Origin of the sequence: Maritimibacter sp. UBA3975 (assembly GCF_002384975.1) — a bacterium.
GTDB lineage: Bacteria > Pseudomonadota > Alphaproteobacteria > Rhodobacterales > Rhodobacteraceae > Maritimibacter.
Map to the genome: position 1 here is coordinate 53,107 of NZ_DGCP01000012.1, position 110,615 is coordinate 163,721.

The 110,615-nt window shown below is 63.5% G+C and carries 115 protein-coding genes, 1 tRNA gene and 2 pseudogenes (2 of these 118 only partly in view); 71 read left to right on the forward strand and 47 right to left on the reverse strand.

The window, feature by feature from the left end; translation table 11 throughout:
- From B2585_RS14070 to B2585_RS14090, 5 genes are all read left to right on the forward strand, one after another.
- A protein-coding gene (locus B2585_RS14070; protein WP_292024992.1) for a response regulator transcription factor crosses the window boundary here: on the forward strand, positions 1 to 612 show its 3' portion. It extends 48 nt beyond the left edge of the window; 612 of the gene's 660 nt are visible here — the last part of the coding sequence; its start codon lies beyond the left edge, outside the window; its stop codon occupies positions 610 to 612.
- The gene (locus tag B2585_RS14075) at positions 609 to 1,943 is read left to right on the forward strand and encodes an ATP-binding protein (RefSeq protein ID WP_292024363.1); all 1,335 of its coding nucleotides are present in this window, start codon (positions 609 to 611) and stop codon (positions 1,941 to 1,943) included. Before B2585_RS14070 ends, B2585_RS14075 begins: the two co-directional genes overlap by 4 nt.
- Positions 1,944 to 2,161: 218 nt before the next feature.
- Entirely contained in the window at positions 2,162 to 3,994 is a 1,833-nt protein-coding gene (locus tag B2585_RS14080) for a non-ribosomal peptide synthetase (RefSeq protein ID WP_292024365.1), read from the forward strand.
- Positions 3,994 to 5,535: a thiamine pyrophosphate-binding protein gene (locus tag B2585_RS14085; RefSeq protein ID WP_292024367.1), complete on the forward strand. Its 1,542-nt coding sequence runs from the start codon at positions 3,994 to 3,996 to the stop codon at positions 5,533 to 5,535. Before B2585_RS14080 ends, B2585_RS14085 begins: the two co-directional genes overlap by 1 nt.
- Positions 5,522 to 10,051 (forward strand): non-ribosomal peptide synthetase, encoded by a 4,530-nt coding sequence (locus B2585_RS14090; protein ID WP_292024368.1) that lies wholly within the window; start codon positions 5,522 to 5,524, stop codon positions 10,049 to 10,051. Before B2585_RS14085 ends, B2585_RS14090 begins: the two co-directional genes overlap by 14 nt.
- Positions 10,052 to 10,061: 10 nt before the next feature.
- On the opposite strand, the gene B2585_RS14095 is transcribed toward B2585_RS14090, so the two are convergent.
- Positions 10,062 to 10,709 (reverse strand): FkbM family methyltransferase, encoded by a 648-nt coding sequence (locus tag B2585_RS14095; RefSeq protein WP_292024370.1) that lies wholly within the window; start codon positions 10,707 to 10,709, stop codon positions 10,062 to 10,064.
- Positions 10,710 to 11,385: 676 nt separating this feature from the next.
- Here B2585_RS14095 and B2585_RS20695 point away from each other — a divergent pair.
- The 14 genes and pseudogenes from B2585_RS20695 to B2585_RS14155 form a co-directional block, all read left to right on the forward strand.
- Positions 11,386 to 11,649 (forward strand): annotated as a pseudogene (locus B2585_RS20695) (Arm DNA-binding domain-containing protein); the annotation flags it as partial.
- 3 nt (positions 11,650 to 11,652) lie between these two features.
- Complete coding sequence (locus B2585_RS14100; RefSeq protein ID WP_292024372.1) at positions 11,653 to 12,549, forward strand: tyrosine-type recombinase/integrase; 897 nt, start codon at positions 11,653 to 11,655, stop codon at positions 12,547 to 12,549.
- Positions 12,550 to 12,606: 57 nt separating this feature from the next.
- Complete coding sequence (locus tag B2585_RS14105; RefSeq protein WP_292024373.1) at positions 12,607 to 13,458, forward strand: hypothetical protein; 852 nt, start codon at positions 12,607 to 12,609, stop codon at positions 13,456 to 13,458.
- A gap of 194 nt (positions 13,459 to 13,652) precedes the next feature.
- Positions 13,653 to 13,841 carry a helix-turn-helix transcriptional regulator gene (locus B2585_RS14110; protein ID WP_292024375.1) on the forward strand — a complete coding sequence of 63 codons (189 nt, stop codon included), beginning with the start codon at positions 13,653 to 13,655 and terminating at the stop codon, positions 13,839 to 13,841.
- A gap of 110 nt (positions 13,842 to 13,951) precedes the next feature.
- Entirely contained in the window at positions 13,952 to 14,308 is a 357-nt protein-coding gene (locus tag B2585_RS14115) for a hypothetical protein (protein WP_292024377.1), read from the forward strand.
- 124 nt (positions 14,309 to 14,432) lie between these two features.
- On the forward strand, positions 14,433 to 15,296 hold the full coding sequence (locus tag B2585_RS14120; RefSeq protein ID WP_292024379.1) for a DUF7146 domain-containing protein: 864 nt from the start codon (positions 14,433 to 14,435) through the stop codon (positions 15,294 to 15,296).
- On the forward strand, positions 15,293 to 16,366 hold the full coding sequence (locus B2585_RS14125; RefSeq protein ID WP_292024381.1) for an AAA family ATPase: 1,074 nt from the start codon (positions 15,293 to 15,295) through the stop codon (positions 16,364 to 16,366). The genes B2585_RS14120 and B2585_RS14125 overlap by 4 nt, the downstream gene beginning before the upstream one ends.
- 143 nt (positions 16,367 to 16,509) lie before the next feature.
- Positions 16,510 to 16,722: pseudogene (locus B2585_RS20660) on the forward strand (DUF5681 domain-containing protein); the annotation flags it as partial.
- 69 nt (positions 16,723 to 16,791) lie between these two features.
- Positions 16,792 to 16,947, forward strand: coding sequence for a hypothetical protein (locus B2585_RS14130; protein WP_292024382.1), 156 nt, complete (start codon positions 16,792 to 16,794; stop codon positions 16,945 to 16,947).
- The gene (locus tag B2585_RS14135; RefSeq protein WP_292024384.1) at positions 16,944 to 17,231 is read left to right on the forward strand and encodes a hypothetical protein; all 288 of its coding nucleotides are present in this window, start codon (positions 16,944 to 16,946) and stop codon (positions 17,229 to 17,231) included. Before B2585_RS14130 ends, B2585_RS14135 begins: the two co-directional genes overlap by 4 nt.
- Positions 17,228 to 17,482, forward strand: coding sequence for a hypothetical protein (locus tag B2585_RS14140; protein WP_292024386.1), 255 nt, complete (start codon positions 17,228 to 17,230; stop codon positions 17,480 to 17,482). Before B2585_RS14135 ends, B2585_RS14140 begins: the two co-directional genes overlap by 4 nt.
- Positions 17,483 to 17,548: 66 nt before the next feature.
- Entirely contained in the window at positions 17,549 to 18,619 is a 1,071-nt protein-coding gene (locus B2585_RS14145) for a hypothetical protein (protein WP_292024387.1), read from the forward strand.
- On the forward strand, positions 18,619 to 20,832 hold the full coding sequence (locus B2585_RS14150) for a hypothetical protein (RefSeq protein ID WP_292024390.1): 2,214 nt from the start codon (positions 18,619 to 18,621) through the stop codon (positions 20,830 to 20,832). Before B2585_RS14145 ends, B2585_RS14150 begins: the two co-directional genes overlap by 1 nt.
- 370 nt (positions 20,833 to 21,202) lie before the next feature.
- Positions 21,203 to 21,709, forward strand: coding sequence for a hypothetical protein (locus B2585_RS14155; RefSeq protein WP_292024392.1), 507 nt, complete (start codon positions 21,203 to 21,205; stop codon positions 21,707 to 21,709).
- A 95-nt stretch (positions 21,710 to 21,804) separates the two neighbouring features.
- Here B2585_RS14155 and B2585_RS14160 read toward each other — a convergent pair whose 3' ends face one another.
- The gene (locus B2585_RS14160; protein ID WP_292024395.1) at positions 21,805 to 22,071 is read right to left on the reverse strand and encodes a helix-turn-helix domain-containing protein; all 267 of its coding nucleotides are present in this window, start codon (positions 22,069 to 22,071) and stop codon (positions 21,805 to 21,807) included.
- A gap of 91 nt (positions 22,072 to 22,162) precedes the next feature.
- On the opposite strand from B2585_RS14160, the gene B2585_RS14165 reads away from it, so the two are divergent.
- The 5 genes from B2585_RS14165 to B2585_RS14185 all read left to right on the forward strand — a co-directional run bounded on the left by B2585_RS14165 (position 22,163) and on the right by B2585_RS14185 (position 25,356).
- On the forward strand, positions 22,163 to 22,780 hold the full coding sequence (locus B2585_RS14165; protein WP_292024398.1) for a hypothetical protein: 618 nt from the start codon (positions 22,163 to 22,165) through the stop codon (positions 22,778 to 22,780).
- Positions 22,781 to 22,802: 22 nt separating this feature from the next.
- Positions 22,803 to 23,036: a hypothetical protein gene (locus B2585_RS14170; RefSeq protein WP_292024400.1), complete on the forward strand. Its 234-nt coding sequence runs from the start codon at positions 22,803 to 22,805 to the stop codon at positions 23,034 to 23,036.
- Positions 23,036 to 23,791, forward strand: coding sequence for a hypothetical protein (locus B2585_RS14175; RefSeq protein WP_292024402.1), 756 nt, complete (start codon positions 23,036 to 23,038; stop codon positions 23,789 to 23,791). Before B2585_RS14170 ends, B2585_RS14175 begins: the two co-directional genes overlap by 1 nt.
- A 73-nt stretch (positions 23,792 to 23,864) precedes the next feature.
- Entirely contained in the window at positions 23,865 to 24,365 is a 501-nt protein-coding gene (locus B2585_RS14180) for a hypothetical protein (RefSeq protein WP_292024403.1), read from the forward strand.
- A gap of 316 nt (positions 24,366 to 24,681) precedes the next feature.
- Entirely contained in the window at positions 24,682 to 25,356 is a 675-nt protein-coding gene (locus tag B2585_RS14185; protein ID WP_292024405.1) for a hypothetical protein, read from the forward strand.
- Positions 25,357 to 25,402: 46 nt separating this feature from the next.
- Here the strand turns inward: B2585_RS14185 and B2585_RS14190 are convergent, their stop codons facing one another.
- The 3 genes from B2585_RS14190 to B2585_RS14200 all read right to left on the reverse strand — a co-directional run bounded on the left by B2585_RS14190 (position 25,403) and on the right by B2585_RS14200 (position 26,698).
- Positions 25,403 to 25,780, reverse strand: coding sequence for a hypothetical protein (locus B2585_RS14190; RefSeq protein WP_292024407.1), 378 nt, complete (start codon positions 25,778 to 25,780; stop codon positions 25,403 to 25,405).
- Positions 25,780 to 26,334 carry a Panacea domain-containing protein gene (locus B2585_RS14195; protein ID WP_292024409.1) on the reverse strand — a complete coding sequence of 185 codons (555 nt, stop codon included), beginning with the start codon at positions 26,332 to 26,334 and terminating at the stop codon, positions 25,780 to 25,782. The genes B2585_RS14190 and B2585_RS14195 overlap by 1 nt, the downstream gene beginning before the upstream one ends.
- Before the next feature lie 193 nt (positions 26,335 to 26,527).
- Positions 26,528 to 26,698: a hypothetical protein gene (locus B2585_RS14200; RefSeq protein ID WP_292024411.1), complete on the reverse strand. Its 171-nt coding sequence runs from the start codon at positions 26,696 to 26,698 to the stop codon at positions 26,528 to 26,530.
- Between the two features lie 622 nt (positions 26,699 to 27,320).
- Here B2585_RS14200 and B2585_RS14205 point away from each other — a divergent pair.
- The gene (locus B2585_RS14205) at positions 27,321 to 28,619 is read left to right on the forward strand and encodes a flavin monoamine oxidase family protein (protein WP_292024993.1); all 1,299 of its coding nucleotides are present in this window, start codon (positions 27,321 to 27,323) and stop codon (positions 28,617 to 28,619) included.
- Between the two features lie 198 nt (positions 28,620 to 28,817).
- On the opposite strand, the gene B2585_RS14210 is transcribed toward B2585_RS14205, so the two are convergent.
- Positions 28,818 to 28,893, reverse strand: a tRNA-Ala gene (locus tag B2585_RS14210).
- A 200-nt stretch (positions 28,894 to 29,093) separates the two neighbouring features.
- Complete coding sequence (locus B2585_RS14215; RefSeq protein WP_292024413.1) at positions 29,094 to 29,420, reverse strand: TIGR02300 family protein; 327 nt, start codon at positions 29,418 to 29,420, stop codon at positions 29,094 to 29,096.
- 121 nt (positions 29,421 to 29,541) lie between these two features.
- On the opposite strand from B2585_RS14215, the gene B2585_RS14220 reads away from it, so the two are divergent.
- From B2585_RS14220 to B2585_RS14230, 3 genes are all read left to right on the forward strand, one after another.
- Positions 29,542 to 30,282, forward strand: coding sequence for a M48 family metallopeptidase (locus tag B2585_RS14220; RefSeq protein ID WP_292024415.1), 741 nt, complete (start codon positions 29,542 to 29,544; stop codon positions 30,280 to 30,282).
- A 30-nt stretch (positions 30,283 to 30,312) separates the two neighbouring features.
- Positions 30,313 to 30,978, forward strand: coding sequence for a GntR family transcriptional regulator (locus B2585_RS14225; protein ID WP_292024416.1), 666 nt, complete (start codon positions 30,313 to 30,315; stop codon positions 30,976 to 30,978).
- 150 nt (positions 30,979 to 31,128) lie between these two features.
- Positions 31,129 to 31,776 (forward strand): intradiol ring-cleavage dioxygenase, encoded by a 648-nt coding sequence (locus B2585_RS14230; protein WP_292024418.1) that lies wholly within the window; start codon positions 31,129 to 31,131, stop codon positions 31,774 to 31,776.
- Positions 31,777 to 31,931: 155 nt separating this feature from the next.
- Here B2585_RS14230 and B2585_RS14235 read toward each other — a convergent pair whose 3' ends face one another.
- Positions 31,932 to 33,284, reverse strand: coding sequence for an ammonium transporter (locus tag B2585_RS14235; RefSeq protein WP_292024420.1), 1,353 nt, complete (start codon positions 33,282 to 33,284; stop codon positions 31,932 to 31,934).
- 26 nt (positions 33,285 to 33,310) lie between these two features.
- Entirely contained in the window at positions 33,311 to 33,649 is a 339-nt protein-coding gene (locus B2585_RS14240) for a P-II family nitrogen regulator (protein WP_292024422.1), read from the reverse strand.
- A gap of 267 nt (positions 33,650 to 33,916) precedes the next feature.
- On the opposite strand from B2585_RS14240, the gene B2585_RS14245 reads away from it, so the two are divergent.
- The 7 genes from B2585_RS14245 to B2585_RS14275 all read left to right on the forward strand — a co-directional run bounded on the left by B2585_RS14245 (position 33,917) and on the right by B2585_RS14275 (position 42,262).
- Entirely contained in the window at positions 33,917 to 36,115 is a 2,199-nt protein-coding gene (locus B2585_RS14245; protein ID WP_292024424.1) for a transglycosylase domain-containing protein, read from the forward strand.
- 101 nt (positions 36,116 to 36,216) lie between these two features.
- On the forward strand, positions 36,217 to 37,965 hold the full coding sequence (locus B2585_RS14250) for a type I secretion system permease/ATPase (RefSeq protein ID WP_292024426.1): 1,749 nt from the start codon (positions 36,217 to 36,219) through the stop codon (positions 37,963 to 37,965).
- Entirely contained in the window at positions 37,965 to 39,350 is a 1,386-nt protein-coding gene (locus tag B2585_RS14255) for an HlyD family type I secretion periplasmic adaptor subunit (RefSeq protein WP_292024428.1), read from the forward strand. Before B2585_RS14250 ends, B2585_RS14255 begins: the two co-directional genes overlap by 1 nt.
- 54 nt (positions 39,351 to 39,404) lie before the next feature.
- A complete protein-coding gene (locus tag B2585_RS14260; RefSeq protein ID WP_292024430.1) occupies positions 39,405 to 39,866 on the forward strand; it encodes a RidA family protein in 462 nt (153 codons plus the stop codon).
- Positions 39,863 to 40,630: a glycerophosphodiester phosphodiesterase family protein gene (locus B2585_RS14265; RefSeq protein WP_292024432.1), complete on the forward strand. Its 768-nt coding sequence runs from the start codon at positions 39,863 to 39,865 to the stop codon at positions 40,628 to 40,630. The genes B2585_RS14260 and B2585_RS14265 overlap by 4 nt, the downstream gene beginning before the upstream one ends.
- A gap of 31 nt (positions 40,631 to 40,661) precedes the next feature.
- Positions 40,662 to 41,825 (forward strand): GNAT family N-acetyltransferase, encoded by a 1,164-nt coding sequence (locus B2585_RS14270; RefSeq protein ID WP_292024434.1) that lies wholly within the window; start codon positions 40,662 to 40,664, stop codon positions 41,823 to 41,825.
- A 50-nt stretch (positions 41,826 to 41,875) separates the two neighbouring features.
- On the forward strand, positions 41,876 to 42,262 hold the full coding sequence (locus B2585_RS14275; RefSeq protein ID WP_292024437.1) for a DUF302 domain-containing protein: 387 nt from the start codon (positions 41,876 to 41,878) through the stop codon (positions 42,260 to 42,262).
- Between the two features lie 56 nt (positions 42,263 to 42,318).
- Here B2585_RS14275 and B2585_RS14280 read toward each other — a convergent pair whose 3' ends face one another.
- Positions 42,319 to 42,807 carry a peroxiredoxin gene (locus B2585_RS14280; RefSeq protein ID WP_292024439.1) on the reverse strand — a complete coding sequence of 163 codons (489 nt, stop codon included), beginning with the start codon at positions 42,805 to 42,807 and terminating at the stop codon, positions 42,319 to 42,321.
- A gap of 80 nt (positions 42,808 to 42,887) precedes the next feature.
- On the opposite strand from B2585_RS14280, the gene B2585_RS14285 reads away from it, so the two are divergent.
- From B2585_RS14285 to B2585_RS14300, 4 genes are read left to right on the forward strand one after another with little or no spacing between them, the layout of a single operon-like run.
- A complete protein-coding gene (locus B2585_RS14285) occupies positions 42,888 to 44,099 on the forward strand; it encodes an NAD(P)/FAD-dependent oxidoreductase (protein ID WP_292024441.1) in 1,212 nt (403 codons plus the stop codon).
- Positions 44,096 to 44,659, forward strand: coding sequence for a 16S rRNA (guanine(966)-N(2))-methyltransferase RsmD (rsmD, locus tag B2585_RS14290; protein WP_292024443.1), 564 nt, complete (start codon positions 44,096 to 44,098; stop codon positions 44,657 to 44,659). Before B2585_RS14285 ends, rsmD begins: the two co-directional genes overlap by 4 nt.
- Positions 44,656 to 44,841 carry a hypothetical protein gene (locus B2585_RS14295; RefSeq protein WP_292024445.1) on the forward strand — a complete coding sequence of 62 codons (186 nt, stop codon included), beginning with the start codon at positions 44,656 to 44,658 and terminating at the stop codon, positions 44,839 to 44,841. The genes rsmD and B2585_RS14295 overlap by 4 nt, the downstream gene beginning before the upstream one ends.
- The gene (locus tag B2585_RS14300) at positions 44,838 to 45,497 is read left to right on the forward strand and encodes an HAD family hydrolase (RefSeq protein WP_292024446.1); all 660 of its coding nucleotides are present in this window, start codon (positions 44,838 to 44,840) and stop codon (positions 45,495 to 45,497) included. Before B2585_RS14295 ends, B2585_RS14300 begins: the two co-directional genes overlap by 4 nt.
- A 36-nt stretch (positions 45,498 to 45,533) precedes the next feature.
- Here the strand turns inward: B2585_RS14300 and map are convergent, their stop codons facing one another.
- Positions 45,534 to 46,340 (reverse strand): type I methionyl aminopeptidase, encoded by an 807-nt coding sequence (map, locus tag B2585_RS14305; protein WP_292024448.1) that lies wholly within the window; start codon positions 46,338 to 46,340, stop codon positions 45,534 to 45,536.
- A gap of 137 nt (positions 46,341 to 46,477) precedes the next feature.
- Between map and B2585_RS14310 the strand changes: the two genes are divergently transcribed.
- Positions 46,478 to 47,110, forward strand: coding sequence for a hypothetical protein (locus B2585_RS14310; protein ID WP_292024450.1), 633 nt, complete (start codon positions 46,478 to 46,480; stop codon positions 47,108 to 47,110).
- Between the two features lie 3 nt (positions 47,111 to 47,113).
- Positions 47,114 to 47,737, forward strand: a complete 624-nt coding sequence (locus tag B2585_RS14315) for a hypothetical protein (protein ID WP_292024452.1) — start codon at positions 47,114 to 47,116, stop codon at positions 47,735 to 47,737.
- Here B2585_RS14315 and sfsA read toward each other — a convergent pair.
- From sfsA to B2585_RS14335, 4 genes are read right to left on the reverse strand one after another with little or no spacing between them, the layout of a single operon-like run.
- Positions 47,718 to 48,425 carry a DNA/RNA nuclease SfsA gene (gene sfsA / locus B2585_RS14320; protein WP_292024454.1) on the reverse strand — a complete coding sequence of 236 codons (708 nt, stop codon included), beginning with the start codon at positions 48,423 to 48,425 and terminating at the stop codon, positions 47,718 to 47,720. The genes B2585_RS14315 and sfsA overlap by 20 nt on opposite strands.
- A 44-nt stretch (positions 48,426 to 48,469) precedes the next feature.
- On the reverse strand, positions 48,470 to 48,784 hold the full coding sequence (locus B2585_RS14325) for a hypothetical protein (RefSeq protein WP_292024456.1): 315 nt from the start codon (positions 48,782 to 48,784) through the stop codon (positions 48,470 to 48,472).
- 31 nt (positions 48,785 to 48,815) lie between these two features.
- Complete coding sequence (locus tag B2585_RS14330) at positions 48,816 to 49,415, reverse strand: thymidine kinase (RefSeq protein WP_292024458.1); 600 nt, start codon at positions 49,413 to 49,415, stop codon at positions 48,816 to 48,818.
- 41 nt (positions 49,416 to 49,456) lie between these two features.
- Complete coding sequence (locus B2585_RS14335; RefSeq protein ID WP_292024460.1) at positions 49,457 to 49,717, reverse strand: DUF6455 family protein; 261 nt, start codon at positions 49,715 to 49,717, stop codon at positions 49,457 to 49,459.
- A gap of 103 nt (positions 49,718 to 49,820) precedes the next feature.
- Here B2585_RS14335 and B2585_RS14340 point away from each other — a divergent pair, with 103 nt between their 5' ends.
- Positions 49,821 to 50,078 carry a hypothetical protein gene (locus tag B2585_RS14340; protein WP_292024462.1) on the forward strand — a complete coding sequence of 86 codons (258 nt, stop codon included), beginning with the start codon at positions 49,821 to 49,823 and terminating at the stop codon, positions 50,076 to 50,078.
- Positions 50,079 to 50,099: 21 nt separating this feature from the next.
- Here B2585_RS14340 and B2585_RS14345 read toward each other — a convergent pair whose 3' ends face one another.
- Positions 50,100 to 50,357: a DUF167 domain-containing protein gene (locus tag B2585_RS14345; protein WP_292024464.1), complete on the reverse strand. Its 258-nt coding sequence runs from the start codon at positions 50,355 to 50,357 to the stop codon at positions 50,100 to 50,102.
- 114 nt (positions 50,358 to 50,471) lie between these two features.
- Between B2585_RS14345 and B2585_RS14350 the strand changes: the two genes are divergently transcribed.
- Both B2585_RS14350 and B2585_RS14355 read left to right on the forward strand, forming a co-directional pair.
- Entirely contained in the window at positions 50,472 to 51,050 is a 579-nt protein-coding gene (locus tag B2585_RS14350; protein ID WP_292024466.1) for a nitroreductase family protein, read from the forward strand.
- Positions 51,047 to 51,745 carry an EI24 domain-containing protein gene (locus B2585_RS14355; protein ID WP_292024468.1) on the forward strand — a complete coding sequence of 233 codons (699 nt, stop codon included), beginning with the start codon at positions 51,047 to 51,049 and terminating at the stop codon, positions 51,743 to 51,745. Before B2585_RS14350 ends, B2585_RS14355 begins: the two co-directional genes overlap by 4 nt.
- 6 nt (positions 51,746 to 51,751) lie before the next feature.
- On the opposite strand, the gene B2585_RS14360 is transcribed toward B2585_RS14355, so the two are convergent.
- Positions 51,752 to 52,210, reverse strand: a complete 459-nt coding sequence (locus tag B2585_RS14360; protein ID WP_292024470.1) for an MAPEG family protein — start codon at positions 52,208 to 52,210, stop codon at positions 51,752 to 51,754.
- A gap of 94 nt (positions 52,211 to 52,304) precedes the next feature.
- Here B2585_RS14360 and B2585_RS14365 point away from each other — a divergent pair, with 94 nt between their 5' ends.
- Entirely contained in the window at positions 52,305 to 52,889 is a 585-nt protein-coding gene (locus B2585_RS14365) for a TetR/AcrR family transcriptional regulator (protein ID WP_292024472.1), read from the forward strand.
- Here B2585_RS14365 and B2585_RS14370 read toward each other — a convergent pair.
- Both B2585_RS14370 and mce read right to left on the reverse strand, forming a co-directional pair.
- Complete coding sequence (locus B2585_RS14370) at positions 52,886 to 53,167, reverse strand: DUF1467 family protein (RefSeq protein WP_292024473.1); 282 nt, start codon at positions 53,165 to 53,167, stop codon at positions 52,886 to 52,888. The genes B2585_RS14365 and B2585_RS14370 overlap by 4 nt on opposite strands.
- Positions 53,167 to 53,571: a methylmalonyl-CoA epimerase gene (gene mce, locus B2585_RS14375; RefSeq protein WP_292024475.1), complete on the reverse strand. Its 405-nt coding sequence runs from the start codon at positions 53,569 to 53,571 to the stop codon at positions 53,167 to 53,169. Before mce ends, B2585_RS14370 begins: the two co-directional genes overlap by 1 nt.
- 143 nt (positions 53,572 to 53,714) lie before the next feature.
- Between mce and B2585_RS14380 the strand changes: the two genes are divergently transcribed.
- The gene (locus tag B2585_RS14380) at positions 53,715 to 54,395 is read left to right on the forward strand and encodes a response regulator (RefSeq protein WP_292024477.1); all 681 of its coding nucleotides are present in this window, start codon (positions 53,715 to 53,717) and stop codon (positions 54,393 to 54,395) included.
- Between the two features lie 4 nt (positions 54,396 to 54,399).
- Here B2585_RS14380 and B2585_RS14385 read toward each other — a convergent pair whose 3' ends face one another.
- Entirely contained in the window at positions 54,400 to 55,119 is a 720-nt protein-coding gene (locus B2585_RS14385; RefSeq protein ID WP_292024994.1) for a GNAT family N-acetyltransferase, read from the reverse strand.
- Between the two features lie 160 nt (positions 55,120 to 55,279).
- Here B2585_RS14385 and B2585_RS14390 point away from each other — a divergent pair, with 160 nt between their 5' ends.
- Both B2585_RS14390 and B2585_RS14395 read left to right on the forward strand, forming a co-directional pair.
- Positions 55,280 to 55,468: a hypothetical protein gene (locus tag B2585_RS14390; RefSeq protein WP_292024479.1), complete on the forward strand. Its 189-nt coding sequence runs from the start codon at positions 55,280 to 55,282 to the stop codon at positions 55,466 to 55,468.
- A 154-nt stretch (positions 55,469 to 55,622) separates the two neighbouring features.
- Positions 55,623 to 56,099, forward strand: a complete 477-nt coding sequence (locus B2585_RS14395) for a hemerythrin domain-containing protein (protein ID WP_292024480.1) — start codon at positions 55,623 to 55,625, stop codon at positions 56,097 to 56,099.
- Positions 56,100 to 56,173: 74 nt separating this feature from the next.
- On the opposite strand, the gene aspS is transcribed toward B2585_RS14395, so the two are convergent.
- Positions 56,174 to 57,952, reverse strand: a complete 1,779-nt coding sequence (gene aspS, locus B2585_RS14400) for an aspartate--tRNA ligase (protein ID WP_292024483.1) — start codon at positions 57,950 to 57,952, stop codon at positions 56,174 to 56,176.
- A 284-nt stretch (positions 57,953 to 58,236) separates the two neighbouring features.
- Between aspS and B2585_RS14405 the strand changes: the two genes are divergently transcribed.
- The 5 genes from B2585_RS14405 to B2585_RS14425 all read left to right on the forward strand — a co-directional run bounded on the left by B2585_RS14405 (position 58,237) and on the right by B2585_RS14425 (position 66,850).
- Positions 58,237 to 59,451 (forward strand): cyclopropane-fatty-acyl-phospholipid synthase family protein, encoded by a 1,215-nt coding sequence (locus B2585_RS14405; protein WP_349678316.1) that lies wholly within the window; start codon positions 58,237 to 58,239, stop codon positions 59,449 to 59,451.
- A 78-nt stretch (positions 59,452 to 59,529) separates the two neighbouring features.
- Positions 59,530 to 60,726 carry an SAM-dependent methyltransferase gene (locus tag B2585_RS14410; RefSeq protein WP_292024485.1) on the forward strand — a complete coding sequence of 399 codons (1,197 nt, stop codon included), beginning with the start codon at positions 59,530 to 59,532 and terminating at the stop codon, positions 60,724 to 60,726.
- A complete protein-coding gene (locus tag B2585_RS14415) occupies positions 60,723 to 61,964 on the forward strand; it encodes a glycosyltransferase family 87 protein (protein WP_292024487.1) in 1,242 nt (413 codons plus the stop codon). The genes B2585_RS14410 and B2585_RS14415 overlap by 4 nt, the downstream gene beginning before the upstream one ends.
- Before the next feature lie 105 nt (positions 61,965 to 62,069).
- The gene (gene carB / locus B2585_RS14420; RefSeq protein WP_292024489.1) at positions 62,070 to 65,339 is read left to right on the forward strand and encodes a carbamoyl-phosphate synthase large subunit; all 3,270 of its coding nucleotides are present in this window, start codon (positions 62,070 to 62,072) and stop codon (positions 65,337 to 65,339) included.
- A 107-nt stretch (positions 65,340 to 65,446) separates the two neighbouring features.
- Positions 65,447 to 66,850 (forward strand): L-serine ammonia-lyase, encoded by a 1,404-nt coding sequence (locus tag B2585_RS14425; protein ID WP_292024491.1) that lies wholly within the window; start codon positions 65,447 to 65,449, stop codon positions 66,848 to 66,850.
- A gap of 13 nt (positions 66,851 to 66,863) precedes the next feature.
- On the opposite strand, the gene B2585_RS14430 is transcribed toward B2585_RS14425, so the two are convergent.
- The 8 genes from B2585_RS14430 to B2585_RS14465 form a co-directional block, all read right to left on the reverse strand.
- Complete coding sequence (locus tag B2585_RS14430; protein ID WP_292024492.1) at positions 66,864 to 67,493, reverse strand: sulfotransferase family 2 domain-containing protein; 630 nt, start codon at positions 67,491 to 67,493, stop codon at positions 66,864 to 66,866.
- A gap of 119 nt (positions 67,494 to 67,612) precedes the next feature.
- Entirely contained in the window at positions 67,613 to 68,251 is a 639-nt protein-coding gene (locus tag B2585_RS14435; protein ID WP_292024494.1) for a sulfotransferase family 2 domain-containing protein, read from the reverse strand.
- 109 nt (positions 68,252 to 68,360) lie between these two features.
- Positions 68,361 to 69,731, reverse strand: a complete 1,371-nt coding sequence (gene rimO, locus B2585_RS14440) for a 30S ribosomal protein S12 methylthiotransferase RimO (protein WP_292024497.1) — start codon at positions 69,729 to 69,731, stop codon at positions 68,361 to 68,363.
- 66 nt (positions 69,732 to 69,797) lie between these two features.
- Positions 69,798 to 70,097: a hypothetical protein gene (locus B2585_RS14445; RefSeq protein WP_292024499.1), complete on the reverse strand. Its 300-nt coding sequence runs from the start codon at positions 70,095 to 70,097 to the stop codon at positions 69,798 to 69,800.
- A gap of 229 nt (positions 70,098 to 70,326) precedes the next feature.
- Positions 70,327 to 70,695, reverse strand: a complete 369-nt coding sequence (locus B2585_RS14450; RefSeq protein ID WP_292024501.1) for a hypothetical protein — start codon at positions 70,693 to 70,695, stop codon at positions 70,327 to 70,329.
- 93 nt (positions 70,696 to 70,788) lie between these two features.
- Positions 70,789 to 71,151: a glyoxalase superfamily protein gene (locus tag B2585_RS14455; RefSeq protein ID WP_292024503.1), complete on the reverse strand. Its 363-nt coding sequence runs from the start codon at positions 71,149 to 71,151 to the stop codon at positions 70,789 to 70,791.
- 1 nt (position 71,152) lies between these two features.
- Positions 71,153 to 71,737, reverse strand: a complete 585-nt coding sequence (locus B2585_RS14460) for a GcrA family cell cycle regulator (protein WP_292024505.1) — start codon at positions 71,735 to 71,737, stop codon at positions 71,153 to 71,155.
- Positions 71,738 to 71,831: 94 nt separating this feature from the next.
- A complete protein-coding gene (locus B2585_RS14465; protein WP_292024506.1) occupies positions 71,832 to 72,713 on the reverse strand; it encodes a DMT family transporter in 882 nt (293 codons plus the stop codon).
- A gap of 242 nt (positions 72,714 to 72,955) precedes the next feature.
- On the opposite strand from B2585_RS14465, the gene B2585_RS14470 reads away from it, so the two are divergent.
- Both B2585_RS14470 and argF read left to right on the forward strand, forming a co-directional pair.
- Entirely contained in the window at positions 72,956 to 74,134 is a 1,179-nt protein-coding gene (locus B2585_RS14470; protein ID WP_292024508.1) for an aspartate aminotransferase family protein, read from the forward strand.
- Positions 74,131 to 75,057, forward strand: coding sequence for an ornithine carbamoyltransferase (argF, locus tag B2585_RS14475; RefSeq protein WP_292024510.1), 927 nt, complete (start codon positions 74,131 to 74,133; stop codon positions 75,055 to 75,057). Before B2585_RS14470 ends, argF begins: the two co-directional genes overlap by 4 nt.
- 179 nt (positions 75,058 to 75,236) lie before the next feature.
- Here argF and B2585_RS14480 read toward each other — a convergent pair whose 3' ends face one another.
- Positions 75,237 to 75,986: a GNAT family N-acetyltransferase gene (locus tag B2585_RS14480; protein WP_292024513.1), complete on the reverse strand. Its 750-nt coding sequence runs from the start codon at positions 75,984 to 75,986 to the stop codon at positions 75,237 to 75,239.
- Between the two features lie 56 nt (positions 75,987 to 76,042).
- A complete protein-coding gene (locus B2585_RS14485; RefSeq protein WP_292024514.1) occupies positions 76,043 to 76,861 on the reverse strand; it encodes a sulfotransferase family protein in 819 nt (272 codons plus the stop codon).
- Between the two features lie 143 nt (positions 76,862 to 77,004).
- Here B2585_RS14485 and B2585_RS14490 point away from each other — a divergent pair, with 143 nt between their 5' ends.
- The 4 genes from B2585_RS14490 to polA are packed head-to-tail and all read left to right on the forward strand — an operon-like array spanning position 77,005 to position 82,036.
- A complete protein-coding gene (locus B2585_RS14490) occupies positions 77,005 to 78,582 on the forward strand; it encodes a DUF5928 domain-containing protein (protein ID WP_292024516.1) in 1,578 nt (525 codons plus the stop codon).
- Positions 78,583 to 78,593: 11 nt separating this feature from the next.
- Positions 78,594 to 78,971, forward strand: a complete 378-nt coding sequence (locus B2585_RS14495) for an HIT domain-containing protein (protein ID WP_292024519.1) — start codon at positions 78,594 to 78,596, stop codon at positions 78,969 to 78,971.
- A 58-nt stretch (positions 78,972 to 79,029) separates the two neighbouring features.
- Entirely contained in the window at positions 79,030 to 79,209 is a 180-nt protein-coding gene (locus tag B2585_RS14500) for a zinc-finger domain-containing protein (RefSeq protein WP_292024521.1), read from the forward strand.
- A 25-nt stretch (positions 79,210 to 79,234) separates the two neighbouring features.
- On the forward strand, positions 79,235 to 82,036 hold the full coding sequence (gene polA / locus B2585_RS14505; RefSeq protein WP_292024523.1) for a DNA polymerase I: 2,802 nt from the start codon (positions 79,235 to 79,237) through the stop codon (positions 82,034 to 82,036).
- A 133-nt stretch (positions 82,037 to 82,169) separates the two neighbouring features.
- Here the strand turns inward: polA and B2585_RS14510 are convergent, their stop codons facing one another.
- The 5 genes from B2585_RS14510 to B2585_RS14530 form a co-directional block, all read right to left on the reverse strand.
- Positions 82,170 to 83,228, reverse strand: coding sequence for an acyl-CoA dehydrogenase family protein (locus tag B2585_RS14510; protein ID WP_292024525.1), 1,059 nt, complete (start codon positions 83,226 to 83,228; stop codon positions 82,170 to 82,172).
- A 1-nt stretch (position 83,229) separates the two neighbouring features.
- Positions 83,230 to 84,417 carry an acyl-CoA dehydrogenase family protein gene (locus B2585_RS14515; protein WP_292024528.1) on the reverse strand — a complete coding sequence of 396 codons (1,188 nt, stop codon included), beginning with the start codon at positions 84,415 to 84,417 and terminating at the stop codon, positions 83,230 to 83,232.
- 1 nt (position 84,418) lies between these two features.
- The gene (locus tag B2585_RS14520; RefSeq protein ID WP_292024530.1) at positions 84,419 to 86,515 is read right to left on the reverse strand and encodes a 3-hydroxyacyl-CoA dehydrogenase NAD-binding domain-containing protein; all 2,097 of its coding nucleotides are present in this window, start codon (positions 86,513 to 86,515) and stop codon (positions 84,419 to 84,421) included.
- 22 nt (positions 86,516 to 86,537) lie between these two features.
- Positions 86,538 to 88,046, reverse strand: coding sequence for a class I adenylate-forming enzyme family protein (locus tag B2585_RS14525; RefSeq protein WP_292024531.1), 1,509 nt, complete (start codon positions 88,044 to 88,046; stop codon positions 86,538 to 86,540).
- A 140-nt stretch (positions 88,047 to 88,186) separates the two neighbouring features.
- Positions 88,187 to 89,104, reverse strand: coding sequence for a YiiX/YebB-like N1pC/P60 family cysteine hydrolase (locus B2585_RS14530; RefSeq protein WP_292024533.1), 918 nt, complete (start codon positions 89,102 to 89,104; stop codon positions 88,187 to 88,189).
- A 115-nt stretch (positions 89,105 to 89,219) separates the two neighbouring features.
- Between B2585_RS14530 and B2585_RS14535 the strand changes: the two genes are divergently transcribed.
- Complete coding sequence (locus B2585_RS14535) at positions 89,220 to 90,065, forward strand: urea carboxylase-associated family protein (protein ID WP_292024535.1); 846 nt, start codon at positions 89,220 to 89,222, stop codon at positions 90,063 to 90,065.
- 2 nt (positions 90,066 to 90,067) lie between these two features.
- Here the strand turns inward: B2585_RS14535 and B2585_RS14540 are convergent, their stop codons facing one another.
- The 4 genes from B2585_RS14540 to B2585_RS14555 are packed head-to-tail and all read right to left on the reverse strand — an operon-like array spanning position 90,068 to position 96,811.
- Positions 90,068 to 92,137, reverse strand: a complete 2,070-nt coding sequence (locus tag B2585_RS14540) for a DUF7408 domain-containing protein (protein ID WP_292024537.1) — start codon at positions 92,135 to 92,137, stop codon at positions 90,068 to 90,070.
- On the reverse strand, positions 92,134 to 94,941 hold the full coding sequence (locus B2585_RS14545; RefSeq protein WP_292024539.1) for a DUF4159 domain-containing protein: 2,808 nt from the start codon (positions 94,939 to 94,941) through the stop codon (positions 92,134 to 92,136). The genes B2585_RS14540 and B2585_RS14545 overlap by 4 nt, the downstream gene beginning before the upstream one ends.
- Positions 94,941 to 95,807 carry a DUF58 domain-containing protein gene (locus tag B2585_RS14550; protein ID WP_292024541.1) on the reverse strand — a complete coding sequence of 289 codons (867 nt, stop codon included), beginning with the start codon at positions 95,805 to 95,807 and terminating at the stop codon, positions 94,941 to 94,943. Before B2585_RS14550 ends, B2585_RS14545 begins: the two co-directional genes overlap by 1 nt.
- Positions 95,804 to 96,811 carry an AAA family ATPase gene (locus B2585_RS14555; protein ID WP_292024542.1) on the reverse strand — a complete coding sequence of 336 codons (1,008 nt, stop codon included), beginning with the start codon at positions 96,809 to 96,811 and terminating at the stop codon, positions 95,804 to 95,806. The genes B2585_RS14550 and B2585_RS14555 overlap by 4 nt, the downstream gene beginning before the upstream one ends.
- Before the next feature lie 284 nt (positions 96,812 to 97,095).
- Here B2585_RS14555 and B2585_RS14560 point away from each other — a divergent pair, with 284 nt between their 5' ends.
- Positions 97,096 to 97,683 (forward strand): DUF1285 domain-containing protein, encoded by a 588-nt coding sequence (locus B2585_RS14560; RefSeq protein WP_292024563.1) that lies wholly within the window; start codon positions 97,096 to 97,098, stop codon positions 97,681 to 97,683.
- Between the two features lie 43 nt (positions 97,684 to 97,726).
- Here B2585_RS14560 and B2585_RS14565 read toward each other — a convergent pair whose 3' ends face one another.
- The 4 genes from B2585_RS14565 to B2585_RS14580 form a co-directional block, all read right to left on the reverse strand.
- Positions 97,727 to 98,398 (reverse strand): hypothetical protein, encoded by a 672-nt coding sequence (locus B2585_RS14565; RefSeq protein ID WP_292024565.1) that lies wholly within the window; start codon positions 98,396 to 98,398, stop codon positions 97,727 to 97,729.
- Between the two features lie 360 nt (positions 98,399 to 98,758).
- Positions 98,759 to 99,514, reverse strand: a complete 756-nt coding sequence (locus tag B2585_RS14570; protein WP_292024568.1) for a sulfite exporter TauE/SafE family protein — start codon at positions 99,512 to 99,514, stop codon at positions 98,759 to 98,761.
- A 111-nt stretch (positions 99,515 to 99,625) separates the two neighbouring features.
- Complete coding sequence (locus B2585_RS14575) at positions 99,626 to 100,372, reverse strand: hypothetical protein (RefSeq protein WP_292024570.1); 747 nt, start codon at positions 100,370 to 100,372, stop codon at positions 99,626 to 99,628.
- Between the two features lie 18 nt (positions 100,373 to 100,390).
- Positions 100,391 to 100,714, reverse strand: coding sequence for an ArsR/SmtB family transcription factor (locus tag B2585_RS14580; protein WP_292024571.1), 324 nt, complete (start codon positions 100,712 to 100,714; stop codon positions 100,391 to 100,393).
- 309 nt (positions 100,715 to 101,023) lie between these two features.
- Here B2585_RS14580 and B2585_RS14585 point away from each other — a divergent pair, with 309 nt between their 5' ends.
- The 5 genes from B2585_RS14585 to B2585_RS14605 all read left to right on the forward strand — a co-directional run bounded on the left by B2585_RS14585 (position 101,024) and on the right by B2585_RS14605 (position 103,616).
- The gene (locus tag B2585_RS14585) at positions 101,024 to 101,371 is read left to right on the forward strand and encodes an AtpZ/AtpI family protein (RefSeq protein WP_292024573.1); all 348 of its coding nucleotides are present in this window, start codon (positions 101,024 to 101,026) and stop codon (positions 101,369 to 101,371) included.
- Positions 101,361 to 102,125 (forward strand): F0F1 ATP synthase subunit A, encoded by a 765-nt coding sequence (locus B2585_RS14590; protein WP_292024575.1) that lies wholly within the window; start codon positions 101,361 to 101,363, stop codon positions 102,123 to 102,125. The genes B2585_RS14585 and B2585_RS14590 overlap by 11 nt, the downstream gene beginning before the upstream one ends.
- Before the next feature lie 59 nt (positions 102,126 to 102,184).
- A complete protein-coding gene (locus tag B2585_RS14595; protein WP_008334043.1) occupies positions 102,185 to 102,421 on the forward strand; it encodes a F0F1 ATP synthase subunit C in 237 nt (78 codons plus the stop codon).
- 80 nt (positions 102,422 to 102,501) lie between these two features.
- Entirely contained in the window at positions 102,502 to 103,053 is a 552-nt protein-coding gene (locus B2585_RS14600) for a F0F1 ATP synthase subunit B' (RefSeq protein ID WP_292024579.1), read from the forward strand.
- Between the two features lie 5 nt (positions 103,054 to 103,058).
- Complete coding sequence (locus tag B2585_RS14605) at positions 103,059 to 103,616, forward strand: F0F1 ATP synthase subunit B (protein WP_292024581.1); 558 nt, start codon at positions 103,059 to 103,061, stop codon at positions 103,614 to 103,616.
- A 66-nt stretch (positions 103,617 to 103,682) separates the two neighbouring features.
- Here the strand turns inward: B2585_RS14605 and B2585_RS14610 are convergent, their stop codons facing one another.
- The 3 genes from B2585_RS14610 to B2585_RS14620 are packed head-to-tail and all read right to left on the reverse strand — an operon-like array spanning position 103,683 to position 105,114.
- Positions 103,683 to 104,012 (reverse strand): hypothetical protein, encoded by a 330-nt coding sequence (locus B2585_RS14610; protein ID WP_292024583.1) that lies wholly within the window; start codon positions 104,010 to 104,012, stop codon positions 103,683 to 103,685.
- Positions 104,009 to 104,704 carry a DUF599 domain-containing protein gene (locus B2585_RS14615; RefSeq protein ID WP_292024585.1) on the reverse strand — a complete coding sequence of 232 codons (696 nt, stop codon included), beginning with the start codon at positions 104,702 to 104,704 and terminating at the stop codon, positions 104,009 to 104,011. The genes B2585_RS14610 and B2585_RS14615 overlap by 4 nt, the downstream gene beginning before the upstream one ends.
- Complete coding sequence (locus tag B2585_RS14620) at positions 104,704 to 105,114, reverse strand: CopD family protein (protein WP_292024589.1); 411 nt, start codon at positions 105,112 to 105,114, stop codon at positions 104,704 to 104,706. Before B2585_RS14620 ends, B2585_RS14615 begins: the two co-directional genes overlap by 1 nt.
- Positions 105,115 to 105,215: 101 nt before the next feature.
- Here B2585_RS14620 and B2585_RS14625 point away from each other — a divergent pair, with 101 nt between their 5' ends.
- From B2585_RS14625 to B2585_RS14645, 5 genes are all read left to right on the forward strand, one after another.
- A complete protein-coding gene (locus B2585_RS14625) occupies positions 105,216 to 106,646 on the forward strand; it encodes an FAD-linked oxidase C-terminal domain-containing protein (RefSeq protein WP_292024591.1) in 1,431 nt (476 codons plus the stop codon).
- Positions 106,647 to 106,733: 87 nt separating this feature from the next.
- Complete coding sequence (locus B2585_RS14630; RefSeq protein ID WP_292024593.1) at positions 106,734 to 107,861, forward strand: FAD-binding protein; 1,128 nt, start codon at positions 106,734 to 106,736, stop codon at positions 107,859 to 107,861.
- A 1-nt stretch (position 107,862) separates the two neighbouring features.
- The gene (gene glcF, locus B2585_RS14635) at positions 107,863 to 109,149 is read left to right on the forward strand and encodes a glycolate oxidase subunit GlcF (RefSeq protein WP_292024595.1); all 1,287 of its coding nucleotides are present in this window, start codon (positions 107,863 to 107,865) and stop codon (positions 109,147 to 109,149) included.
- Between the two features lie 80 nt (positions 109,150 to 109,229).
- On the forward strand, positions 109,230 to 110,057 hold the full coding sequence (locus tag B2585_RS14640; protein WP_292024597.1) for a trypsin-like serine peptidase: 828 nt from the start codon (positions 109,230 to 109,232) through the stop codon (positions 110,055 to 110,057).
- 136 nt (positions 110,058 to 110,193) lie between these two features.
- Positions 110,194 to 110,615, forward strand: partial view of an Hsp20 family protein gene (locus B2585_RS14645; RefSeq protein WP_292024599.1) — the 5' portion only. It continues 34 nt past the right edge of the window; only the first 422 of its 456 coding nucleotides appear in the window; its start codon is at positions 110,194 to 110,196; its stop codon lies beyond the right edge, outside the window.

Here is a 110,615-nt window from a genome sequence, read left to right on the forward strand (position 1 = left end):
CGCGACCAGATCGCGGCGGATGGGCATTCCCTCGACTGGGTCGAGCGGCTGGATGAGGCGCGCGCGGCGCTGAACGGGGCCGGGTTCGACCTGGTTCTGTTGGACCTGATGTTGCCCGACGGTCTTGGCGTGCCGTTTCTCAAGGCGCTACGTCAGCGGGGTGACGTAACCCCGGTGATCATTCTTACGGCGCTCGATCAATTGTCGGACCGACTCGAAGGACTGAACGCGGGCGCGGACGATTACATGGTCAAACCCTTCGATCTCGAAGAGCTGTCAGCGCGGATCGGGTCGGTTGCGCGGCGGTATTCAGGCAACCCGAACCCGCTGGTGACGCACGGCGACATCGAGGTCGATCTGGCCGCGCGACGCATCACCAAGGGCCAGCGCGAGGTGTCGTTGACGGCGCGCGAATGGGCGATGTTCGAAGCCTTTCTCAACCGCCCCGGCCAGCTGTTATCCAAGGCGCAACTCGAAGATAAGCTCTACGAATTCGGTTCCGAGGTCGAAAGCAATACCATCGAGGCGCATGTGAGCCGGCTGCGCAAGAAGCTCGGCCAGAACGTGATCAAGACCGAGCGTGGCATGGGCTACCGACTGGGACCGGCGTGAAGGCACCGGCAAGCCTTCAGGGGCGCCTTGTTCTGGCGCTGGGCCTGCTCGTCGGGTTCTCATGGATCGTTGCCGCGACGGTCACGGCGGTGAACCTGCGTCACGAGATGGATGAGGTCTTCGACAGCGCGCTTCAGGAAACGGCGCAACGTATTCTGCCGTTGGCCGTGGTCGATATTCTCGGGCGCGCCGAAGAAGGGGTTACGCAGCGCCTTGGGCGCATACGCGAGCACGGCGAGTTTTTTACCTATATCGTGCGCGACGAGTCGGGGCGCGTGCTGCTTCAGTCCCATACGGCCGATCTCGCAGTCTTTCCCGAATATGACGGAGCTGGGTTTCGGCGGACCGCGACGCACCGCATCTACAACGAGGACGCAGTGCAGGGGACCGTTCGCATAAGCCTGGCCGAGCCTTTGTCGCACCGTCAACAAGTCGCCCGCGAAATGCAGATGGTCTTGGGTATGCCGCTGTTGCTCGTGGTGCCGGCAGTGATCCTGGCGATACTTTTCGCTGTGCGCCAAAGCATCGCGCCGTTACACCAATTTCGAGATCGTTTGGCGGCGCGCAGCGCGCGGGATTTCTCGCCAGTCCCGGACGATGATCTGCCCGCCGAGCTTCACCCCCTGGCCGAAACGATGAACGCGCTTCTGGCGCGGCTCGACGCGGCCTTCACCGCCGAGCGCAGCTTTGCCTCGAACGCGGCGCATGAGTTGCGCACACCGCTTGCGGGCGCCATCGCGCAGGCACAACGGCTGGTCGCGGAGACCGATGACCCGACCGCGACCCGGCGGGCGCGCGACATCGAGGCGACGCTGAAGCGCCTGACCCGGCGAAGCGAACGTCTTTTGCAACTTGCCCGCGCCGAGGGCGCGCGGCTGGAGGTCGATACGCCTTATGATCTGCGCGACGCCTTGAGTATGGTGGTCGAGGACATGCGCCGGGGATCGGGTGACGTGGTGCTGGACATGCCCGCGAAGGCAGTCCTTTCCCGGTTCGACCCCGATGCGTTGGGCATCCTGTGCCGCAATCTCGTCGAGAACGCGCAGAAGCATGGTCGCCCGGACGGGCCGGTGTCAGTTCGGCTCGACGAAGGCGGTGTGCTCTCGGTCTCGAACGAGGGGCCTGTTCTTGCGCCCGAGTTGTTGGCCCGCATGTCAGAGCGGTTCGAGCACGACGATCAGCATGGGGACGGCACCGGCCTTGGCCTTGATATCGTGGCGACCATCGTCGCACGGTCCGGCAGTCACCTCGAAATCATGTCGCCGCGTCCGGAAGACACGGCGGGCGTCTGTGTCCGCATTGACCTCGCCGCGACACCGCTCCGCGCATGATAGGGGCAAGGGGCCGACCGTGAACCGACCGACCAACTCTGGTTTTTGAGAATTCAAAGCGGCGGCACTGGTTCGCGTTCCCATGGTGGGATTTCGAATTCGCGTTGGAGGTGTGAGAGCCGGACTTGCCCTTCGACGTTTGCCGAAAGTAATATCCGCGCGTTAGGTTAGGCGGTGGCCGCTTGGGCGGCGCCAGGGGATTTCACTGGGGAAACAGCATGTTGGGTGGCCAGAGCCCCCTTGGCGTTCTGCGCGAGCGGGCGCGGCGGTCGGGGAATGAGCGGGCGTTGACCGATGCGGCGACGGGAGCATGGCTCAGTCACGTCGCGCTTTGCGATGAGATCGACCGCGTCGGCGCAGCTCTTGGCGCACGGGGGATCAGCCCCGGAAACGTGATCGTGGTTGCCTCGCCCGTGCCCTATCTCTCGGCGCTGTTGTATCTCGCGCTCGGCGCGCATGTCACCGTGGCGCCGATGCCGGCGCGGGCGACCGAGGCGGAGTGCCGCGCGGCACTGGAAGGGATCGACCCGGTGGCGATGATCGCGACCGATCCGGGCATGGCGCATGTGAGCGCGGCCTCGGCTCTTGGCATTCCCGCGTTCGAAGCCGAGCACGTCGCAGGCGAAGGCATCACCCTGCGTTCCCTTCCGGGTGCTTCGCGGCCCGTGTCGGGTGGGCGCAAGATGGCCTCGCCCGGTCTTCTGCTCACCACATCGGGCACGACGGGGCGTCCGAAAATGGTGGCGCTCGACCCCGCCCGCCTTGTGGCTGGGGCCGCAAAGGTGGCGCAGACCCTTGCCCTCGGCCACACCGACTCGAGCGTGACGATCATGCCGCTTCATCACATTCACGGCCTCGTTGCCGGGCTCCTCGCGCCGGTCTTGTTCGGTGGTGGCAACATTGTGCGTCCTGACGCGGAGCCGGAGGGTTTTCTGGCGACCGCCGCTGCCTTTGGCGCGACCTGGTATACGGCCGTTCCGACCATGCATCATGCGATCCTCCGGGCAGCGCGGGCTGATCCGGACAAGGCCGGGGCCTGCCGGTTCCGGCTGATCCGGTCGTCGTCCTCCGCCTTGCCGGGGTCGGTTCGCAGCGGTCTGGTGGACGCTTTCGGTTGCCCGGTGGTCGAAGCCTACGGCATGACCGAAGCCACGCACCAGATCGCGTGCCAACGGCCCGGCGAAGCTGCTGCGCATGGAACCGTCGGCATGGCGGAGACCGGAACGCTGCGCATTGTCGACCCAGACGGCACCGAGGTCGAGGTTGGCGTGCAGGGCGAGGTCTTGATCCGGGGCGCGAACGTCATCGACGGCTATCTCGACAACCCAGAGGCCAACGAGACGGCTTTCGCAGACGGATGGATGCGCACGGGCGATATCGGGCGGCTGAACGTGGACGGGTCGCTCACGCTCGTCGCGCGGTCCAAGGAAATGGTCAAACGGGGCGGGGCGCAAGTCGCGCCTACCGAGGTCGAGGAGGCGCTCCAGGCTCTCCCCGGCGTGGTCGAGGCCATCGCTTTCGGGGTAAGCCACCCGACGCTGGGACAGGACCTTGCTGCGGCGGTTGTGCTCGACCCGGGGTCCGGCGCCGATGCGCGCCTGCTGCGCGCCGCGCTGCTCGGGCGGCTGTCGGACCACAAGGTTCCCAGCCGTATCCTCGCGCTCAGAGAAATTCCGAAGGGTCCGACCGGCAAACCCCGGCGGCTGGAGATGGAGGCGCTTCTGGCAGATGACCTCGATCCCGGCTTCGCGGCCCCTGAGAGCCCTGTCGAGGGTTTTCTGGCTGCCTTGTTCGCCGAGGCCATCGGAGCCGAACGGATCGGGCGGGACGACGACTTCTTCCTGTCAGGTGGCGACTCCCTGTCGGGCACCAGCATGATGGTGCATCTCAACGCGCTCGTCGGGACGACGATTTCGGGAGAAACGCTGTTTCATTATCCGACCCCGGCGGAGCTGGCCGCCTATGTCGAGACGCTGGACAATGGTCGGGTGAAAGACCTGCTCGCCGTCGTCGCGACCGAAGCCGGCAGCGAAGCGGCATCGCAACAATGATGGACGGTATTCAAGAAATGGCCGAGGCCCCGGCGCGTGAGGAAATCGTCAGGCTTGCCATCGCGGCTGGCGTGCAGCGGGTCTACACCCTGCCGGGAGACCTTGCCTATGGCCTACTGACGGCCTTCGACCGGGCCGGCGTCCCGGTCGTCTCCTGTCGCTCACAAGCCAGCGCGGTCTTCGCAGCGGCGGCCGAGAACATGGCGACGGGCCGCTTGAGCGCCATCGTGATCGTCACCCGGGGGCCAGCCTTTGCAAACGCGCTCGCGGCCCTGTCCTCGGTGCTGGATCACGGCACGCCTATGGTGCTGATCTCGCCCGGCGAGTTGCAGGCGGAGACCCGCGAGCGCGCGTTCCAGGGCGGTGTGCCGCTGCGCCTGGCCGAAGGCGCGGACTGCGCATGGTGCGAAGTGGTTGAGACCGCTGCGCTCGCGCCAGTGGTGGAGGATGCCGTTTCAGGGGCGTCCGGCGTGGCATGTCGCTCTGCCGTTGTCATGATCGACCGAACCGTTCTGGGCGAGACGGTCGCCCCGGCGGCCGCGCGGCCGGTCGCACCACGGTCTGAACCGGATCGTGAGGCTGCTGCTCAAGCCATCACCGCACTCGTTGTTGCGGAGCGTCCCGTCGTCGTGGTCGGCCACCGTGCGCGCTGGAGCGTCGGTGTTGACGAAATCGCGGAAGCCGCGCGCCGGCTGGCGGCGCCGGTGTGCACCACAGGGCTCGCCACCGGGTTCGGCGGAGACGCCCTTGCGACCGTTCCTGTCGAGCGCAGTCACGCCACGTTGGCGCAAGCCGATCTCGTCATGCTGCTCGGCGCACCGCGCGACTGGTCGCTGCGTCACGGGGCGGGGATCAGCCCGTCCGCGTCGGTGATCGACCTGCCGGGGCCGGGCGGGCCGTCCGGGCGGGACGGTGACATCCGCTTGTCAGGTCCGATCAGTCCGGCGCTTGCCGCGCTGGTCGCCGGAGTGAAGGGGCCCGCGAATGCCGCATCACCCGCGACGCACGCACTTCCGCCACACAAACCTGCGACCTTGTTTGGCGAAATCGCGGCCGCGTTGGCCGCCGAAGTTCCACCCAATACCGCAGTTGTCGTGGATGGGAGTAACCAGCTAATCAACGCGACCCGTCATGTTCTTCCGCGCGCAACATGGGCCCGCTTCACGCCCGGACGGTCTGGCCACCTCGGGTCCGGGCCGGGTCAGGCCATTGGTGCGGCCTTGTCGGGCAGATTCGAGCAGGTCATTTTGCTGAGTGGAGACCTGAGCCTTGGACTCGCTCTCGCGGATCTCGAGACGATGGTTCGATATGCTCTGCCGATCCGCATTCTTGTCGACAACAACGGCGGCCTCGGCTCCGGAGCGGTTCAGACGAAGGGCGCCGATCCGCGTATCGCGGCCAATGCGCCGACCGACCATGCAGCGATCATTCGCGCCATGGGGGGCCTTGCGTGGACGGTGACCTGTATGCAGGACTGGCCCGCCGCGCGGGATGCGCTCTTTTCACAATCCGGTCCGGGAGTAGTCGATGTCAGACTCTGAAACGCTGCGCCGCCGCGGCGTGCCCGCCGGTATGAATGACGACGGCCAGGCGATACTCGCCCGCCTGCGAGCCGGAAACGTGGCGACAGGCGAGGGCGACGGCCCGCCCCAATTCACGACGACCCAGTCCGCGTTCATCGGCGCGCATGAAATGCATCCGACCCAGCCCGTCAGCAATGTCGGGGGAAGCTGGACATTGCAGGGGCCGCTCGACCCCGCTGCACTGGAACGCGCGCTCGCACGTCTCGTAGCCCGCCATGATGCTTTGCGCATGTCGGTTCGTCACGGAGGTGGGCCTTCGGAGCCGCAGTTTGCGGACGCTCTCGCAGTCACATTGACGCGTGAGCCGGTGCAGTCGGTCGACCCCGACGCCGACGTCGAGGCTCTTGTGCGAGATCATGTTCTCACGCTCTTGCCGCTCAAATCCGAATGCCTCTGGTCCCTTCGTCTCTTCGCGCTCGGGCCGGACCGGCATGTCCTGAGCCTCGTCATGCATCATCTGATCAGCGACGCGTGGTCCAGGAGCGTCTTCATCCGTGACCTGATGAAGCTCTATGATGCCGAGATCGATGGTGTTGCGCCGGACCTGCCACCGGTCGGTCAGTTTCGCCGGCACATGTCGCGACGTGTGGGCCTCGCGGAGACGTCGGGTGCCGTTCCGCCGGAACTTGACTGGCCCGGCCATCGGGGCGGCGCAGCGCCGCCCGACGCCGTCCTGTGCGAGACCGGGACCGACTTGCTGCCGGCAGAGACTTTTGCGGCGCTCCGGTCGCTCGCACGGGTCTATCGTGTGACGCCGTTTACCTTCTGCGTGGCTGCCTTCGCGCATCTCCTGTCTGCCTTTTGCGACCAGATGCGGTTCGGTCTCTCTGTCTCGGCATGGGACCGGGCCACGCCGGAAGATGAACAGGCGATCGGGGCGTATATCCGCGATCTTTCGGTCGAAGCCGATCTGTCGGTCCCGACGACTTTCGCTGACCTTCTGGGTGCGTCCGCCGAAGGAATACGGTCCGCACAGGCTCAGGGCGTCGATCAGATGACTCCGGGCCGGGCGGCCATCGGCTACTACAACACGCCGAAATCCGACATTTCCGCGCGCCACCTGACCGTCTCGCCGCGTCCGAAGTCGCAAAAGGCCCAGTCGGTGAACCTGCACCTGAGTCTGCACCCGTCGGACGCCGGGCTGGCGATCCGGCTCGACGGGCAGCGGCAGTATTTCGACGCGGATGTGCTTGCCCGGCTGGCAGCGACTTTCCGGCTCATCCTCGAAGCGGCGATCCGAAATCCGGAGGTGGCTCTCGCCGATTTGCCTCTCGTCACGCCTGAGGAGCTCCAAGTTCAGGCGGGTCGCTCCGTGCGGCCTGCGCCTGAGGGATCGGACGTAGATATTCCGACGCGGTTCGCAGCTGTCGCTGCTGACCATCCCGATGCGCTGGCCCTCGTCACGCCGATGCAGCAATGGAACTATGCCGAACTTGACCGCGACACCGACGCGCTGGCCCACTGGTTGCGGGGGCAGGGCCTGTTGCCCGGTCAACGCCTCGCCGTCGCCCTTCCTCGCGGAACGGCTGTGGTGCGAAGCTGGCTCGCTGCACTCAAGGCAGGGCTGGTGGTCGTGCCAGTGGACAGTGATCTTCCCGAAGAGCGGGTTACGCATATCGTTGCGGATGCGCGGTGTGATGCGCTGCTCGCACCTGGCGGGGCCGGGGGCGGCGCAGTGCAGCGGCTTGCGTTCCCGGAGGCGGCCGACCTCGCGGACCTGGGTGTGCCAGCCGCAACCGACACCGATCCCACGCGCCCCGCCTTCGTCATGTTCACGTCCGGCACGACCGGCCTGCCGAAGTCCATTCCGGTCCCCCATGCCGGACTCGTGCGCCTGGCGTTGGGGAGCGAATGCCTCCCCGTCGGGCCGGGTGATCGGGTGATGCAACTCGCTTCGCCGGGCTTCGACGGGAGCTTCGTCGAGGTGTGGGGTGCATGGCTGCGTGGTGCGGCCCTGACGCTTTGCGACAAGCATATCTTCGCGGATGGCGGCGTTCCGGCGGAATTCCGGCGGCTCGATCCCACGGCCGCATTTCTGACGACGAGTCTGTTCAACATGCTCGTGGATTCAGACGCGCGGGTCTTCGCCCGTCTCAAATGGCTCTCCATCGGGGGCGAGGCGGCCTCTGCCGATCACTGTCGTCGCGCCCTTTCTGCCAATCCGGAACTTGTCCTGAGCAACAACTACGGCCCCACCGAGAACGCTTCGTTCACCACGAACCACCGGGTGACGCCAGATGTGGGACGCGCCGTGCCCATCGGTCGTCCCATGCCGGGTAACGCGACCTTCGTTCTGTCGGACCGGTTGCGACCGGTGCCGGACGGGTTCGCGGGTGAACTGCTCATCGGCGGGCCGGGCCTCTCGCCGGGATACGAGAACCGCCCCGAGGCGCGGGCAGAGCGTTTCGTTTCGCTCGACCGGGCTTCACTCGGCCTCGATGGAACCGGGGCCATTCAGCTTTACCGTACCGGAGACCGAGTGCGCTGGACGCGCGCGGGTGTGCTGGATTACCTCGGCCGGCGCGACAGTCAGTTCAAGCTGAATGGTTACCGTGTCGAGCCGAGCGAGATCGAGGCGGCCCTCACCGATCACCCCGCTGTCGGGCGTGCGGCCGTTCTGCCCGACCGGCGCGAGGACGGCACCGTGCGTGGCATCGTCGCCTTCTACGAGCCGCGCGGCGAGACTGTGCCGTCCCTGCGGGCGTTGCGTGACTTCCTTGTCCAACGCCTGCCACGCCCGATCCTGCCGGGCCGGATCGTCTCTCTTGATGCCCTGCCTCTCACCCAGAACGGCAAAGCGCACCACGCCGCGCTCGCCTGCCACCCGGTCTTTGCCAGCAGCCCAGAGACAGGCTTGGCGCAGCCCGACGACCCGCTGGTCAAGATCTGGCAGTCCGTGCTGGAGACCGATCAGATCCCGGAGGATGCCGATTTCCACACGCTCGGCGGCACCTCGATGGCACTGGTGCGCATGATCCTCGACGTGGAGCTGGCTTTCGGGGTCGAGATCGACTTCTCCAGTTTTGCGGCGGACGCCACTCTGCGCCGCCTTCGGGTGCTCGTCGCGGTGAGCCCGGGGGCAAGGAACCGGGTTCATCTGCGTGACATCCGGAAAGGGGACGCATCTCTGGCCCCACTTGTCGTCATGCCTTCGATTCACGGGCAGGCCATGTGGGCGGTCGAGATTCTGGACGCCCTGCAAGCCAGGAACCCGGTCGTCAGCCTTATCTTCGATCCCGCCGAAGCCGCACAGGAGGGGGGATACGCGCGGACGTTGGAACGCATGGTCGACGAAATTGCAGAGATGCCGCCCGGTCCGCCCCCGGTCCTCGTTGGGTATTCCTTCGGCGGAACAAGCGCTGCGCACCTCGCAACCTGTGCCGCTGCGCGCGGCGTGGACATCGGGAAAATCGTATCGATTGACGGTCCCAGCCCGTTGCGCAGCACCGTGCCGAACCCGCTTCGCGCCGATAGCGAAGACCCGCTCCGACGGCAGTTCTACCTGCACCCCGCCGCCCCGCTCACACCCGATATCCACCTGATCCGGGCCACAAGGTCCTTCCCTGTCGCCAAGGAGGATTATCGCGCTGGCTGGGCCGCGCTCGCGGCTGGCCGGTTGTTCGTGCAGGACATGGATACCTATCACGGTTGCTTTTCGCGGCCCGTTTTCGCACCTCAGACCGCCGCGCGGCTGGACGCGATCCTGTCTGGCACGACTGGACGTGAGGCGCGGGTCGCCCCGTCGCTTGGGCTGGCGAGGATCGACTGGTCCAACCGGGTGAAGGCGGCGTTGCGGGAGCGGGACCTTGACGCGGCATATGCGACAATCCGGGCCGCCGTTCCGCCGCGAGGGCCCATGCCGGATCACGTCGCTCTCTCTCTGATCCATCTGCTGCGCACCCTTAAGGATACGGATGGGCTAACGGCTCTCGCCGCGCAGTTCGGGGCGCGGACCGGCCACGCCGTCTGGACCGCTTTGGCTGAGGGGAATGAGGCGGGACTCGCGTTTCAGGAACGCGCGCATCGGCTGTCGGGTGCAACGTCCGGAGCGGCGCTGCCGCTGATCGAAGCCCTTCATGACGCCGGCGAGACCAGTGCGATCAAGCGCCTTCGCCGAAGCCTTGACCGGCGGCCGTCATGTGCGCTCGAGGCGCAGCTTGCCGAGGCCGTGTGCCTCACCCTCAGGGGCGATGCAGCCGCAGGGCGCGAGGTCTTCGCCCGTGCGCTCGAGTTCGACAACGTGGCCCCGATCCATGCCGTCTGGAGTACCCAGTTTCTCGGCCGGCGCGGCTACGTCACCGAAGCGCGCGCACTCATACGGAGCTTCCATCTGAGGTTCCCGGATCAGGCGCAGCGGCTGGCAGCCCGGCTGTCCGGCAGGAAGGACGCCCCACGCCTCGAGGTCGCGCCTGCTGCGACGTCGTCCGCGCGGGCCCGACGCTTCGTTCGGCGGATTGCCGGGTGGGCTGTCTGAAGCCCGGGGCTCAGACCCACCCTTCGTATGCGATCAGCGGGTGACCCAACCGCACGAAGGCGAGGTCCACCTGCCCCTGTGCATCGTCATGCGGTCGGTTCAAAGGCCCGAACACCTCATAGAGCTTGAAGCCACGGTCATGCATCAGGTTGGTGATGTCGCGGACATGGTTGCGGCTGTTGGTGAGCGAAGCTTCGACGATCGCGACATCGCATTTGCTGAGCGTGTGCGTCGCGTGTTGCAATGCCCGGTAATCGGCGCCTTGTACGTCGAGCTTCAACAACGCGCCCTGCACGACGGGGGTCTTCGCAAGGATCGCGTCCACCGTGTCGATTTCGACGGTAAACTCCTTTGCGCCGCCCGTGGGACGGTCCAGCACGTTCGCCCCGGCAAGAGCGCCTGCGTCGAGGTTCAGGCTGATGGTCATGCTGCCGCGCTCCGTGCCGACCCCTTTCAGGTGATACTCGCCTGCGACGTTCGACAGGATGCGCTGCATATCACCTTCGAAATGATCGAGCGCTTCGATCAGGACGAAGTAGGCGTCCGGAAAGGTGCGGTAGAGTTCGGGCGTTCCCCAGGCCACGCCGATGTCGATCACGGTTTCAGGCGTGTAGCCCAGCGACTTCAGGTGCGTCACGAATTCCTGGAAATCACGCATCAGGCGCATCCTTTCGTTGGTTGCTTCGAAAGCTACAAGACACAACTTTAACGTGCAATAGCTTTAGTGGAGTTCTACCCAAGAGAGCTGGCCCAAGGTGAGGTGCGAATTCACGCAACAGCGGACATTGCCTTCCCATGAGTATGGAACAGAAACAGTGGAGCTATCCGCTTCAAGCCCGCATGCCTTGTCCGGGGTTGACGGAGACAGCGCAAGTGATGCCGGCAAGTCCCGCCCGACGCCGAGATCATCCTCGACGTTCTCCTGACCCTCAATACGAACGACGTGGTGCTCTGACGAGACGAGGTTCGCCACGGTCAGGACCTATCCAACAGCGCGTGCCATCAAAACGCCGACTGGTACATGGCCCGAACGCGCTTAATGACCCCACCGGCAATTCCCGCAGGTCCTGCGGAGGTATTCGCCTTGTCCAGCAGCTCTATAACCACTGAAGTATCGCAGCGAGCCTCCTGCAACGCGCAGTGCAAGCGTGCTGAGCCTACCAAAAAAGGGAAGTTGGTGGAGCCTAGGTCTACCCATCCAGTGTCCGATGCATTCCGGGGAGTTTCCGCAAAGCTCATGAAATAAAGGGTCATGGCGCTGGTATGTTCCGATAAGGTTGATTGCCGTCCAGCGAAAGCCTACAGTTTGTGGCGGGACAGATGGCGGGACAATCATGGGCAAGCTTACAGTTCGGAAAGTTGAGAGCCTCCGAGATCCGGGCATGTATGGCGATGGTGAGGGTCTATATCTTCGCGTCGGTCCCACCGGTTCCAAGTCGTGGATTCTTCGGACGCGGATCAACGGTCGTTTCACGAAAGGCGGAAGCCCCCTGCGGTGGGAAGGGGGCATTGGCTCTCTAGCGATGGTCTCGCTAGCTGAGGCTCGGGACAAGGCGCGAGAGTTGCGAAAAGTCGCAAGGGAAGGCGGGGATCCTCGCACCGTGCGGGACGACGACGCCTTGACCTTCGAGGAGGCGGCTCGAACCCTATACCGCTCGCTAGAGCCGTCTTGGAAGAACGAGAAGCACGCGAAGACCTGGATTGCGTCACTTGAGAAGTACGTCTTCCCCGAAATCGGAGCGACGCCGATTGAAGAAATCGCCTCAGGCGACATCCTGCCATTACTCTCACCGATTTGGGTTGAGAAGAACGAGACCGCAAAACGCGTGAAGCAACGCGTTTCTGCAGTCTTCGACTGGGCCAAAGGCGCTGGGCACTTCGCGCACGAAAATCCCGTTAACGGGTTGTCGAAAGCGCTTCCATCCGTGAGGCGCAAAGCAAACCATATGCCCGCAATGAAGCACAAAGACGTGCCAGCATTCATGGCCGCTCTGGATGAAAGAGAGGGCACTTCGGCTCGAACGCTGCAGTTCATCATTCTGACGGCTGTGCGCTCTGGTGAAGCGCGCGGGGCTCAATGGTCTGAGATTGAAGGCGACGTGTGGAACGTTCCGGCTGAACGCATGAAGCTCGGTGTGCCGCACAGTGTGCCACTCTCGAAGCAAGCACTCGCGGTTCTTGAAAAGGTGCGCGGCCTTGATGACGAATGGGTATTCCCTTCAACAGTTCCGAACAAAGATGGCTCGCAGCGCCCGCAGTCGGTGATGGTGTTCAAAGGACTTATGAAGAGAATGGGCGTACAGGGGATCACGGTTCATGGGTTCCGCTCTACTTTCCGAGACTGGGCCGGGGAAGTTGCACGGGCTGACTGGGAAGTGGCGGAGGCTGCTCTGGCCCATGCTGTCGGAAGCGATGTAGCGCGGTCCTATGCGCGAAGTGATTTGTTCCAACGCAGACGCGAACTGATGGATGCTTGGGGAGGGTATTGCTGCTCGTGACCCAACACTTCGCCATAGAGGGAATATCTGATGTTTTGTCCGCCTGAGCACATTCTCGTGGAACAGCTGTTCACGCGCGCACTTGCCCGCTCCAATGAACAGTTCCCAGGACAAACTAGGGAAGATGAGCCCAGCTCTTATCTTGCCGCCCATCTTTTTCACTCAACGAATGCGTTCATCGCTCTCCGGCTATTTCTTTTGTCGTGTCCATCTCTCTCCGTCTGTTCGCCAAGTGGAGTGGTTCTACGCGTTGGCAGTCAAATTCTGGCAACTTCACGAGAAGCCGGGATGCCAAGTCGTGCGGAGCGGTTCTTTGCTCATATTTCTAACTACACTTGGACTGTCGAAGTTTCTGAATGGCCGGAGCGATCACGTGAGCCGATCAGCGGTATTAGTTTGATTGCCGAAGCACTGGCGAGGCCGCAGAGGGAATACGCGAGAGTGCTCCTTGCGTTTAATGGATGGTCGATCACGGTGCACCAGTCCGACGTTGCTCAGGACGACGAGACAATTTTTGATGCATATTTTCCGACAAGTACGTCGAGCGCGCTATCCGACGAAGCCTCACCTGACGGGGCGCAACCAGGCAGACCCCTCAAGCTGATCAAGGCAATGCGGGTTTTCTATGAGAAGTTCCCAGGGGGCCGTGAAACAGCCTCACGCGAGGAGATTAGGAAGACCATCGAAGGCGAGCTTGGCGAAAGCTTCTCCGAAACGTCAGCCAGCCGCTTGTTTCGCGCAATTATCCTTTTGGGCGAACTCGAAAGCAAATTCGGCGATGAAATCAGGTCCGCCAACGCGGATCAAATCGCAGCCCTGCTTAGGGAAGAATTCGGCATTCAGCCAGGCGACGAGCGAATCGGGCATGTATGGCGAGGCATCGAAGCGGGATTTCCACCTAGAACCTGAGCAACAGACGATCCCAAAGCCTACCAAAACCTACCCCGGACATTGTCAAAACTCCGCCAAGCCCAGCCAATAACCATACCAAAACTCTTTTCCGCGAAACTAATTTTGCCAGATGTGACAGGCACTTAACGACGCCGTACTTTCCAGTGGAAGCCACAGCAATCCCGCAGTGGCCGAAGCGGAAAGGAAGCGAAATGACACAGCGTATTTTGCGCCGCCCAGCGGTCGAAAAGTATACCGGCCTGTCACGTTCGACCATCTACGCCATGATCGCCGAAGGCTCTTTCCCAAAGCCCATTCGGCTTGGGAAGCGCGCGGTCGGTTGGCCGGAGTCTGTGGTCGCTGATTGGCTTGAAGACCGTTGCAAGTCCGAGGCCGCATAAGAAACCCCCGCTCAGTCATGGACCGGGCAGGGGCGACTTTTACTTAGCGGTAAGGGAAGTTTAGCCCATCGGACCCGGTCCTTTCAACCCAATATCTGAAAGGACAAATAATGAGCAGCAACCAACTGAAACCCCCAGCGAACGCACAGCGCATTTCGCGCAGAGCCGACCTTTCGCCCAACCGTCAGGGCGTATGGATCCAAATCGAAAACGAAGGCAGTGAACCGACGAAAGCGCTTCTCTCTAAGAGCAAGCGGCAAGTTGTGGACACCCTCTTGCGGGGTCCGGTTTACGCCGCATCGCCGGTTCGCATCTCCGATATCGTGCACATCCTCAAACGTGATGTTGGGCTCGACATTGAAACTAAAATGTATCCGGGCGATCCCGACAACGGATCTATGTCCTATGGGGTGTACTTCCTCAGAAGCAAAGTGACGCTCCTCGACAAGCGCGAGGTGGCGGCATGATGGCCCAACAGGACCACACCCGCCGCCGTCAGGCTCGTCGCATTCGGTGGAAAGCGGGAGTGACGAGTGACCATACCGCGCGTGTCATCGCTGGCATCGCCTTCGGCAAGGGAGGTGATCGGTAATGGATGGGCGCACCCTCACTCACAACCTTGGTGGGGCTTGGCGTCATGGGCAGGGCAACGCGCCCTGTCCCATCTGCCAGCCTGAGCGCCGCCGGGATCAAACCGCCCTGTCGATCAGCGAAACCAATGGCAAGCTCCTGCTCCATTGCTTCAAATCCGGCTGTTCTTTCGTGGAAATCGCGAACGCGGCCCATCTGCCCCTTGAACGGGCGCAGGTGGACTTCGATGCGGTCCGCGAGACGAAGCGGAAACAGGCTGAGTATCGCAAGGCTCATCTGTCGAAAGGACGTAGCCTTTGGGATAGGTCTCTGCCGATCAACGGTACGCGAGGTGAAGCTTACCTACGCGGGCGGGGCATCTCCTGTGACATGCCGCCGTCGCTGCGCTGGATGCCCGATATCCACCACGCCCCGACGATGATCTGGGGGGCTGCAATCGTGGCGAACGTCGAACCTACGGGCGGCGTGCATCGCACCTTCTTTGACAAGAAAGGCAATCGGCTCGCCAAGTCAGCCAAGATGATGCTCGGTCCGTGCTCAGGGGGCGCTGTGAGGCTCTCTGAGGCGGCTTCCGGACCGTTGGTGGTGTGCGAGGGCATAGAGACCGGCCTGAGCCTGTTGTCGGGCCTGCTGGCTTTTCCTGCTGCCGTGTGGGCCGCGCTCAGCGCGCCCGGCATTGCCGCCCTCGAACTGCCTAGAGAACCCAGTGAACTGATTATCGCAACGGACGGAGATGAGGCGGGCCGGGAAGCGGGCGACAAGCTCGGCCTTCGAGCGACTGCGCTGGGCTGGAAGGTGTCCCTCATGCCTGCGCCTGACGGCAAGGACTGGAACGATGTTCTGACGAAAGGGGAAGCGGCATGACCGACATGACCCCCCAAGTTGTTCCGTTCCAGTCTAAGCGCGGCGAAGCCCTGCGGGGCAAGATGATCCCGCTGGCGAAAATCAAGCCGTGCCTCGATGCCAACTACCTAGTCCAAGGCTGGCTTGGGGCAGGTGGGCTCAGTGTCCTCTATGGCCCTTCGAACTCAGGCAAGACCTTCGTCGCCGTGGACCTCGCGGCCCACGTCGCCAGCGGCACGGCGTGGCGCGGTTACAAGATCAAGCCGGGTCCAGTGGTCTATGTCGCGGCAGAAGGTGGCGGCGGCATCCGCAATCGAGTGTCCGCGATCCGCAATGCGAGACCTGACCTTTTGGAGGGGGCGGAATTCTCTCTCCTGCCCACCAACCTTGATCTGCACGAGCCGGGCGACGCCATGGCGCTCTGTGACGCTATGCCGACCGAAAGCGCCGCCCTGGTGGTTATCGACACGATGGCGCGATGCATGGGCTCAGGTGACGAGAACAGCGCCCGTGACGTGGCTCAATTCGTGATCAACCTCGATGCGATCCGCGAACGGACAGGGGCGCATGTGCTGGTGGTCCACCATAGCGGCAAGAACGCGGAAGCCGGGGCGCGTGGGTCGTCCGCACTGCGGGCGGCTGTGGACACCGAGATTGCGATTTCTGAGGGGCAAATATCTTGCGTGAAGCAGCGCGACATGGAGACGCCCGACCGGCTGTTCTTCGGCCTCGAAACCGTCGAACTCGGAAAGGACAGCGATGGTGACCCGGTTACGAGTGCGGTTGTCCGCCCCGCCGATGCGCCGAAGCCAAAACGAAAGCCTTTGAGTGGTCAGGCTGAGGTCGCGATGCAGGCCCTACGAGAAGCCCTGCGCGAGCATGGAGCGACCATCTTGGGGCCCGACTACCCAGAGGGGTGCAAGAGCGTTCCCGTGGACCTGTGGCGCGAAGCATGTGACCGCCACGGCCTGACGACCGGGGGCAGCGAAAGCGCGCATCGGATGGCCTTCATGCGCGTGAAGAACAAGCTCCTCGAACTGAACGAAATCCGAATTTTCGAAGACCAAGTCTGGAGCGTCCAGCATGACTGAACCGCGTAACATCCGTAACCGTGACGTAACCGTTCGCACATTTGACGGAGGCAACCCAAGCGTAACGAACGTAACACACCCCTTTAGGGGTGTTACGGATGTTACGGTGCCTGAGGCGGTTCCTGAACATGGGGAGAGTGCCCATGGCTGACCGAAAAAACGGGTCGAAAACGGATCCTCGCAACCCTGATGGCACTTTCGCTCAAGGTAATCCCGGTCGCCCCGCTGGCTCGCGGAATGCCGTCACCCGCGCCGTAGAGGAACTCCTTCAAGGCGAAGCCGAGGGACTGACACGAAAAGCGGTCGATATGGCGCTTGAGGGGGACACAACGGCGTTGCGTCTGTGCCTGGAGCGCATAGCCCCTTCGCGGAAAGACGCCCCCGTCCAATTCGACCTTCCCGACCTCGATACAGCTGAAGACGCCATGAGCGCGGCCAAGGCTGTGCTTCGTGCCGTGTCAATCGGGGAGATCACCCCCGTCGAAGGGGCCACCGTCATGGGGCTCGTGGAGAGCTTCCGCCGCGCCCTCGAAACCAACGACCTGGAACAGCGGATCACCGCACTGGAGGCGGCGAAATGAGCAGAGAGCACCAACGGCGTATTGCCAGACTTGAGGCTGCAAGCGTTGCAGTGGCCACGACCGCGATTGGGGTCGTGCCGACCGACTGGACGGAAGAGAGGGCGAACTGCGCTATTGCGGAATTGGCAAAGAGTGCAGGTCATGCCGGGCCGATGGAAGTGATGGCGCTGAGAACCTCAGGAAGCGAACCTAGCTTTGTTGGGGTTTGTGATCTGCAAGAACTGCTAGGCTCTATCGCCTCGGCTGGCAGGCGTATCACCGATGATGAGGGCAAACCGCAATGACCCTCAAGACCCGAGTTCAGCAACTAGAAATCCGTTCTTCTCAGGGCGACGGGGAAAACGAAATCACAATCTTCGTAACGAACGCGCCTAGGCCGGGAGGCAAAGGCAACATCGCATGGTTTGAGGGCTTCCCGAACGAAACGCTTTGCGGGCGTGAGGGCGAGACCCTCAAAGACTTTGGGGAACGGTGTGAGGCCCATATTGCCGTCCTCAAAGCAAACCAGAAATCAATCGAGCAAAAGGAAACGTGAGACATGGAAAACCCATACGAAAACGCGAACGACGAGCGGCAGAGGGGCTCTCCGGGGGCCAATCCGATGACGAACTACCTCTCGCCCGAGTGGAACCGCTCCATGATGATTTACGGCCTCGGAGATGTGCTGAAAGGCGGGTCGGGGCAGAGCTTTTTCCAAAACATGGCCATGGCCCACCGATTGCAAACTCAGGAAGCTGAACGGGCGCGCAAGGAGGCCGAGGAGCGGCAAGGGGTTGAGATGGCGCAGGACGCCTTCACCAGCCTCACAAGCCGGCCCCGGCCAAACAGCCCTCAGGGGATTGCTGACGACGCCATGCGAGCAATAGGGCGTGCCCCGATGCCGCGAGTCTCCCCGGATCGTGCCGCTGCTATCATGACCAGTCCCTATGTGCCTGACGCCATCAAGCAGTTGGTCATGGGGCAGTTCCAAGGGCCGGAACAGGACTGGCAAGTCCTCGACGGGCAATACTATGATGCCAACAATCCCAGCTCAGGAGCACAGCCGCTTCCGGGCTACACCGACCCGAATACAGCCCAACCGGAATACGGCTTCAATGACGGCTACTTCTACGACAAGAACAACCCGCAGGCAGGCGCAAAACCGATGCCGGGGCTTCCGCAGGGAGGCGGGAATGACATGACGGAATCCGAGCGTCGGATTTTCATGTTCAACAACATTCAGAAGCAAACGGGCCCCGCGATCAACACCATCGAAGACAGGGGCTTCAACCCTGCTAACATTCAAGACAAGCTTGCAGATGGCGTGCTCGCAGGTAATTTCTTCAAGAGCACCGAAGGCCAGATGTACAACGCAGCGGCTGGTGCGTGGGCGGAAAGCGCCTTGCGGCTTGCGACTGGAGCAGCGGCGACACCTGAGGAATACACTCGCATCCGAAACATGTACTTCGCGGCACCAGGCGACAGCCCGGAAACCATAGCTGTGAAACGTGCTATGCGAGGGTCCTATCAGCAGGTTCTGCAAGCCACCCTCGCGGGTGACATCCGGCAGGATATCCCCAACCCGCTCGTGTTCGCGGTGAACCAGTTCTATCAACAGCCATCCCAAACCCCAGGCACTTCCAGTGAATGGCAGGATATCGGCGATGGTGTTCGGATGCGGAGGGTTGAATAGTGGCTATCTTCGAATTCAAAACACCCGATGGCGCGCGCTTTCAGGTAGAGGCGCCCGATCAACGAACGGCTGCTGATGCATTTCGCAGAATGCAGGCGGGTGAAGTGGCCTCAGTCCCCCAACAGGCCGAAGCACCCGAAGAGTTCTTTCTGAACCCGGACACCGGCCAGATGACTAGCCGGGAGCTGTTGACCAGCAGCATGGAACCGAGCATTGCCGAGAGCGCCGGGATCGGCGCAGTTCGGGGGGCTACCCTGGGCGGCGATGACGAACTCGCGGCCGGAGTGCGCGCCATCCTACCTGGCGGCGAGGGCATGTCTGAGGAATACCGCTTCGAACTTGAGCGTCAGAGAGCGCGCAAAGAGGCGGCTATGCGCGATCATCCCTGGGCAACTGTGACGGGCACGATTGGCGGCGCTGTCGGTGGTGCTGTGGCGACGAGAGGTGCATTGCAGCGCGTAGGGCTCGGGATCAATGCTGCGCCCACAATTGCCGGGCGAATGGGCCAAATGGCCGCAGCGGGCGCTACCGGGGCGGGAACAGAAGGTTTCCTTTCCGGCGAAGGCGGATGGCAGGATCGGCGCGACGATGCCGCTATTGGCGCTGGCGTTGGGTTGGTGGCCGCCCCCCTCGCAGGCTACGGTCTTGCGAAACTCGCCAATGCTGGAGAACGGATCGGCGGAAACGTATTGCGTCGCTTCTTCTCAAGCAAAGCAATGGTTGATGAAACCTCGGGAGAAATCTCGGATTATGGACGCAAGGTTCTTCGGACACTTGGGTATGACCTGGACGAAGTGACCGCTCGCATGCAAAGAGAGCTGACCAGTGCTGCTGAAGATGCGACATCGGGGCGTATTCCACAAAACGCGGTCGAGAATGTAGCGGCTTTCAAGCGGTTCGACGTGCCTATGACACGCGGCCAAGCGAGGGGCGATATCCCTCAGATTGCCATGGAGCAGAATTTCCGCGCGGGGACGCGCGGGCAAGGTGCATATAATGCAGTCGCCGAGTTCGATGCACGGCAAGCCGCTGCTCTGAATGCAGCCCGTGAAGGCATCGTTCCAGGCAGTGGTGGCCCTGTAACCGATGCTGCAGACGATGTGATCGCAGGGGTGCGTAGGCAGGCTGATTCGGCACGCCAAGCTGGCTCGCGGGCCTATGATGCCCTTGAAGCAAGCGGCGCAGCGGTTCGACCAGAAGCTTCGACAGCGGTCCAACGGTCGATCCGTATGGCGGCAGAAGCGGCAGGTGCGCCAATTGACGGGGGAACGCCCAATGCACAAGCAGCGCTCAACTTCATCGACAATGCGTTCAACGCGAACAACGGCGGCGCGGTCCCGTTCATGACTTTGGAGAGGGCCCGGCAACGACTACTGGGCTTTTCCCGTGCAGCCGCGCAGGGCAGCAACGGGGCGGACAGATTCGCGATGGAGGCCGTCGTAGACCAGTTCGACAACTGGATGGACGACACCATCTCGTCGGCGCTGATATCCGGGGATGAAGCCGTGTTGAGTCAGGCGAAGGAGGCGCGCTCGCTTTGGGAGCAATACCGCCGCACCTTCTTTGGCCGTCAGGGCGCTGACAACATCATCCGAAAGATTGTCACTGATGATTTGACCCCCGATCAGGTCGCGAGTTGGCTATTCGGATCCTCGTCGCATATCGGGGGCGGGCAAACGGCGAACGTCGCCAAGCGTGTCAAAGACATACTTGGCCCGGATTCTCCGGAGTGGTCGAATGTGCGTCGCGCGGCGTGGGATCGGGTGACGACTGCCCCCAGTGGTGAGATGTATGGCCCAGACAAGATTGTCGCAAACATCGACCGATTGCTTCGTGAAAAGGGCCGCACCCTTTCGTTGGAACTCTTTTCGTCCGATGAGTTGATGCAAATCCGCGAGTTCCGAAACATGATGGACCGGCTTCGTGTGCCGTCGAAGGCGGCGAACCCGAGCGGCACATCCTATGACGTTCAGCGCAGCGTCCAGCAGGCCATATCGCGCATGTCTGGCATCTTCGGCGGTATTCCCGGGGCTGCCGCAGGGAAGGCTCTGGATGCAGGGGGTAGTTTCTCGAATGCGGTTCGAGCACGTGCGGCGGTCAAGGGACTAGACCTTCCCGCCCCGGCTTCTCCTCTTGTTGCGGCGTCGAGCGTATCGTCAGTTTCAAGCCTGACGCCTGAAGCCATAGAGGCAATTGAAGCGCGCCAGAGGTGAGGTCACCAAGGGGCTAGGCCAAGCGAGGCGAACACATATCCTGTCCAAAACAGGCCAGATATGAAGCCGAGGCCTAGTCCCCCAGATTTGTAGCCCATCTGCCAAAGTTTAAGGGCCAGCCTGGCCCCAAGCAGGATCGTTGCGGCGACGAGAATTCCGCCGGTTATCTGAGAGGAAAGGTCCGGGTCCATTTTCTCGATTCTTCTGACGGCAGCAATATTGGTCAATTGATTTTTGGTTCGGGCTAGCCCCGGAGGCACCGCAAAGGTATTTGTTGTCGGCACATCATTGAATGGGACCGGTTGTTTTCCAGATGCCAGTACGGAAGAAGTTGATGTTTCGATTTGTTGCGCTCGTCTCGATTGCCCTCATGACCGCCGCATGCAAGCCTGTAAGAGAGACGATCAACGAGATTACCAACCATGGAAAGCTGGCTGGTGTTGCGAACTGCATTGAACTGTCGCCCCAAGGTCTTTTGTCAGAGGAAGCTGTGCGCGGGTCCTGCATTGCCAAGTTCCAGACCGAATTGCCGCCTTGGGTTGCGCAGAGCTTCGATGGTCGCGGGGGCCCAAGTTCCTTGGGCAAAGATAAAGTTTTCTCTGGAGTAATCACAGATTCGCCGGATGAGTATGTGATCACGAAGTTCAGAGTCTCAGTGGTCACTTACGCCTCAGAAGGCGACGAGCCTGATCACGCAAGCGCCGTTGTGGAGGGCTGGTTTGAACCGGGTTCACAGTACGTCGAGTTCACCTCACTGCCGCTCGATGACCTTCCGAAAAGTTGGGGTGAAATCGACGGAATGGCTGGTTGTGATGGTGAGGAAAAGAGAGACTGCTGGACTTGGACGATTGTCGGCACATGGGGTCTGGCTCTCTGAAGTCGTCCTGTTCCTCCCGAAGTACATAGCTGAAGCGCCGTGACAGCAATCCTTACGCACATTTCCCAGTGTCCCACTCTCAGGATGCAACGGTCCTAAACTGGTTTGGCTGGATGTAAGGGCCTAAGCGCAACACCAGGACCGTTTGCAGTGTCGCCATTGTCCAGGAACTGAATCCCTTGCGCCGTCAAGGCGGCTTCCAGATTGTTCAGGGTTTCAAAGCGCACCGCAAGGTTTCCGCTACCGTTTTCAAGACGCTTGATTGTGGGCACCGATACGCCTGCGGCTTCGGCCACCTTGGCTTGGGTCCAGCCCAGCGCGGCCCTCGCCTGTCTTAGTTGCTCAACTGTTCTTAGCCCCATGGGATTCTTTTTTATACCTCAGGTATTGTAATGCCCTATGCATTACTTTATATACCAGAGGTATCACAAACCGACCCTAGAGGGCAACGCTATGACCTACGACCGCAAAGCCATCATGACCGAAGCCTGGGAAATCGTGCGCCGCTTTCTCGGTAACGGCGAAACCCTCGCCCAGCTTCTTTCCCGCGCGCTCAAGTCGGTCTGGTGGTCGGCTCGTCAGAAGGTCCGGGTTGCTCGTGCATCGGAAGCCAACATGGCAGCGAAGCAAAAGCTTGAGGCCCTTACCGCTGCCGAACTCGCCCAGCGTATCGCGGATACGGAAAACCGCGACGCGCTGGGCGTGACCGGCCTCAATGAACTGGCTGACCTTCGCCGCGCTCACGTAGTTGCCCAGCGCCGTGAAGCCGAAGCAAACGAAGCAAAACGCAAGCTGATCGCCAGCGCCAAGGGCCGCTTCTGCCGCGTAGCCTTCACCAAGAAGGACGGCAGCGCCCGTCAGATGACCGTGCAGCCTGCTGCGCTCAAGAACCACGTCAAGGGCGACGAAGGGTGCCAGAGCGCCCGTAGAGCCGCTGGGACGCGCGCTGAGCGCCATCCGCACCTGATGCCGGTATGGGATGTCGAAAAGCAGGCTTGCCGCACCGTGAACCTCGCCACCGTCAACCGGATCGCGGTGAACGGGGCCGTGCATGAGTTCCATGCGCACTGATCCGGAAAAAGGGAGAACACCAATGAAGACGACCGAACAACGCCACGAGGAAACCCGCGAACGCCTCGCCCAGTTCGAGGAAATGACCCAAACCAAAGCGCCCGACACCATTTGGGACGAAGATGGCGCACCGACCGATGAAATTCTCATCTATGCCAAATCGAACGGCTTGAGCCTCGACTGGCTCTTTCTCGGCGATCCGCTGCCTTCGATCCTCTACCTGCACGACATGACCATCAAAAAAGAGGTGGCCTGATGAACCTCGCAACCAATCGCCGCAATCTCTTGGCCGGCCTCGCAGCCGCTTCCACGGCAGTCATTGGCGGGGCGGCATCGGCCAGGGCGCCTCAGACCGGCGAGCAAAATGCTCGTCTACTCGAACTGGCCGACGAACTCCCCATCCGAAAAGCAGCTTTTCTTCAAGCGCAGGAATGGGTCGACCGCATCTATCGGGAGACGATGGCGGTCTGGCCGCTCGCCCCCGACGAGATCACATGTGAAGCTAGTCCGTTCTTCGGAACGCTCGAACGCGACGTTGCAGGTCGAGGGATTTGGCGGAAAGGTTCGGAGAACGCCATGGGCGTGAAGACACCCGAGAAGCTGGATGAGGAGGTGCGCTGGTGCGCCGAGACACTTGGCCGGAAACATATCCGGCGCCACCCCGACCGCGTCGAAGACTGGGAGTCACGCCTCGCCGAAGCAAAGCGCGGGCGAAAGATATCCGAACGCTACTTCGCAGAGTGCGAGCGGCTGAAGGCGGCCAGTGGTTACGAGAAAGCCAATGGAGAAGCTGCGACAGCGCGCGAGGCTCTACGCGACATTGTGGCGGCGATCATCGAGGAAGAAGAAACCTCCATTGAGGGCGTCGTCGTCAAGGCGCAGGCGCTGGCCGCTTGGGGCGCGGTTCCCAGCTTCTACCAGACGTTTTCGCCGGGCGCTTCCAAGTGGGGTCCCAAGTTTGCAGATGCAGTGATGCGTCAGGCACGGGAAACGAAAGGAGTGCGCACCTGACCGCCAGGCGCAAGCAGGAGACGGCCCGTTCGCCGAGCGGGTCGTTTTCATGTGCAGAGCAACGAGTGACCGAATGACAATTCATTATGACGTCAACCGGCAGTGGTCGGATGCCTACCTTCCAGATGTGAAACGCATTGTCGGCTCGCACCTTCTCAGGGCAGCGCCCGACGAAATCGACATGCGGCAGGCGACCGACCTCCTGATGCTCGACGCGAAAGACATGCGCGTTGCCGCTCGGGTCCGTCGCCCTGGCTACGCCGACCGCTTCCCATACGAGTTCACCGTGCGCTCGCGCATCCCTTCTGGCGGCGAGACGGAGCTTTCCAAGATCATCAACGGCTATGGGGATTGGATGTTCTATGGCCACGCCGATCCGGGCGGCGGGATAGGCCGGTGGTGGCTCTTGGACCTACGGGCCTTCCGAGCCGCTCTGATACGCCCTGAGAGCCGCGCACGGCTTCACTGGGGCAACAAGGTCAACGCGGATGGAACACGGTTCACCTGGTTCGACATCCGGTCTTTTCCGAATGCACCCGATATTGTGGTGGCCTCGTCAAGCGCGGCCGCATGAAATTTCTTCGGGGACTATTTGTGCAAATCACCCGAACAATACCCGAAGATTCCACCCATTGTCTGTATTAAGGTCCTGAAATCGCTAAATTTCTGTTCGGAAACGTGGCGACAAAATGGCAAAAATGTGATACAAAAATGATTGCGATTGGTCGCTGGCGAACATTCGAGCGGGGGACAGGAGACGGGGACATGGCAATTATCATGATCGGAGTCGCAGTTAATCTCAGAAGGCAAGGTATCCCTTGTCGGGAAGCACTTGGCTTGGCAGCCGTGTGCATTCCGATGGACGGTGTGCTTGTAGCGTCGGTGCTCGTATGAAAGCGGCGACGCGAGGCGACTCCAAAGCCACAGGGGTGACGCACAGACAGAGCGTCGATGGAACGTCTTCCGGCGCATCCGTGGATGCATCGCCGCTCGGGGGCTGGCTCGTCTTTCTTTTCTTATTGGCCTACTTCGGCGTAGCGACGGTTTATCAAACGGGCAGTCCAGATCCCATTTGGCAGGAAGGTTCCCCGATGGATCGCCTGAACGGCAGTCTTCTTTGGGTCACCTCCGCTATGGCCTTGTTCAATGCAACGCTTCGATCCGCAAGACCGATGGCATTCATGATTTGGCTATTGGCCTCCGCAACGATTGGAGTCGTCGCGATAGATGAACTCTTCATGCTTCATGAGAAGGCGATTGAGATAACGGGTGACGATGATCATCCGAAGATTCTTCTGATCGCGTGTGCGGGGGTCGGAATCTACATCCTGTCGAAGATTGAAAGGCTCCACACCTCGGCGCAAGCACTTCTTTGGTGCGGGTTCTTCGCCCATTTCTGCTACTTGCTGGCTGATATGGGCGACGGCGACTATTTTGATTTACCCCTTGGCCGCGTGACGCTCACCTGGATTGAGGAATACTTGGAGCTTACATCGACGGCGCTCTACTTCAGTGCTCTGTACGTGCAGTGCTTCAATGTGGTGACGAAATCAAAGAAGCGATAGCGACGTGACCAGTCTCGGTAGGTGGGTGGGATGGCGTGGTGTGTCGTCAGGTTTCGAAGTAGACCCGAAAGGCCTGACAAACCATTTCAATTTCTTGAATAGTCAAAACCCAGGACTTTGAGACGTGATCCTCCAGCCTTCGCAAACAATCGTCAGTAAGGCGTCCTGCTTGTTGGATCGGTACCCCTTGCAGGTCAGCGCGTGTGTAACGAATGACTGCCGTGCAACTGACGAAGCTCTCCTCTTTGGGCATTTCGGGCCAGTCAGCCCTAGTGATGCGCATTGCCCCTTCGAATGGATCGGAATTGATGAATAGAAATGCCCCCTGACCGAGATCAATCGCCAGATGATACTTTGTGCGAGTTGCGCGCCCGACGGCTTGCTGCGTTTCGAAACGGAAGATTTCGCCCAGCTTCTTGGGCATTACATTCCGCGAGAAATAAATTCTAGATCAGAGACTTTGCCGGGTTTGGAGGCATCCTCCTCCAGAAAGTCTTCAAATCTCATTTCATCGGCCAACGAAGTTCGATTTTTCCAAGCTCGATCATACGCAAAATGATCGTGCGTGATTTCAAAAAGTTGGTCGAATGACTTGTCTCCATACTCGGCAACAGTTTCGTCCAGAATATGAAGATCACTCCGCGAAAAGAGAGATGTGTCCACCTCACGCAAAGGCTTCCTCACCAAGAAAATCTTGTCGTGCTGTTCAATGTCAAAAGGAAGTTTGTCTGGCGTCACTCCCAAAGCGGACCTCTTCCTCACCATATCATAGGCATTGGAAGCAACAGGACCGAACTGCATTGCTACATACTTGTCGAACGTGATCGGCCGACCAAACCGTTGAAAGTGCGCGCGATCAGCTAGGTAAAGAAGCTTGACCAACTTGTACTGGTCAAGATCCAGACCCTTATGCGCCAAGTACAAGATAGCTTCTACTATCTTGTCGGCCTTGGGTTTGAAGCGTACGCGAGCGTTCATGGCCTCAATCTAGTATCAAATGCCCTTAAACGTAAGAACCGTGATGAAATGTGATCAAGAGTGTCGCGGACTTGCCAGTAATAGCACTTGGTTCTTCAAATTCCACATGGACAGCTCCACCGGGTGCCGCCTATTACCCCGGCCTCTGCAGACCTTCTTGCAAGGGGAGGCGGGCTAGCAAGCGCCGCAGCGGTCACATGGCGCGTTCGATCCGCTGGAAAAACGTGATCACGAGCGACATGAGAACCCCGGAAGCGATAGCGACAGGCGCAAGCGGCAGATTCAGAATGGCCGATGCGCAGACCGCGACCGCGCCAGTGGATGCCAGTGCAGCAACATACATGACCGCGTCAGACTCGATCATTGCGGCGCATAGCCGGTTGATGGGGGCCCTGGCGCGGCGAACTTTGAGGCCCCGGAGCATCTCTCGAGCGTCACGGACATCCGCGTTCCATGACGGGTGGTCGAGTTCACGGAGCAAGCAATTGTCAGTCACATCAGCCTGTACTCGGCTCGGAAGAACCCTTGTGGATTGGTTCACCGAAGCTTTTTCGGACAGCGCCCAGGCTGCGATTGCGTTATCATTTTCACAGCACTGCATATCTGTTTCGCGCCTATTAATCGTTGAAATGGTAAGGGTAGCCATACCGACGTGCAGGTTATCCAGTCCATAGGAAAAGCGGTATTTTCAACAGTCTCTGATCAAGGGTCGAACCGTCTCCGTCCCTGAGGCGAAATGTTCGTTCTTCGTGTTGTGCGTGTGACGTCATCGGGCCGGTCATGGCGGAAGGATGGCCAATTTGAGCCATCTGTAGGGGCCCGCAGGAAAAGTTGATTCGCGGCATCGTGTTTCAGCGTGCTTGGGATGGGTGCAGATTCCGCAGCTACCGTTGAAGAAGCGGTGTACAAGATAACCTGACATCAATCAGCGAGGCGAAGCGAACTTGAGCAAGCCCCAAAATAGAAGGCAAATCCTTTCAGGCTTGGTGGCTGCGGGTGCGCTGGGTCTGGGCAGTAGAGGTGCCACGTCTCAGCCGCAGCGCAGGATACTTGTCCTAGGTGCTGGCATAAGCGGCCTCTCGGCCGCAAGGCTCCTACACGATGCAGGTCATTCGGTTACAGTTCTGGAGGCGCGCGAAAGGCTAGGCGGTCGAATTCATACCTCCCGTTTATGGCCAGACCTGCCAATGGATCTTGGCGCAAGTTGGATTCATGGCCGGCGCGGAAACCCATTAACAGACCTAGCTGCTGAAGCTGGGGCTTCGGTCGAAGCGACGAGCTACGATGCCGCAATGCTCATTGGTGCCGATGGGTTGGAAAGCGACGACAATTTTGGACCGGCCGAACGCGTGCTGCGGGAAGCGTTCGCGGCAGCCGAAGAGCGGGACGAAGACATCTCGGTAAGGCAGGCGCTGGAAGTATCGACTGGCTGGCAGCGTGCCGATGCGGAACTGCGCCGCCGCGTGGATTACCTGGTCAACAGCTCCCTAGAACATGAGTATGGCAGTCCGGCACGGCTGTTGTCCTCGTGGTACGGGTTCGAGGACGAGGAGTTCAACGGAGAGGACGTGCTGTTCCCGAATGGCTTCGACCAGATTGTCAGCCATCTCGCGCAAGGATTGAACGTCCGCTTCTCTGCGGATGTGGTTCAGGTTGCTCCGGGGTTTGTAAGGCTTTCTGACGGGAGCCAGGTCTCGGCAGACCAGATCATTTGCACGTTGCCTTTGGGTGTCTTGCAGTCGGGCCGAGTCCAGTTCGCAGAGCCTCTCGCGCAAAGCCGGAGGAAAGCCATCGAAGGGATCGGAATGGGTCTCTTGAACAAGTGCTTGCTCCGTTTTGAACGTACCGAATGGCCCGACGATGTGGACTGGATTGGTTGGCTTGGTCCACGTAGCGGGTTCTGGGCTGAGTGGGTGTCTCTGGCGCGAACCCTTAAGGCGCCAGTCCTGATGGGTTTCAATGCCGCAGACCAAGCAACCGAAGTGGAAAAGATGAATGATCGAGACACTGTCGCAGCCGCCCACGACGCTTTGCGTGGGATGTTTGGCTCTAACTTCCCCGCCCCGCTGTCCTCGCAAATCACGCGATGGGGGCAGGAGCGTCACACGCTAGGAAGTTACAGTTTCAATGCAGTTGGCATGGGGCCCCATCTGCGGCGAGAGCTTGGCGGTTCAGATTGGGAGGGGCAACTTTGGTTCGCCGGGGAAGCCACCTCTACGCAATACTTCGGTACAGCACACGGAGCGATGTTGTCAGGTATTGAAGTGGCACAGAGCGTTATCTAGGGCGGTACGCCTTCAAATCATCCCTAGTATCTCCCGACCTTTTCAGGACTCTTCGCAACGCATTGAAGAATCTCCAAGAAGGGAGCCGAGCGTAAAAGCCAAATCTCGCGAAATGGCGCAATATGGTGGGACATCAGGCGGGACAATCATGGATTTCCCAAGAATGTCGTTCAAAAACAAGAGTTTACGTGGGGGATTTGGTGGAGCCTAGGGGGATCGAACCCCTGACCTCTTGCATGCCATGCAAGCGCTCTCCCAGCTGAGCTAAGGCCCCGTTGATCGGCTCTCGCCGAACGCCCGCGGTGTTTAGGCGAGGGCGCAGTGGGTTTCAAGCGAAAAAGTAGGGCTCCGCCTGCAATTTCCGGGCGCAGGATCGTCCAAACGAACATGCCTTGAAAAACGCCCGTCCCGGCGCCCGAAGACGACAAAGGCCGAGCACTCCGGCTCGGCCCCTTCGATCACGTTTCGCCGGGATCAGTCGTCGTCTTCGGAGGCCACGTCGGCGATGTCGTCGAGCGAGACGTCATCGTCTTCGTCATCCTCGAGCACGTCGTCGCCGAGATCAACATCGGTATCGTCGTCGGCGATGACCTCATCATCCTCGAGCGTCTCGTCCTTCTCGGCCTCTTTTTTCTGGCTGGCCTTGTCAGCCTTGTCGGCCACCATGGTACGAGTCTTGCCAGTGTCGATCTCGACCACGTCGCCGGTGTAGGGCGAAACGATCGGGTTGGCGTTCAGGTCGTAAAACCGTTTGCCGGTTGTCGGGCAGACGCGCTTGGTGCCCCATTCTTCCTTGGGCATGGAAAACCCTTTCCGTCATCATGTCGTCATGCGAGAATTTGGGGCCAACTGCCATATGTGCAAGGGGGTGTCAAAGCCTTTCAGAGCGGGCTTTGACGCATCTGGCGAGCGAGGGCCGGGAATGGGGCTGAGACAGGCGTTGTTCGGCAACGGAAAGGATGACGATCCGGGCGTGATTTCACTGCCCGCAAATCCCGAGGTCGCGGTGCGACTGAAGCGGTCTGCGCGGGCGCGTCGGCTGTCTTTGCGTATCTCTTCGTTGGATGGAAAGGTCACGCTGACTGTCCCCGCGCGGCTGCGTCGGGCCGAGGCTGAGGCATTCGTCCGGGAAAAATCCGACTGGATCCTTGGGCATCTGTCGAAAATGCCGGGAGAGGTCCGTCCGATGCCGGGAGACCACTTGCCCGTCGAGGGGGCGCTGCGCGAGGTAACGGCCGCTTCCCGCCGCGGCGTTGCCTTGGTCGGAGATCGGCTCGAAGTGCCGCTGACGGGCGTGGAGCGCACGCCGGCGCGTATTGGCGCGTTTCTCAAGGTTGCGGCACGGGAGCGGCTCATGGACGCCTCCGAGCGCCACGCGGCCCGAATCGGGCGCGAGGTCGGAAAGGTCACGTTGCGCGACACCCGCTCGCGTTGGGGGTCCTGCTCGCACGAGGGCAACCTGATGTATTCCTGGCGGCTCGTTATGGCGCCGCCCGCCGTGCTCGACTATGTGGCCGCGCACGAGGTTGCCCACCTCGTTCACATGGACCACTCGGCGGCGTTCTGGCGCCAGTGCGCTGAGTTGTTTCCCGACCACAAGGCCCAACGGCGCTGGCTGCGCGAAGAGGGCGGGGCGCTCCACCGGTATCGCTTCCGAGATTGACCGAACGGCGATTTGTGATCACAAAGGGACATGGATACACCCGCCCCATCCCCCGTGCCGCCGCCCGATGCCACGACATCGGCACATGAACGTGTCTACCGCACCCTGCGCGCGCGGCTGATGGCGGGCGAGATGGAGCCGGGGGTCGCGCTGACGCTGCGCGGGATCGGGCGCGAATTCGATGTCTCCATGACCCCTGCGCGCGAGGCGGTTCGGCGGCTCGCAGCCGAAGGGGCGCTGACGCTGTCCTCCTCGGGTCGTGTGACCACGCCCGATCTCACGCCCGAACGGATCGAGGAACTGGCGGCCCTCCGCGCGCTTTTGGAGCCGGAGCTTTCGGCGCGCGCCTTGCCGCGCGTCCACATGGCGCTGATCGAACGCCTGCGCACGATCAACGGGCGGGTGGCCGAGGTCGTGGCGAAACATGACGTTACCGGCTACATCCGTTCCAACCTCGAGTTTCACCGAACCCTCTACCTGAGGGCGCAGGCCCCTGCGATGCTGGCGATGGTCGAAACGGTCTGGCTCCAACTCGGCCCCACGATGCGCGCGCTTTACATGACGCGCGACCGTTCGGATCTGCAAAAGCACCATCGGGCCATCCTCGCCGCTCTTGCCGCGGGCGACGAGCCGGGCCTGCGGCTCGCCGTGCGCGCGGACGTGACCCAGGGTCTGCGGATGTTGGTCGGGATGTGAAGATAACAGGATTGTAATCTTCTTTTCCGACGGACCCGGCTCAGCTGCGCGTTAGTTCCCCGACTCGCGACAGGACAGGGACCGCCGATGACACCGACCACACCAAACCGCCGCCGCCTTTTGAGCATGCTCGCCGCTTCTCCGATTGTGATGACGGGAGTCGGTGTCTTCCCACGAGATCTGCGTGCGCAGGCCGAAGGGGCAGGGCTTATCTCACCCAATGTCTGCATGGTGATGCCCGAGACGACGGCGGGGCCGTTCTACTTCGATCCGGACCTCGAACGCCGGGACATCACCGAGGACCGGACCGGCGAGGCGCTCGACCTTGCGATCCAGGTCGTCGATGCGGAGTGCGCGCCGGTCACGGGGGCGCGGGTGGACGTCTGGCATTGCGACGCGCTGGGCAACTACTCGGGCTACGCGCGGCAGGGATCGGACGGCGCGAATGACACCTCGGGCGAGACGTTCCTGCGCGGCACGCAGATGGCGGACGCGCGGGGCGTGGCCCGGTTCTCGACGATCTACCCCGGCTGGTACCGGGGGCGCGCGACGCATATCCATTACCTGATCCACCTTGACGAGCGCACGGTGCTCACGAGCCAGGTCTTCTTTCCCGACGCGCTCTCGAACTACCTCTACATGGCCGTCGAACCCTATTCGACACGCGATGCGGCGCGCGACACATCCAACCGGCAGGACCGGATCGCGCGGTCGGTGGGCGCGGGCGGGTTCGCCGCGGTGCGCGAGCAGTCAAAAGGATACGAGGCGCAGATCGTCGTGGGGATCGACGCGGGCTGACACGGGATCGGAGGGCATGTCCTGCCCCCTCTGTGCCGCGACCCGCGACTGGGCGCGGCAGAAAGGCCGGGGAGTTTCCCCGGCCTTTTCGTATCCGCCAAAGAGAAAGGCCCGGACGATGCCGGGCCTTTCGGTCGTTTCGGAAGGTGTGCGCCTTAGCTCACGAATTCCGGATAGGCTTCCATGCCGAGTTCGGCTTTGTCGAGGCCCATCATCTCGTCCTCTTCGCTCACCCGCAGGCCCATGACGGCCTTCAGGATGAACCAGATGATCGCGGAGACGATGAAGACGAACAGGCCGACGATGATGATCGAGATGATCTGACCGCCGATGGTGCCCGAGCCGGAGAGGACCACGGCGAGCGTGCCCCAGATACCGGCGAAGAGGTGCACCGGGATGGCGCCGACGACGTCGTCGATCTTCATCTTGTCGAGCAGCGGAACCGTGAAGACCACGATGACACCGCCAACGGCACCGATCAGGGTGGCCGCGCCCAGCGACGGGGCGAGCGGTTCAGCGGTGATCGACACGAGGCCGGCCAGCGCGCCGTTGAGAACCATCGTCAGATCGACCTTCTTGTAGAGGATCTGGGTCAGGATCAGCGCGGCGACGGCACCACCGGCAGCTGCCGTGTTGGTGTTCGAGAAGATGCGCGACACGTCGGCCACGTCACCCACGGTGCCCATCGCAAGCTGCGAGCCGCCGTTGAAGCCGAACCAGCCGAGCCACAGGATGAACGTACCCAGCGTGGCGAGGGCGAGGTTCGAGCCCGGGAACGCCGTCACTTTGCCGTTGGTGTACTTGCCGAGACGCGGACCGAGGATCAGCGCGCCGGAGAGGGCAGCCCAGCCGCCGACCGAGTGCACGATGGTGGAACCCGCGAAGTCCGAGAAGCCGAACTGCGTGCCGAGGAAGCCACCGCCCCAGCTCCAGGATGCCTGGATCGGGTAGATGATGCCGGTCAGGATGATCGTGAAGACCAGGAACGGCCACAGCTTGATCCGCTCGGCGAGCGCACCGGACACGATGGAGGCCGTGGCGGCACAGAACATCAGCTGGAAGAAGTAGTCCGAGCCGGTCGAAGCATAGCCGTAATCGTCGGCTGCGTCGCGGCCGACACCAACGGCTTCAAGCACGGCCGGGCCGAAGATGCCCGACAGGATGCCGCCGGATTCGTCCGTTCCGATAGCCCAGTCGCCCAGCGGATACATCAGGTTGTAGCCGATGACGTAATAGGCGATCGACGCGAGCGAGAAGAGCGCGATGTTCTTGGTCAGCTGCATGGTCACGTTCTTGGAGCGCACGAGGCCGGCCTCGAGCATCGCGAAGCCAGCGGCCATGAAGAACACGAGGAAGCCGCCCACGAGGAACAGCAGCGAGTTGAAGATGAAGATCGAGTCGGACGAGGCGTCGACGCCTGCCGTCGGACCTTCGTCCTGGCCGAAGGCGACCATCGGCAGCAGGGTAGCCGCCGCGACGCCAATCGGAAGAAGTTTCTTGAGTTGCATGGTCATGTTTCCCCTGTTTCCCGCGCTTAAAGCGCGTCCCCGTCGGTTTCGCCGGTCCGCACGCGCAGAGCGCCCGCGACATCCATGGTGAAGATCTTGCCGTCGCCGATCTTGCCGGTCTGGGCAGTCTTGGCGATGGTCTCGACGACCTGGTCGGCCAGGCCGGATTCAACGACGATTTCGAGTTTCACTTTCGGCACGAAGTTCACGGCGTATTCCGCGCCGCGATAGATTTCCGTGTGGCCCGACTGCGAACCGAACCCCTTGATTTCCGTCACCATCATGCCGCGCACGCCGATGGTGGTCAGCGCCTCGCGGACCTCCTCGAGCTTGAACGGCTTGATCGCTGCAATGATCAGTTTCACGTCATTCCCCTTATATTGATGCGGGCCTCTCCCCGCGCGAAATCACGCCCTTAGCAAGCGCATGAGGGTCGCGGGCAACAAGGATACGGGGGGAGGGCGCACATGCGCCGGACGCAATTGATTAAAAATTGGGCTTAAAGAAATTGGTGTGGTCAAAAAATAGGCGCACCGGGGAGGCGTATTTCAGCACATCCGCCGCATGCCCCTCGTAAACTGCGCTCCGAGTCGTTAGTTTGCTTGAAAAAGAGCAGCCACGGCAGCGGTTACATGGCACAGAACGGAAAACGGCGCCCGCCGCTCGTCGCGGACAAGCGCTATGCAAAGCCCCAGAAAACAAGGAAAAAACCGACGAAAGGTTCGTCGGGCAAGCCGCCGCGCAAACCGCGCAGGGCAGCCCGCAACAAGCCGCGTCGCCAGCTTCCGCTGATCCTCGCGCTGCCCTGGGCCCTTATTCGCTGGGTTTTCCGGATATTCTTCCGACTCGGCATGGTCACTGCCGTCATCGCTGCGTTGGGCCTTGGTGCCGCGGTCTGGTACACCTCGTCTTCGATCCCGCCGCTCTCCGAACTCGTGGACGGCCGCGCCAAGGGGTCGGTCACGATGCTCGACCGATATGGCAGCACCTATGCCTGGCGCGGAAACCAGTATGGTGGCCTCGTCACCGCCGATACCGTCTCGACACATCTCAAGAATGCCGTCGTCGCGACCGAAGACCGGCGCTTCTACCGCCATTTCGGTGTCAGCCCGCGCGGCATCGCCAGCGCGATCCGGATCAACATGTCCGAGGGACGGGGCCCGCTTGAAGGCCACGGTGGCTCCACGATCACGCAGCAGACCGCGAAACTTCTCTGCCTCGGTACGCCCTATGATTCCTCATCGGGTATGTCCGAGCGGGAATACGAAGAGGATTGCCGCCGTTCGTCGCTCTCGCGCAAGGCGAAGGAAGCGATCTATGCGATGGCGCTCGAGGCCAAGTTCACCAAGGACGAGATCCTGACGATCTACCTCAACCGCGCCTATTTCGGCGGCGGCTCTTACGGGGCGGAGGCCGCAGCTGGCCGCTATTATGGCATTTCGGCCAGCGAACTGGGCCCGGCGGAAAGCGCCACACTCGCCGGTCTGCTCACCGCGCCGTCCACCTACTCCCCGACCGCCAGCATGGACCGGAGCTGGGCCCGCGCGCTCACCGTCATCAAGTTGATGGAGGTGCAGGGTTATCTGTCGCCGACCGAGGCCGAATATGCCCGCCAGAATCCCGCGCAGCTGTCCGAGGCCGCAGAACGCAAGGCCGGCGGTTATTTCGCGGACTGGGTCATGGGGGAAGGGCCGTCGTTCCTCACCCGCGACACGACCGAGGACGTGATTATCCGCACGACCTATGACCAGCAAATTCAGACCGCCGCCGAAGAAGCGCTGAAGCACATCTTCGACACCAAGGTCTCGGACGGGTCCGAGGCGCAGGCCGCCATTGTCGTGATGAGTGCAGACGGCGCGGTGCGCGCGATGGTGGGCGGGCGCAAGACCAAGGTCTCGGGTGCATTCAACCGCGCCACGCAGGCGATGCGGCAGACAGGCTCGGCCTTCAAACCGTTCATCTATGCCGCCGCGCTCGACCTCGGCTGGTCCTATTCCGACGTCATCGTCGACGAGCCCATCACGATCAACGTCCCGGGTTCCGGCCCGTGGTCGCCACAGAACTACACGCGGAAGTATTACGGCCCCGTGACCCTTACGACCGCGCTCAAGAACTCGCTCAACATCCCGGCTGTGAAGCTGTCGGAGAACGTGGGGCGCGAGAACGTGCGCACCGTGGCCTCTTACTTCGGGATCGACAGCGACCTCGCTGCCGGTCCTGCGCTGGCCCTCGGGGTGTCCGAAACCAACCTGCTGCAAATGACGGGTGCCTTCGCGGGCATCCTGAACGGCGGCTCGGCGGTGGAGCCCTATGGCCTCGTCGAGTTGTCTCTCCTCGGTGAGAGCCAGCCGCTCATGGAGCAGGAGGGCGGGATCGGTAAACGGGTGATCCAGACCGCTGCCGCCGAGCAGCTCGTCTACATGATGAATCAGGTGATCGAGAGCGGCACGGGATCGCGCGCCAAGCTGGAAGGGCGTGAGGCGGCGGGCAAGACGGGCACAACCAATTCCGTGCGCGATGCGTGGTTCGTGGGCTTCACGGCAGACTACGTCGCTGGCGTCTGGATGGGCTACGACGACAATACGCCCCTCAAAGGCGTGACCGGCGGGGGCCTCCCGGCCGAAATCTGGCGCGAAACGATGATGCGGGTCCATGCCGACCTGCCCCCCCGTCCGCTCCCCATGATCAGGCCCGAAATGGCGCCGGTCGTGGTCGAGGACGTCCCCGACCAGCCAATCAACCCGGGCAACATCTTCAATGGCGGAAACAACCGTGCGCCGCGTGAGGACAGCCTGATCGGTGTCATTCAGAACATCCTCGGCATCAATTGAAGTGGTGCGCCTACTTTGACCATGACGAATGTGTACGAGGGCGTTAACCATTTCTTGGCGACCCTTCGCACACATTCGGGGTGGCAGAGAGATATGAGCAAATGAGCCCCGACAAGACAGAATCCGGACAGAACGAGCTTCGGGCGATCCTGCGTGAGAACCGCGCGTTGTTTTGGGTGGTCGGCCTGTTCTCGGTCTTCGTGAACACGTTGATGCTGACCGGGCCGATCTACATGCTTCAGGTCTATGACCGTGTGCTGGGCAGCCGGTCGGAAGAGACGCTGTTGGCGCTCACCGTGCTCATGGCTTTCCTCTTCGGCATGATGGGCCTTCTCGATTTCGTACGGGGCCGGGTGCTCGCCCGTGTCGGCGCGAAGTTCCAGGCGCGGCTCGACCACCGGGTCTTCACGGCGGTGCTCGAATACGATTCGCGGCTGAACCGCCGCTCCGGGACCACGGAGAACGGGCTGAAGGAGCTTGAGGCGATCCGCCGGCTCCTTGGGTCTCCGGTCTTCGCGGCGCTCTTTGACCTGCCGTTCACGCCGATCTTCCTTGCGGGCATCCTCCTGTTCCACCCCTACCTCGGCACTCTCGCGCTGGTGGGTGGTGGTGTTCTGGTGGCCATCGCGATCCTCAATCAGGTGTCGACATCCGCGCCCATGCGCCATGCCAATCAGGCGACCTCGCAATCCGACAACCTTGCCGAACAACTTCGGTCCGAGGCCGAAATGGTTCGTGCGCTGGGCATGTCGGATGCCGCCTTCGACCGCTGGTATCGTGAGCGGCACTCGGCGCTGGCGGATTCGGTCCTCTCCACCGACCGCTCCGGTGCCTACACGTCCCTGTCCAAAACGCTGCGGATGCTGCTGCAATCCGCGATCCTCGGCCTTGGTGCCTGGCTCGTGTTGCAGGGTGAGGTGACGCCGGGCGTGATGATCGCGGCATCCATCCTGTTGGGACGCGCGCTCGCGCCCGTCGACCTCCTGATCGGGCAGTGGCCGCTGGTGCAGGCAGCACGCCGCGGCTGGCGGACGCTGGCCGCGCTGCTGTCCGAGGTGGAACAACCGGTGCCACGCACCGCGCTTCCGCGTCCCGATGCGATCCTGACCGCCGAAAACCTGACGGTCGTGCCGCCGGGCATGACGCAGGCGGCGCTGCGCATGGTGAATTTCAACGTCCAGCCGGGCGAGGCGCTTGGTATCATCGGTCCCTCTGGCGCGGGAAAATCCACACTGGCACGCGCGATCACCGGCGTCTGGCAACCCGCCGGCGGGCGACTCCGGCTCGACGGGGCCGCTCTCGATCAGTTCGACCCGGCCACGCTGGGCCAGCACATCGGCTTCCTGCCGCAACGCGTGCGTCTGTTCGACGGCACGATCGCCGAGAATATCGCGGGCCTGTCGCTCACCCCCGATGATGCCAAGGTGGTGGAGGCCGCCAAAAAGGCGGCGGCCCATGACCTTATCCTGCGCCTCCCGGACGGCTACGACACGCCGGTCAAGGGCGCGGGGGGGCTGCTGTCGGGCGGGCAATTGCAACGAATCGGGCTCGCGCGCGCACTCTATGGCGATCCGGTCGTCCTCGTCCTCGACGAACCCAACGCCAACCTCGACAACGAGGGGAGCGAGGCGCTCAATCAGGCAGTCCGCGCGGTCAAGGCAGACGGGGGCGCGGTTCTCATCATGGCGCACCGGCCCTCTGCCATTCAGGAGTGCGAAAAGTTGCTCGTCCTCGACGATGGAATGCCCCGTGCCTTCGGTCCGCGTGACGAAGTGCTCCGGCGGACCGTGCAGAATGCCGCACAGATTTCGGAAAGTTCGGTGCAGCGCAAAGGCGGAGGAGTGGCCTGATGGCACGCAACCTGACCGATCCCAAAGCCACGAAACTCGCCACCATCGAAACGGCGCGGGGCAGGGGGCCCGAAAACGGCGAAGCGGTCGCGCGCGCCTGGTCGGCCCGGACACATGTGCTTGTCGGGTTTGTCGCGCTTCTCATGCTCGTCGGCGGTTTCGGCACCTGGTCGGTAACCGCGGATATTTCCGGCGCGATCATCGCGCCCGGTTCGGTTGAGGGCGAACAGAACCGGCAGGTCGTCCAGCACCCGGACGGCGGCGTGATCGAAAGCATCGAGGTCAAGGAAGGCGACCTCGTCGAGGCGGGCGATGTGCTCATCCGGCTCGATCCGGAGTTGCTCCGGTCCGAACTCACCATCGTCGAAAACCAGCTTTTCGAACTCGTATCGCGCCGGGGCCGACTCGAAGCCGAGCGGGACGGGAGCGAGACGCTCCAGTTCGACGAGATGATCCTGGAAGAAGCCAGGACACACCCGGACGCGCAGGACTTCATGGATGGCCAGCGCCGGCTTTTCGAACAGCGCGTCGAATCGCTGGCGGCAGAAACCGATAAGCTGCGCGAACGCCTGTCCCAGATCGACAGCCAGAACGAAGGCATCGCCGCCCAGCAGGCCGCGCTCACAACCCAGCTGGAACTGATCGGGCAGGAACTCGTCAACAAAAAATCCCTTCTCGAACGCGGCCTTGCGCAGTCTTCGGTCGTCCTAGCGCTGGAGCGCGATCAAGCGGCGCTCGAAGGTCAGCGCGGCGAGCTCACCGCGATGATCGCCCAGAACCGTGGCCGCATGACCGAGATCGAGATCGACATTCTCAAGCTCGAACAGGTCCGACGCGAAGAGGCGATCCAGAACCTGCGCGATCTCGGATATCGGGAACTGGAACTGGCTGAACGCCGCCGCGCGCTCATCGCGCAACTGGGCCGGCTCGATATCCGTGCGCCCCTCTCCGGTGCGATCCATGCGATGCAGGTCTACGCGGAACGCGAGGTGATCCGCTCGGCCCAGCCGCTGCTCTATATCGTGCCGCAGGACCAGCAGCTCGTCATCGGCGCACAGGTCGACCCGATCAACGTGGATGAGATTCATGTCGGGCAGGAGGTCACGTTGCGCCTCGCCGCGCTCGACAGTCGGACGACGCCGGAACTTGTCGGTCGCGTCATGACCGTCTCCGCCGATGCCCTGACCGACGAAAACAGCGGGCGCACTTACTACCGCACACGCATCGCGTTGGAGGAAGGTGAGATCGAAAAGCTCCCCGAGGGCACCGTCCTTGTTCCTGGCATGCCGGTCGAAGCGTATCTGCGCACCGCTGACCGCAGCCCGCTCGCCTATCTCGTCAAACCGCTCGCGGATTACTTCAACAAGGCGTTCCGGGAAAGCTGACCCTTTCGCCCGGACCGGCCCCGCGCTAGCGTGCCGCCAGACATGGAGACGCGCATGAGCAACATCGAATCCCGACTGGCCGACCTTGGCATCACGCTGCCCGACGCTCCGGCGCCCGCAGCGAACTACGTCCCGTTCCACATCGTCGGCGACATCGTCTATGTGTCCGGGCAGGTCTCACAGTCCAACGGGACACTGGTGACAGGCAAGCTTGGCGACGACATGTCAGTCGAAGCCGGTGCTCAGGCTGCCAAGCTTTGCGCCATCAGCCTGCTGGCACAGGTCAAGGCGGCCTGCGGCGGAGACATCGACCGGCTCAAGCGCGTGGTCAAGCTGACCGGATTCGTCAATTCCACCCCTGATTTCGGCGACCAACCGAAGGTGGTGAACGGCGCATCGGATTTCCTTGTCGAGGCTCTGGGCGAGGCAGGTCGGCACACCCGCTCGGCGGTTTCCGCCGCGTCCCTCCCGTTTGGCGCGGCGGTCGAGATCGAAGGCATCTTCGAGATCGCATGACCCGCCTGCCCGACGCTTTTCTCGGACCGCCGCTTGCGCATCGCGCATATCACGACGCAGGGCAGGGGCGGCCGGAGAATTCCCGCGCTGCGGTCCGGGCTGCCATTGCAGCTGGCTATGGAATCGAGATCGACGTCCAGCTCTCGCGCGACCGGATCGCGATGGTGTTCCACGACTACGATTTGTCGCGGTTGACCGACGCCACCGGCCCGGTCGCGCAACGCTCTGCACAGGAATTGGGTGAGATATGCCTGCGCCACGGAGGCGAGGGGATTCCCACGCTGGCAGATGTTCTCGCACGCGTGGACGGGCAAGTGCCGGTCCTTATCGAGATCAAGGATCAGGACGGCGCAATGGGTGCCAACACCGGTGCGCTCGAAGGCTCGGTGGCGCGGGCTTTGGCGGGGTACTCCGGTCCGGTGGCCGTCATGTCGTTCAACCCCCATGCGGTCGCCGAGATGGCGCGCCTCGCTCCGGGCGTGCCGCGCGGGCTGACGACCTGCGCCTTCTCTGCCGAAGACTGGCCGCTCCTGAACGCCACGACGCGCACACTGCTGGCCCGTATCCCCGATTTGGACCGGGTCGGCGCCAGCTTCATCAGTCACGATGCCCGCGACCTTCGCTCGGGTGTGGTCGCCGATCTGAAGGCGCGGAACCTGCCAGTCCTGTGCTGGACGATCCGCTCCGCCGAGGCCGAGACACAAGCGCGTGAGATCGCCGATAACGTGACCTTCGAAGGCTACCCCGCGCCGCTCCCCGGTTGACCCGGGCGGCTCAAGACCCCGTATTGAACATATGGACGAACGCGCCATCGAAATCCGCACCCATGACAGTATCGACGGGATCGACCCCGCCGACTGGGATGCCTGCGCCTGCCCGGAGGGTAGCGACCGGCCTGAGGACCCATTCACGACGCACCGGTTCCTCGCCGCGCTGGAGCGCTCTGGCTCCGTGGGGCCGGGCACGGGATGGCAGCCACTCTATCTTTCCGCACATGACGAATCCGGGCTGATCGGCGTGGCGCCGATGTATGCCAAGAGCCACAGCCAGGGCGAATACGTTTTCGACTACAGCTGGGCCCATGCGTGGGAGCGCGCGGGTGGGCGGTATTACCCCAAGCTCCAGATCGCGGTGCCCTTTACACCCGCCTCGGGCCGCCGGTTCCTCGTGAAACCCGGAGCCGAGAGCGCGGCGACCGCGGCACTGGTCCAGGGCGCGGTGCAGGTGGCGGCGGATAACGAGCTGTCGTCGCTCCACGTCACCTTCTGCACCGAGGGCGAGGCCATCGCGGGCGAGGCAATGGGCCTCATCCATCGTAGCCACAGCCAGTACCACTGGTTCAACGACGGCTATGCCGACTTCGACGCCTTCCTCGACACCCTGTCGTCGCGCAAGCGAAAGGCGATTCGAAAGGACCGGCGCACAGCGCAGGGCTTCGGGGGCGAGATCGTGGGGCTCACCGGAGACGACCTGAAGCCGGAGCACTGGGATGCCTTCTGGACGTTTTATCAGGACACTGGGAGCCGCAAATGGGGCACGCCCTATCTGACCCGCACGTTCTTTGACGAGGTGCAGGAGACGATGCGCGATGATGTGCTGCTGGTCCTTGCCATGCGTGAGGGGCACCCGGTGGCAGGCGCGCTCAACTTCATCGGACGCGACGTGCTCTATGGCCGCTACTGGGGCTGCACCGAACACCATCCCAGCCTGCATTTCGAGCTGTGCTATTATCAGGCCATCGACCACGCCATCGCGCGGGGACTTGGCAGGGTCGAGGCCGGGGCGCAGGGCGACCACAAGCTGGCGCGCGGGTATCTCCCGGTGACGACCCATTCGCTCCACTGGATCGGCGACCCCGGTCTGCGCAACGCCGTGGCGGAGTTCTGTGAGCGTGAGGCCGAGGCCGTCGACGAGGATATCGAGATTTTGACATCCATGGGCCCATTCAAGCGCGGTTGACGGGAGCGCGGGTCGACACCACATTCAAGTTAGCGAATATGGAGGACCTCATGGCCTATACCCTCGACCGCCTCATCGAAGGCGCAGATTTCGAAGACGTGGATGCCCGCACGCGCAAAGCACTGGGCGACGCCGGTTTCGGTGTCCTGACCGAGATCGACGTGAAAGCGACGATGAAGAAGAAGATCGACAAGGACATGGCGGGCTACCGCATCCTCGGCGCCTGTAACCCCGGCATGGCGTGGGAGGCGATCGGCATGGAGCCCAAAGTTGGCGCCATGCTGCCCTGCAACGTCATCCTGCGGGAAGTGGACGGCGGCGTTGAAGTGTCGGCCATCGATCCTGTCGCGTCCATGTCCGCCATCGACAACGACGACCTGCCAGCCGTGGCGGCTCAAGTGCGTGACATGCTGCGGGACGCAGTCGCAGCCATCTGAGCGCAACCGCGTGCGGTATGCGAGAGGGTCTTGCCCTCCCGCACGCCGCTGCGGCCTCAGACCGCTTCTACCATCGCTTCGCCGCCCGACATGTCGCAGACGCCGGGGTTCTCTTCGGCCTGAAGCACCTTGACCACACCATCCTCGGCCATCAGCGCATAGCGCTTGGAGCGGGCGATAAGCCCGACCGGCGGCGCATCGAAGCGCATTCCCATGGCTTCCGTGAAACCGCAGTCGGCATCCCCCAGCATCACGATTCCCGCCTTGTCCGCGCCGGTCGATTCGGCCCACGCCCCCATCACGAACGGGTCGTTCACCGAGACGCAGATCACCTCGTCCACGCCCTTGTCCGCGAGCGCGTCCATGTTGCGAATGAAGCTCGGCACATGGGCCGTGGTGCAAGTGCCGGTATACGCGCCCGGCAGGCCGAAGATGACGACCTTTCGTCCCTTGGTCAGGCTCGAGAGCTCCACCGTTTCCGGGCCCTTCTCGCCCATTTTCGCCAAAGTGGCATCGGGTAGCGTGTCACCCACTGAAATCGTCATGCGCTTGGTCCTCCTGTTCGCGTTGCCTTTTCGATACGGCTTCCGATAAGTTCCGGACCAAACAGGGAGAGGCAAGAGAAATGTCGAAAATCGTCGTCATCGGGGCGGGTCAGGCCGGCGCCGCGCTCGTCGCGAAACTGCGCCATCTTGGATTCGAGGGCGCCGTTACGCTCGTAGGCGAAGAAACCTCGCCACCCTACCAGCGTCCGCCTTTGTCCAAGGCATACCTGTTGGGCGACATGGAGCTGCCGCGCCTCTACCTGCGTCCTGAAAGCTTCTACCCCGATCACGACATCGACCTTGTCACCGGCACGCGGGCCGAAGCGATTGACCGGGAGGCGAAAGTCGTGCGCCTCGCTGACGGGCGCGAGCTGGCCTATGACCAGCTGGCACTCACGACCGGGTCGGTGCCCAACCGGCTGCCTGCCGCTATCGGCGGCGATCTGGGCGGCGTCTATACCGTGCGCACGCTCGCAGACGTTGACGCGATGGCGCATGAATTCGCCGAGGGACGGAAGGTGCTTGTCATCGGTGGAGGCTATATCGGGCTCGAGGCCGCCTCTGTCGCCGCCAAGAAGGGGATGCAGGTTACCATCGTCGAGATGGCGCAGCGCATCCTGCAACGGGTCGCCGCGCCTGAAACGTCGTCCTATTTCAGGGAGTTGCACCGCACCCACGGCGCGACCGTGCTCGAAGAGGTCGGCCTCAAGACGCTTACCGGCGAGGGTCACGTCTCGGGCGCGGAACTCACGGACGGCTCGACGATCGACGTGGATTTCGTGATCGTCGGCGTCGGCATCCGGCCTGACGTTGCATTGGCCGAAGCGGCAGGACTCGATATCGACAACGGGATCAAGACCGACGAACACGGCCGCACCTCCGATCTTGCGATTTTCGCGGCGGGCGATTGCGCGTCTTTTCCCTACAAGGGAGAACGCATCCGGCTGGAGAGTGTCGGCAACGCCATCGACCAGGCGGAACTCGTGGCCGAAAACATGATTGGCGCTGAAAAGGCGTATGTCGCAAAGCCGTGGTTCTGGTCTGACCAGTATGACACCAAGCTTCAGATCGCCGGGCTCAATACCGGCTATGACCGCGTCGTGACCCGGCAGGACAGCGAGACGGCGGTGAGCTACTGGTATTACCGGGGCGATGAGCTGGTCGCCGTCGACGCGATGAACGATCCGCGCGCCTACATGGTCGGCAAGAGGCTCATCGAGGCGGGCAAGAGCCCTGCGCCCGATGCGGTAGGCGACACCGCGACCGAACTCAAGGCGCTGCTCAAAGCGTGAGGATCATCGCGGGCGAGTATCGCGGGCTGGCGCTCGCCAGTGTGGGTAAGGGCGACGCGGGGGCGCATCTGCGGCCCACCACGGACCGGGTGCGAGAGAGCCTGTTTTCCATGCTGACGGGCGGGCGCTTCGGCGATCCGGTGACGGACGCCGCCGTGCTCGACCTGTTCGCCGGGACCGGCGCGTTGGGGTTGGAGGCGCTGTCGCGCGGGGCCTCGCATGTGACCTTCGTCGATGATGGACGCGTGGCGCAGAAGCTCATCCGCGAGAATGTGGCGAAGTGTCGGGCGCAGGAAAAGGCCACACTGATCACCCGGAACGCGACTCGTCTCGGCGTGAGTCCCGCCACGCCGGCCACGCTGGTGTTTCTCGACCCGCCCTATGGCAAGGGGCTGGGTGAAAAGGCCCTCGCAGCGGCAATGGAGGGCGGCTGGATCGCGCCCGGCGCGCTCGTCGTCTGGGAAGAAAGCTCCCCGCTCACTCTGCCGCCGGGTGTGACCCAGCTGGATGCGCGCCGCTATGGCGACACGACCATCACATTGTGCGAGGTGACCGCGTGACCAACCACGCAGTTCCCTTCGGTTGGCAGAGCGATTCGGCCCAGCCGATCCAGAATCAATTCGCGCGCCGATTCCACGGGCCGGGGCCGGGGTTCGTCTATGTCGTCATCGTGGACGGCACGCTTCCCGATGAAGCCACACGCGGCGACCTGCACGCACGCGACAAGGCGTGGCAGGCATGAGTGTGGGCGCGGTGCTCTTCGATTGCGACGGTGTGCTGGTGGACAGCGAACCCGCGGCGTTCGAACTCCTGCGCGAAGAGCTGGCGCGGCATGGCCGGCCCATGAGCCTTGCGGAGGCCGAGGCGACCTTCATCGGCGGCACAATCGCGGGCGTGGCGGAGAAAGCGCGGGGCATGGGTATCGGCTTTGGCCCGGATTGGGTCGAGGTCTTCTACGCCAAGCTCTACGCCCGGCTGGCAGAAGGCACGGATCTCATGCCGGGCGTCCTCACGTTTTTCGATGCGCTGGACCGGGCGGGGATACCTTATGCGGTCGGCTCCAACGGCACGACGCGCAAGATGGAGACGACTTTGGGGCAACATCCGGAGGTCTTGGACCGGCTCAAAGGGCGGCTATTTTCAGGGCAGGAGATCGGGGCGCCCAAGCCCGCACCGGACCTCTACTTGATGGCGGCGCAGGCGCTTGGCGTAGCGCCCGAGGATTGCGTGGTGATCGAGGACAGCGCTACCGGCGCGCAGGCAGGTGTGGCGGCAGGTATGCGGGTTCTGGGCTATTCACCGAATGGCGATGGCGCGGCGTTGGCTGAGGTCGGGGCCGAGGTGATCGGAAGCTATGCGCAAGCCGCTGACCTTCTAGGCCTTTATTCCGCCGCTTGAACCGCGCGGCACGGGCGAGCGTCTCGTCGCCGCCCCTCAGCCGTAGGTCGGATGGAACTTGTCCGCGGGCGACAGGGTGAAGATTTCGGACCCCTCCGCCGTGATCCCGATGGAGTGCTCATACTGGGCCGACAGGGACTTGTCCCGCGTCACGGCGGTCCAGTCGTCCCCCAAAACCTTGGTTTCGGGCCGGCCGAGGTTCACCATCGGCTCGATGGTGAAGAACATGCCTTCCTGAAGCAGCGGCCCGGTCCCGGGGCGGCCGTAGTGCAGCACGTTCGGCGGGGCGTGGAACACCTGACCGAGCCCATGACCGCAAAAATCGCGCACGACCGACATACGGTTCTTCTCGACAAAACTCTGGATCGCGAAGCCGATGTCCCCGAACGTGTTGCCCGGTTTCGCGGCCTCGATGCCGCGCATCAGCGCCTCGTGCGTGACTTCGATCAGCCGTTCGGCCTTGCGGTTCAGCTTGCCCGCCACGAACATGCGCGACGTGTCGCCATACCAGCCGTCCACGATCACCGTGACGTCGATGTTAAGGATGTCGCCATCCTTCAGCTTCTTGTCCGACGGGATACCGTGACAGACGACGTGGTTGATCGAGATGCAGGAGGCGTGTTGATACCCCTTGTACCCGATCGTGGCCGAGGTCGCCCCGGCGTCGTTCACCATGTCCTCGATGGCACGGTCCAGAACCTCGGTCGTCACGCCCGGCTCGACGAGCGGGATGATCCGGTCGAGGATGTCAGCGGCCAGCCGCCCGGCCTTGCGCATCCCCTCGAAATCCTCGGGGTTGTACAGCCGGATGCCTTCTCTGGTGATGCGGGTCTTGGTGTCCAAGGGGCGCTCCTTGCGTCGTCTGGCCCCTAAATAAGCCCAAATCGCACGATGCACAACGGATGCGGCGGTGCAGCTTGCCTGCGTGCGTCCCGGCTCTTACGCTCAGTGTATTCCAATCGTTCTTTTCGAGGTCCCAGATGCGTTTCACCCCTCTTGCCATCGCTCTTGTCGCCGCCAGTCCTGCCTTTGCCGACGCCTGCCTCGATGAGGTGCGCGCGATGTATCTGGACGACGGCGGCGTGTTCGACCCGACATTCGAGATCCTGCACGAGAAGGTCACGGTGACCCGTGCACCGGACGGCTCTGAGACGCCTGTCGTGACCGCGCGCTGGCAGGCCGCGGATCAGGTGATCTCTGAACTTCCGACCGGGGCCTACATGCTGCTCTGGGGGCAGGACTTCTATCAGGGCGCGTCATGGGACGGGCCGTGGAGCGATACCGGCTCCGACAACCCTTATGACGCGGTTGAGTATGCGCGCGGGATGAACGAGAGCGCGGCAGCCAGCCTGACGGGTGCCGAATGTGACGGGGTGGTCGATGTCGACGGGCGTGATCTTGCACGCTACCGCTACCACGTCCGGATCGAACCCGGCGCGGGGTCGTGGTGGGAGAGCGACGTGACGCTTTATGTCGATCCTGCGACGAAACGCGTGGCGATCATGGAGGAGCGAAATCTCATGGAAAGCTGGGCGCCCGAGCCGAAAGAGAGTGTGAAGGTTACGACCGTCGACTACGACGTCGATTTCACCCTCGCACCGCCGGAGAGCTGATTCATGAAGCGCGTTTCGATAATCCTCGTGCTCGCCGCCACGCCGGCCCATGCCGATTGCACCGCCGAGGTGCGCTCGCTTTTCGAGGCCGGTGGCCCGAACGACCCGTTCTCGCGCCCGCCGCATCGGCAGGTTCAGATCACTTACGGCCCCGACGGAACCGAGACGTTCCGCGCCGCGAATGTGATCGAGACGCCCCTGCGCACGATTCATGGCATGGCTGGTCAATGCACGCTGGCTGTGGATGCAAAATACTGGACCGGGCCTTGCGAGGCCGCGACATGGGATGGTCCCGGCGGTGCGTTTCCCGGAGACCGCGCGCAGGGTGTGCGGGCGCGGGTCGCACAGGAACAAGCCAACGTGAGCGAGGCCGAGTGCTTTGGCCCCGTGGATCTGAACGGCCGGCAAGTGCTTAAATACCGCTACCGCACGCAAACGGCGCCTGCGGAGGATGGAGGTTTCTCCGGCGAACGGGCGACGGTGTGGATCGACCCTGAAACGAACCGCTGGGTGCGATGGGAGGCTGCCGAAATGGTCACGCCTTGGCAGCCCGAGCCGGACGGATCGCGGGTCGTGACGACCTTCGTCTACGATGAGAGCATCGCGGTCACGCCACCGGCGGAATGAATGGGAGCCTCTCGCCAAGCGTGACGCCCGCTGGTGTAATCCGGCAGGAATAGGCAAGCGGTTCCACCCCGGCGGCCAGCGCTGCGCTGACTGACGCGCCATACGTCGGGTCAATGTCTGCGGCGATCCGCACACTTTGGGCATCTGTTCGCTGCACGAGATAGAAGATCACCGCGCGGTGCCCGGCCCGCGCCATCGCCGCCAGTTCGCCCATGTGCTTGGCCCCCCGTGCGGTCACGCTGTCGGGGAACTCCGCGGTACCGGGCGCGCGTGAGAGGGTGACGGATTTGACCTCGACATAAGTGTCCGGCCCGGCGCCGGTGAGGCAAAAGTCGATCCGGCTATTCTCGCCATACATCACTTCGGCGCGCACCATCGGCGCGACCAGTTCCGGCACTTCGCCCGCGATCAGTGCAGCCTTGAGCATCCGGTTGGGGAGCGATGTGTCGACGCCGGTAAAGTCGCCGGACTCGTGCTCGACCAGTCGCCAACCGAACCTGAGCTTTTTCTTCCGGTCGTCGTTCGGCTCCAGCCAGATGCGCGCGCCGGGCTCGGCGAGACCCATCATCGAGCCGGGATTGGCGCAATGGGCCGTGACAACGCGCCCGTCCTCCAGCCGGCAATCGGCGAGGAATCTTTTGTAGCGTTTCTCGAGCGTTGCGGGGATCAGGGCGGTGGGAAAGTCCATGCGGTTGTCTTAGCGCCTCTGGCCGCTCCGGCAAGCCGCGGGGATCATTTCCACGCGCATTCCTGCTCGACCGGCATCTGGCACCCATCTCCGTCGAAGCCCACGAGGAAACCGGGCGCGCCGGGGCGCCAGGGCGTTGCCCGGTCCGGGACGAGCCGAAGGCCTGATGCTGCCCCACAGGCGCCCTCCGCCTCCCGCACCTGCCAGCCCTGCGCCATCGCGATATCGATTACCGCATCGCGCCGGGTGCAGCCGGTGAGTGACGCTGTGGCATGGTACTCGGCGATTTCCTTGTAATACGCGAGCCGCATCTCGGCGCGTTCCTTGTCGAGCCAGGACTTCGCGCCGACAAGTGCCATCGCCCCAAGGGCGCCCAATCCGATGAGCCGCCTAACTAGCGCGATTGGATTCACGATCGCCCACCGCTTCGCGCCAGTGGAGCCGGCAAAGGCTCACATAGCTTTCGTTCCCGCCGATCTGCACCTGCGCCCCGGCGGTCAGCACATTGCCCGCGGCGTCCTGCCGTACGACCATCGTGGCCTTCTTCCCGCAATGGCAGATCGTGCGAACCTCCCGCATCTCGTCGGCCAGCGCCAGAAGGGCCGCCGAGCCGGGAAAGAGCTTGCCCTGAAAGTCGACACGCAGTCCGTAGCACATGATCGGTACACGCAGATCGTCCACCACCCGCGCGAGTTGCCAGACCTGATCCTCCGACAGGAACTGTGCTTCGTCGATGAAGACGCAGGCGATTGCGCCGCGCGCCAGCCGTGCTTCGATCTTGTCGAAGAGGTCCTCACCCGTTTCGAACGTGTCCGCGGGCGAACCGATGCCGATGCGGGACCCGATTGTGCCTTCGCCCGCCCGGTTGTCGAAACGCGCAGTGATCAGGTAGGTGTCCATCCCCCGTTCGCGGTAGTTGTGCGACGCTTGCAGGAGCAGCGTCGATTTACCTGCGTTCATGGTGGAGTAGTGGAAGTAGAGCTTGGCCATGCCGCCGGATTAGCCCGCAGGCCCCCGGCGATCAAGCGGCCTTACCACCCGTCGCGCATATGGTCGAAGAGAGCCTTGTTGGGGCACAGGTTCGGGGCTTCCTGCGCGCCGCCCGCGTGGTCGTCGAGCCAGACGGCACAACCGTCCGGATCCGCGCAGTCATTGCAGCGCTCGACGGCGCGGTCGAGTTGCCGGCGGCTCACGATACGGGCGTCGTATTCGACGCCAAGATCAAGGCTCAGCGTTTCGGCCATCCGTGCCATCGCAGCAGGGGTGTGGGGTCGGTCCAAATTGTCTTTCATGGCAATGTCCTCCACCGCCGATCATGCGGATTCGCTACTCACTTGCTTTGATCCATGACAAATCGGGCTGGCATCTGCCGGAGAGAGGTCTAGGCTGGTTGGCATGTTTACCATCGAACATGATTTCGACGCGACCGTCGTAACCCTCGTGGACGAGGGCGAGGAGGGCGCAACTCACCTGCGCGAAGACGTGACAATCAACGCCTTCGAGGATTGCGTCACGATTGAGCAGCTCGAACCGACGACGGACCGGGTGCAGGTCGTCACCTTGTCGATGGCGCAGTTGCGAGACCTTGCCGCCGCGCTCGACCTGCCCGAGGGGGTTTATCGCCTGACCCGGACCGAGGATGTGCAGGGCTAGGTTTTCCGTAGGTTTCGCGTCCTAATCCAGCCGGAACACCTTGTCGCGAGAGGTCGTGCCCCGCACGAGAGTCAGGTCGGACTTGGCCACGCCAAGGGCATGGGCCAGAAGTTTGACCACCGCCGCCGTTGCTTTGCCGCCCTCGGGCACTATCGTCACGCTGACCTTCAACCGGCCATCCTCCTCCACGGATACGCCGTTGCGCGCGGCTTTCGGCGTCACGCGCACGGCGAATTCGGCACCGGAACGGGCCAGATGACTGAGCTCTCCCTTCTTCATGAGGGCCTGCTTTCCCGAAACGCAGCCTGCGCGCAAGCGGGACATTTCCACCCCGTCCTGTTGACGCGCGCGTGAAAAGTGCCGACATGCCTTTCTGACGGACAGGAGACATTCATGCCAGACAAGAACCCGGCGGCGCTCGACTTCCTACTCACGCGCCGCTCCCGCCCGGCCAAGACACTGACGACGCCAGTGCCGGGCCGCGAAGAGGTGGAGACGATTCTCACCGCCGCAGCGCGCACGCCGGACCACGGCAAGCTGGAGCCATGGCGCTTCATCGTGCTCACCAAGCCCGCGCTGGACCGTCTGGCCGCGATGGTGCCGCCGCGCGGGGCCACGCTCAACATCGACGCGGAGAAGATCGAAAAATCTCGCCGCCAATTCGCTGATGCCGACCTCGCCGTCGCGGTCGTCTTTTGCCCGGTGGACTCGCCCAAGGTCCCGACCGTGGAGCAGCAGTATTCTGCGGGCGCCGTCTGCCTGTCGCTCCTCAACGCCGCGCTTGCCGCCGGGTGGGGCGCCAACTGGCTCTCCGGCTGGCCCAGCCACGACCCTGAGTTCGTGCAATCGGGCCTCGGCCTCGCGGCGCATGAGAGCATCGCGGGGTTCATCCACATCGGGACCGAAACGGCGGCACCGCCCGACCGTCCGCGCCCCGACCTGTCCGACATCACATTGTGGGTAGACGCATGATCTTCGACGATTTCTTCAAGGCGCTGGGTCAGCTTGGCGACCGCCGCTTCCGCAAGGTGCTCCTGCTCGGTTTGGGGCTCACGATCGCGCTCCTCGCCGCTATCACCGTGGCTCTCGTCTTCATTGCCGGTCTGTTTCTGCCCGAGGTCGTGACGCTGCCATTCGTGGGCGAAGTCGCCTGGCTCGATTCGGTTGCCAGTTGGGCTGTGGTCGGTCTCATGGTGCTCCTGTCACCCTTCCTGATGACGCCCGTTTCCATCGCGTTCATGGGCATCTTTCTTGATGAGGTGGCCGAGGCGGTGGAGGAGCGGCATTACCCGCACCTCGCTCCCGCAGACGATGTGACGATCCTCGACGGCCTGCGCGATGCGGCGAGCCTTATCGTCATTACGATCCTGCTCGGCATCCTGGCCTTCGGTCTGTCGTTTTTCATCGGCCCGCTCGCGCCGGTCCTGTTCTGGGTCGTGAACGGCTATCTGCTCGGGCGCGAGTATTTCCAGCTTGCCGCGATGCGCCGTGAGGGGCGGGCGGGGGCGAACCAGTTGCGCCGTCGTTACAACGGGCAGGTCTGGATTGCCGGTATCCTCATGGCGATTCCGTTGACCATACCGATCCTGAACCTGCTGATCCCCGTCGTGGGGGCGGCGACGTTCACGCACCTTTACCATCGGGTCACAGGGCGCGGCGCGGCCTGAGCCCGGTCAGGTCAGGACGCTCCAAAGGGTGTGGAGCGCCATGTAGATCACGATGACCGACCCGATGGTGTAAAAGGTCGCGCGCACCTCATGCCGTTGTTTCGTGACATAGGCCACGAAATGCGCCGCTCTTGCAGCGACGAAGCCAAAGAGCAGCACCTGAGCCAGTGCGAGCGCCGGTCCTGTCAGGACGAACAGGAGCCCAACGACCCAGAAAGCCGGGATGTTTTCGAGGTCGTTTCGGTGCATCCTTCGCGACCGATCCACATAGTCGTCAAGGTCAAGCTGCGCCGGGTCGGGCGCGCGGTTCAACGGCCCGGGGATCAGGTCCTCAGGATTCACCAGACCCCGGTTCGTTTTCATCATGCGGTAGACCGTCATCCATCCCTGCCCCATCACCTTGAGCGCCATGAGCGTTGCGGCAATGGCATAGGTGGCAAAGAGGGGATCATCGAAGCTCGGCATGGTGGACATCCTTGATGAGACATGCGCGTCGCGCTTTACTTACCAATGGTAAGTTTGATAGCCTACCGCTGGTAAGTCAGTCAATAGGGTCATCATGAGCCAGGCGGGAACACGCGACCGGATTCTGGACACCGCACGCGAAATCCTCGCGTCCGGCGGGACGGGCGCGCTTTCCTTCGACGCTATCGCTCGGGAGTTGGGGAAATCCAAACAAGCGGTGCTGTACTGGTTCCCGACGAAACAGGCGCTGATGTCGGCGCTCTACGTGCCGTGGCTCGAGGCCGAAGCCGACGTGGCCGTCGCCGCGCTTGAGGGCCGCGAACATGCAGACGCGATCCGCGCATTTGTCCACGCCGTTGCCGCCTTTCACCTCGCCGATCTTCACCGTTTTCGGCTGATCTACCTTCTGCCGCAAGTGCAGCGCACGGTTGCGAACGAGCGACCGGTGGCCGGGGTGGTTGAGGCGGTGCATCCCGTGACAGACCGGCTCTATGCCGCCCTTGCCGCAAAGCTGGACGGCGAGGGTACCCGTGCCGAGGCCACTGCCATTCACGCGGCGGTACTCGGACTCGTCCTCATGGTGTCATTGGGGGACGCGCTTGACGACCCGCTCAAGCATGGAACGGATGGACTGGTGTCCGCGCTGGCAGAGCGTCTGGCGTCGCGGCAGGGTGCCTAGTTCGGGACCCGCTCGCCGAGGTAGCCCTGCCAGTCGAGCATATCGACGGTGATGACACCCGAGATGATGATGCCCGCGCAGACTGCCCAGATTGGGAGCGCCCAGAGCGTCGTTACCAACATCGTGCGCCCGAGCCGGAAGTCCGACGGGGCACCCTCATGCGTGCCTGGCACAACGTCACCATCTTCGGCCTGAGTGCGCAGTTGGATGGGCAAGACGATGAACATCGTCATGAACCAGATCACCACGAAAAGGACGGCAGCGCCGGTGACTGACATCAGACTTGCTCCAGCTCGATGAGGCAGCCGTTGAAGTCCTTGGGATGCAGGAACAGGACGGGTTTGCCATGCGCACCGATCTTGGGCTCGCCAGAGCCCAGAACACGGGCGCCGTCCGCTTTGAGCGTGTCGCGGGCCGCGAGGATATCGTCCACCTCATAGCACATGTGATGGATGCCGCCCGCCGGGTTCTTGTCGAGGAAGCCCGTGATGGGGCTGTCCTCGCCCAGCGGGTAGAGCAGCTCGATCTTGGTGTTGGGCAGGGTGATGAAGACGACCGTGACCCCGTGATCCGGCTCGTCCTGCGGCGCGCCCACATCTGCGCCCAGCGTGCCGCGATACTGCGCCGCTGCGGCTTCGAGGTCGGGGACCGCGATGGCAACATGGTTCAGGCGTCCGATCATGACTTTCTCCCTGCTCGGTGACGTCCCGCTTATGCGACAGGCCCCGGGTCCGTGCAAGACCGGCGCGAATTCGTCGCAGGGACCGTCCGTTAACCGCGCATTCACCGAATCGGTGCTTCGATCGGAGGGGAAAGGAATGCGTTATGCTTGATGACCTGTTGATGACCCAGCCGAAGCCGACCGCGGACAAGCCGCTTGCCGGCATGACCGTGCTGGTGGTGGAGGACAGTCGCTTCGCGTCGGAGGCCATGCGGCTCCTGAGTGTGCAATCCGGGGCTCGCGTGCGCCGCGCCGATTGCCTCCACTCCGCGCGCCGTCACCTGCGCGTCTACCGCCCGACTGTCGTGATCGTGGACATGACATTGCCCGACGGGTCGGGGGAAGAGCTCTTGCGCGAACTCGACGCGGCGACGCCCCGCGTTCCCGTGCTGATGGGTCTGTCGGGTGATCCTGACTGCGAGGCGCACGCACGCGCTTCGGGCGCCGATGGGTTCCTTGCCAAGCCCGTTGAGGGGGTCGGAGCCTTCCAAATCGCGGTGCTGAATGCCCTGCCCGCGGAGTCGCGCCCGGGCAGGCTGCGGATGGTGCCAAGCACGCAAGTGCACCCCGATCCCGCGAGCCTGGACGAGGATCTGCTCAATGCCTGCGACCTGCTCGGGACAGCGTCAAACGCGCGCGACTACGATTACCTCGCACAATTTCTTCACGGCCTCGCGCTCTCGGCCCATGACGGGGAACTGACGGCGGCGGTAGAGGCGATCCGCGAGGACCGGATCGAAGAAGTTGAAGCGCTGCTCAAGAAACGCCTCGGGCTGATCCCCTGATCCCTCAGCGCCTCAATGCAGGATCGCCGTGCGCCCGGACGAGGGCCGTCAGGTCGGACAAGCTTTCGCGCTGAACTCCGGCCGTATCGAAATTCGCGGGGTCGAGCCACACCCGAAACGCTTCACTGAGTGCGGGCCACTCGCTGTCGATCGCGGCAAACCAGGCTGTATCGCGGTTGCGGCCCTTCACGACCATGTGCTGCCGGAACACGCCTTCGAAGCTGAAGCCAAGCCGCTGTGCGGCCCGCCGCGAGGCCATGTTGAGCGCGTTGCACTTCCATTCATAGCGGCGGTATCCGGCCTCGAATGCCCATTTCATCAGCAGATACATCGCCTCGGTCGCCGCGCGTGTGCGCTGCAACTCCGGCGAGAAGGTGATGAAGCCGACTTCGATCGAACCGGCCTCCGGTGCGATGCGCAGCAGGGAACAGAAGCCGACCCAGCGCCCGCTCGCCACGTCACGGATGGCCAGGAAATGCGGGTCGTCGCCCGCAGTGGCGTCGCGCATCCAGCGGTGAAAGGCAGAGGAGGACGAGAATGGGCCCACGGGCATGTAATCCCACAGCCTGTCATAGCCCTCGAATGCCCGGAACAGGTCGGCGGCGTGCCGGTCGGCCGACAGCGGCTCCAGCACGGCATGGCGGCCGGTAAGCGTGAAGCCCTGCGGGCGCGGCGGCACCCGCCATCCCTCGACCGGGGTTCCCAAAGGCGCATCGTCCGTCATCTGTTCGCGATCATTAACCATTTCCCAATGCTTATTGAGCAAACTGTGTCCCGACAAAACCCCTAAACGGTGCCACTTCCGGCACGGCACGCCCCAATTCCTGCCGCATTTCGAGGCCATCAACGTCATGTCGAATACGCCGACACATTGGAGATACGGGATGCAAAAAGTCTTCGAGACCTTCACAAACGACGAAAAGGGCAACGCCCTGATCGACTGGACCGTTCTGCTCGCCGGGACCGCCATGATGGCGGCATCCGTCGTGCTCACGTTGACCGGTGGTCCCGACGACCTCTCCAATGCGACGGTTCAACAGGTCGAGACTCAGGTCCGGCACCTGCCCAGCTAAGGGCACTCCAAGAATTTCGAGGGACGACGGCGCAGCTTAGCAGAGCTGCGCCGTTCCTCGTTGTAACGCGCCGATATCGCCGTGACCGACGCGGAACCGCAGTGGGCCGCCGGGCGTTTGATGCCCAGCCGATAACCTCACGAAAGGACGCGCAATGCCCTCGATCTACGACGCGATTGCAGCAGACCACGAAAAACACCGCGACCTGCTGGACAGGATCGCCAGCACCGAGGGCGACAGCCAGGAACGCCGCGAGGCCTGGAACGCGTTCTATTGCGACATCAAAAGCCATTCGGCCGCCGAAGAAGAAGAATTTTACGCGGTCCTGATGAAGCAGACCTGGGGTCAGGATGCTGCCCGCCACTCGGTCTCCGAGCATCACGAGATGGACGAGATCGTTGATGAGCTTAACGAGATGGACATGTCCTCCCCTGGTTGGCTGACCCGTTTCAAGACGCTCAAGCACGACTACGAACACCACATGGAAGAGGAAGAGGACGAGGTCTTTACCCGTGCGCGCAAGGTCGTGGGCGAAGAGGACAACGACGCTTACGGCAAGCGCTTCCTCGATCGCAAACAAAAGGAACTCGGTCTGGTCCAGAAGAAGAAAGAGGACCATCTTGAGGATTGAGGTCTAAAGGTGCACTTCAATCGGAAACGCCCGCTCAACCGAGCGGGCGTTTCTCGTGTAGGGTGGCTTGAGGGTCAGTCTTTCGGCGGCTCGATCACCCGCAGCGACAGCTCCCGCAATTGCTCGTTCGCAGGCTCGGACGGGGCGCCCATCATCAGGTCTTCGGCACGCTGGTTCATCGGGAACATCATCACTTCGCGGATGTTGTCCTCGTCTGCCAGAAGCATCACGATCCGGTCGATGCCCGCGGCGCAGCCGCCGTGCGGTGGGGCGCCATACTGGAACGCGCGCGCGAGACCACCAAATCGTTTCTCGACCTCGTCCTGACCGTATCCGGCTTTCTCGAACACCTTGAACATCACGTCCCGCTTGTGATTGCGGATCGCGCCCGAGATCAGCTCATAGCCGTTACACGCGAGGTCATACTGATAGCCAAGCACCGAGAGCGGGTCGCCGTCGAGGTCGTCGAGGTTCTGCGGCATCGAGAACGGGTTGTGCGAGAAGTCGATTTCGCCGGTCTCTTCGTCCGCTTCGTACATCGGGAAGTCCACGATCCAGGCGAAGGCGAAGCGATCCTGTTCGGTCAGTCCCAGCTCCTCGCCGATCACATCACGCGCCCGGCCCGCGACACGCTGGAACGCATCGGGCTTGCCACCAAGGAAGAACGCGGCGTCACCCACGCCGAGGCCCAGTTGCTCGCGGATCGCCTCGGTGCGTTCCGGCCCGATGTTCTTGGCCAGCGGTCCCGCGGCTTCCATCCCGTTGTCGCCATCACGCCAGAAGATGTACCCCATCCCCGGCAGGCCCTCTTTCTGGGCGAAGGCATTCATCCGGTCGCAGAACTTGCGCGACCCACCGGTCGGTGCGGGAATGGCGCGGATCTCGGTCCCGTCCTGCTCCAGCAGTTTCGCGAAAATTGCGAAGCCGGAACCCGCGAAATGCTCGGACACGACCTGCATCTTGATCGGGTTGCGCAGGTCCGGCTTGTCCGTGCCATACCACAGCGCGGCGTCGGCATAGGAGATTTGCGGCCACACCTCGTCCACCTTGCGGCCCTTGCCGAATTCCTCGAACACGCCCTGGATCACCGGCTGGATCGTGTCGAAGATGTCCTGCTGCTCGACGAAACTCATCTCGATGTCGAGCTGATAGAAATCCGTGGGCGACCGGTCGGCGCGCGGGTCCTCGTCGCGGAAGCAGGGCGCGATCTGGAAATACTTGTCGAAGCCCGACACCATGATGAGCTGCTTGAAGAGCTGCGGGGCCTGCGGCAGCGCATAGAACTTGCCGGGGTGGAGGCGCGACGGCACGAGAAAGTCGCGCGCGCCTTCGGGCGAGGAAGCCGTGATGATCGGCGTCTGGTATTCGCGGAAATTCTGGTCCCACATCCGCCGGCGCATGGAGGCGACAACGTCCGAGCGCAGCGTGATGTTCGACTGCATCTCTTCGCGACGCAGGTCGAGATAGCGATAGCGCAGGCGGGTTTCCTCGGGGTATTCCTGATCGCCGAACACCATGAGCGGGAGTTCGTCGGCGGCGCCCAGAACCTCCATGTCCTGTATGAACACCTCGATTTCGCCCGTGGGCAGCTTGGGGTTCACGAGGCTCTCGTCGCGCGCCAGCACCTTGCCGTCTATGCGGATACAGTATTCCGAGCGCAGCTTCTCCACCTCGGCGAAAACCGGGCTGTCCTCGTCCGCGAGAATCTGGGTCACGCCGTAGTGATCGCGCAGGTCGATGAACAGCACGCCGCCGTGGTCGCGCACGCGATGGACCCAGCCGGACAGGCGGATGGTGTCGCCAACATCGGCCTTGGTGAGGTCGGCGCAGGTATGGCTGCGGTAGGCGTGCATGATGGTCCCTCGGGGCTCGTTTCAGTCCGGGTCGATACACCTTGCGAGGCCGGTGAAGTCAAGCCCGACAGGGGGTTTTGCGCCGGCGCGGGAACCATCGGTGCGCCAAGAACCTTTACAGAACGCAAGTTTTTGCCAAAAATATTCACTGTGAGGCGGCATTTAGGGTGAAAACCACTCTCCGACGCGGGGTCGCGGGGAGGAGCACATAAGCGAATTGGGGAGCCGGCCGAAAGAGCCGGCCAATCAGGGAGCCTGATATGTGGACTGCATTGCTTGACATCATGCTGAAGCGGTTTCTCCGCCACGGCACGCTCAACATCACCTTGCCCGACGGCTCGACGCGCCGTTACGGGAGCGGATCGCCCGAAGCGCATGTGCGGCTCAGGGACGACAGAATCGTGCGCCAGCTCGTGCTGAACCCGGAACTCGCGGTGGGCGAGGGGTACATGGACGGGTCGATCGAGATCAACGATCTGCGCGAGTTCTTCGCCGTGGCGCTGCCCGGTGTTTACAAGGCAGAGCGGCCATGGTTCCAAAAGCCGCTGGACGTGACGAAACAGACGTTTCGTAAGCTCGGGATGGCCAACAACCCGTTCAGGTCGCGCTCGAACGTGGCGCATCATTATGACTTGTCGGGCGAGCTCTACGACCTGTTTCTCGACGTGGACAAGCAGTATTCCTGCGCCTACTTCGCGCAGCCCGACCTGACGCTGGACGAGGCCCAGGAGGCCAAGAAGCACCACATCGCCCACAAGCTGAACCTGAAGCCCGGGATGACCGTGCTCGACATCGGCTGTGGCTGGGGCGGCATGGCGCTGACCCTCGCCCGCCACTACGGCGTCAAGGTCGTGGGGGTGACGCTGTCCAGGGAACAGCACGCCATCGCCGTGAAGCGCGCCGAGGAGGCCGGTTTGTCCGATCAGTGCGATTTCCGGATGCAGGACTATCGCGACGTGACCGAAACCTTCGACCGGATCGTGTCGGTGGGCATGTTCGAGCACGTGGGCACGCCATATTACGAACAGTATTTCGGCAAGGTGAACGACCTCCTGACCGAGGACGGCCTCGCGCTCATCCACACCATCGGCCATGTCGGGCCGCCCAACTATTCGGACCCGTGGATGGTGAAATACATCTTCCCGGGCGGCTATTCGCCCGCCTTGTCCGAGATGCAGGCGGCGGTCGACAAGCATTACCTCGTCACGCAGGACATCGAAGTGCTGCGCACGCATTACTCCAAGACACTGGGCCTGTGGCACGATCGCTTCATGGAAAAGGCGGACAAGGCGCGCGAGATCTATGACGACCGCTTCGTGCGGATGTGGCGCTACTACCTCCTGTGCATGGAGGCCGCGTTTCGCGTCGGCTCGCTCCTCGTCTACCAGGTGCAGATCGGCAAGCATATGGAGGCCGCGCCGATCACGCGCGATTACCTCTATCCCTACGAGGGCGAGCGCCAGCGCAAGGATACGGCTTTCGCAAAGGCGGCGGAATAAACCTGACCTATCCGCTTTCGCCTTTTGCAAACGAGGTTTAGAGTGCCGACGCTGACGGACAGCGACGGGACAAATTCTATGTTTGCAGGGACACTGAGGCGCATGGTGTCGCGCCTCGTGACGGATGGGGCACTGACAATTACGTGGCCGGACGGGTTGGAGCAACGCTACGGCGACGGCTCGGGCACACCCGTTCATCTGCGGATCACGGATCCGGGCCTGTTGGTTCGCCTGATGAAGAATCCAGAGCTCGCTTTGGGCGAAGGGTACATGGAGGGCGGGCTGACGGTCGATGACGACGACCTCACCGGCTTTCTCCGGCTCATCTCGCGCAATGTGCGCAAGAACGGATCGGGCCGCTTCTCGGCGGCAGCGGCAGGTGCGCGCACGGGGCTGCGCCGTATCGCGCAACACAACCCGCTGGGAATCGCGAAACGAAACGTCGAGGTGCATTACGACCTGCCGGTGGACCTCTACGAGCTCTTTCTCGACGAAAATCTGCAATACACCTGCGGTTATTTCGACCGCCCGAACCTCGATCTCGATGCGGCGCAGCGGGCCAAGATGCACCACATCGGCAAGAAGCTCCTGATCGAGCCGGGGATGCGCGTTCTCGACATCGGCTGCGGCTGGGGCGGGTTGTCGGTGTATCTCGCCAAGACCTTCGGTGCGAAAATGACGGGTGTCACCTTGTCGAAAGAACAGCTCGCGGCAGCCCGCAAGCGCGCCGAGGACGCGGGTGTTTCCGACCTGTGCGACTTTCGCCTGATGGACTACCGCCATCTGGAAGAGACATTCGACCGTGTCGTCGTCGTTGGGATGATGGAGCACGTCGGCCAGCCGCAGTACCCGATCTTCATGAATCAGGTGTCCAGGGTGCTGGCGCCGGACGGTGTCGCGCTCGTCCACACGATCGGGCGCACGACCCCGCCGGGCCAGACCTCGCCCTTCATCCATAAGTATATCTTCCCGGGCGGCTATATCCCCGCGATGTCAGAAGTGATGACCGAAGTTGAGAAGGTCGATCTTCTCCCCACCGATATCGAGGTCTGGCGTGACCACTACATCCGCACCATCCAGGCATGGAAAGCGCGGTTCGAGCTCAACGTGGACAAGGTCCGCGACATGTTCGACGAAAAATTCGTGCGCATGTGGCGCTATTATCTGACGGCCTCCGAGATGAGCTTTTCCGAGCTCGGGCTCGTGATCTATCAATTCCAGCTTGCCCACGATCAGCACGCGGTCCCAACGAATCGCGAGTACCTTTACGCATGAGCCGCGAAACCCTGATCACCGTGCTTGTCGCTGGGGTCTGGGCCGTTGCCATCGTCTTTCTGAACTGGGGGTCGTGGAAGATCGACCTTTCAGCGATCTACTACGCCGCGCGTTCCTTCGGGACCGGCGACTTCGCGAATGTGTACGCCTCGGGCGGGGCGCCGTTCCTGCCGGACCCGCCATCGGCATGGCAGGATTGGGCGCACTCCGAAGGGTTCACCGGCCCGGCATTTACCCCGTTCCTCTACCCGCCGCTCTGGGCCGCGGCGCTCGCGCCCGTCGCGACCGCCATTCCGGCGCAGACATTCTTTAACGCGGTGCTGGTGATCAACGCCGCCGCGACCGTCTGGATGATTTGGCTCACATGGCGGCTGATGCGTCCGATCCAGATCGGCCCGGTCGGTTGGGTGGTGATCAGCTTCGCCCTGATGTTGGTGACGGCGCCGGGATACATGTCCTTCTGGTTCGGTCAGCCGCAGGTGATCGTCGCCGCCTTCACGCTGGCTGCGGTCGTGGCCCTCGCAGACCGGCGCGACATTCTGGCGGGCGGCTGCCTCGCGCTCGCGGCGGCGATCAAGTTGACGCCGGCGCTCATCGTCCTGATTTTCGCAATGGAACGGCGCTGGACTGCGCTCGCCGCCTTTGTGGCCACCGGCGCGGTGCTCGCGCTCGCCTCACTCGGTGCGGCTGGCTGGCCTCTCCACGCCGAGCTTCTGGCCAAGCTTGCAGCCATCGAGAACCAGATTCTCGTCAGCCCGATCAACGTGAGCCTTGAGCAGGCATTCTACTACCTTCAGTCCTTCGCCAACGGCACCGGAGACCTTTCGGCCCGACCCCACATGGTCGGGGGTGAGGATTGGATCAGCTGGACAGTCCGCGGGTTCCTCGCCGCCGGCGTCGTGGCACTTTGGTGGGGTACACGCAATCTGGCACTGCGGCTGAGGCTCTGGACCCGCTTGATGGGCCTCGCGCTCCTGACGACGCTGGCCTCGCCTCTGGGTTGGGTCCACTACCTGATCCTGCCGCTCATCCTGCTCCCCGGCCTGATTGAAGTGCTGCTGCGCCGCGCCGCGCTGGGCGCTATCCTCTTCATCGCGCTGCCCCTGAGCCTGCCCGCCCTCGTCATTGCCGGAGACACCCGCGGCACGGGCCTCCTTCCCGTCGCGCTGAACACCGGGGCGGCACTTATCATGCTCGCCCTCGTCGTGGTCGCGGCCCGGCGCGAGGCGAACCCGTAGTGATTTTCGGCGCACCCCCTTGCTCCCCGCCGCGCCACGTCTATAACCCACGAGAATTTGCGGACCGGAGCCCCGGTGCCGCGGGCCTGGTCAGAGGGTGACGACATGCCGAAGAGAACCGACATCCAGTCCATCATGATCATCGGCGCAGGGCCAATCATCATCGGGCAAGCCTGCGAATTCGACTACTCCGGCGCACAGGCCTGCAAGGCGCTGCGCGAAGAGGGCTACCGCGTCATCCTCGTCAACTCGAACCCGGCGACGATCATGACCGACCCCGGTCTGGCCGACGCCACCTATATCGAGCCGATCACGCCCGAGATCGTCGCCAAGATCATCGCCAAAGAAAAGCCCGACGCGCTTCTGCCCACGATGGGCGGACAGACCGGCCTCAACACCGCACTGGCACTCGCCGACATGGGCGTGCTGGAGGAACACGGTGTCGAGTTGATCGGCGCCAAGCGCGAAGCCATTGAAATGGCAGAGGACCGGAAGCTCTTCCGCGAAGCGATGGACCGTCTGGGCATCGAGAACCCGCGCGCCACCATCGTCACCGCACCCAAGAAAGCGGATGGCAAGGCCGACCTTGAAAAGGGCGTGCAGATCGCGCTCGAAACGCTCGAGGACATCGGCCTCCCCGCCATCATCCGCCCGGCCTTCACGCTCGGCGGCACCGGGGGCGGCATCGCCTATAACCGCGAAGAATACATCTATTACTGCCGCTCCGGCATGGACGCCTCGCCCGTGAACCAGATCCTCGTCGACGAGTCGCTTCTGGGCTGGAAAGAGTTCGAGATGGAGGTCGTGCGCGACAAGGCCGACAACGCCATCATCGTCTGCGCCATCGAGAACGTGGACCCGATGGGCGTCCACACCGGCGATTCGATCACCGTGGCCCCGGCGCTGACGCTGACCGACAAGGAATACCAACTGATGCGCACGCACTCGATCAATGTGCTGCGCGAGATCGGGGTGGAAACCGGCGGCTCCAACGTCCAGTGGGCGGTGAACCCCGACAGCGGCCGCATGGTCGTGATCGAGATGAACCCGCGCGTGTCGCGCTCTTCGGCGCTCGCGTCCAAGGCGACGGGCTTCCCCATCGCAAAGATCGCCGCGAAACTGGCCGTTGGCTACACGCTCGACGAGCTGGACAACGACATCACCAAGGTCACGCCGGCGTCGTTCGAGCCGACCATCGACTACGTCGTCACCAAGATCCCGAAATTCGCCTTCGAGAAATTCCCGGGGTCCGAGCCGAACCTGACCACCGCCATGAAGTCGGTGGGTGAGGCGATGGCGATAGGCCGTACCATCCACGAGTCGCTGCAAAAGGCGCTGGCGTCGATGGAATCCGGCCTGACCGGCTTCGACGAGGTCATGATCGAAGGCGCACCGGATACCGCCGCCGTGATCGCGGCCCTCTCGAAAAAGACTCCCGACCGGATGCGCACCATCGCGCAGGCGATGCGTCATGGCCTGTCGGATGATGAGATTTTCGGCGTCACCCAATTCGACCCCTGGTTCCTCGCCCGCATCCGCGAGATCGTGGATGCCGAGGAGCGCGTGCGCCATGACGGCCTGCCCGTGTCCGAAGAGGGGCTGCGGGAGCTGAAGATGATGGGCTTCACCGACGCCCGCCTTGCCACGCTCACCGGGCGCGACGAAGGACAGGTGCGCCGCGCGCGTCAGAATCTCGGCGTAAACGCCGTGTTCAAGCGGATCGACACCTGTGCGGCCGAATTCGAAGCGCAGACTCCCTATATGTATTCGACCTACGAAGCCCCGATGATGGGCGAGGTGGAATGCGAGGCGCGGCCCTCGGACCGCAAGAAGGTCGTCATCCTTGGTGGCGGTCCGAACCGGATCGGGCAGGGGATCGAGTTCGATTACTGCTGCTGCCACGCCTGTTTCAGCCTGACCGACGCCGGCTACGAAACCATCATGATCAACTGCAACCCCGAGACGGTATCGACCGACTATGATACGTCCGACCGGTTGTATTTCGAGCCGCTCACTTTCGAACACGTCATGGAAGTCCTGCGCGTGGAGCAGGATGCGGGCACGCTGCACGGCGTGATCGTGCAGTTCGGCGGTCAGACGCCCCTGAAACTCGCCAATGACCTTGAGGCAGCAGGCATCCCGATTCTCGGCACCTCGCCCGACGCGATCGACCTTGCCGAAGACCGGGAACGGTTCCAGGATCTCGTGAACCGTCTCGGCCTCAAGCAGCCGAACAATGGAATCGCACATTCGGACGAAGAAGCGCTTGAGATTGCCGACAGCATCGGCTTCCCGCTGGTCATCCGCCCCTCCTATGTTCTCGGTGGGCGCGCGATGGAGATCGTGCGCGACATGGACGGGCTCAAACGCTACATCCGCGACGCCGTCGTGGTGTCGGGCGACAGCCCGGTTCTTCTCGACAGCTACCTGTCGGGCGCGGTCGAGATCGACGTGGATGCGCTCTGCGACGGGACGACGGTCCACGTCGCGGGCATCATGCAGCATATCGAAGAGGCGGGCGTCCACTCCGGCGACAGTGCCTGTTCGCTCCCGCCCTATTCGCTTCCGATGGACATCATCGACGAGCTGAAACGCCAGTCCGAAGCGATCGCGCTCGAATTGGGCGTCGTCGGCCTCATGAATGTGCAGTTCGCGGTGAAGGAAGGCGACATCTACCTCATCGAAGTGAACCCGCGCGCCTCGCGCACGGTGCCCTTCGTGGCCAAGGCCGTGAATTCCCCTATCGCCTCCATCGCCGCGCGGGTCATGGCTGGCGAGACGCTCGACAAGTTCGACCTCGTGGACCCGCTGATCGACAAGTTCGCGGTGAAAGAGGCGGTCCTGCCCTTCGCCCGCTTCCCCGGCGTCGACACGCTGCTTGGCCCGGAAATGCGCTCCACCGGCGAAGTCATGGGATCGGACAAGAGCTTCGCCCGTGCCTTCCTCAAGGCACAGCTCGGCGCGGGAACGATGCTGCCCACCGAAGGCACCGTGTTCTTTTCGATCCGCGATACCGACAAGACCGACCAGATGGCCGAAACCGCCCAGATCCTCAAGGACATGGGGTTTACCATCATGGCGACGAGCGGCACGGCCAAATTCCTGAACGGCGCTGGAATCGAGACCGAGGTGGTGCGCAAGCAGTACGAAGGTGGCCGGACAATCGTGGACATCATGAAGGACGGACTCGTCCATCTCGTGATGAACACCACCGAAGGCGCGCAGGCGGTCGAGGACAGCCGGACGATGCGTTCGGTCGCGCTCTACGACAAGATCCCGTACTTCACCACGGCTGCCGCCAGCCACGCCGCCGCGCGGGCCATGCAGTCGCGGCTCGAAGGCGAGCTTGAAGTCACATCGCTTCAGGACGCGTAAACCCGGACGCCTCCGCGGAATGTCGCGCTTTGCAGCGGGCATGTCGTGGACTGAATGTGCCCGGACGAGGGAAAGACTAGGCTGATCCCAGCGCAACAGGGGTCAGCATGTTCATCTCGGTCTTCGACATCTTCAAACTCGGCATCGGCCCCTCATCCTCGCACACGATGGGGCCGATGGTCGCCGCCGCCCGGTTCCTCGACGCGCTCAGGCATAACGAGCGGATTCCGGGCGCGGGCGATATGGCCGGAGTGAGCGTATCGTTGCACGGCTCGCTGGCATGGACCGGCAAAGGGCACCACACAGACCGCGCCGTGATCCTCGGTTTGCTCGGCGAGCTGCCCGAGACGATGGACCCGGAGCGCGGAGATGCACTTATCGCGAAGCTCAAAGCGTCCGGACGGCTCGACCCCGAGGGGCTGCCGCCGCTGGCCTTCAACCCGGAAACAGATCTCCACTTCGACTTCGGCCCGCCGCTTGAACAGCACGCGAACGGGATGGTGTTCCGCGCGGTGGATGGGGCCGGGAACCCCTATCTCACGATCTCCTATTTCTCGGTCGGCGGCGGCTTTGTCGTGACGGAAGCGGAACTGACCGCCGAACAGGGCACGAGCCTGTCTGACCAGAAACGCGCGCTCGGCTATCCCTATCCCTTCGGCTCGGCGGAACAGATGCTGGCAATGGGCAAGCGCGCCGGCCTGACAATCGCACAGATGAAACGCGCTAACGAGGAGGCACATGGCGAAGACGGCCTCGACGCTGGCCTCGACGGGCTGGCCGACGCGATGATGGACTGCATCGACCGGGGCTTTACGCAGGAGGGCACACTGCCCGGCGGGCTGAACGTGAAGCGCCGGGCGAAGAAACTACACGACGACCTGACCGCGCAGCGCTATTCCAACCGCAACGCGCCGCATGTGGTGAATGACTGGATCTCGGCCTACGCGATGGCGGTGAACGAGGAGAACGCCGCAGGGGGCCGGGTCGTCACGTCGCCCACCAACGGGGCGGCAGGGACGCTCCCGGCCGTCCTGCGATACTGGCGCGATCACATGGCCGACGAGGTGACGGATGAGAAGCGGCGAGATTTCCTGCTGACCGCCGCCGCCATCGGTGGGCTGATCAAGGCCAATGCGTCGATCTCAGGGGCCGAAGTTGGCTGTCAGGGCGAAGTCGGATCGGCCGCGGCAATGGCCGCCGCCGGGCTCTGCGCCGCGTTGGGCGGGGCCAACGAACAGGTTGAAAACGCAGCCGAAATTGCGCTGGAGCATCATCTTGGCATGACCTGCGACCCGGCAAAGGGCCTTGTGCAGGTGCCGTGCATCGAACGCAACGCAATGGGGGCGATCAAGGCGGTGTCGGCGGCCTCGCTCGCGCTGCGCTCGGACGGGGAGCACATCCTGCCGCTCGACAACTGCATCCGCGTGATGCTCCAGACGGGCCGTGACATGGATTCACGTTACAAGGAGACCTCGCAGGGCGGGATCGCGGTCAACCTGCCGGAGTGCTGATGAGCTGCGTCGGTCAGGCGGCGGCGAGGAAGCCAGAAAAGGCGGCGTAATCCGGCGCGGCCTCATTGCGGATGATCGCGCGGGTCTCCGGCTTGAGATCGCCCAGATTCAGCGGTTCGCCTCGAGACGTCTCTCTCACGATCACGGTGCGACCGGTCATGCCCGACACCTCGGCGCATAGTTCCTCCAGCCGGCCCGCGTCATAGACCCTGTCGTAGACGTCCAGACTCGGCCCCGTGAACACCATTTGCTTCATGGCGTGATGCTTGATCGCGAAAACGGCGGCGCGGTAACGGTCGAGGTTCTGGAAAAAGAAATCCGGGTCGGGCCGTGTCGGCAGGTTGATCCGGCCACGCTGCACGTCTCCCGCATAAGCCAGAACGTCACGCTCCACGATTAGGTCGGTATAGACCGCAAGCAGCCGCTCGATCGGATCGCGAATGACGGTGAAGCGCCAGAAATCCGCGGTGCGGGAAAAGGCGTCCGGATTGAACCGACGCGTCGGCATCCGGTTATGGACCCAGGCCGCGTCATCCGCATCCGGCGTGTCCTCGCGCAATGCCGCAAGCGCCGTCTTGAGCGCCGTGCTGCCCGCCTTGGGCACCGGCACATAGGCCAGTTCAAACTCCTCGAATTCCACCATGGGTTCGCCCCTCTGCGATAACTTGCTGCAAGAATGACGAGGGTTTGAGGCGCCGATGCGGCGCAATTTGTGAAAATTGGGGGAATTGTGCAGGCATGTGAAACGACCTCCCCGGCGGCTTACGCGGCTTCGGCCAGATAGCCGCCGAATGCCGCGTAGTCGTCCGCTGCATTTGCGTGAATGACATCGCGCGACGCGGGCACGAGGTCGTCCAGTTTCAGCCGGAACTTCGACGCGTTCATGGGTTTGTCGAACGAAACGGGCCGGCCCGTCATCAGGCTCAGATCCTCTCCGAGTCTTCCAAGCTGCGACACGTCGTATACCTGATCGTAGAGCGTGAGGTCGGGACCCGTGAACAGGATCTGTCTCAACGCGTGGTGTTTGATGACCGAGGCGGCGGATCGGTAGGCATCGAGGTTCTGGAAGAAGAAGTCCGGGTCTGGCTTGACCGGCAGATCGACGCGGCCCCGCCGGATATTCGCAGAATTGCGCAGGATATTCCGCGTCGCGACGAGGTCGGTATAAACCGACAAGAGGCGCTTGATCGGGTCGCGGACCACGGTAAAGCGATGCCACCCGTCGTACCGGTGAAACCGCCTTGGCGCGAAACGGCGGGTCGGCAGTTTCGGATGGACCGCGTATTCGTCGTCCTCTGCGGGTCGTTCGCCCAACAACTCGGCAATCGCCGTTTTCACCGATGTGCAGCCCGCCTTCGGCACCGCTGAATACGCCATCTCAAATTCGGCAATTTCGATCATCGCCAGCCCCTTTTCGCTTATCAACGAGAAGAGGGGTATTGCGGCATCTGGACGAGACGTGGGCAGGATCTTGGAAGCGCGGTGGTGATTGTTTGCCGTGTGGAAACAATCAGGCGATGAGCTTGCCCCAAAGATCGTATTCCCCGGCTTCGTCCACCTCGACCGTCACGATCTGCCCCGGGACCAGCGCTTCGTGGCCCTCGTCAATGAACAGGCAGCCGTCGATTTCGGGCGCATCGGCCTTGGTGCGGCAGGTGGCGGCGTCCGCCTCCACCTCGTCCACGATGACCTCGATCCGTTTGCCAACTTTCGCCTCGAGCTTGGCCTCGGATATGGCCTGCGCCTTCTCCATGAACCGGTGCCAGCGCTCCTCTTTCACCTCCTCGGGCACATGGTCCGGCAGATCGTTGGAGCGGGCGCCGTCGACATTCTCGTACTGGAAACACCCGACCCGGTCGAGCTGGGCTTCGTCGAGCCAGTCGAGCAGGACCTGGAATTCCGCTTCCGTCTCGCCGGGGTAGCCGACGATGAAGGTGGAGCGCAGGGCGATGTCCGGGCAGACGTCCCGCCACGCCGCGATCTCGTCCAGCGTCTTCGCCGCCGCTGCTGGCCGCGCCATGCGGCGGAGAACGCCGGGATCGGCATGTTGGAACGGGATATCGAGGTAGGGCAGGATCAGCCCCTCGGCCATCAATGGGATGAGCTCGCGCACATGCGGGTAGGGGTAGACATAGTGCAGCCGCACCCAGGCCCCGAGCGATCCGAGGTCACGGGCGAGGTCGGCGATATGGGCACGGTGGCCGCGCTCCTCGGCATAACGGATATCCAGCCCGTAAGCGGAGGTATCCTGCGAGATGACCAGAAGCTCCTGCACACCGGCCTCGACCAGCTTCTCCGCTTCACGAACCACCGCATGAGCCGGCCGCGACTGAAGCTTGCCGCGCATGTCGGGGATGATGCAGAACTTGCAGGCGTGATTGCAGCCTTCGGAAATCTTGAGATAGCTGTAGTGGCGCGGAGTGAGGCTCACGCCGCGCGACGGCAACAGATCCACGAAAGGGTCCGGGCTGGGCGGCACGGCGGTGTGTACGGCGTCCAGCACCTGCTCGTACTGATGCGGTCCGGTGACAGCCAGTACGCTCGGATGCGCGCCGGTGATGTACTCCGGCTCCGCTCCGAGGCAGCCGGTGACGATCACCCGACCGTTTTCGTTCAGCGCCTCGCCGATGGCCTCCAGGCTTTCGGCCTTGGCGCTGTCGAGGAACCCGCAGGTGTTCACGATCACCGCGTCCGCCCCGCCATAGTCCGGGCTGATCGCATACCCTTCGGCGCGCAGGCGCGTGAGGATGCGTTCGCTGTCCACCAACGCCTTGGGACAGCCAAGGCTGACCATGCCGATCTTCGGCTGGCCGGGGCGGGCATCCTCGCGCACGACAGCGCGGGCGAGATCAGGGCGGAGGTCTGGCGGATTCGTGGACATGGACCGCGCTATACGCCGGGACGGCCCGCCGGGAAAGGGCTCTCACCGGTTTGTGCGGGCGGTGGTTCAGTCCTTGGCATCTCCGAGCACCACGGTCACGCGGTGCAGGCAGTCGGCATAGGCCACGCAGGGATAATCCCGCCCGTTCACGGTGACAGTGCGTTCGGTCAAACGGTGCTTGCCGTTTACGAACGTCTTCACGGTGTCTACCGCGTACTCCTCGTTCTTGTAGGTGATGTGAGACCGCGTAATGGGCGACTTGGTCGAGACCGAGGCCGGTTGGGTCGATGTGGCCAGAACGATCGGCGCGACGGCGCAGCCCGAAAGGGTGAACACAGCCGTCGTCAGAACAAGAATGAAACGCATGGAAAACTCCCCCAAGTTTTGAATACGTCACCAGATTATCGCGAAATCGTGGTGCCTCAACCCCCTCCTGAGGGGGGTGTCTTCCACAGATCGGAAGTTTTATTGCGGATCAGGGTGTGCCGTGAGAAAAGGCGAAGAACCGGAAAGCAAAACGCATGGGTCCTGAGACCGCATGCGTTTTGGTTTCGTAAACGCTCATTCGGCTCAACGAGTGAATGGATCTTCCGCCTCAGCGGATGATGTAAGTCTCGCCGTCGCTTTCGACCGGGACGCCGGGCACACCGTAGTAGCGCGCGACAGTGCCGGAGCAATCCGACTGCGGACAGTCCAGGACCTCGCCCTCGACCATGACATAGTGCCGGGTGCCGGTGACATCACCGGAATCCGTATCCACCATATGCTCGGTGTAGGTCTCGTAGTCGGTGCCGTCGAACCGGGTCGCGCCGCCGACGATCATCATGCCGTCCTTGGTGCTCGCCACGGCGATCTCGTTCGATCCGCTCGTTTCGTAGATATCGACGCTCGGGGCGTCGCGGCCTCCGAACAGGGCGCAGCCGCCAAGCGTGAAAGCAATGGGCAGCAGAAGAATGGCTCTCATGAAACCGTCTCCCTTTGGAAAATGAATTAACCAAAGGATAAGGGCGTCCCGGGATTCGGAGCAATGTCCAATTTGGAAACAATCGGAGAGAGGTCAGGTGCTCTGCCAGAAAACGAGCCGGTTTCCGAAAGGATCGCGAAGATTCACTTCCCGTGCCCCCCAGCTTTGATCCTCGATCCCGGGACGCAGCCGGGCATGACCCCGCGCTGTAATCTCGGCGTGAAAGGCGTCGATGTCGGAAACCTCAATCCGCACCGCGCTCCCGGGTGAAGCGTCGCCGTGATGCTCGGAGAGGTGAATCTCGCAGTTTCCCAGTCTCAGGCCCATGTAGAGCGGGGCCTCCGGGGCGAAGCGATGTTCGAAGAGAACGTCGAAGCCGAGGTAACGCAGGTAGAAATCCCGTGCCTCGCCTTCGGAAAACGAGCGCAGGATCGGAACCGCTGCGCCCGCCGGCATGTCAGCGCTTGCGGTCGCGGCGCGAGGACATCGGCTGGAACGCTACGCCGACATGCGCTTCGCAATAGGGTTTGCCCTGCTGCACGGGCAGACCGCAGAACCAGAAATCCTCGGTCGCCGGGTCGCCGATGGGCCACTTGCAGGTCCGCTCGGTCAGTTCGAGGAGCGACAGCTTCTTGGCCGACTTCTCGACCTCGCTCACCTTCTTGAGAGCCTCGGCAGGGATCTCGTTCGCGCTCGGCTGCGGGGGGAGCGGCTGGCCCGCCGGGATGATCTGCTTGCGGGCCGGGATCGGCTTGGCCGCCGGTTCGGCGTCAGCCGTCTCTGCGACCGGCTCCGGCTTCGGCTCCGCGCGCTTCGGCGCCGCCTTCTTGGGCGCAGCTTTCGCGGCGGGTTTTTCCTTGGCCGGGGCAGTCGAAGTCGTGGCCGTGCCGCCTCCCGCACGGTTGGACAGTCCGAGCCGGTGAACCTTGCCGATCACGGCGTTGCGGGTCACACCGCCAAGTTCCTTGGCGATCTGGCTGGCCGACTGGCCTTCGGACCACATTTTCTTGAGGGTTTCGACTCGTTCGTCTGTCCAGGACATCGGATTTCCTTTGTGGCCGCCGGGGCCGTAACTGCGTCAGGGGCCTATTCTAGTCACCCGTGCGGGGGTGGCAAGGTGAAGGGGCGTATATGGCTCAACCCGGCGCGCGTTTCAACCGTCCTTCCCGCCAGGCAAGCAGTACGCCGCCCGCCAGGATGACCCCTGCACCGGCGAGGCTCACCCGGTCCGGCCATGTCCCGAAAACCGCACCATCATAGAGTGCTGCGAAGACCAGCGTCGCGTAGAAGAACGGTGAAGCGAAACTCGCATCAGCCCGGCGCATCGACTGGATGAAACAGGTCTGGGCGAGCGCCATCATCGCGCCGATCCCGGCGAGGATGAGCCAGGCCTTAGGGGTCGGCATGACGAAGACGCCGGTCGCCAGCACGGCGACCGTGGCGATCGTCAGCCCCATGCCATTGTTGATGACGAGGATCTGGAGCGGCCGTTCGCGCCCGGTCAGGAACTTGATGATCGTGATCTCGACACCCATGGCGAGCGCGGCGGCCAGCGCGATGAGTGCACCGGGCTCCAGGGCCCCCGCGCCGGGGCGCAGCAGGATTGCGCCGCCGGCCAGCGCAATGACCGCAGCCGCCCACCGCCACGGTCCCACCGTTTCCTTCAATACCGGGATGGCGAGCAGCATGGCGACAACCGGGTTCAGGAACGAGATCGCCGTCGCGTCTGCCAGCGGGATGAACTGGACCGCCGCGAAGGTCAGCGAAATCCCGGTCCATCCGGACAGTGACCGCGCGGCGTGAGTGCCCCATTGGGGCCGCGTGAAGGTCGGACGCAGGACAAGCGTGGCGGTGGCAATCCCGATGAAGGCGAACAGGAACCGCCCGTGGCTGACCTGAAGTGGATGCAGCCCTTCGGCCCCCGCCATCTTGGCGAGAAGGGTGGTTCCCGCGACGAGCGCGGCGGCGGCGAGCATAAAGCCCGCCGAGGCGAGCGGCTGGTGGGGTATCCGGTTCATATCCCTGTCCCGTCGGTTTCACCGACCCCATACGCCCGGCGCGCGGCCGAGGAAAGAGATGGACTTTTGCACCAGTCCGACGTATCGCCAGCCCATGTTCGAACGCATCCATACCCCTGTCTGCCGACGCCGCCGCACCCGCGCCTGACGTCTGACTCCGTTCGACTACTCCCACCCTCTTAAATCGTTGACACCGGCCCGCCCTTGCGGCACCCAAAAGCTTCTTTTCTAAGGATGATGCCATGATCCCGTCCGTTCTGCCGACCTATGCGCGTGCGAAACTGAACTTCGTCAAGGGCGAAGGCAGTTGGCTGATCGAGGAAGGCGGCGAGCGATATCTCGACCTCGGCGCGGGCATCGCGGTGAACGCGCTGGGCCATGCCAACCCGGACCTGATCGGGGCGCTGACCGCGCAGGCGCACAAGCTCTGGCACGTCTCGAACCTCTACGAAATTCCGGGGCAAAAGGCGCTGGCCGACCGGCTGGTCGATGCATCCTTCGCCGACACCGTGTTTTTCACGAATTCGGGCACCGAAGCGGCGGAACTCGCGATCAAGATGGCGCGCAAGTATCACTACGATCGGGGCGACGAGGACCGGGTCGAGATCATCACCTTTTCCGGCTGTTTCCATGGCCGGTCCACCGGCGCCATCGCGGCTTCGGGGACTGAGAAGATGGTCAAGGGCTTCGGCCCGCTGATGCCGGGGTTCGTTCACCTCGACTTCGGTGATCACGACGCCCTGCGCGCCGCAGTCACCAAAAAGACCGCCGCGATCCTGATCGAACCCGTGCAGGGCGAAGGCGGTATCCGCCCGGTGCCCGACCAGTGCCTCAAGGGTCTTCGCGACCTGTGCGACGAGACGGGGACGCTTCTGATCTTCGACGAGGTTCAGTGCGGGATCGGCCGGACCGGCAAATTCTTTGCCCACGAATGGGCGGGCGTGACCCCGGATATCCTCATGTCCGCCAAAGGCATCGGCGGTGGCTTCCCGCTGGGGGCGGTTCTGGCGACGGAAGACGCCGCCTCCGGCATGGTCGTCGGGACGCACGGCTCGACCTATGGCGGCAACCCGCTGGCAATGGCGGTGGGAACCAAGATGGTCGACGTGGTGACCGGCAACGGTTTCCTTGACGATGTGAATCGCAAGGCAGGGCTCCTACGCCAGAAGCTCGAGGGGCTGGTGGACGCGCATCCCGACATCTTCGACAGCGTGCGCGGCGTCGGCCTGATGCTGGGTCTGAAATGCAAGGTGGCGCCTGCTGACCTCGTGGCCGCAGGCTATGACAACCAGGTCATCCTCGTGCCCGCCGCCGACAACGTGGCGCGGCTCCTGCCGCCGCTCAATATCACTGACGCGGACATCGCCGAAGGCGTGGCGCGGATCGACGCCGCGGCGACGGCGCTGGAGGCCAAGGCATGAGGCATTTCCTCGACATCAACGCGACCGACCCGGCCGATCTGCGGAGCATGTTGGACGAAGCCCACCGGATCAAATCCGCACGCGGCGACGCCGGACGCGGCGCACTTGACGAGGAGCGTGCTCTGGACGGCAAGGTCGTGGCCCTCATCTTCGAGAAGCCGTCCACCCGGACACGCGTCTCCTTCGATGTGGGCGTGCGGCAAATGGGCGGCGAGACGCTCGTCCTCTCCGGCTCGGAAATGCAGCTGGGTCACGGCGAGTCCATCCCGGACACCGCGCGTGTCCTGTCGCGTTACGTCGATCTCATCATGATCCGGACGTTTGAGGAATCCGCGCTTCAGGAGCTCGCGGAATTTGCCACGGTCCCGGTCATCAACGGCCTCACCAACCGTTCGCACCCCTGCCAGATCATGGCCGATATCCTCACATATGAGGAGCATCGCGGGCCGATCACCGGCAAGAAAGTGGTCTGGGCGGGCGACGGCAACAATGTCTGCGCTTCCTTCATCCACGCCGCCGGGCAACTGGGTTTCGATCTGACGTTCACCGGCCCCGAACGGCTCGACCCCGACCGGGAGTTCATCGAGGAAGCGCGCGCCAAGGGCGCGAAGATCGAGATCGAACGTGATCCACATGCGGCGGTCGCCGGGGCCGACCTCGTGGTGACAGATACCTGGGTGTCGATGCATGACGCCCCTTCGACCCGTGAGCGCCGTCACAATATCCTGCGCGCCTATCAGGTCGACGACCGGCTCATGGCCGCGGCGGGCGAGGGGGCACTGTTCATGCACTGTCTGCCCGCCCACCGGAACGAGGAAGTGACCAACTCGGTCATGGACGGCCTGCAATCGGTGGTGTTCGACGAGGCCGAAAACCGGCTGCATGCGCAAAAGGCCATCATGCGCTGGTGTCTCGGGGTCTGAAGCGACCCCGCTCGGTCTTTTCTGATCGTGTGCGCGTTGCGCACGCATTCTTGCCTGCGTTCAAGGCACGCAGCCTTCGGGGGCTGTCTGCCCCCGAACCCCCGAGGATACTTGGGACCGGAAAAGTGCCGACATGTGAACGGTCGCGGGCACCGGAGCCCGTCGGGTAGGGCGCCCGGTCAGAGGTCGAGCACCTGTCGCAGCTGTTTTTCCAGCAGGTAGTGATGGGCTACGAGCCGCCCGTCCTGCACCAGCGCATAGGTTCCATACGGCGTGGGCATCCGGGCGCGCAACGCGTGGGCGCTGTCGATGACCACGTCGCGGAAAGCGAGGCCCGATTCTTGTGCCACCTTGCCCACGATCGCCGCGGCGTCTTCGAGATAGGGACACTGAGCGGTGCGCAGGACGGTCAACCCCGGGCCGCAGGCGGACGCTTTTTCGTCCCAGCCACCCGACAGGCGCGGGGTGGGGCCGGGGGCGAAGCGGCGGACCATCAGGCAAAAACCGGGATCGGCCGTTTCGACCACGTCGTAGCCGAAATGCGCGAAGACCTCGGGCCGGGCCAGCCAGTTTCCGGTCGAGGCGAGCACGGCCACGCCATTGTAGCCCTTGTCGCCCGCCGTCCTCTCGACCTCGTCCAGAAGCGCACGCGCGAAACCCTGTCCCTTTGATTTGCCGACCACCCAGAGGCAGTGGATCAGCATCAGGTCGCCCGCGTCCTCGACCGATCGCCAGGCCTTGTCGCCGGGCATGTACTCCACGAACCCGCGCGCCGAGTCGCCCAGCAGGCGCAATTCGAGCCCTTCCTCGAAGCGGGCGAGGAGCCAGTCCCGCTTTGCCTGCCAGGCGTGCGTCTTGCGCGCGCTCATCTTGCAGAAAAACCCGTGTTTCTGAACGGTGTCGGCTGTAACGGTGATGATCTCGGTCATGGCGGGCCTCCTGCCACCCTTCTGGCAGGCTGGCGGCCCTCACGCCTTGATCCGGCTCAAGATCCGAGTTTCTTGTGAACCTCGTCGATGTCGATGTCGCCGACGGGAAGCTTGTTGCCCGGATTGTCGAAGTCGTATTTGAACAGCTCGAAATCCTTGCGGTAGATTTCCCACATCAGGTGCATCGACAGGTCGTCGAAATAATCCTCGACCGGATGGGCGCGTTCGGGGCCGTGCCCGGCGCTCTCGTTGAACCGCGGGATGGTCTTGATGTTGACCTTCTTGGGCGTCTTCACATTGTCGAGCACCTTCTTCATCCCGACATTGAAGTTCTCGGTCCAGAAGATTTGGTCATAGGTGCCGCCGTTGGTGATGAAGGTCGAGACATGGCCGGACATGGCCGACCAGTGGATGTCCGGGTCCATCGGGCGGCGAAAGCGGATGGTGTCGCGGGTGAACAACAGGAACCGGCGGAATGACTGGATCTGGTCGAAGTCGAAGTTGTCTTCTGGGCTGCCCACTTCGATTCCGTATTTCTGGATCAGGAGCGGGACGAGGTTGCCGCGATAGCGCTTCCCGTTGCGTTGAATGCCGCAGATCTTGTCGAAGAACGAACTGAGGATGCGCGTGTAGGGGTTGCGCACGCAAGTGAACGCAAAGCTCTTGTGGGTCTTCACGTTGCGCTCGATCTTCTTCTGGTTTTCTTCCTGCGCCCACTTCACGATGCCTTCCGTGGCGTCGTGAATGTCACCGTCGAAGAACTCTCCGTGGTCGGAGAAATACATGATCTGGCCGATGGTCGAGCAGGCGCATTTCGGGACGACCCGATACACCATGCTTTCACTTTCGGTCATCCAGGTTCCCGGGAAACCCATATTGCTGCCGCCGCCTCCGTCTGGCCCCCTTGCACGGGACCAATTTGTTTTCAGAGAAAAAAGCAAAGAAATGCTGTTATTTCAATGCTTCGTTACGGTAAGCATGTCAACAATCCGCGCCAGACAGCCCAGACGGACCGTAAATGGCAAAAATCGCCTTCATTCTCCTGTGTCACAAGGACCCAAAGGCCATCATCGATCAGGCACAGCGCCTGACCGCGGCGGGAGATTACATCTCGATCCATTTCGACGCGCGCAGCGCCCGGTCGGATTACGAGATGATTCAGGCGGCTCTGGCCGACAATGCCTCGGTCACCTTCGCCAAGAAGCGCGTGAAATGCGGTTGGGGCGAGTGGTCGCTGGTCGAGGGTACGCTCCACGCGGTCGAGGCGGCAGTGGACGCGTTTCCGCGCGCCACCCATTTCTACATGGTCTCGGGCGACTGCATGGCGATCAAATCCGCCGAATACGCCCATGATTTCCTAGATGACGACGACGTCGACTATATCGAAAGCTTCGACTTTTTCGAAAGCGACTGGATCAAGACCGGGATCAAGGAAGACCGGCTGATCTGGCGTCACTGGTTCAACGAACGCACGCAAAAGGGGCTGTTCTACGCCTCGATGAACATCCAGAAGCGCCTTGGCCTCCAACGCGACGTGCCCAAGGACGTGCAGATCATGATCGGGTCTCAGTGGTGGTGCCTGCGGCGGCGCACCATCGAGTGGATTCTCGACTTCGTGCGCAAGCGCCGCGATGTCATGAGGTTCTTCAAGACGACCTGGATTCCGGACGAGACGTTTTTTCAAACCCTCGTGCGCCATCTCGTGCCCGCCGAGGAGATCGAGACACGCACCCTGACGTTCCTGATGTTCACAGACTACGGGATGCCGGTCACTTTCTACAACGACCACTACGACATGCTGCTGTCGCAGGATTACCTCTTCGCGCGCAAGATCAGCCCGGATGCCCATGAACTCAAACGCCGTCTCGGGGCGCTCTATGCCTCGGATACGCTGGACTTCAAGATTTCGAACGAGGGGCGAAGCCTGTTCGCCTTCCTCACCGGGCGCGGCCGGATCGGCCAGCGCTTTGGCGAGCGGTTCTGGGAGAGCGAAACGACGCTGGGCCGGGACCGCGAGCTGCTCATCGTGGTGGCGAAGAAGTGGCACATCGGCAAGCGACTGCTTCAACTGCTGCGCGAAAAGACGAACATTCCCGCCATCGACTATCTCTTTGACGAAGAGGCGACGGTGCTCCCCGATCTTGGCGGCATCCAGGGCTCGATCGAGAAACGGACGCGCCATCGCCGCGCTCTGATGCGGATGCTGTTCGACTATTACAAGACCGACAGGCTCGCCATCGGGATGGACCCGAACGATATCGACCTGATGCGCGATTTCCATACCGACCGCTCCAAGACCCGGTTGCTGGAGATCGAGGCCGACTATTCGGACGAATGGATCCTGGGCCACGCCCTTCGCGTCGGGCTCGCCGGCGAGAGGACCCCGCAGGAGGCCATCGACCGGCTTATCCCCACGATCCGGCAGGATTTTTTCTATGAATCCGACCGCATCCGCGACGAGGGCTTCGTCGACATGCATATCCTTCGCGAACACGGAACCGGTGAAGAGAATGCCGAGGCCCTTGCCAAGTTCCTGACGATCCCTGAAGAAAGGGCCGTGGAAATCCTGCAGACCGATGGCTTCTTCAACGATTGAGACGGGGACACATGGCCTACGAATACGACAACCAGAACATCTTCGCCAAGATCCTGCGCGGTGAGATTCCGAACGACACGGTGCTGGAGACCGATCACACCCTCGCCTTCAACGATATCGCACCGCAGGCCCCCGTCCATGTCCTCGTGATCCCACGCGGACCATATGTGACCTGGGACCACTTCGCGGCCAAGGCATCGGACGCCGAGATCATCGACTACGCGCGCGCGATCCGTAAGGTGATCGACAAATTCGACCTGTCGCCGGGCGAACACGGGCAGGGTTATCGCCTGCTGGTGAACGGGGGCGAAGCGGGCATCCAGGAAGTGCCGCACCTGCACACGCACGTACTGTCGGGTCGCATTCTCGGCCGGATGCTGCCGGGCTGACTTGTGGGTGGCCCAAGGGCTGCTATCTTTGACCAAATCGAATGACGAGGCGCATGACATGACGATCGACGCACCCGAAACCAAGGTTGTGGACACGAAAAAGGTCGCCTGCGACGGCGGCGGACCGGCCAGCGGCCACCCGCGCGTCTGGCTGACGATCCCGGACGACACGGGCTATGTCGAATGTGGCTACTGCGACGCCAAATACGTCTACAAGGATTTCGCCGACTCCAAGTGAGGCGATCCGCGACCCGGGGGGTGAGATGACATTCGGCAAAGGGTGCCATCTGCACCTCATCGACGGCTCGGCGTTCATTTTCCGCGCCTATCACGCGCTGCCTCCGCTGACGCGCAAGTCCGACGGGCTGCCCATCGGGGCGGTCGCGGGCTTTTGCAACATGCTGTTCAAGTGTGTCGAGGATTCCCGCGGCGACGACGCCCCGACCCATGTGGCCGTGATCTTCGACTATTCCGGCAAGTCGTTCCGCAACGACATCTACCCGGAATATAAAGCCAACCGCCCGCCCGCGCCCGAAGACCTCGTCCCGCAGTTCCCGCTTACCCGCGACGCGACCCGTGCCTTCAACATCGCCTGCATCGAGCAGGAAGGGTTCGAGGCCGATGACATCATCGCCACCTACGCCCGGCAGGCCCGCGAGCTTGGTGGGCGCGTGACCGTGATCTCGTCCGACAAGGACCTGATGCAACTCGTCGGTGGCGGGGTCGAGATGCTCGACCCGATGAAGAACAAGCGGATCGGGATCGAAGGGGTCGAAGAGAAATTCGGCGTCGGCCCCGATCGCGTGGTCGATGTGCAGGCGCTCGCCGGCGACAGCGTCGACAACGTGCCCGGCGCGCCGGGGATCGGGATCAAGACCGCCGCGCTTCTCATCAACGAGTTTGGCGATCTGGAGACGCTGCTCGCGCGGGCAAGTGAAATCAAGCAACCCAAGCGGCGCGAGACGCTGATCGGGAAAGCGGATCAGATCCGCATGTCGCGTGACCTCGTGCTGCTGGACGAGAATGTGCCGCTGGAATTCGACCTCGACACGCTGGAGCTGCGCGACCCGGAGGCCGACACGCTACTGCCGTTCCTCGCCTCCATGGAATTCCGGTCACTGTCCAAGCGCATCGCGGACCAGCTTGGCGTGGCGCCGTCCGATATCCCCGAACCGCCCGCCGCTGAGGGCGCAGACGAGCCGGCCGCACCGGAGTGGCCCGAGATCGACCCGGAAAAATACGAATGGATCAAGGACGTCGAGGCGCTCGCCCGATGGGTCGCGCTCATCCGCGACCACGGCCATGTCGCGGTGGACACCGAAACCACGTCTCTGAACGAAATGCAGGCCGAGCTTGCGGGCATCTGCCTTTCCGTGCGGCCCGGTGAAGCGTGTTACATCCCCGTCGGCCACAAGGACGGCGACGGCGAGGGGCTGTTTCAGGATGACACGCTGGCCGAAGGTCAATTGTCGCTGGACGACGTGCTGGCCGCGCTCAAGCCCGTGCTCGAAGACCCGGCGATCCTCAAGATTTTCCAGAACGCCAAGTACGACACCAAGATCTTCAAGCGCTACGGCCTATCCGTCGCGCCGATCGACGATACGATGCTCATGTCCTACGCGATGTTTTCAGGGCTGCATAACCACGGCATGGACGCGCTCGCGGACCGCTACCTCGGTCACACGCCGATCCCGATCAAGTCTCTGTTGGGCACCGGGAAGAGCGCCATCACCTTCGACAAGGTGAAGATCGCCGAAGCGGTGAAATACGCGGCCGAAGATGCCGACGTCACCCTGCGCCTGTGGCAGATGTTCAAGCCGCGCCTGCACCGGGAGCGCGTGACCACCGTTTACGAGACACTCGAACGCCCGCTCGTGCCCGTTTTGGCCGAGATGGAGATGCATGGGGTTCAGGTCGATCGAGACACGCTGTCGCGCATGTCCAACGCCTTTGCCCAGAAGATGGCCGGGCTGGAGGCCGAGATTCACGAGCTTGCGGGCGAAAGCTTCAACGTGGGCAGCCCCAAGCAGCTTGGCGAGATCCTGTTCGACAAGCTCGGACTCGAGGGCGGTAAGAAAGGAAAGACCGGGGCCTATGCCACAGGCGCTGACGTGCTCGAAGACCTTGCGAGCTTGCATGACCTGCCGGCCCGCGTGCTCGACTGGCGCCAATTGTCCAAGCTTAAGTCGACCTACACGGATGCCTTGCAGACCCACATCGACCCGGACACGGGGCGGGTGCATACGTCCTACCTGCAAACCGGGGCGTCCACCGGGCGGCTCGCCTCGACCGACCCGAACCTGCAAAACATCCCGATCCGGACTGAAGAAGGGCGGCGCATACGCGAGGCCTTCGTCGCGCCGGCGGGCACGCGTCTGGTATCGCTCGACTACTCCCAGATCGAATTGCGCATCCTTGCCCATGTCGCCGGGATCGAGTCGATGAAACAGGCGTTCCGCGACGGCGAGGATATTCACGCCGCGACAGCCTCGGAGATGTTCGACGTCCCGCTGGATGAAATGACACCGGACGTCCGGCGGCAGGCCAAGGCGATCAATTTCGGCGTGATCTACGGCATTTCCGGCTTTGGGCTTGGACGCAATCTGCGCATACCGCGTGGTGAGGCGCAGGGTTTCATTGATCGCTATTTCGAGAAGTACCCGGGTATCAAGGAATACATGGACGAAACCGTCGCCTTCGCGAAAGAGCACAAGCATGTCGCGACCCTGTTCGGACGCCGCATCCACACGCCGGAGATCAACGCCAAGGGGCCCCATGCCGGCTTCGCCCGCCGCGCGGCGATCAACGCCCCGATCCAGGGCACCGCGGCCGACATCATCCGCCGGGCGATGATCCGGATGCCGGCCGCGATCGCCGGAAAGCCGGTGAAGATGCTGTTACAGGTTCATGACGAATTGATCTTCGAAGTGGCCGAGGATGCGGTCGATGATGCCGTCACGGTCATCCGCGACGTGATGGAGGGCGCAGCCGACCCGGCCGTCAAGCTCGACGTCCCGCTTGTGGTCGACGCGGGGCAAGGCGCGAACTGGGCAGAGGCGCATTAGACCACCGGGGCTGGCGGTTCGGCCGTCACCTTTGCCGCTTGCCTCCGCCGGGACCAGAAACGCACATCAAAAAGACGAAGCGCAGGAACGGGGAATCCGCTCCTGCGCCTTTGCTTTCGCTATTGGTCCGTGCTCAGGCCGCGTAGCCCGCCATCACCCGCTCGAGGTTGTAGTCCACGTCGCCCAGTTGCGCGTCGATCATCACGAGCCGCTTGCCATAGTGGCTGACCGAGGCCTCCCACGTCATCGCTATGCCGCCATGCATCTGGATCGCTTCCTCGGAGACCAGCCGCGCTGCGCGGCCGATGAGTGTCTTGGCCATCGAGACGCTGCGCGCCTGATCCGCTTCGCCCATTCGGCTGGCAGCGAAAATCGTGATCGAGCGCGCTTGCTCGATTTCGGTCACGAGGTCCACGGCCCGGTGCTGGAGCGCCTGGAACTTGCCAATGGGAACCCCGAACTGCTTCCGCGTGCGCAGGTAATCCAGGAGGATCTCGTTGGTCGCGTCCATCGCGCCGACGGCCTCGGCGCAAAGCGCCAGGCGCCCGGCGTCCAGCGCATCCTCCAACGCATCGCGGGCATTGGCCAGCACCTCGGTCCCCGGTGTTTTGTCAAGGAACAGCTCGGCCGCGCCGCCCCCGTCGATCAGGCCATAGCCGGTGACATCGGCATCGGAAGCCTTGACTTCGTAGATGGCCAGCCCGTCGCCGGACTTTGCAGCGACGAGAAAGACTTCGGCGTCATTGCCCCCGTAGACAACGGATTTCCGGCCTGTGAGCGTGCCGCCCGACGCTTCGGTCGCAATTCCATCCAGATCGTAGGGCGCGTCCAGTTCCCCGATCGCAACGGCGTAACGCACCGACCCGTCGAGCAGGGCCGACTGGTCCGCCCCGGCTGCCGTCAGCAGCTTCGAGGCCAACAGCGTGCCCAGTACGGGCGCTGGGCTGAGGCCGCGCCCAAGCGCTTCGAACACCGTCGTGATGTCGAACCCGCCGCCGCCGAACCCGCCCGCGTCTTCGGGGGCCAGCGCATAGAGCACGCCGATCTCGCACATCTCGCTCCACAGGCCCGCGTCATGGAACGGCGCCTCATAGGCGACCTTGGCGCGGTGATCGTAGGTGTATTTGTCTGCGAGGAACCGCGAGAGCGAGTCTGACAGCATCCGGCGGTCTTCGGTCAGTGTGAAATCCATGTCAGAGCTCCAGCATCGCTTTGGTCAGGATGTTTCGCTGGATCTCGTTCGACCCACCGAAAATCGACAGTTTGCGGTTGTTGAAATAATCCGCTGCGTTGTTCACGTCCCCCGCTTCGACCAGGGCGGCATTCCCGAACATATCTTCCGACGGAAAGGGTGCCGCGGCCGGACCCAGCGCGCGGCGGGACAGGTCGTTCAGCGCCTGGCGGATCACGGTGCCTTTGATCTTCAGGATCGACGTCTCGGGCCCAGGCGCGCCCTGCGTCTGGGCGGTGTAGAGCATGCGCAGGTTGGTGATCTTCATCGCTTCCAGCTCGATCTCCACATCCGCGATCCGGGCCGCGAAGAGCGGATTTTCGATGAGCGGCTTGCCGCCCCGCTTGGTCCGGCGGGCCAGCGCTTTCACCTCTTCCAGCGCCTTCATCGAGAAGCCGACCCCGGCGATATTGGTCCGTTCATGGGTGAGCAGGAACTTGGCGATCGTCCAGCCCTGGTTCTCTTCGCCGACGAGGTTTTCGGCAGGCACGCGCACGTCGGTGAAGAACACCTCGTTCACCTCATGACCGCCCTCGATCAGACGGATCGGGCGCATCTCGATCCCCGGCGTGTCGAGATCGACGAGGATGAAGCTGATACCTTCCTGCGGCTTGCCCTCGGTCGAGGTCCGCACAAGGCAGAAGATCTTGTTGGCGTGCTGGCCCAGCGTCGTCCAGGTCTTCTGCCCGTTGATGACATAGTCGGCACCGTCGCGCACCGCCCGCGTCTTGAGCGAGGCGAGGTCCGAGCCCGCGCCGGGTTCCGAGTAGCCCTGGCACCACCAGTCGGAGCCGTCGAGGATTCGCGGCAGGATTTCGTCCTGTTGTTCTTTCGAGCCGAACTTGTGCAGTACGGGCCCCAGCATCGCGAGGCCGAAGGGCACGATGCGGGGCGCATTGGCCGCCGCCGCTTCCTCCTCGAAGATGTGCTTTTGCACGGGGGACCAGCCGGTCCCGCCGAACTCGACGGGCCACCCATAGGCGAGCCAGCCTTTCTCGTTCAGGATCGCATGCCAGCGGTCCATGTCGGCCTTGTCCAGCTCCCCGCCGATCCGCACCTTTTCGGCCAGCTCTTCGGGCAGTTTCTCATCCAGAAATGCGCGAACCTCTTCGCGGAATTCCTGTTCCTCCTTGGTGAAGCTCAGGTCCATCTCAGCTCTCCTTGTTCAGATCGGCGAACGTCGTGCCATCGGCGGCCATGCGTCGCAGGATGTCGGGCACGTTCCAGTAATACGAATCGTCCTCGGCGAACCGTTCAATCCGGGCGACCAATTCCTTTGCCCCGATCGTGTCGGCGTAGTGCAGCGGCCCGCCCCGGAAGCGCGGAAAGCCGTAGCCGAAGAGGAACACGGCATCCACGTCGATGGGCCGCAGCGCAATCCCGTCCTCGACCACGCGGGCGGCCTCCGAGATCATCGCGGTCATGTAGCGTTCCACGATCTCTTCATCGGTGAAGCGCTTGGGCGTGATCCCCTTGGCCGCGCGTTCTTCATCGATGATCTCGAGCGTGCGGGGGTTCGGGCGGATGCCGTTATCGTCGTAGATGTAAAAGCCCTGGCCGGTCTTGCGGCCGAACATGCCCTCTTCGCAGATCTTGTCGTGGATACGCACATAGCGTTCCGCGTTCGGACGGTTGGGCGCCATACGCTTGCGGTTGGCCCAGCCGATGTCGAGACCGGCAAGGTCGCCCACCTTGAACGGACCCATCGCGAAACCGAAATTCTCGAGCGCCTGGTCCACCTGTTGCGGGCTGGCCCCGTCCTCGACAAGGTAGCCGGCAGTCTTGCCGTAGTAGGCGAGGATACGGTTGCCGATGAATCCGTCACAGACGCCCGCCCGCACGCCGATCTTCTTCATCTTCTTGGCCAGCGCAAAACCGGTCGCGACCACCTCGGGCGCGGTCTTGTCGGCGACCACGACCTCCAGCAAGCGCATGATGTTGGCGGGCGAGAAGAAGTGGAGGCCGATCACGTCCTCGGGCCGGGACGTGGCGGAAGCGATCTCGTTGATGTCGAGGTATGAGGTGTTGGAGGCGAGCACGGCGCCCGCTTTGCAGATCTTGTCGAGCTGGCCGAAGATGTCCTTCTTCACGCCCATGTCCTCGAACACGGCCTCGATCACGAGGTCGACGTCTGCAAGATCCTCCATGTTGAGCGAGGGCTCCAACCGTGCCATGGCGGCGTCGCGCTTGTCGGCAGCCATCTTGCCGCGCTTCACCGCACCGTCGAGGTTCTTGGTGATCGCACCCACGCCACGGTCCAGCCCGTCCTGCGCCACTTCGATCAGCCGCACGGCGAAGCCGGAGGTCAGCGCTGCGGTCGCGATCCCCGATCCCATCGTGCCCCCGCCGATCACGCCGATCTTCCTGATCTCGCGCGGGGTCGCATTTGCTTCGGGAATCTTGGACACGGCCCGTTCGGCGAAGAATGCGTGGCGCATCCCTTCGGAGGATGGGTGTTTCAGAAGCGACATGAAACACTCGCGCTCGAACTTCATGCCGTCTTCCACGCTGCCCGTAGCGCGCTCCACCGCCTCGATACACTTCGGCGCAGAGGCGAGGTTGGGCATTTTCTTTTCGACCATCTTGCGCGCGGCATCCAGCGCGGCGTCGTCCACCTCGACCGGAAGCTCTCCGGTGCGCCGGGTCGGGAGCGTGCCGTCCAGCACGGCCTCGGCAGCCGACAGCGCCACGTCACGGGGCGCGCCGTCCTCCAGCCTGTCGATCAGGCCCCAGCCGAGCGCTTCTTCGCCCGTGACCATGCGTCCCGACAGCGCCATGTCCAGCGTATGCTCCATGCCCATGAGACGCGGACCGCGCTGCGTGCCACCAGCACCGGGCAGAAGGCCGAGGTTGATTTCCGGCAGACCGACCCGCAGCCCCTTCACACCCACGCGGGCATGGGTGCCCATGCAGATTTCCAGCCCACCACCCAGCGCGGTGCCATGCGGGGCCGAAATCACCGGCTTCGCGCTCGCCTCGATCGCGTTGATCGTGTCGGGGAGCGAGGGCTGGAGCGGCGGCTTGCCGAATTCCTTGATGTCAGCCCCCGCGACGAAGGTCCGCCCTGCGGCATAGATCGCGATGACCTCGATGGCGTCGTCGTCGTTGGCCGCCGCCACGGCATCGAGCAGACCCTGCCGCACGGCCTGCGACGAGGCGTTGACCGGCGGGTTGTCGATGCAGACCAGCCCCACCTTGCCCACGGTCTCGAGGCTGATGACATCGTTGATTGCGCGCGTTTCGCTCATGCGTGTTTGGTCCTTCGTTCGGTCAGGAGACGGCCGCGTCGCGCTCGGTAAGCTGCTCGGCGAAGGTCTCGGTCAGTTTGTGCTTCAGGATCTTGCCGGTCGCGGCGGCAGGGAACCTGTCGATGATGAATATGTGCTGTGGGATCTTGTAGCTCACAAGGCGCTCGTGAAGGAACGTCTTGAGGTCGGCTTCGGTCACGCCGGGGCGGGTGGTGACGAAGGCGAGAATTTCCTCGTTCCCCGGCACCTGTCGACCGACCACGGCGGTCTGGAGCACATCCGGGTGGCGCGTCAGCATCGCCTCCACCTCGGGCGGATAGACGTTGAAACCGGAGCGGATGATAAGCTCTTTCTTGCGCCCCATGATCCACAGCGTTTCATCCGGGTCGATTTTTGCAAAATCGCCGGAGCGGAAATAACCGTCCGGACGGATCGCTTGCGCCGTGGCCTCGGGGTTGCGGTAGTAGCCCTTCATGATGTTCGGGCCACGGATCAGGAGTTCACCGACGCCCTGGTCGTCCGGCTCGTCGATCAGGCATTCGACCTCATCGAGGATCTGGCCCACGGAGGTATCGTTGCGCGGATTGTCGAGCCGCGTGCCCGAGACGCCGGGTGACGTTTCGGTCAGCCCGTAGCCGTTCTGAAGCGGAATGCCGAAGGTCGCCTCGATCTTCTCTTTCCACTCCGGGTCGAGCGGCGCGCCGCCCGACGAGATGTAGCGCAGGCGCGGCGCATCCGGAGGCGTGCCGCGCCGGGCCAGTTCCGCCAGGATCGCCTGGTACATCTGCGGCACGGCGGGCATGACGCTGCCCCCGGCGGCGAAGGCGTCCAGCACGGCCTCGGGCGAGAAGCGGGGCAGGAAACGGATCGCGCTGCCCCCGGCGAGCGACGCCAGCAGGACCGACGCGAAGCCGAAGATATGCGTGCAGGGCAGGACTCCGACCACATCGTCGCCCGGCGCCATATGGCGCAGTCTGGCCGAGACTTCGGCGTTCCAGATCAGGTTTCCGTGGGTGAGCATTACGCCCTTGGGGGCCGAAGTCGTCCCGGTTGTATAGATCAGTGCCGCGACGCCCTCTCGCGTCGCGTCCTGAGGTTCCGGCTCGCAGCCCGGAGTGTCGAGCGGACCGGCGAGCAGAATATCGCCGCAGGCCAGCCGACCGCGCGACGTGGCGCCCAGCCGGTCGGCGTGTTCGCGGGCCGGGGCCGACGCTTCGCCCGTGAAGATCGCGAACCGCGCACCGGCGTGGTCCTTCAGCGCGTCCAGCTCGTCATGCGACATCCGTGCGTTGACCGGCATGACCCAGGCACCAATGCGACTCGCGGCGAGGACGGCGACAGCGAAACTGGCCGAATTTTCCGACACGATCATCAGTCGGTCACCGGCGCGCAGCCCGGCCTGATACAGGGTGGCAACGAGGTCGCGCACCATTCCGTCGAGGTCGCCAAAGCTGTAGCGTGCGCCGTCGTGGTCGATCACCGCAAGGTCGCCCGCCGGGTGCCCCCGGGTGAGTTCGTGAATCCGGTCCATTGATCCTCCCTCGACCACACTGGGCCGTAGAGACGAGCGTAGTCCAGCACCACGACGAGGTCAACAATGCGAAACACTCGTTTGCAATGCGGAACAATAGCCGACTGGATGGTTGACTTTGCGCTCCCCTCTGCGCCGCGTCAACCGGAGGTCGGGCAGGTGCCCAATACGTCTGACCCCACCACCTTAGTCTGCGCAGTGTCCGGCATCGGACCCCAGAAGGCCGCCACGTCCGACATCGCGCCCGTGACCCCCGCCGCACTCCAGCTGCTGTCGTCCGCCCTAACGTAATCCAGTAGTCTGAGGCGGTCGCCGCGGATTGCCTTTGCGGCGATGTCGTCGGGCAGAAGTGATGCGACACCGTGGATTTCGCGCACCGGGAATTCAAGTTCGGGAAATGACCGGAACACGAGCTCGCTGCACGCGATGCAGTCGCAGTTGGACCCGTCGTATTCATAGTCGAACTTGCGCCCGACGAGCGTGAGCGCCCGCGCCAGAACCTCGCGTTTCAATGCGGGCGAGACCTGCGGGCGAAGCAACGCGGCGGCGTCCTTCTTGCCCATGACATGCGGGAGCGAGTCGATATTGACCGACCCGGAAGAGGCCTGAACGACCGTTCGCCCGGCCCGGATATCGGCATGATAGGGCCGGATCGCCGGATCGAACCACCAACCGGCCGCGCGCAACTGCGCCTCCGTGCCGAGGTAGATCGCGCTGTGCGTGAACCAGCCGGGGAGCAGGCGCGAGGAGAACTGCGTCTTGGAAGAGAAAACGAACAGGTCGAGCGGCTGCGCCTGACCGGCCAGCCGCACGGCGGCCTTTGGATGCGGGGCGAGCAGGCCCGAGGCATCGTCGGCTCCAAACATAGGCTCCAGCGACTCCGAAACGGCCTTGGCGGCATCCGCGAACCAGCGCGGCATCCGTTCGGGATCGGCGCAGCAGGTGAAGCTCTCAGGTGTCACGCCCGTCGGTAACCCGGTGAAGTCGGGATGTGTCACGGGCATCGTGCATGATGCGAGGAACGTGGATGCGACAAGTGTCGCCAGTGCGTGTTTCATATCTGCCTCCCCAATCTTGGCGACAGAAGTATCTCACATGGGCCTGCACCCCGCTTCGACATGGATCAGAACCGCGCACTTTTGCGGATCACGCGGACCTGCTAGGACATCCGACATGAACCAGCCGCCCGAAGACGCCCAAGCCCGCCGCTCCATCGCGCCGGTCGTCTGCTACCCCGTTGAAACCCTCCCTAAACCCGACCTCTCGCTCTATGCGTCCGCGCGGGCGACGGCCCGCAAGACCGCCGAGGTCATCGTGCCTCCGCGCGACGCAGCGACATTCTCGGCCCCCGCCGGATCGTTCTTCCGCATCACATCAGTCGAAGGGCCGCAGGTGGGCGATCTGAACCTGTGGAACGCGGCCGACCTGTCGGAACGCTTCTATTCCGGCAAGACCCGCGCGCTGCACGGCACGCATCTGACCACGGGCGAGCGGATGTGGTCCTCTTTCCCTGGCATGCGTCCGATGGCGACCATCGTGGCCGATACGCTCGACTGGTACGGGATCGACGGCTTTGGTGGCTCGGTCCATGACGTGATCGGAACGCGCTGCGACCCCTACACGCACAACCTGCTGTCAGGCGGACAGTATCACCACTGCTGTCATTCGAACCTCACACGCGCGCTGGCCGACCACCTTGGGGGCACGCCGGCCGAGGCAGAGCCGCATGTGCACGACGTGCTTAACGTCTTCATGTGCACCGGGTTCACCCGCGACACGGGTCAGTATTTCATGAAGGCCTCGCCGGTGCGCCCGGGCGACTACCTCGAGTTTTTTGCGGAGATCGACCTGCTCGGCGCACTCTCGGCCTGCCCGGGCGGCGATTGCTCGGCTGAACATTCCTCGGACACGGCGGCCTGTCATCCGCTGCTGGTGGAGGTCTTCACGCCCGAGCAGTCAGCCTTGCAAGGTTGGACCCCGCCGGCGCCCAACGGCTACGACCGCAGCCACGGCGCCTGAGCTCAGGCCGCCTTGCGCGTCCGCCCGCGCCCTTCCCAGAGCCAGGCGGCGACCGCGAGCCCTGCCGCGATGAGCAGCATGAGCCACGGCGGCGCGAGGGGAACGACGCGCAGCGCCTCGACCACATAGGCCCCACGCGGGGTGTAGCCGATCCAGCCGCGCCCGATGGCCGCCCGGCCTTCGTTTACGGCGCGCAGGCCCGGGTTGCCCTCTTCGATCACGGCGGTGCCGCCGCGCATCGGGTCCATCACCGGCTCAAGAGGATCACCGGAGGCGATGGTTTCCTCGAATTCCTTGGGCGAGGCGGGGCCGACCGCGACCACCGCGCTCTCCTCGCCTTCCTCCAGCCGGAAGAGCCCGATCTGGGCGGAAGCGAATTCGGAGCGATAGAGCCCCGGTGCGACCTCCTCCATCGTGATCTCCTCCTCGGTGCCGTCGGGGCGGGTCACGGTCACGGACCGCTCGCCCTCGCTCATGGTGCGCCGGGTGATGGTGACCTGGTTGCCCACCGCCTCGGCGGTCAGCGCCTCTTCCTCAAGCTCTGGTTCCTTCATCATCCAGTGGGCCAACCGGCGGAGAAGTTCGAGCTGCGGCCCGCCGCCCTCGAACCCCCGGTCCCATAGCCACGCATGGTCAGACGCCAGAAGCGCCACGCGCCCCTCGCCAACCCGGTCCAGCGTCAGGAGCGGAAGCTCGTCCACCCCCTGCATGACGGTCATCCCGGCTGTTTCCTCGAGTTCGACGAGGCGCATCCAGCGGCCCCAGCCGCCTTCGGGTGCAAACTCCTCAAGCCCCCGTGTGACCGGATGACGCTGCCCGAGTTCCGAAACCTGCGGCGAAAACCCTTCTTCGACCACCCGAGCCGTCGGCGCGCCCGGCAAAACCTGCCCGAGCGGCGACCGCGCAAGGCTCTGGGCCGAGGCGAGGTCGGGGCCGGCGGCCACGAGGACCGCCCCGCCGCTCTCGATGTAATCACGCACGGAGGTCAGGTAGCTTGCGGGCAGGATGCCGCGAAGCTTGTAGCGATCGAAGATGATGAGATCGAACTCGTCGATCTTCTCCATGAACAACTCCTGCGTGGGGAAGGCGATGAGCGACAGCTCCGACACCGGCACACCGTCCTGCTTTTCGGGGGGGCGCAGGATGGTGAAGTGAACGAGGTCCACGGCGGAGTCCGACTTCAGAAGGTTGCGCCACGTCCGGGTGCCCGGATGCGGCTCGCCGCTGACCAGCAGCACTCGCAGCCGGTCGCGCACACCGTTCATCGTGACGACGGCGGTGTTGTTGCGGTCGGTCAACTCGCCCTCGACCGAGGGCGTGGTGAACTGGATGACGTTCTGCCCGCCGTGGGTGAGCGTGATCGGCACGGTCAGCTCGCGCCCCGTCGGCACCTCGAACACCTCCGGCTCCTCGCCGTCGATGGAGATGGTAAGTTCCACCAGACCGCTGTCCGGCGCGTCACCCATGTCGTCCACCCGCAGCCCGATCTGCTGTTCCTCGTCGAGGATGCCGAAGGCGGGCGCGTTGGTGACGACCAGCCGCCGGTCCCAGTCCTCCTCGCGCCCGGTCCGGAGCAGGTGCAGCGGCGCAGGCAGGTCCGGCGCGGCCTCGAGGTCATGCAGACGACCGTCGGAGACGAGCACCATGCCGGCCACCCGGTCACGCGGTACTTCCGCCAGCGCCTCGGCCAGCGTTGTCATGAGAAGCGAGCCTCGGTTGTCCTCGCCGTCGCCCATGCGCGTGACGCGCAGTTCCAGCCCTTCGGCCCCCGCGACCCGGGCGGTCAGGTTGTCCAAAGCAGCCTCGGTCTGCGCCGCGCGGTCCGACAGGCGCTGCGAAGCGCTTTCGTCCACAATGGCGAGCAGGATGTCGCCTTCTGGCGCCCGATCCTCCATCTGGAGCGACGGGCCCGCGAGCGCGAGGAGCAGCGCGGCAGCCCCGAGCATACGCAGCGCCCAGCCCTTGAGCCCGCGCCAGACGGCGAAGATCAGGATCGCGGCGATGAGCGCACCGGCACCCCAGATCACGGGCCAGTCGAAGGCCGGGTCGAAGATGATGGACGAGGCGTTCATTGTCCGAGCCTTTCGAGGAGCGCGGGCACATGGACCTGATCCGATTTGTAGTTGCCCGTGAGTACATGCATCACGAGGTTCACGCCGAAGCGATAGGCGATCTCGCGCTGCCGTTCGCCTGCAAAGCCGCGCCCGACCGGAAACATCGGCGAGCCATTCTCGTTCACCGCCCAAGCCGAGGCCCAGTCGTTGCCGCCGATCAGGATTGGCGTCACTCCGTCATTGAGGTTACGGAACGGCATGCCTTCGGCGCGCTCCGCATCCGGCGGGCTGGCTTCAACCCAGACCGACTGGCCGAAGTAACGGCCCGGGAAGTCGGAGAGGAGGTAGAAGGCACGGGTCAGAACGTGGTCGTTCGGGATCGGTTCCAGCGGCGGGATGTCGAGCGGGCGGGCGAGGCTGCGCAGGCGTGACCCCTCCGGCGTGGCCCCCGAACCAAAGCCAGCTACATCGCCGTCGCGCGTGTCGAAGACGATCATGCCGCCACCGCGCAGGTAGGCGTTGAGCTTGGCATAGGCCTCGGACGAGGGGGCGGGCTGATCCTCGGTCACGGGCCAGTAGAGCAGTGGATAAACGGCAAGCTCGTCGGTCTCCAGATCGACGCCCACCGGCACTTCCGGCTCGACGGAGGTTCTGGAAAAGAGCTGCTGGCCGAGGCCCAGAAGGCCCGCAGCGGAAACGTCGTCAAGCGCGGGATCGCCGGTGCGCACATAGGCCAGCGTGACCTCGGCGGTGGCGGCGAGCAGTGCGGCATCGCTCTTGCCGCCGTCCTGCGTCGTCGTCTCCGGGGTCGCGTCCTGTGCCTGCGCCGGCTGCGGCGCGATCAGGAGCGCGACGCCGATCAGGGCGGCCGAGGCCGCGGCCTTGCCCCGCGCACCCGTCAGTCGCCCCGACAGGAAAAGCGACGCGATCACATCAATCGCAAGCGCCGCGAGCGCGAGCATCAGAAGCCAACCGGACAGGTCCGTTTCCTCCCGCGCGCCTTGCCATTCCGGCACGACGCTCGCCGGCCATTGTGCCGGGCGCAAGACGGTATCCTCGCCGATTACGTTGACAGCCACGCGGCGGTCCTCGTCGGCATAGAGACCGGGGGGCAGGTCCGGGCCCAGAGTGCCGGTCAGGCGTTCGCCGGCCACACCGGGCCGCTCGCCTGCATCGTCCAGTGCGCCGAAGCCGTCGAGCAGCGTTTCGGGCACCCATGTCGTGCCCTCCAACTCGCCCGCCTCAGGCGCGCCGGTGCGGGTGGAGACGGCCAGCCGTTCGAGCATCTGCACGAACAAGCCGGACAGGGGCAGGGTCGACCATTCGGCGTTGGCAGAGACATGGATCAACACCACCTGCCCATCCGCCAGCGTCTTGCGTGTGACGAGCGGTGTGCCGTCCACCAGCGCGGCGATGGTCCGATCCGACAACTGCGGGCCGGGCTCAGCGAGGACCTGGCTCGTCACCTCGACATCCTCGGGCACTGCGAGGCCATAAAACGGGCTGTCCTCGGGGAAGGGTGCCAACGCACGCGCCTCGCCCCAACTCATTGCGCCACCTACGTCCCGACCGCCAACGCGCAGCCGCACGGGTAGGAGCGGGTCTTCCTCGGTGCGTCCTGTATCGGCGGCGGCCAGACGCGGCCCCGCAAAGCGCAGGAGCAAGCCGCCCTCGGCGACCCATTCTTCGAGCATTTCCTTGTCGGTCGGCGCAAGGGCCGCAACATCGGCAAGGATCACCACATCCGGGCTCGCCGCGATCATGTCGGACAGCGTGCCCTCCATAACATCCGCCGTGGGCACCAGAGCCTCGCGCAGGTAGTGGAGCGGGGAAAGCAGTTCGAGGCCCTCTTCGCTGTCGCCGCCCAGCAGCGCGACCTTGCGGCGGCGCAGGGTGTCATCTGCAAGGCTCACGGTTCCCGCGCTGCGCATGCCCTCGACCTCGAAGCGGGCGATCCGGTTGCGAAGTTCGGGCGGCAGGGAAACCTCCGCCACCGCCTCGGTCGCGCCCTGTTCGAAGGTCAGCGTGGCGCGGGCCAGTTCGCGTTCGACGCCCGCAGGGTCAGGGCCTTGGCCCGTCACCTCGATGTCTTGCGGCGCTTCGCCGCTCGACCGGGTGGCCGAGATGCGCACCATCCCGTCCGCGATCCGCGCGGGTTGCAGTCCGATCCGCGGGGCAGGGGGCTCCATCACGGTCAGCCCGCCGCGCGATTGCAGCGCGCGGGCCAAGGCCGCGCGGCTGTCCCCGGACAGCCCGTCCGACAGCCAAAGCGTGTCGAACCCGCCCTCGACCGTGTCGAGCCAGTCGAGCGCGGGGGCGTGATTCACCGGCCAGGCCTTGGGCAGCAGCCCGTCGAGCCGCGCCTGCGCATCCGCCGCCGAGCGCAACGGCAGGCCACCGTCCGCGGGCAGATCGTTGAGCGCCACGACCGCCACGCGCCGCCCTGTCGAGGCTGCCGCCTCAAGCCGCCGGTCCGCCGCATCCAGCCGCGCGCGCCAGTCGGGGGCGGCTGCAAAACTGTCGTCGACCATAACCACGAGCGGTCCCGACCCGGTCTCCACCGGCTCGGGATTCAGGATCGGTCCGGCAAAGCCAAGGATCATCGCGGCCACGGCCAGCATCCTCAGAAGCAGGAGCCACCAGGGCGTTCGGTCGGCCTCACTGTCTTCGTCCTCGAGACCCAGAAGCAGCGCGACCCCCGGAAATGCGCGACGGATCGGCGCAGGCGGTATCGCGCGCAGGATCAACCAGAGCACAGGGAGCGTAATAAGCGCCGCGAGCAGCCAGGGCGTGACGAAACCGATGGGACCGAGCGTGAACATCAGGCACGGCCCTCCAGCGCGGCATAGATCCACAGGAGCGCGGATGAGGGGCTGTCATTGGTGTGATGGGTGTGAAAGCGCCAGCCGGTCAGGTCGGCCATAGCACCGAGCCGTTCCTTGCGGCGGGCGAGGCGGTCGAGGTAGCGGTCGCGCAGCTCACCGGCCTTACGCGTCTCGAACTCGAGCGAATTGCCCACCGAATGAAACACCGTCCGCCCGTCGAAGGGAAACGCCTCTTCCGACGGGTCGAGAATTTGGAGCAGCACCCCGGTCACGCCCCGGTCGGCGGCGGTGGCGAGCGCGGCTTCGATCGGCGCGGGATCGGCCATGAAGTCAGATACAAACACGGCGCGGGAATGGCGCGGCAGGATCGACAGGTCCGGCACGGCGTAATCTGCCTCGGCCCGGTCCATCAACCGCTCTGCCACCCGGCCAAGCTGCACCTCGCCCCGCATCGGGCGCATCCCCATGTCGGTGAGCCCCACGCGTTCGCCCGCCTGGACGAGCAGCACGGCGGTCGCGAGCGACAGGAGCGCGGCACGGTCGGACTTTGTCGGCGTGTTCTTGTCCGAGGTGAACTGCATCGACTGCCCCCGGTCGACCCAGAAGACGACCGATTGCGCCGCCTGCCATTCCTTCTCGGCCACGAAATGCACGTCCGATCGGGCCGACCGGCGCCAGTCGATCGAGCGCGCCGGATCGCCGGGCTGCGCGGTACGATATTGCCAGAAGGCGTCGCCCATGCCGGGCCGCTTGCGCCCGTGCTCGCCCAGCATCACGCCGCGCGCCAGCTTGCTGGCATCGGCGAGGAGGGGTGGGAGCGGCGCGGCAAGCGCCTCGGCCCTTGGGCGCAGGGGCAAGGTCAAGCGGCAGCCTCACTGAGGGACAACCCTTCGACCACCCCGTCGATGATCCCGCCAAGCTGATCGCCCCGCGCCCGCGCCGCATAGGTAAGCGCCATGCGGTGAATGAGTACCGGCTTGGCCAGCGCCCGGACGTCATCGGCACCGGGGGCGAGCCGCCCGTCCATGAGCGCGCGCGCCCGGGTCAGCAGCATGAGCGCCTGCGCCGCCCGCGGGCCGGGCCCCCAGGCGACCGCGTCGCGCACCGTGTCCGGGGCGCTTTCGTCATCCGGCCGACAGGCCCGCACGAGGTCGAGGATCATCTCGACGATCCCTTCGCCCACCGGCATCCGGCGCAGCAGCGCCTGCGCGGCGATCAGGTCATCGGTGTTGAAGATGGCCGAGGCCTCGGCTTCGTCCGCGCCGGTGGTGGCGAGGATGATGTCACGCTCGGCGTCGCGGTCGGGGTATTCCACGTCGACCTGCAACAGGAAGCGGTCGAGCTGCGCCTCGGGCAGCGGATAGGTGCCCTCCTGTTCCAGCGGGTTCTGCGTGGCGAGGACGTGGAACGGGCGGTCGAGCTTGTGCTCATGCCCCGCGACCGTCACGGCCCGTTCCTGCATCGCCTGAAGCAGGGCGGACTGCGTGCGCGGAGAAGCACGGTTGATTTCGTCAGCGAGAAGAAGCTGGCAGAAGACAGGGCCGGGGATGAACCGGAAACTGCGCGCCCCGTCGGCGGCCTCCTCCAGCACTTCGGAGCCCAGAATGTCCGCGGGCATCAGGTCCGGCGTGAACTGGATGCGTCCACCACTGATTCCCATAACTGTCGAAAGCGTCTCGACAAGCCGGGTCTTGCCCAGCCCCGGAAGCCCGATCAGGAGCGCGTGGCCACCGGCCAGCATCGCCGCCATCACCTGTTCCACAACGGTTTCCTGCCCGATGATGCGCCGCGCGACCATCTCCCGCGCCTCGGTCAGCTTGCCACCGAGCGCTTCGATCTCCGCCACCAGGTTTTCCGTGTCTTCCATGAGACGTCTCCGATCTGTTCTTCACGATCAGTAAAGGACATGGGGTCCGGGGAAGCAAATGACAGATACGACAAAACCTGATCACAGCCGCGTGTCGCCGCACTGAGAGGCGCGGCGCGCGCGATGGCGAGGCGGGTTTTCGCCTGTCCACCCCTCCGGTCGGCGTCACGGCGAGCGAACCGGCAGAGTGCCCCGAACGTAGTTTTCCAACCCTCCACAGCCAACGGTTCACGGAACGCGGGCGCGGTGGTAGGGGTTGGGACGGCGAAACGGGAGGCCCGGGAATGACGAAAACCACCGAGACCGGACAGGTCGGGATCAGTGCCGAAAGCATCGCATCGTCTGCCAAGAAGGCGGCGAAAGGCGGGATGCCCCCGGTGGACAAATGGAATCCGGAGTTCTGCGGCGACCTCGACATGCGGATCGCGCGGGACGGGACGTGGTTCTACCTCGGCACCCCCATCGGTCGGCACGAGCTGGTCAAGCTCTTCTCCTCGATCATCCGCAAGGACGGCGACGACTATTTCCTCGTCACGCCCGTCGAGAAAGTCGGCATCACCGTGGATGACGCCCCCTTCGTGGCCGTCGACTTCACGCGCGAAGGCGACGGCCTCCGGTTCGTGACGAACGTGGAGGACGAGGTGGTGGCCGGTCCCGACCACCCCATCCGAGTGGTGCGCGATCCCGAGACGGGCGAACCGTCGCCCTACATCAACATCCGCCGCAACCTCGAGGCGCTGATCGACCGCAAGAGCTTCTACCGGCTCGTGGACATCGGCGAACATGCCGAGCATGAGGGCGAGCGCTGGTTCGGCTTGCGCTCACAGGGTGCCTTTTTCCCGATCATCCCAAGCGCGGAGTTGCCGGCCTGAACGCCGCAAGGGGCGCGGATACCTATCCACGCCCGTCCCGTTGTCAGTCTTTTGTGGCGATGGCGGCGGCAAGTCCCAGAGCGTTGACGCCATTTCGTGTCATCGCAAACCCGTTCTGAAGAGCCGTTCCTCCGACGACCGCGACCACGTTGGCCTGATTGCCGCCCAATATGCCGTTCCCGTTGCCCGAAACGACGAGCGTCGTCGTGCCGTGCTGCAACTCCCCTTGCAACTTCGGTGTGAAAGCTCCGTTGTTGCCGAACGCCGTCTCTTCGACCGTGATCTCGCCATTCGCCAGTTCGCCTTCGGAAAAGAAGGCCGCAATGCTTGCCGCGGTCTGCGTCGTCGTGGTCGAATCGAGTTGGGACAGGCTGTCGAAAAAGGGCTTTGCGTCGGGGTCGTTGTTGGCGACCATTTCGCGCACCGCGAAATCCGACATCTTCCCCGAGATGTTTCCTCCGGCATTGTTGAAGGACGCGGTGAATTCAGACGTCCCGACGTAGCTGTCGAAGACATCGTTGTTCATGTTCGCAGACGCGGCAACCATGGCGAGCCCCGAGTAACTGGCTTGGCCAGAGGTGGGCAACGTGCTGTTGACATTCGCAAGCGCGAAGTCGGCTGCGACCTTGTTGTATGCGTCGGCGAACGCGTCAGCGCGGCCGCCCACGGTGTCGCACCCACTTATGGCTACCAGCGCAGCGCCGATGGCGATCAAAGATATTGGTGTGGAAGTCATTCGTACCCCTTTCGGGCAAACCGCGGAATTACGGCAAATGTCATCTGGACCATGCGTGGGAGAATGCCGCTGCACGGATTGAATGGTTCTCGACCGGGTCGGGCGCAAAAAGGTTCGCACCATGATCGGAATAGCTAACAATTCCTCCGACCGTTGATCCCGTTCCCCCAATGGCAGCCTAACCACCAACTGTGAAATAGCGACCACGAATGAAGGAAACCGCCCAAAAAGAGGTGCAATCGGTGGCGAACGCTCGAAACTGCGAGGCGCGCCGTCTCGAACGATGAGTTTTCGTGCAGGCCCCAGACGATGTTCCGGGGTTTGCACAGGAATCGAGCATTACCCGTAGGCGCGCGCGAAGAAGATCACTGTCATCACGACGCCCACAGCGATCACGAAATACCTCAGGTAATCGGTGCGCACGACCCGGCTCACGCGCGCTCCGACGAAGCCGCCGGCTGCGGTGGCGACCATCATGATGAGCGCAGGCTTCCAAGCGATCAGCCCCGCGATGACGAACGTCACCGCCGAGATCACCGACAAAATCGCCGAAAGCAGGACCTTCAGGCCATTCATCCCGTGCAGGTTCACGAAACCGATCAGGCCAAAGGCGGCCAGCAGCATGATCCCAAGGCCACCGTTGAAATAGCCGCCATAGATCGACACGGCCAGTATCGCGGCCCCCGATACGGCAGGCCCGGCGTCTCGACCGCCCCGCGCACGCAGGGTGGCGAGCAGCCATGGTCCAGCCGCGAACAGGACCGTCGCAATCAGCAGGAGCCACGGAACCAGACCCAGAAAAGTCTCGCCCGGCGTCACGATAAGCAAAAGCGCCCCGAGCACGCTGCCGAGCGCGGACACCCCGAGGATGGCGCGCAACGACAGGGCACCTTCGGCTGCGATATCCTCGCGAAAGGCATAGGCGCTGCTCAGGTATCCCGGCATGGCCGCAAGCGTTGCCGTGGCGTTCGCCATGACCGGCGGGATACCGATGTAGATGAGCGCCGGAAAGCTCAGGAAGGTGCCACCGCCCGCCACCGCGTTCAGCATCCCCGCCGCCATCCCCGCGACCACCAGCAACAGAATTTCGGCCATGTCTCTGCCCCCATCTCACGGGTGCTCTGTGCCGCTTTTTGCGAGAGGGTGCAACGGATCGTCCGGCTGATTGCGAGCGTCAGGCTTCGATGAGGTGCCGCCCTGTTCGGGTCAGCGGTCGACTGCAATACTCCTGAACCGTCCGGTCAGGGTTTCGCCGTTCCGCGCCGCGGCGAACTGGGTCCCTACGTTCGGATCGAGGTCGTGGCCGTAGACGTCGTTCACCGAGACCACCTGGCCGGAAGAGCCAAGGATGCTGCCCCGGACGATCCCGTCAAAGGTTGTTTCGCCGCCCTGGCCATGGTCGACCGATCCCGAGGCCATCGCGTAGAAGACCCCGTTCTCCATAGGCGCCTCGTCCAAGGTGATCTGGCCGGAGACCGATTTCGCCGGCCGCAGGTCAGCGGTGATCCTCACGCGTGCGGCGTCCGCATCGATGCAATACCCACCACATGAAACGCTGCTGTTGACCGGATCTTCGTTCACGCCAAGGTTCTCCAGCACGACGAAATCGGACACGTCCACGGAAATGCGTCCTCCTGTAGACGTGAACGCTGCGCCGTATGTCGCAAGTCCGATATAGATGTCTTTCGTGTTTCGGTTCTCGTCGGCCGCACTGACTTCGGCGATCCCCTCATACCGGGCTGTCCCGGAGCTGGGCACGTTCGGCGTCTGGAAATCGCCGGTTGCGTAGAGATAAGCGCGTTCGGCATCGACGTATGCATCGACATAGGCACCCGCGTGTCCGGACCCCATGCATCCAGCCAAAGTGGCCAGGACCCCCATCGACAAAAGCATTCGAACAGAAATCATCAGACAATCCCCTAAAATCAGATAATTTTGGGGTATCAAAGCCACTCGATCAAGAGTCTGCGATCAGTCCTTGAGGGTGGCTTCCAGAAACCGCTCGAAATCGTCGAGGTTCACGGGTTCGAACTGTCCGAACCCCTGCATCCAGACGCTCGCCGCCTTGAGCGCATCGGGCTCCAGCTTGCACCATGTCACCCGCCCGCGTTTTTCCTGGCTGATAAGCCCGGCGCGGGTGAGAATACGCAGGTGCTTGGAAACGGCGGCGAGTGACATCTCGAACGGATCGGCCACATCCGTCACCGCCATGTCGTCCTCGAGGAGCATGGTCAGGATCGCCCGGCGCGTCGGATCGGCCAGCGCCGAGAAGGTGAGGTCGAGAGGCGTATCCATCCGTTTGCGTTAGGCCGCGCTGCGGGATCGGTCAAGCGCGTTGCGGGGCGCAAGTTGCCGCGCGACCGACAGCCGGTTTCTTTTCGCACGATCGCGATCTCGGCGTTTCTCAACCTTTCGGTTGAACATGGCTTGCGCGGGGAGAAGAGGGCCTCACGTCGCCGATGCCGGCATCTCGCTGACCAGCCTCCCAAAAATTAGCAAATATTATCATATACTTGCGCCACATGATGTTCGCGCTATCGCCGGTTGACTCACGCGCCCCACCACCTTAGCACTCCCTCAACTCTTCTGAGGGGCAATTCCGCCGTGGCGAACCCGCTGGACGATCTACCGAAAGACCGCCTGAAGGCGCTTGAGGAGCGGATCGCGGCGCGCAAGCCGAAGGCCGAGGATAGCCCGCACCAGAAGAAGGACTACGCGATGGCGAACCACGCCTGGCGCATGGTCATCGAACTCGTGGCCGGTCTGGGGATCGGCTTCGGCATGGGATACGGGCTGGACTACCTTTTCGGGACCCTGCCACTGTTCCTGGTGATATTCACGCTGCTGGGGCTGGCAGCCGGCATCAAGACGATGCTGAACTCGGCCCGGGAGCTTGGGGAAAAACAGGCGGCGAAAGCCGCTGAAGACAAGGACGACGCTCGTGGCGACTGAAGCACATGGTGAAGAAACCGGCGGTCTGGTGTTCCACCCGCTCGATCAGTTCATCGTGGAGCCCCTGTTCGGGAATGCAGGGGATCCGGTTCACTGGTACACCATCACCAATGTGACGCTCTGGATGGCGCTGGCCGTTCTGGCCATCGTCGCCCTGTTCGTCTTCGGCTCACGCGGCCGCGCCATCGTGCCGACCCGCACGCAGTCCATCGGCGAGATCCTATATGGCTTCACCTACAAGATGGTCGAAGATGTGGCGGGCAAGGACGCGATCAAGTTCTTCCCCTACATTATGTCGCTGTTCATGTTCATCCTGTTCGCCAACTACCTTGGCCTGCTGCCGATGTCCTTCGCGACCACCTCGCACATCGCGGTGACGGCCGTGCTCGCGCTGGCGGTGTTCCTCACCGTGACCATCGTGGGCTTCGTCAAGAACGGCGTGGGCTTCCTCGGCCTGTTCTGGGTGGCATCTGCCCCGCTGGCGCTGCGTCCGATCCTCGCGATCATCGAACTCATCTCGTACTTCGTGCGCCCGGTCAGCCACTCCATTCGTCTGGGCGGCAACATCATGGCCGGTCACGCGGTGATCAAAGTGTTCGCAGGCTTCGCCGCGATCGCTGCCATCTCGCCCTTCGCGGTTCTGTCGATCACGGCAATCTACGGGCTCGAAGTGCTCGTGGCCGGTGTCCAGGCCTACGTCTTCACGATCCTGACCTGTGTGTACCTGAAGGATGCGCTGCACCCGTCGCACTAAGGCTCAGGCCCGCTAAACCCAAGAATATCAACTCGAATTCCATCGTAAGGAGAAATCAAATGGAAGGCGATATCGCACAACTCGGTCAATTCATCGGCGCTGGCCTTGCCGGCATCGGTTCCGGCGCTGCCGCCATCGGCGTGGGCCACGTGGCTGGCAACTTCCTCGCGGGTGCCCTGCGCAACCCGTCGGCAGCTGGTGGTCAGACCGCCACGCTGTTCATCGGCATCGCGTTCGCGGAAGCCCTGGGGATCTTCTCGTTCCTCGTCGCGCTTCTGCTGATGTTCGCCGTCTGATCCTGCCGAACCATCCTTACGACCGGGGAGGCAGGCCTGCGCCTGTCTCCTCGCTGTAATCCGGGTTCCAGGAGGAAACGATGGCAACTGAAACCGAAAACGGCGCAGTTGATGCGGCCCACGGCGCAGCCGAGGCCGGTGGCGCGGGCATGCCGCAGCTCGAATTCTCGACGTTCGGGAACCAGATCTTCTGGCTCGTCGTCGCGCTCGTCATCATCTTCTTCGTGCTCTCCAAGATCGCGCTGCCGCGCATCGCGGGGGTTCTGGCCGAACGTCAGGGCACGATCACGAACGATCTCGCCGCTGCCGAAGAGCTGAAGCAGAAAGCCGTGGAGGCCGAAGAGGCCTACAAGCAGGCACTCGCGGACGCCCGGTCGGAAGCGCAGAAGATCGTGAACGACGCCAAGGCCGAGATCCAGGCCGACCTCGACGCCGCACAGGCCAAGGCCGACGCGGAAATCGCCGCCAAGACCGCCGAGTCGGAGAAAGCCATCGCGGAAATCCGTGACGGTGCTGCGGACAGCGCGAAGGAAGTGGCGCGGGACACGGTCAAGGAAATCCTCGGTGCGATGGGCTTCTCGGCCGATGCACGCACCGTCACCTCGGCGGTCAACGCCCGCACGAAAGGATGAGGACGATGAAGAAACTTCTCCCCCTCCTTCCGCTCGTGGCGGCGACCCCGGCAATGGCCGCGACCGGCCCGTTCGTCTCGCTCGGCAACACGGATTTCATCGTGCTGCTGGCCTTCATCGTCTTCGTGCTGGTCCTAGTCTACTTCAAGGTTCCCGGCATGGTCGCCGGGATGCTCGACAAGCGCGCCGACACGATCAAGTCGGAGCTCGAAGAGGCCCGCGCGTTGCGGGAAGAGGCGCAGACGATCCTTGCCTCCTATGAGCGCAAGCAAAAGGAAGTCTCGGAGCAGGCCGACAAGATCGTCGAACATGCCAAGATCGAGGCGACCGAAGCCGCCGAGCGCGCGAAAGAGGACCTCAAGGACTCGATTAAGCGCCGTCTTGCCGCTGCTGAAGACCAGATCAAGTCCGCCGAGAACGCCGCGGTGAAGGAAGTGCGCGACAGCGCCATCGCCATCGCCATCGGTGCCGCCGAGGACATCATCGCCAAGAAGATGACCGCCGCGGAAGGCAACAAGCTGATCGAAGACGCGATCCAGGACGTGGAAACCAAGCTCCACTGATCCGCCGCGCTTCGGAAGAACGAAAGAACCCGGGTCCAGCGCCCGGGTTTTTTCATGGGTCAGGGGCTAGCGGCGCTCGACGGGATGGCGGTCCTCGCCCCACCCATCGACAAGGCACCGCGCCCGCACCGTAAGCGGGCCGTCGGGCACGTTGTCCAACGTAAGCGAACGCGTGAAGGGTTGCTCGTCCACATGCGGATGGGCCAGCTCCCGGATACCCAGCGACGTGCCGTCCGGCCCGAACACCTCCCACGCATCGGCATAGTGATCCCACCCCTCGTCCGGGTGGGCGAGGGTGACATGCACCGTGTTCCCCTCGACCCACGCGGCGTCCACCTCGGGTATCTCGGCGAAGGCGGGCAGGGGCAGAAGGGCGAGGATCAGGGCAGGTTTCATTCGGGGTCCGGGGTCAGAAGTGTCGCACGGGATTTCGACGCGAATTCCCGCCGCCACAACACCACGAAAGTCCCGACCGTTGAAATCAACAGGGCGAGAGGACCGAGGAACCACGCGAGAGCGGCCATCGCGAAATAGATCGCGCGCAGACCCCGGTTGTAACTGCGCGCGGCGTTGATGTTGATCTCGGCCGCCTTGGCCGCCCGAGGGTAGGCGGCGGGATCGTCGGGGTCGTTGGGGACCGACGCCATGACCACGGCGCAGTAGCCGAACAACCTGTGCGCCCAGACGAAACCAAGGAAACCGGAGGCGACCAGCAGGATCACCACGAGGATCTTGGCCTCCCACACATGCTCCGGCGCGGTGGCGGCGGTCAGGTCGGTGGCCACGCCCTCCAAACGGTCGGTATTGCCCAGAAGCGCGAGGCCCCCGCCGATTGAAATCATGCAGGCCGAGGCGAAAAAGGTCGTTCCCTGCCGGAGCGAAGCCAGCACCGAGCTGTCGAAGATGCGCGGCTGACGCGTAACGTACTGGACGAGCCAGTCACGCCGGTACTGCTTCATCACACGCGACGTGGAGGGGCGCTTGTCCGAGGAATGCTCGATCATCCAGCCGATCAACTGCCAGCCCGCGATGAGCACCGCGAAGGCCACGGCGTCGAACAGGGTGAACCCGGCGAGGAACGGCGGCATCAGAACGGCTTTGCCACGACGGCCCAGAGCACGGCGATCACGACCAGCACCGAGACCTCGTTGAAGATGCGCAGATAGCGGTCCGTCCGCTCGAATTCTCCCCGCTGCGCCTTTATGACGAGCCGTCCGGTCCAGACGTAGTGCGCCGCGAGCAGGACCACGAGGCCAAGCTTCAGCCAGACCCAGCCGGGAAAGCCGATGTCCCAGGCCATCCACAGCCCGGTGATCGCGGCGATGACGCCCAAACCGGCCGAGAACCGGTAGAGTCGGAAGGTCAGGTCGCCGATCGGCCCCTGGGCCGCATGGCGGTCCCAATCACGTTTCCAGTAGATGATCGCGCGGGGCACGGCGAAAATCGACGTCATCCAGCCCATGACGCAAAGGATGTGTATGATCTTGACCCATGTCATGGTGCGAGATGACCCCTTTCGGGACAGAAGCGCAAGACCGCTTGCAGGTTTGATTCAGACGCGCATGCGCCCTATGACAGGCGGACCAAGGGAGGTGCTCCATGCAGATGCCAGACCCCCGCGAGGACATCCTCGCGAAGAAGGACAGGATCGTCGCCCGTCTGCGCGAGGTGCTGCCGTCCGACGCCGTGATCGACGACGGGATCGAGCTCAAGGCCTATGAATGCGACGCCCTCTCGGCCTATCGCTGCCCGCCGCTCTGCGCGGTGTTGCCCGCCTCCACCGAGGAGGTGAGCGCGGTGATGAAGGTCTGCCATGACGAGGGCGTTCCGGTCGTGCCGCGCGGGGCGGGCACATCGCTCGCCGGTGGGGCGCTGCCCACGGCGGACAGCGTGATCCTTGGTGTCGCGCGGCTGACCGAAGTGCTGGAGGTGGATTACGCCAACCGCTTCATCCGGGTCGAAGCGGGGCGAACCAACCTCGCCGTGACCGGCGCGGTCGAGGCAGATGGATTCTTCTACGCCCCCGATCCGTCGAGCCAGCTGGCCTGTGCCATCGCGGGCAACATCGCGATGAACTCTGGCGGGGCGCATTGCCTCAAATACGGGGTGACGACGAACAACCTTCTGGGCGTCAGGATGGTGATGGCCGATGGCGAGGTCGTCGAGATCGGCGGCGCGCATCTCGACGCGGGTGGTCTCGACCTTCTGGGTCTCGTCTGCGGCTCGGAAGGACAACTGGGTATCGTGACCGAGGCCACCCTGCGCATCCTTGCCAAGCCCGAAGGCGCGCGGCCCGTGCTGATCGGCTTTGATTCCAACGTCGTTGCGGGCGCCTGCGTGTCCGACATCATCAAGACCGGCATTGTGCCGGTCGCGATCGAATTCATGGACCGCCCCTGCATCGAGGCGACCGAGGCCTTCGTCCACGCGGGCTACCCGGATTGCGAGGCGCTCCTCATCATCGAAGTGGAAGGCAGCGAGGCCGAGATCGAGGACCAGCTTGGTCGTATCGTCGCCATCGCCGAACGCCACAACCCGGTCCAGATCCGCGAAAGCGGCTCCGCCGAAGAAAGCGCGCGCATCTGGCTGGGGCGCAAGTCGGCCTTTGGCGCGATGGGGCAAATCAACGATTACATGTGCCTCGACGGGACCATCCCTGTGGGCGAGTTGCCTCATGTGTTGCAGCGTATCGCGGAGCTGTCGGAGCATTACGGTCTGCGTGTCGGCAACGTGTTCCACGCGGGCGACGGCAACATGCACCCGCTGATCCTCTACAATGCCAACGAACCCGGGCAGCTTGAAAAATGCGAGGCGATGGGGGCGGATATCCTCAAGCTCTGCGTCGAGGTCGGCGGCTGTCTGACCGGCGAGCATGGCGTGGGGGTCGAGAAGCGCGAATTGATGGGGACGCAGTATTCCGACGTGGACCTCGATGTTCAGATGGCGGTGAAGGACGTGTTCGACCCAGACTGGATCCTGAACCCGGCCAAGGTCTTTCCGCTGGGCGTGAGCGCGGCGCGGCGCGGCTGAATTTCGCCCGGGCTTGCGCCCGGTCGACCCGCTGGGGGAGGCCAGCCTCCCCCAGACCCCCTCCGAGGTATTTATGGACCAGAGAAGATGAAGCGGATTGAGAGTGAAGCCGAACTGGCCGATGTGATCGCGGGGGCGAACGGTGCGCTTCGTGTGAAGGGCGGCGGGACGCGGGACGTGGGCGCGCCGGTCGTGGGTGAGGTGCTCGAGGTCGGGATTGCCGGCGTGACGCTTTACGAGCCGGGCTCCTTGACGCTGGTGGTCGGGGCGGGAACGCCTGTGGCCGAAATCGACGCGCTGCTGGCAGCGGACGGTCAGCGGCTGGCCTTCGAACCGATGGATCACCGGGTGCTGCTGGGCACGACAGGCGCGCCGACCATTGGCGGCGCGGTCGCGGCCAACGTGTCGGGTCCGCGGCGGATACAAGCCGGCGCGGCGCGGGATTTCACGCTGGGCGCGCGGTTCGTGGACGGTGCTGGGCGGGTGGTCAAGAACGGCGGCCGGGTGATGAAGAACGTGACAGGCTATGACCTCGTGAAGCTCATGGCCGGGTCTTGGGGCACGCTCGGGGTTTTGACGGAATTGAGCCTGAAAGTACAGGCCATGCCCGAGGTGCAAGCAACGCTGGTGGCCGATGGCCTGAACCCGAAGGACGCCGTGGCGAAACTGTCAGCGGCTCTCGGTTCGCCCTTCGACGTGACCGGGGCAGCGCATCTGGTGGGCGGGCGCACGCAGGTCCGGCTGGAGGGGCTGTCTGGCGCCGTGTCTTACCGCGCGAAGGCCTTGCAGGACGGTGCCCTCGCCGGGTTCGAACTGGTCGAGGGCGCAGCGAGCGCGGCGCATTGGGCCGAGGTGCGCGATGCCGCCCCCCTCGCCGCGACGACCGGGGCCATCTGGAAGGTGAGCGTGAAGCCGGGGGACGCGCCTGGGATTCTCGACGCGCTGGGGTCTCGGGTGGCTGGCGCGATCCTCGACTGGGGTGGGGGGCTCATGTGGCTCGCCCTGCCCGAAGAGGGCGACTGCGGCGCCGGGGCGATCCGCACGGAGCTTGCCCGCACAGGCGGTCACGCGACACTCGTCCGGGCCGGGGCCGAGACGCGTGCGGCGGTGCGTGTGTTCCAGCCGGAGCCCACGCCCATCGCGGCGCTGAACCGGCAGCTCAAGGCGAAATTTGATCCCCGGGGCCTGCTGAACCCCGGTCTCATGGGGGTGTGACGTGCAGACCTTTTTCTCGGACGACCAGCTTCAGGACCCGGGCATCGCCCGTTCGAACGAGATCCTGCGTGCCTGCGTGCATTGCGGGTTCTGCACGGCGACCTGCCCGACTTATCAGGTGCTGGGCGATGAACTCGACAGCCCCCGCGGGCGCATCTACCTCATCAAGGACATGCTGGAGAACGACCGGCCGGCGGATGAGAAGACCGTCAAGCACATCGACCGGTGCCTGTCCTGCCTTGCCTGCATGACGACCTGTCCGTCCGGGGTGCACTATATGCACCTCGTTGACCACGCACGGGTGCATATCGAGAAGACCTACAAACGCCCCCTTATGGACCGGATGCTGCGCTGGACGCTCGCGCGCATCCTGCCTTTTCCGGGGCGCTTCCGGCTCGCGCTTCTGGGAGCCAAGATCGGCAAGCCGTTCCGGCGGTTCGTGCCGGACGCGCGTCTGCGGGCCATGCTTGCGATGGCGCCCAAGCAGATCCCGCCGGTCAGCCGCAACGACGATGCACAGGTGTTTCCGGCCATCGGCGCGCCCAAGAAGCGCGTTGCGTTGATGACCGGCTGCGCGCAACGGGCGCTGGACACCGACATCAACGACGCGACCATCCGGCTCCTGCGTCGACTGGGCTGCGAGGTCGTCGTGGCCAAGGGGCAGGGGTGCTGTGGCGCGCTGACCCATCACATGGGCAAGGAGAAAGAAGCGCACGGAACCGCGGCCCGGAACATCCGGGCATGGACGCGAGAGATGGATGGCGAGGGGCTGGATGCCGTCGTCATCAACACCTCCGGCTGCGGCACGACCGTAAAGGACTATGGCCACATGTTCCGGACGGGCGACATGGCCGAAGACGCGGCCCGGGTGTCGGCGATTGCGATGGACGTCTCGGAACTCCTCATGCAGCTCGACCTGCCGGAGGGGGCCAAGGGGATGCGCGTGGCCTATCACGCGGCCTGTTCGCTTCAGCACGGCCAACAGATCAAGACCTACCCCAAGGACCTGCTCAAGCGCGCGGGGTTCGAGGTGGTGGAACCGGCTGACAGCCACCTGTGCTGCGGCTCGGCGGGCACCTACAACCTGATGCAGCCGGAGATCTCGGCACAGCTCAAGGCCCGCAAGGTGCGCACGCTGGAGGCCAAGACGCCCGAGGTCATCGCGGCCGGAAACATCGGCTGCATGATCCAGATCGGCAGCGGGACCGAGGTGCCTGTGGTCCACACCGTCGAACTTCTCGACTGGGCGACCGGCGGACCGCGCCCGCGTAAGATGTCGGCGGACTGATCCCGGCGCACGGGTCACATTTTCGCCCAGAACGCGGTGTATCCCGGTTTGCAAAGAGACAGCAGGCCGAGGCCCTTTCCATGATCCGATTGATTGCCGCCCTGTTGGCACTTGCTGCGACGCCTGCTGTTGCCGAGCCCTCCGAGTTACGCGCGCTGATGACGGCGAACGACAGCAAGGGCTGGGAAGCGGTCGGGCGGCTCAATATCGCGGGCGAGGCCTTCTGCACCGGCGCATTGATCTCGGAGACCATCGTGCTCACCGCGGCCCATTGCGTCTACGACTCCGATACGGGCGAGCAATATCCGGCCAACAGCATCGACTTCCTTGCAGGTTGGCGCAACGGGCGCGCGGTCGCCTATCGTGGCGTGCGGCGGCTCGTGGTGCACGAGGATTACGACTTCAACGGCGAAGACAATACGCGCCGTGTGGCGAGCGACATCGCGCTCCTCGAACTCGATCAGCCTATCCGCAAATCCAACGTCTCGCCCTTTCCGGTGGGCGAGTGGCCGCGTAAGGGCGACGAGGTTGGCGTCGTCTCCTACGCCCGCGACCGTGAGGACATGCCGTCGCTTCAGGAAACCTGCAAGGTTCTTGGCCGTCAGGGCGGATCGCTCGTGATGAATTGCGACGTGGATCACGGCGCTTCCGGCGCGCCGATCTTCATGATCCAGTGGAACCGCCCGGTGGTGGTGTCGGTGGTGTCGGCCAAGGCCCACGCGGGCGATCTGCCGGTCTCGCTCGGCACGAGCCTCGGGGACGAGATCGACGCGCTGAAGATCGCGCTGGCCAATTCCGACGGGATATTCACCCATGTCGCCGCCCCGGTGCCGGCCTCGACCCCCAAGGTCGTGCGTCGTGACTCGGGCGCCGCTTCGACCGCGAAATTCCTGCGCCCGGCGGACTGAAAGCCGCGCTCGCAGGGTCTTGAACCCCTCCGAACCGATCCTAAATGAGCTTCACGGACGCCGATGACCGGGTCCGTGACCGCGCCTGTCCCATGTCGGGAAGGCCACCCACGTTATTGCTCAGATGAGGATGACCATGCGTAATATCGATATGCAGCCGCTTTACCGTGCCACCGTCGGCTTCGACCAGTTCGCCGAACTCATGGATCGGGTGTTCGCAAACGACGTGAGCCGCGAAAGCTACCCCCCGTACAACATTGAAAAGACCGATGACGATTCCTGGCGCATCTCGGTCGCCGTCGCCGGCTTCACCGAGGCCGAGCTCGCCGTTGAGGTGAAGGAAAACGCTCTCGTGATCTCGGCCCGCAAAGCCGACGAGCAGGAGAAGAAGACCTACCTCCACCGCGGCATCGCCACCCGTGCGTTCGAGCGTCGCTTCCACCTCGCCGACCATGTGAAGGTGACCGGGGCCACCCACGAGAATGGGATGCTCCACATCGACCTCGTGCGCGAAGTGCCCGAAGCGCTGAAACCGCGCCGGATCGAGATCGCCAAGGC

Excerpts from the sequence above, each read along its gene's own strand:
- B2585_RS14230 (WP_292024418.1), top strand. The coding sequence starts at position 31,129 with ATGACGGGAGTCGGTGTCTTCCCACGAGATCTGCGTGCGCAGGCCGAA.
- B2585_RS14460 (WP_292024505.1), bottom strand. The coding sequence starts at position 71,737 with ATGTCCTGGACAGACGAACGAGTCGAAACCCTCAAGAAAATGTGGTCC.
- B2585_RS14270 (WP_292024434.1), top strand. The coding sequence starts at position 40,662 with ATGGACGAACGCGCCATCGAAATCCGCACCCATGACAGTATCGACGGG.
- carB (WP_292024489.1), top strand. The coding sequence starts at position 62,070 with ATGCCGAAGAGAACCGACATCCAGTCCATCATGATCATCGGCGCAGGG.
- aspS (WP_292024483.1), bottom strand. The coding sequence starts at position 57,952 with ATGCACGCCTACCGCAGCCATACCTGCGCCGACCTCACCAAGGCCGAT.
- B2585_RS14600 (WP_292024579.1), top strand. The coding sequence starts at position 102,502 with ATGGCAACTGAAACCGAAAACGGCGCAGTTGATGCGGCCCACGGCGCA.
- B2585_RS14175 (WP_292024402.1), top strand. The coding sequence starts at position 23,036 with ATGAACCTCGCAACCAATCGCCGCAATCTCTTGGCCGGCCTCGCAGCC.
- B2585_RS14300 (WP_292024446.1), top strand. The coding sequence starts at position 44,838 with ATGAGTGTGGGCGCGGTGCTCTTCGATTGCGACGGTGTGCTGGTGGAC.
- B2585_RS14525 (WP_292024531.1), bottom strand. The coding sequence starts at position 88,046 with ATGGACCGGATTCACGAACTCACCCGGGGGCACCCGGCGGGCGACCTT.
- B2585_RS14225 (WP_292024416.1), top strand. The coding sequence starts at position 30,313 with ATGGATACACCCGCCCCATCCCCCGTGCCGCCGCCCGATGCCACGACA.
- B2585_RS14255 (WP_292024428.1), top strand. The coding sequence starts at position 37,965 with ATGGCACGCAACCTGACCGATCCCAAAGCCACGAAACTCGCCACCATC.
- B2585_RS14160 (WP_292024395.1), bottom strand. The coding sequence starts at position 22,071 with ATGGGGCTAAGAACAGTTGAGCAACTAAGACAGGCGAGGGCCGCGCTG.
- B2585_RS14370 (WP_292024473.1), bottom strand. The coding sequence starts at position 53,167 with ATGTCAGTCACCGGCGCTGCCGTCCTTTTCGTGGTGATCTGGTTCATG.
- B2585_RS14280 (WP_292024439.1), bottom strand. The coding sequence starts at position 42,807 with ATGACGATTTCAGTGGGTGACACGCTACCCGATGCCACTTTGGCGAAA.
- B2585_RS14145 (WP_292024387.1), top strand. The coding sequence starts at position 17,549 with ATGACGAACTACCTCTCGCCCGAGTGGAACCGCTCCATGATGATTTAC.
- B2585_RS14435 (WP_292024494.1), bottom strand. The coding sequence starts at position 68,251 with ATGATCGAAATTGCCGAATTTGAGATGGCGTATTCAGCGGTGCCGAAG.
- B2585_RS14610 (WP_292024583.1), bottom strand. The coding sequence starts at position 104,012 with ATGAAACCTGCCCTGATCCTCGCCCTTCTGCCCCTGCCCGCCTTCGCC.
- B2585_RS14275 (WP_292024437.1), top strand. The coding sequence starts at position 41,876 with ATGGCCTATACCCTCGACCGCCTCATCGAAGGCGCAGATTTCGAAGAC.
- B2585_RS14250 (WP_292024426.1), top strand. The coding sequence starts at position 36,217 with ATGAGCCCCGACAAGACAGAATCCGGACAGAACGAGCTTCGGGCGATC.
- B2585_RS14135 (WP_292024384.1), top strand. The coding sequence starts at position 16,944 with ATGAGCAGAGAGCACCAACGGCGTATTGCCAGACTTGAGGCTGCAAGC.
- B2585_RS14360 (WP_292024470.1), bottom strand. The coding sequence starts at position 52,210 with ATGCCGAGCTTCGATGATCCCCTCTTTGCCACCTATGCCATTGCCGCA.
- B2585_RS14535 (WP_292024535.1), top strand. The coding sequence starts at position 89,220 with ATGAACCAGCCGCCCGAAGACGCCCAAGCCCGCCGCTCCATCGCGCCG.
- B2585_RS14480 (WP_292024513.1), bottom strand. The coding sequence starts at position 75,986 with ATGACCGAGATCATCACCGTTACAGCCGACACCGTTCAGAAACACGGG.
- B2585_RS14580 (WP_292024571.1), bottom strand. The coding sequence starts at position 100,714 with ATGGATACGCCTCTCGACCTCACCTTCTCGGCGCTGGCCGATCCGACG.
- rimO (WP_292024497.1), bottom strand. The coding sequence starts at position 69,731 with ATGTCCACGAATCCGCCAGACCTCCGCCCTGATCTCGCCCGCGCTGTC.
- B2585_RS14615 (WP_292024585.1), bottom strand. The coding sequence starts at position 104,704 with ATGCCGCCGTTCCTCGCCGGGTTCACCCTGTTCGACGCCGTGGCCTTC.
- B2585_RS14215 (WP_292024413.1), bottom strand. The coding sequence starts at position 29,420 with ATGCCCAAGGAAGAATGGGGCACCAAGCGCGTCTGCCCGACAACCGGC.
- B2585_RS14430 (WP_292024492.1), bottom strand. The coding sequence starts at position 67,493 with ATGGTGGAATTCGAGGAGTTTGAACTGGCCTATGTGCCGGTGCCCAAG.
- B2585_RS14500 (WP_292024521.1), top strand. The coding sequence starts at position 79,030 with ATGACGATCGACGCACCCGAAACCAAGGTTGTGGACACGAAAAAGGTC.
- B2585_RS14490 (WP_292024516.1), top strand. The coding sequence starts at position 77,005 with ATGGCAAAAATCGCCTTCATTCTCCTGTGTCACAAGGACCCAAAGGCC.
- B2585_RS14560 (WP_292024563.1), top strand. The coding sequence starts at position 97,096 with ATGACGAAAACCACCGAGACCGGACAGGTCGGGATCAGTGCCGAAAGC.
- B2585_RS14520 (WP_292024530.1), bottom strand. The coding sequence starts at position 86,515 with ATGAGCGAAACGCGCGCAATCAACGATGTCATCAGCCTCGAGACCGTG.
- B2585_RS14390 (WP_292024479.1), top strand. The coding sequence starts at position 55,280 with ATGCAAAAAGTCTTCGAGACCTTCACAAACGACGAAAAGGGCAACGCC.
- B2585_RS14125 (WP_292024381.1), top strand. The coding sequence starts at position 15,293 with ATGACCGACATGACCCCCCAAGTTGTTCCGTTCCAGTCTAAGCGCGGC.
- B2585_RS14110 (WP_292024375.1), top strand. The coding sequence starts at position 13,653 with ATGACACAGCGTATTTTGCGCCGCCCAGCGGTCGAAAAGTATACCGGC.
- B2585_RS14510 (WP_292024525.1), bottom strand. The coding sequence starts at position 83,228 with ATGGATTTCACACTGACCGAAGACCGCCGGATGCTGTCAGACTCGCTC.
- B2585_RS14200 (WP_292024411.1), bottom strand. The coding sequence starts at position 26,698 with ATGATCGAGTCTGACGCGGTCATGTATGTTGCTGCACTGGCATCCACT.
- B2585_RS14130 (WP_292024382.1), top strand. The coding sequence starts at position 16,792 with ATGAGCGCGGCCAAGGCTGTGCTTCGTGCCGTGTCAATCGGGGAGATC.
- B2585_RS14355 (WP_292024468.1), top strand. The coding sequence starts at position 51,047 with ATGATCTTCGACGATTTCTTCAAGGCGCTGGGTCAGCTTGGCGACCGC.
- polA (WP_292024523.1), top strand. The coding sequence starts at position 79,235 with ATGACATTCGGCAAAGGGTGCCATCTGCACCTCATCGACGGCTCGGCG.
- B2585_RS14235 (WP_292024420.1), bottom strand. The coding sequence starts at position 33,284 with ATGCAACTCAAGAAACTTCTTCCGATTGGCGTCGCGGCGGCTACCCTG.
- B2585_RS14540 (WP_292024537.1), bottom strand. The coding sequence starts at position 92,137 with ATGAACGCCTCGTCCATCATCTTCGACCCGGCCTTCGACTGGCCCGTG.
- B2585_RS14095 (WP_292024370.1), bottom strand. The coding sequence starts at position 10,709 with ATGCGTGATTTCCAGGAATTCGTGACGCACCTGAAGTCGCTGGGCTAC.
- B2585_RS14220 (WP_292024415.1), top strand. The coding sequence starts at position 29,542 with ATGGGGCTGAGACAGGCGTTGTTCGGCAACGGAAAGGATGACGATCCG.
- B2585_RS14345 (WP_292024464.1), bottom strand. The coding sequence starts at position 50,357 with ATGAAGAAGGGAGAGCTCAGTCATCTGGCCCGTTCCGGTGCCGAATTC.
- B2585_RS14530 (WP_292024533.1), bottom strand. The coding sequence starts at position 89,104 with ATGAAACACGCACTGGCGACACTTGTCGCATCCACGTTCCTCGCATCA.
- B2585_RS14395 (WP_292024480.1), top strand. The coding sequence starts at position 55,623 with ATGCCCTCGATCTACGACGCGATTGCAGCAGACCACGAAAAACACCGC.
- B2585_RS14415 (WP_292024487.1), top strand. The coding sequence starts at position 60,723 with ATGAGCCGCGAAACCCTGATCACCGTGCTTGTCGCTGGGGTCTGGGCC.
- B2585_RS14455 (WP_292024503.1), bottom strand. The coding sequence starts at position 71,151 with ATGCCGGCGGGCGCAGCGGTTCCGATCCTGCGCTCGTTTTCCGAAGGC.
- B2585_RS14410 (WP_292024485.1), top strand. The coding sequence starts at position 59,530 with ATGTTTGCAGGGACACTGAGGCGCATGGTGTCGCGCCTCGTGACGGAT.
- B2585_RS14405 (WP_349678316.1), top strand. The coding sequence starts at position 58,237 with ATGCTGAAGCGGTTTCTCCGCCACGGCACGCTCAACATCACCTTGCCC.
- B2585_RS14120 (WP_292024379.1), top strand. The coding sequence starts at position 14,433 with ATGGATGGGCGCACCCTCACTCACAACCTTGGTGGGGCTTGGCGTCAT.
- B2585_RS14190 (WP_292024407.1), bottom strand. The coding sequence starts at position 25,780 with ATGCCCAAGAAGCTGGGCGAAATCTTCCGTTTCGAAACGCAGCAAGCC.
- B2585_RS14315 (WP_292024452.1), top strand. The coding sequence starts at position 47,114 with ATGAAGCGCGTTTCGATAATCCTCGTGCTCGCCGCCACGCCGGCCCAT.
- B2585_RS14085 (WP_292024367.1), top strand. The coding sequence starts at position 3,994 with ATGGACGGTATTCAAGAAATGGCCGAGGCCCCGGCGCGTGAGGAAATC.
- B2585_RS14335 (WP_292024460.1), bottom strand. The coding sequence starts at position 49,717 with ATGAAAGACAATTTGGACCGACCCCACACCCCTGCTGCGATGGCACGG.
- B2585_RS14195 (WP_292024409.1), bottom strand. The coding sequence starts at position 26,334 with ATGAACGCTCGCGTACGCTTCAAACCCAAGGCCGACAAGATAGTAGAA.
- B2585_RS14330 (WP_292024458.1), bottom strand. The coding sequence starts at position 49,415 with ATGGCCAAGCTCTACTTCCACTACTCCACCATGAACGCAGGTAAATCG.
- B2585_RS14285 (WP_292024441.1), top strand. The coding sequence starts at position 42,888 with ATGTCGAAAATCGTCGTCATCGGGGCGGGTCAGGCCGGCGCCGCGCTC.
- B2585_RS14265 (WP_292024432.1), top strand. The coding sequence starts at position 39,863 with ATGACCCGCCTGCCCGACGCTTTTCTCGGACCGCCGCTTGCGCATCGC.
- B2585_RS14595 (WP_008334043.1), top strand. The coding sequence starts at position 102,185 with ATGGAAGGCGATATCGCACAACTCGGTCAATTCATCGGCGCTGGCCTT.
- B2585_RS14140 (WP_292024386.1), top strand. The coding sequence starts at position 17,228 with ATGACCCTCAAGACCCGAGTTCAGCAACTAGAAATCCGTTCTTCTCAG.
- B2585_RS14605 (WP_292024581.1), top strand. The coding sequence starts at position 103,059 with ATGAAGAAACTTCTCCCCCTCCTTCCGCTCGTGGCGGCGACCCCGGCA.
- B2585_RS14170 (WP_292024400.1), top strand. The coding sequence starts at position 22,803 with ATGAAGACGACCGAACAACGCCACGAGGAAACCCGCGAACGCCTCGCC.
- B2585_RS14470 (WP_292024508.1), top strand. The coding sequence starts at position 72,956 with ATGATCCCGTCCGTTCTGCCGACCTATGCGCGTGCGAAACTGAACTTC.
- B2585_RS14630 (WP_292024593.1), top strand. The coding sequence starts at position 106,734 with ATGAAGCGGATTGAGAGTGAAGCCGAACTGGCCGATGTGATCGCGGGG.
- B2585_RS14325 (WP_292024456.1), bottom strand. The coding sequence starts at position 48,784 with ATGGCACTTGTCGGCGCGAAGTCCTGGCTCGACAAGGAACGCGCCGAG.
- B2585_RS14570 (WP_292024568.1), bottom strand. The coding sequence starts at position 99,514 with ATGGCCGAAATTCTGTTGCTGGTGGTCGCGGGGATGGCGGCGGGGATG.
- B2585_RS14485 (WP_292024514.1), bottom strand. The coding sequence starts at position 76,861 with ATGGGTTTCCCGGGAACCTGGATGACCGAAAGTGAAAGCATGGTGTAT.
- argF (WP_292024510.1), top strand. The coding sequence starts at position 74,131 with ATGAGGCATTTCCTCGACATCAACGCGACCGACCCGGCCGATCTGCGG.
- B2585_RS14545 (WP_292024539.1), bottom strand. The coding sequence starts at position 94,941 with ATGTTCACGCTCGGTCCCATCGGTTTCGTCACGCCCTGGCTGCTCGCG.
- B2585_RS14465 (WP_292024506.1), bottom strand. The coding sequence starts at position 72,713 with ATGAACCGGATACCCCACCAGCCGCTCGCCTCGGCGGGCTTTATGCTC.
- B2585_RS14445 (WP_292024499.1), bottom strand. The coding sequence starts at position 70,097 with ATGCGTTTCATTCTTGTTCTGACGACGGCTGTGTTCACCCTTTCGGGC.
- B2585_RS14620 (WP_292024589.1), bottom strand. The coding sequence starts at position 105,114 with ATGACATGGGTCAAGATCATACACATCCTTTGCGTCATGGGCTGGATG.
- B2585_RS14310 (WP_292024450.1), top strand. The coding sequence starts at position 46,478 with ATGCGTTTCACCCCTCTTGCCATCGCTCTTGTCGCCGCCAGTCCTGCC.
- B2585_RS14625 (WP_292024591.1), top strand. The coding sequence starts at position 105,216 with ATGCAGATGCCAGACCCCCGCGAGGACATCCTCGCGAAGAAGGACAGG.
- B2585_RS14155 (WP_292024392.1), top strand. The coding sequence starts at position 21,203 with ATGACCGCCGCATGCAAGCCTGTAAGAGAGACGATCAACGAGATTACC.
- B2585_RS14260 (WP_292024430.1), top strand. The coding sequence starts at position 39,405 with ATGAGCAACATCGAATCCCGACTGGCCGACCTTGGCATCACGCTGCCC.
- B2585_RS14090 (WP_292024368.1), top strand. The coding sequence starts at position 5,522 with ATGTCAGACTCTGAAACGCTGCGCCGCCGCGGCGTGCCCGCCGGTATG.
- B2585_RS14515 (WP_292024528.1), bottom strand. The coding sequence starts at position 84,417 with ATGGACCTGAGCTTCACCAAGGAGGAACAGGAATTCCGCGAAGAGGTT.
- B2585_RS14080 (WP_292024365.1), top strand. The coding sequence starts at position 2,162 with ATGTTGGGTGGCCAGAGCCCCCTTGGCGTTCTGCGCGAGCGGGCGCGG.
- B2585_RS14495 (WP_292024519.1), top strand. The coding sequence starts at position 78,594 with ATGGCCTACGAATACGACAACCAGAACATCTTCGCCAAGATCCTGCGC.
- B2585_RS14115 (WP_292024377.1), top strand. The coding sequence starts at position 13,952 with ATGAGCAGCAACCAACTGAAACCCCCAGCGAACGCACAGCGCATTTCG.
- mce (WP_292024475.1), bottom strand. The coding sequence starts at position 53,571 with ATGATCGGACGCCTGAACCATGTTGCCATCGCGGTCCCCGACCTCGAA.
- B2585_RS14350 (WP_292024466.1), top strand. The coding sequence starts at position 50,472 with ATGCCAGACAAGAACCCGGCGGCGCTCGACTTCCTACTCACGCGCCGC.
- B2585_RS14385 (WP_292024994.1), bottom strand. The coding sequence starts at position 55,119 with ATGACGGACGATGCGCCTTTGGGAACCCCGGTCGAGGGATGGCGGGTG.
- B2585_RS14340 (WP_292024462.1), top strand. The coding sequence starts at position 49,821 with ATGTTTACCATCGAACATGATTTCGACGCGACCGTCGTAACCCTCGTG.
- B2585_RS14380 (WP_292024477.1), top strand. The coding sequence starts at position 53,715 with ATGCTTGATGACCTGTTGATGACCCAGCCGAAGCCGACCGCGGACAAG.
- B2585_RS14365 (WP_292024472.1), top strand. The coding sequence starts at position 52,305 with ATGAGCCAGGCGGGAACACGCGACCGGATTCTGGACACCGCACGCGAA.
- B2585_RS14425 (WP_292024491.1), top strand. The coding sequence starts at position 65,447 with ATGTTCATCTCGGTCTTCGACATCTTCAAACTCGGCATCGGCCCCTCA.
- B2585_RS14450 (WP_292024501.1), bottom strand. The coding sequence starts at position 70,695 with ATGAGAGCCATTCTTCTGCTGCCCATTGCTTTCACGCTTGGCGGCTGC.
- B2585_RS14245 (WP_292024424.1), top strand. The coding sequence starts at position 33,917 with ATGGCACAGAACGGAAAACGGCGCCCGCCGCTCGTCGCGGACAAGCGC.
- B2585_RS14555 (WP_292024542.1), bottom strand. The coding sequence starts at position 96,811 with ATGGAAGACACGGAAAACCTGGTGGCGGAGATCGAAGCGCTCGGTGGC.
- B2585_RS14180 (WP_292024403.1), top strand. The coding sequence starts at position 23,865 with ATGACAATTCATTATGACGTCAACCGGCAGTGGTCGGATGCCTACCTT.
- B2585_RS14640 (WP_292024597.1), top strand. The coding sequence starts at position 109,230 with ATGATCCGATTGATTGCCGCCCTGTTGGCACTTGCTGCGACGCCTGCT.
- sfsA (WP_292024454.1), bottom strand. The coding sequence starts at position 48,425 with ATGGACTTTCCCACCGCCCTGATCCCCGCAACGCTCGAGAAACGCTAC.
- B2585_RS14165 (WP_292024398.1), top strand. The coding sequence starts at position 22,163 with ATGACCTACGACCGCAAAGCCATCATGACCGAAGCCTGGGAAATCGTG.
- B2585_RS14185 (WP_292024405.1), top strand. The coding sequence starts at position 24,682 with ATGAAAGCGGCGACGCGAGGCGACTCCAAAGCCACAGGGGTGACGCAC.